Below are 115,343 nucleotides of genomic sequence, written 5' to 3'. Positions count from 1 at the left end.
CAGCCCGAAAGCAGAGAAATGCCGCTTCGAGGTTGAGCGCATTGTCGGCACGCCAGATCTCCGGCGTCGTATCATGCAGGCTGACGGCGCGGGCTGCACCCGCATTGTTGACGAGGGTACGAAGACTGCCGAGCTCCGCCGCACGCCCGGCGAGAGACGCAACGCTTGTCTCGCTGGTCACGTCGCATTCGATGGGGACGAAGCGGTCGGATGGTCCAAGTTTGCTGGCAACGGCTGCTGCACTGACGAGATCGATATCCGCAAGCAGAACGACATCATGATCGACGGCCAGTCGATCGGCAATCGCCGCGCCGATATCACCTGCTGCTCCCGTCACGATGGCCACCGATTGCGTCATTGTCGCTCCCTCTTGTTGATCAGTCCCCAAGTAGCTGCTTGTCGTCGCCATCGCGGTGTGCAACCAGCTGCTGCTTGATGCGTCTCAGCGTCGTCATCGCCCTCGGTTGGATGGCATAGGCGACAAGGCTCGCCAGGATATCGACGGTTGCGATGTAAGCGATACGCGTCGATGTCGGCCGGAAGATGTTGGTCCCTTCCGGAAGATCGATCGGCACGACGATCTCGGCGGCTCTGGCGACCGGACTGTCGGATTGCGTCAGCGCAATGGTCCTGACCTTGGCCTCGCGTGCCAAAGCAAAAGCCCGCACCAGCTCGGCATTGCGGCCGGAAAAGGACGAGCCAATGATCACATCGCCAGCCTTCGCCGCCGCCGCCATCATCAGCTGCATACTGTGGTCGGAACTGGAGGTGATCCTGAGGCCAAGCCGAAAGAGCCGATTCTGCAGCTCGTCGGCAATCATCGACGAGTTGCCGCCCGATCCGAAGGCATAGATCATCTCCGCCTTGGCGATCTGCGCGACCGCAGCTTCGATCGCGGTGAGGTCCAGTGAGCGATGCAACAGGAAAAGGGCATTCTGCGCCTTGGTAATGATATCCTGAGCGACATCGGCCGGATCGCTGCTCTTTGATTCCGGCTTCAGATAACGCACGCCGACATGGGCGGTGCGGGCAAGCTGCACCTTGAAATCGGAAAAGCTGTCGCAGCCGAGGCGGCGGCAGAAACGCGTCACCGTCGGTGGCGAAACTTCCGCGCGTTCGGCAAGCTCGATGATCGAGGCATTCACCGCAAATTCGAAATCATTCACGATGATATCGGCGATACGGGCCTCGGAGGCGGAGAGCCGGCTCTTGTCTTCCTGCAATGTGGAAAAGATATCCAAGCCGGTCCTCCCGCCGATCCGTCAGTCAACTCTTTTTCTTGTAGGCAACGCAATCGATCTCGACCTTGCAATCCACCATCATGGACGATTGGACGCAGGCGCGGGCCGGCGGATGTGCGCCGAAATAATCCTGATAGATCTTGTTGAAGGTCCAGAAGTCGCGCGGATCGTCCAGCCAGACACCGACGCGCACAACATCCTCCACGCCGTATCCGGCTTCATCGAGAATGGCGAGCACGTTGGCGATCGTCTTGTGCGTCTGAGCAACGATATTGCCGTCGATGATCTCGCCGTTTTCCATCGCCACCTGGCCGGAAACATAGAGCCAGCCATCGGCTTCGACCGCGCGCGCAAAAGGCAGCGGCTTGCCGCCAGCGCCGGTCTGAACAGTGCCATATCGCTTGATGGACATGCTGGGATCCCTGCAAATTATTTTCTTGATAAGTTGACAAGGGACCATAGAAAGCAGATTTTGACCAGTGAAAAACGCCATTTATGAAAAGAATTTAAATCGGGGGCGAACATGCGTGATCCTTTCAAGAATCCTTTCCCGTCCTCCGACGCCGCACGGCACGCCATCTGGGAGATGCTCATGCCCCGCGACATCGATGCCTTTCTGGCTTCCGACTGGTCGATGGTCCAAGATGATTTCGTCGAGGAAGGCTTCATCGGCATCGATGGCCGCAAAGAGGTCAGCCCTGACAAATGGCGCCTGGCATTCCCCGCACTCAGCGCCTATCGCGACGAGTGGCTGAGACAGGCAAAGGATTTTGCGACGCAGAGCTTTGCCGAGGACACCCGCACGGCGATCTTCACCACCACGACGCTCGAAGACATCGAGATCGAGGGCGACATGGCGCTTGTCCGCAAGAAGTTCGATGGGGGTCTGACGAAGAGTGATGGCACTCGCGATATCATGCAGTGGCAGACGCTCTATTATTGCAGGCTCCACGAGGGACGGTGGAAGATCTGCGGATTTACCGGCTACCTGCCGAACCCGATGGGTTGAAGCAGGGCCGCAAAACAAGGCCAAATCACTTGCGCATTTTCACGGCAGCACTGGCGACCGAAACCAATACGTTTTCCCCGATCTGCGTGGATCGCCGCGCTTTCGAAGCCTCTCTCTATGCGCCGCCCGGCCAGCATCCGGAGACGCCCACGCTCTGCACTGCGCCGATCACCGTCGGCCGCCGCGTCGCCGCTGAAAAGGGTTGGGAACTGATTGAGGGCACCGCAGCCTGGGCCGATCCGGCCGGCCTCGTCAATCGCCAGGCCTATGAAGGGTTGCGCGATGAAATCCTCGACCAGCTCCGTGCAGCAATGCCCGTCAATGCCGTTGTGATGGGCCTGCATGGGGCGATGGTGGCTGCGGGATATGAGGACACGGAGGGCGACCTCCTGACCCGCATGCGCGACATCGTCGGGCCCGATGTCCTGATCTGCGCCGAACTCGACCCGCATAGCCATCTGACCCGGAAGCGCATCGACGCGCTGAATTTCGCCGTCTATTTCAAGGAATTCCCGCATACGGATTTTGTTGATCGCGCCGAGGATCTCTGGCGTATCGCCGTCGATGCGCTTGAGGGCAGGGTCAAGCCGGTCAATTCCGTTTTCGATTGCCGGATGATCGATGTCTTTCCGACCTCGCGCGATCCGATGCGCTCCTTCGTCGATAAGATCATGCGGATCGAGAAGGAAGATCCTGAAATCCTGTCGATCTCCGTGGTCCACGGCTTCATGGTCGGCGATGTGCCGGAGATGGGGACCAAGCTGCTTGTCGTCACCGACAACAATCCGCAAAAGGGTGCGGCTCTGGCGCGCGAGCTCGGCATGAAGCTGTTTTCCAAGCGCGGCACCTTCATGGTGCCGCAGATCGACGAAAAGGAAGCCGTCTCCCGGGCGATGGCTGCCAAAGCCTGGCCGGTCGTCATCGCCGATGTCTGGGACAATCCGGGCGGTGGGACGGCCGGCGATGCCACCGTCATTCTCGAGGAGCTTCTGGCCCGCGGTGTAGCAAGTGCTGCTGTTGGCACGATCTGGGATCCGGTCGCCGTTCAGATCTGTTTTGCCGCAGGCGAGGGGGCCGAAATCCCACTGCGCTTCGGCGCGAAATCTGCACCCGGAACCGGCAATCCTGTCGATGGCATGGTGAAGGTCGTCAAACTGGTGAAGAACGCCGAGATGCAGTTCGGCGAGAGCCTCGCACCCTTTGGCGATGCGGCGCATATCGTGCTTAATGGTATCGACATCATCCTGAACTCGACGCGGGCGCAGAGCTTCGATCCGAGCCTGTTTTCAGTAATGGGCATCGATCCGACCAAGCAGAAGATTTTGGTGATAAAATCGACCAATCATTTCTTCGCGTCCTTCTCGAAGATCGCCGCCGAAATCCTGTACTGTTCTGCAGGAACCCCTTATCCGAACAATCCGGCGACAACCAACTATCGCCGTGCACCGAAGACCATCTGGCCGATCGTGGCCGATCCTCATGGAACCGAACGCGGAGCTGCCTGAGATGCATGACAATCGGTTTGCCGTCGTCGCGAAGGCTGGAGACAGGATCGCCGATCTTTCCACGCCGCGCCCGATCATCGACGAAGACAGGCTGGCTGCTAACATATCAAGGGTTCAGTCCTACATGGACGAGCACGGGCTGAATTTCCGCCCGCATATCAAAACGCACAAGATACCCGCACTTGCAGCCGCCCAAGTCGCGGCCGGGGCCAAGGGGATCAACTGTCAGAAAGTAACGGAAGCCGAGGTCTTTGCCGACGCCGGTTTCGAAGACATCCTGATCACCTTCAATATTATAGGAGCCCCGAAGCTCGAACGGCTCGCCGCCCTGAACGATCGTATTTCCGGTCTCAAGGTCGTCGCCGACAGCCAAGTCACGGTCGACGGGCTGTCAGCACATTTTTCCGGCCGCAAACCCCTCACCGTCCTCGTTGAATGCGACACCGGCGGCGCGCGCTGCGGTGTGCAGACGCCGGAGCAGGCGGCCTCGCTAGCAAAATATATCGCTGCAGCCGACGGGCTGGTATTTGGTGGCATTCTCACCTATCCGAAGCCGCAGTCGGCCGATGCCGTCGAAGCTTTCATCCAGGCTACGTTGAAGCAATTGGCGGCAGAGGGCATCGCCTGTCCGATCGTCAGCAATGGCGGCACGCCCAGTCTCTTTCAGGCGCATCTGGTCAAATCGGCGACGGAGCACCGCGCTGGGACATATATTTATAATGACCGCCAGATGATCCGGATGGGACATTGCACGCAGGACGATTGTGCAATGCATGTCCTGGCGACTGTCGTGTCGCGGCCGAATGCAGACCGCGCCGTCATTGATGCAGGCTCGAAGGCGCTCACCTCCGATCTTCAGGGTTTTACCGATTTCGGCCTCGTCGTCGGATATCCCGAGGCGAGGATAACCAGCCTGTCGGAAGAACACGGCGTCATCGACCTTTCGGCTTGCACCGGTCAACGGCCCCAGATCGGCGAAAAGCTCTTCATCATCCCGAACCATACATGCGTGGTTTCGAACCTGTTCGATACGATGGTCTTCCATCGCAGCGGGATCGTCACGCGCGTCGAGGACGTCGCCGCGCGGGGACTCGTCTGGTAAGTGGCCAATCGGCCGCTCAGGCCGTTGCCGGAGCCAACAGGTTCATATCGATATCTGTGAGTTCGACACGACGTTCGAACGCTATGCCTTCCGCATCGAAGAAATGGCAATCGGCAGCATTGATGCCAACGGCAACCGGCGTGTCCGCACGGATGCCGACACTGCCGGGCAGCATGGCGCAGAAGTTTTCCGTTTCGCTGCCGAGTGCCGCATAGGCCACGGTGTTGGCCCCAAGCCGTTCAATAACGCTGGGTGTAACGGTCAGCGAAATTTCACCGGATCCGAGCTGGATATGCTCGGGCCGGATACCAAGCGTCATCATCTTGCCGACCATACCGTCTCGCGGCTTTACCGGCAGGGTTGCCGTCTGGCCGCGATAATCGACGGTCGCGCCTGCCTCGCTTGCGGACGTGCAGGTCACGGGCAGGAAATTCATTTTCGGATTGCCGATGAAGCCGGCAACGAACTGGTTGGCGGGCTTGTGGTAGAGCTCAAGCGGCGCGCCGGTCTGTGAAATATTGCCGGCATCCAGCACGACGATGCGGTCGGCCATTGTCATGGCTTCCACCTGGTCGTGCGTCACATAGATCATCGTCGCCTTCAGCTGCCGGTGCAGCTTGGCAAGTTCGATGCGCATGTCGGCGCGGAGGGCGGCATCAAGGTTGGAAAGAGGCTCGTCGAACAGGAAGATCTTAGGTTCGCGAACGATGGCGCGGCCGATTGCGACGCGCTGGCGCTGTCCGCCGGAGAGCATGCCGGGCTTCTGCTGCAACCGCGTTTCGAGATGCAGGATGCGTGCGGCATTCTCGACCTTGGCCTTGAGCTTTTCCTCCTCCATCCGCTCGACACGAAGAGGGAAGGCGATGTTCTCGAAAACAGTCATATGCGGATAGAGCGCGTAAGACTGGAAGACCATGGCGATGCCGCGCTTGACCGGTGGCAGGTCGTTGACCCTGACGCCATTGATGATGATGTCGCCTTTGCTCGTTGCGTCGAGACCTGCGATCATGCGCAGGAGGGTGGACTTGCCGCATCCCGAAGGCCCGACGAAGACGACGAACTCGCCGTCCCGGACATCGAGTTCGACGCCCTTGAGAACTTCGTAGTCGCCATAGAATTTTTGAACCTTGTTGAGCTGAAGCTGTCCCAAAAATCTGTCTCCGGTCCCGGCCTGAATACGCAAGAGTTTGGTCGGTGAGGATCGCAGATCGTCGACCTGCGATCCTCGACATCGGTTTACTTGAAGGCTTCGATCTCGCCGGCAGCCTTCTTCAGGGCGGCTTCAGGCTCGGCCTTACCGGTGACGACGGACTGGACCATCTCGATCATCGAGTTCTGGAAGCCCTTATAGTCGGTGAACAGCGGCTCGGGACCACCATAGCTGATGCCCTCGATGAAGGGCTTCCAGAAGGGATCCTTGGCAACGAATTCGTCGACCTTTGCAGACGGACGCAGCGGGGTGAGGCCTGCGCCGCCCTGCAGCTCGTATTCGCCCTGGATGTCAGGTGAGGTGATGTACTTGGCGAATTCTGTCGCCTTGTCCTCGACACCAGAGCCCTTGAAGATCGCAAGGCTGTCGGTGATGAGAAGAGTGCCTGCGCCCTTGGCATCCGGACCGAGCGGCAGCGTGGTGACGCCCCAGTTGATCTTCGTGTCTTTCAGGCGATAGGCGGCACCCGAGCCGGCCTGGATCATCGCGACCTTGCCATCAAGGAAGATGGCGCGGACTTCGTTCTGCTCATAGGCTGTTGGGCCTTCTTCGGCAGAGGCTGAAATATCCTTGTATGCCTTCAGCGCCGCAAGGATCTGGGGGCTGTCGAGCGTGATCTTGCCTTCGGCATCGGTGACCGCACCGTTATTGGTGTAAACCCAATGCATGAACTGGTGCATCGTGTTGTCGAAGGTCTTGGCGGAAAGACCAAAGCCCGGAATGCCGGTCTTTTCCTTGATGGTCTTTGCCATCTGGATTTCTTCAGCCCAGGTCTTCGGCGGCGTCTCGGGATCGAGGCCGGCCTGCTTGAAGAGGTCCTTGTTCCAGTAAAGTGCCTTGGTGGAGAAGGCGATCGGAACGCCCCACTGGTTGCCGTCGAAGGTGACAGTGTCGACGATATGCGGGTAATAGCCCTTCTTCTCGTCATCGGTCATCGGAACGGGAACGATGAGGTCGTTCTGTGCGAACTCCTTCAGCGTGCGTGAGCCGACATAGGCCATGGCGACCGGCGTGCCGGCGGCAGCCAGCGTCGTTGCCTTGTCCTGGCACTGCGCCCAGCCGACGACTTCCGGCGTAACTTTCCAGCCGGCGTTCTTGGATTCCCATTCCTTGATGTATTTGGTGTGGATCGGGTCGATCGTGTCGCCGCAATAGATCCAGCTGATTTCCTTGTCGGCTGCCTGGGCCGTGACCGCAGTCAACGCCGTCGAACCAAGCAGGGCGAGCGCCATAAGGCCTGTCTTGATGGTAATGCTCACGTCGTTACTCCCATTCTCGTTGTTAGCTGTTCACTCTTTATTGTTGGTCTTATTGTTTCACCGCACCGGCGGTCAGGCCGCCGACGAGATAGCGCTGAAGGAAGAAGATGACGATCATCGCCGGCGCGATGCCGACGAAGGAGGCCGCCATCAGTTCGTTCCAGATGACCTCCTGCTTGCCGAAGTAAGCAAAGAGTCCCACCGGCAGGGGCATGTATTCAGTCTTCGAGTTGAAGGTCAGCGCGAAGATGAACTGCTGCGCATAGGCACCGATGAAGGTGGTGATCGCGACGACGATAATCCCCGGCATCGCAATGGGCAGAATGACGCGGCGCAGCGTATAGAAGTGGCTGGCGCCATCCATATAGGCCGCTTCGTTGAGTTCCTGGGGAATGCGGATCATGTAGGTGCGCAGCAGCCAGATCGCCGACGGGATAAGGAAGGCGACGCCCGGCACGATCATCGCAAGATAAGTGTTCAGAACACCGATGCTGCGCATCAGGCGGAAGAGCGGGATGAGCAGGACGGCGCCGGAGAACATGTTCACCGTCAGGAAGGCGCCGAGCAGAATGCCCATTCCCCTGAACTCGAATTTCGCAAAGGCATAGGATGCCGGAATGACGAGGCAGAGCACGATGACAGTGACGATGATCGAGATGAAGAACGAGTTGAAGATGTAGCGACCGAAGCCCGGCACGCTGATCCACATCGTCCGGTAAGCCTCGAACGAACCGTTTTCCGGCCAGAAGCGGTAGGGCGAGGAAAACAGCTGGCTGAGCGGCTTCAGCGACACCAGGAAGCCTTCGACGAAGGGCGACAGCACGAAGAACAGGAAGATCGCTATGCCGCAATAGATGAGGATGATTTCCCACCAGCTGTAGCGATCGATCATGGGACGGCTGCTCATGCGCGCTTCTCCGGGTTCAGGCGGCGGGTGACACGGAAATAGGCGAAGCAGAAGAGCGACAGGAAAATGCAGATCAGCACCGCACGCGCTGCCCCTTCGCCATATTTCTTCGAGCCAATCGCCGTCTGATAGGTATCGATGATCATCGTCGTCGTTTCGCCGCTCGGACCACCCTGCGTCAGGATCCAGATAATGTCGAAGGAATTGAAGGTCGCAATCAGCGACAGCATCGACATTGTGATAATGGCGGGAACCATCAGCGGCAGCGTGATGCGGCGGAAACGATACCAGCGGCCGGCGCCGTCGGTCCATGCTGCTTCGTAGAGATCCTTTGGGATCGACTGGATTGCGGCGAGGAAGTAGATCGTCACCAGCGGCACGCCAATCCAGACATCGGTGACGATCGTCGCCCAGAAGGCAGTGCTGCCATAGGCGAGGAAGGCGACCGGGCCGTCGACGAGGCCGAAGCGCTGCAGCAACCCGGAAATCATCCCGAACTGCCCATTATACATCCAGCCCCACATGAAGATGCCGATAGCCATCGGCACGATCCATGGCGGCATGGTCAGCAGTCGAAACAGTGACCGGCCGGGCACGGCAGCATTCAACATTGCGGCACCAAACGTGCCGATGATCATCTTCAGAGCGACCGAAAAGAAGGTCCAGATGAAGGTTCGCAGAATGACTTCCGCGAACGTGTTGTTGAAGATCTTCTCGTAATTGGCCCAGCCGACCCAGTTCGTCACCTTACGCAGCGATGCATCCGTAAACGACAGGATGAACGTATCGACCAGCGGATAGGCGACGATCGCGAGCACGTAAAGGACAGCTGGAAGGAGAAGGATCCAGGCGAAGATGACGGCACTTTTCTGAGCACTCATCTTGCCGGTCTCCTCAGGCCGCTCTGGAGTGTAGCGCCTCGTCGAACCGGTCCCAGATGGGACGAAGGTCGATTACGGCCTTCTTCATGCGGGCTTCATCCATGGCGAGCGCCAGGATGCCTGCCTCCAATGCGTTCAGCGTGGAGACCGGGAGTTCCGACCCGGTGCGCACGCTTTGCAGAATATCGGCTGCCATCTGCTCGTCTGCGCCATAATGCTGCGACAGCTCGGTCGCGGCATATTTGTTTTCGACGATCTTGTTGCCGGTCAACTGCTCATGAACGTCAAGATAGCCGCGGACAAAATCGCCTTCTGCCATGCCGCGCGAGCCCATGATGGCGAAGCGGCGGAACTGGTCGGGAACATTCAGGTTGGTGTGGAAATTCATGCCGACGCCATTGGCGTATTCGACGATCGCCACCTGGTAATCGATAATGTCGGCATCGCTGTCGAACACCTTGTCCGAGCCCATCCAGCCGCTCGGCTTGCGATGGAAGAGTTCCAGATCGTTGATTTCCTTCGCGCGCCGGGTCGTTGGCGGGGATAAAGCTCTTGCGGCCGCCGAAGCTTGCAACACGTTCGGGGCGGGCGCCGACCACACCATTATAAAGGTCTAGGTCGTGGCAGCATTTCTCCAGCATGAAGCTGCCGGAATAGCGCTCGTAGCGGCGCCAGTCGCGCATAAAGAAGGCGCCGTGATAGGGCTCGATATGTTCGGAGGCTTCGATGGAGACGATTTTGCCGAGCTTGCCTTCGGCCTGGACGGCGCGCAGATCCTTGTAAAGAGGCGAGTAGCGCAGCACGAGACCGACCATCAGCCTTTCATGGCCGAACTTTGCCATCAGGTGGGCGAGTTCGATGCTCTCGGCGATCGTGGTGACGATCGGCTTTTCGCAGAAGACCTTTAGGCCTGCCTCAAGACCGAGGCGAATATGATCGAGATGCATGTGATTGGGAGAGCCGATCATCAGGAGATCGAGCTTTTCGGAAGCGAGGAGCTCCTGCGGCGAACCATAGGCCGTGCCGGCAGAGACGCCGTTTTCCGTCAGTCCGGGAAGCCCCGCAGGGTCCGGATCGACATAACCGACAATCTCGAAGCTGCTGTCGATAGCCTTGAAGACATAGCCAAGATAGCCGAGCCGGAATCCCAGCCCAATGATTCCCACTTTCATGCTAAAGTCGTTCCCAAGTTCGTAATTTATTTTCTTCAGGTTGGGACAAAAATCAGGGGCCGTCAACCGAAAACGGGGCTGAAGACGAATTGATGAAATTAATTTTCATCAAGCCCGATATGAGCGCGGCTTGCGGTTGAAGCGCAAGCCGGGGTGCGACCGATCGATGCGATGGCGGCCTCTCCGTGCCGAGCGGTCCGGCGGGATGCCTTACAGGAAACAGGATATTGGCCACGTTGACAGTGCTTCTGGGTGGCATGCGCGGACGTCGATGTCTCCATCGCCGGCAAGGCCGCACCATCTGTTTTCCCGTCGGGCTTTTCGCCATCAGGCCCCAAACCAAACTCGCTTGCCTTTCTCATCAGGACGCTAGGTTTGTCTTGATTGTTTCAGCTCTTTTGGGGAGGCCTCATGTCCGGTTCCGATGATCTAACGCTCCAGGTCGCCAACATGCGTCCTCAGGATGCTGGAGCAAGCATAGCGCGGCTGCCAACCGCAGCGATGAACAAGCTCGGGCTTTCGGAGGGCGATCTGGTCGAACTGATTGGTAAGCGCCATACGGCCGCACTCGCAGTCCGGCCCTATCCGGAAGACGAGGGACTGAACATCATCCGGCTAGATGGTCTCCAGCGTGTGAATGCGGGTGCCACGAGCGGCGATCATATCGAAATTCGCAAAGCGGACGCGCGTCCAGCAACCCGGATCGTCCTTGCGCCGGCTCAGAAAAACATGGTGCTTCAAGGCTCGGGCGACGCGCTCCTGCGGACTTTCATGTATCGCCCCATGGTGGCAGGTGATGTGATTTCGACGTCGGTGCAACAGCGCAGCCGCGATCCTCAGTTGCTTCAGGCCTATGGCCTTCAAGAAATCAGGCTGGTCGTCGTATCCACACAGCCGCGCGGCATCGTGCAGGTTACCGAAGACACGGCTATCGAGCTTCGTCCACAGTTCGAGGAACCCAGAGAAGCTCGACGAGCCGACGTGACTTACGACGATATCGGTGGTCTTGGATCCTCTGTCGAGCAGGTTCGCGAGATGGTCGAGCTTCCACTTCGTCATCCCGAACTCTTTCAGCGCCTGGGCATCGATCCGCCGAAGGGGGTTCTTCTCTACGGGCCTCCCGGGACGGGCAAAACACTTCTGGCCCGCGCAGTGGCAAACGAGACGGAAGCGAACTTCTACCATATCGCTGGCCCAGAGATTATGGGCAGTAAATACGGTGAATCTGAAGAGCGTCTGCGGCAGGTTTTCCAGGAAGCCTCGCAAAACGCACCTTCCATTATATTCATTGACGAGATCGATTCGATTGCGCCAAAGAGGGAGCAGGTAACGGGGGAGGTCGAGCGCCGGATCGTCGCTCAGTTGCTCACTCTCATGGACGGCCTCGAGCCGAGACAGAACATCGTCGTTATCGGTGCCACCAACCGGCGCGATGCAATCGACGAGGCCCTTCGACGCCCAGGGCGTTTCGACCGCGAAATCGTGATTGGCGTGCCTGATCAGAATGGCCGGCGGGAGGTTCTAGCGATCCATACGCGCGGCATGCCTCTGGCTGAAGGCGCCGATTTGGACGAAATAGCGCGAACGACCTACGGCTTTGTTGGCGCCGACTTGGGAGCACTCGTGCGTGAGGCCGCCATGGATGCACTTCGTCGCGTCCTGCCGGACATCAATCTCAAGGAGGGTATCCCCGCAGAAGTTCTGGAAAAACTCACAGTCTCCCAGGATGACTTCAATTCAGCGATGAAGCGGATCCAGCCGTCTGCGCTGCGCGAAATCATGATTCAGGCGCCAAATGTGCGCTGGGACGATGTCGGGGGGCTCGACGATGCGCAGCTGAAACTTAAAGAAGGGGTGGAATTACCCCTGCGGTCGCCACAGTCATTCAAGCGGATGGGAATTCGGCCAGCTAAAGGCTTCCTGCTTTTCGGGCCCCCTGGAACCGGCAAAACGCTGCTCGCAAAGGCAGTCGCTCGTGAGGCCGAGGCGAATTTTGTCGCCACAAAGTCCTCTGACCTGCTGTCCAAATGGTATGGTGAATCCGAACAGCAGGTCTCGCGGCTTTTTGAGCGCGCCCGTCAAGTCGCGCCGACGGTCATCTTCATTGACGAGATTGATTCCCTGGCACCGGCCAGAGGCGGCGGACTTGGCGAGCCGGCCGTCACCGAAAGAGTTGTCAACACGCTGTTGGCTGAAATGGACGGTTTGGAGGACATGCAAGGCGTGGTCGTGATGGGGGCGACGAACCGGCCTAACCTGCTCGACCCCGCACTCCTTCGACCGGGGCGTTTCGACGAGCTTGTCTATGTTCCGGTGCCGGACTTGACTGGGCGTCGTAAGATCCTGGGTATCCATACGCGGAAAATGCCACTGGCCGATGATGTCAGTTTGGATGACCTCGCTGAGAAAACGGAGCGGTTTACCGGCGCGGATCTGGAGGACCTGACCCGCCGAGCCGGGCTTATTGCACTCCGGCAATCGATCGACGCGTCGATGGTCTCGAAGGAAGACTTTGCCATGGCTCTCCAAGAGGTGCGCCCGTCCGTAACGCCCGAAGTCGAGAGGGAATACGAGGACATGCTGCGGACCCTGAGGCAGGAGAACCCGCAGAAGATGCAGATCGGTTTCACGCCTTTGCGCCTTGCGAAGTAACGCAAAGCAAAAAGACCATCATAATCGCGCTCAGCTTTGGCAATGGCGGCGCGATTATTTGCGGCCGCACCGGCTATTCCAGCGATACGGGGAGGCGCCCTTCAACCCTGGCATATAGCAGTGCCTGCATTGCTCGCCGTCCGGTTCTCATCAAGCGCAGGAACCCTTGCAACCGCTAACGGGGCCGGAGACTCCCGACAGCCAGAGCATTAAGCGCAGGGGCGGGCGGGGCAAGCAACATCACCAATCAGGATAGCATTGCCGATCGCCCAGAGCTCGGTAGAGTACACGGGAACGGACATCAAAATTATCCGTCAACGCTCCTGGTCGATGCGGCCGCCCCGGTGTCGTTCCAGTCGCCGCCAATCGCCTAACAGCCGGCAAAGAGCAGCGTTTTCGTGCATGGCGCTTTTGCAGACAACCAAAGGATAAGCCAATGACTCTCAAGGATATTCTGCCAAGCCGGCTCGGCTTCGGCGCAGCCCCTCTCGGCAATATGTTCCGCGATATTCCCGAACAGGAAGCAATCGACACCGTGGAAGCCGCCTGGAGCGACGGTATACGCTACTACGATAATGCCCCCTTTTACGGCGCCGGCCTTGCGGAGATCCGCATGGGCGAAGCGCTGGCGAACAAGCCTCGCGACCAGTATGTGATCAGTACCAAGGTCGGTCGCATCATTCTCGACGAGATCGAGGATGTCAGCGCCCGGGATCTCGGCGAAAAAGGCGAGGTCTTCAAATACGGCCGCCCCAACAAGATCATCAACGACTACTCGGAAGACGCCACCCTGCGCTCGATCGAGGACAGCCTGAAGCGGCTGAACACTGACCGAATCGAACTCGCCTTCGTTCATGACGTCGCCCAGGATTTTTACGGCGACGAATGGCTCGGCGTTTTCGAAAGCGCGCGTAAAGGAGCCTTCAAGGCACTCGATCGGCTGCGCGACGAAGGTGTGATAAAGGCCTGGGGCCTCGGCGTTAACCGTGTCGAGCCCATTGAATTGCTACTGGCGCTGGACGGTCCGCGCCCGGATGGCTTCCTCCTTGCCGGCCGCTACACGCTGCTCGACCACGAGCGCGCACTTCAGCGCGTCATGCCCCAAGTCTCCGAACGCGGTCTAGGCATTGTTGTCGGCGGTCCCTATAGCTCGGGCGCACTCGTAGGTGGGCCGAATTTCGAATACGCCCCCGCAACACCTGCGATCCTCGACAAAGTCGCGCGCATCAAGGCTATCGCCGATCGCCACGGCGTAAGCATGAAGGCAGCCGGCCTTCAATTCGCGCTCGCAAACCCCGCAGTCGCCGCCGTCATTCCCGGCGCAAGCAAGCCCGACCGCATCGCCGAGGACCGCGCCGCGCTCGAAGAAGTCATCCCGCACGACTTCTGGCGTGAGATCCGTCACGCCGGTCTCGTTCACCCCGAAGCACCGTTTCCCTTTCTGGAGTAAGGGTAGGCGATAAAGACTGGTGCTGGCCTGTGCATCCGAAGGCACGGCTTAGGCCGCTTGGTTCCATAATGTTGATTATGCGATTTTGACGTGGAGCCGGGTGGGTTCAGCATGAACTCACCCGTTAAAGTGTCGTGCGCGACCCGACAGTGTTGGCCGGCCAAGCAGACGGCCGTGGCTATTCAAAGAGAATGAGGCTTGCGGGAGTCGGCGGTAACGGCCTGACCTTGACACCGGTAAGGCCGGCCTGTCTTGCCATCTCAGTCAGCTCACTTTGCGTATAGGCCTGGCCCGCCGGCGTGCCGGCGAGCATCTCCCAGGAGAAGGCCGCGGGAAAAGGCGGCGACACGCCGTCTTCGTTCGGCACGAAATCGACCGCGACGATTCGGCCTTGTTCTGCAAGGCTCGCAATGATCCTTCGCAGCAGTTGGGCGCAGGTCGGCAAATCGAAGTGGTGCAGAAAGTTTGGAAGCATAACGAGATCATAGTCCGTGCCCCACTCCACATCGAAGGCACTGCCGGCGATCGTCCGGTATCGGTCAGCCACGCCAGCCTGTTGCGCATTCTGCCGCGACAGTTCCAATACGGCAGCCCAGTCGACGGCGACGATCTCCGCCGACGGAATGGCCTTCGCAATTTCGATGCCGAAAACGCCTGGACCTGCAGCGATATCCAACACCTTTCTGGGAGACCTCGGCCAGCCGGAGATTTCGCCAGCCAGCACTTTGGCGCTAAGCCCGGTAAATGAGCCCATGCCGCGGGCAAACTTCACCCAGACAGGGTTATCTGCCGACATGTTCGCAAGCCCGGTCGAACCGCCGTTTCGCACGATGGCGGCTGGATCGCGCAGAAAATTATCCAGTACTTCGGGCGCGGCGACGAACTCGACCGCAGAGCCCATATAGGCAGGCGAATTGCGATCGAGGAACATCCTGGTCGACGGCGTCATTCGGTACTGTCCGCTCTCCTTTGTCAGGAAGCCATGAACCACAAGATAGTCGCAGAGGATGCGCACCCCGCGCTCCGAGGCGCCTATTGCCGATGCCAGCAGCGCCGCCGTCTTGCCCTCGCCGATATGCGTAAAGAGATCGAGCTCGATGGCCGCCCTGATCGCTGCCGTCTTTCGGCAGGCAAACAGTGCCTCGACCACGAGCTCGGGCGATACTGCGCCAGCATGGGCGTCCGCAACATTTGTTTCCATGGAATCCCCCGAGCCTCGAGTGATCTTGTCTCGTGATGCCAGCCGCAGAAATTATGCGTATATTCGCGGCTTCTACAATACATATTGCACTAACCCGATCGGGTGACTGCGCGCTCCATCTTGCACGGACAATTCCCCGAGCGTCGGGTCGGCTGTCTCGCCTCAAAGAACTCGCTAGAGACACGAAATAGGGTCTCTCCGGCCCCGCTATGGAGTTCGGCAACCTCGATCGGTGCCGCCAGCTTTCCTCTCGTTAACGACGACAATTCCCTAGGCAGCGGTGGCGAAAAACATTGCCACGGCGGCAGGCCGTCTCCGAGGCCCGCGTTGCGCGCTCGCGTGTGACACGGAGTTCTTGAACCGGTACGACGCAGCTTGTGGCTGTGGAGAACCCTTCGTTGGATGAAAGGCCATGCGACCCAACCGTGTTTTGTTTCGGCGCCCTCTCCCCGCCCCTCCCGAGATCCAGATGCCGCGCCGCAAGTACGTAGGCAGACCGCTCTGTTACAGCGAACGAGACCGATTTTTGAAAGGCATTGTTACAGACACTTTCGCGCAATAGCTAAAAAGCCTCTCCAATCAAACAGTAACGCGAAGAGGCTACCGGACTGATGACACGTCACCATTCAGAATGCCGCTGCAGCATCATCTGCATGTCTCATCCGAAAAGCGGACAAACGACAAAGAAGCGGATCGGAAACTTCTGCAGCGCCCGGAAGCTGACCGAAGGCGTACAACATTCCTTTGACGCTGCTTTGACGCCAGGGTGCTACGGCCGGTCTGCGAAGTTACGCGGAGGGATTTCAGCCAGTTATGCTTCAGTTCAATCATCGCCAGATCACCCGTATACCTTTCGAAATGCCGATTTCTCTTGTCGGTTGCTTGCCAGACGCTTCAGTTGTGACAGAGTGGACTCCGGATGCTAGATCTTCGGGCTGCCACACGAGCGTACCGGAGCCAACGGGGGCGGGGCCGGTGGATCGCATGAACAAGGAGCAAAATCCGTTTCGGATGTTCCTGCTCGGGCCATTTGCCCTGGTGGACGCCGCAGGACGGTCGGTTACTCCGAAATCCAAGAAAGCCCAGGCCCTTTTGGCAATGCTTGCGTTGTCAGCCCGTGGTTCGCGCTCGAGGATCTGGCTCAGAGACAAACTGTGGAGTGATCGTTCCGACGACCAGGCCGCAGCGAGTCTGCGTCAGGCCCTTCTGGACATCCACAAGACTCTGGGACCGGCTCGTAATCTCCTGGTAGCCGACAAGAATACCGTTTGGCTGGATATGGACCGGCTTGTCCTTGACACCGACGTGTTGGTTCGGACGGAGCGATCGGCTGATCAAATCACCGACGAATTGCTCGAAGGCATCGACATCCGCGATCCGGAATTCGAGGACTGGCTAACGCTTGAACGGCAGAACTGGTATCGCCGCCTCGATGAAGGCCAGGTCCATGATGTATTCGAGCCCCGTCAAGAACCGAACCGTGATATCGCCAGACATTCTACGCTGCTGCCGCTTACAGCATCCCGGGATGCGCCAAGACAAGGCAAAACAGTGGAGACTGGCGGCAGCGAGACATATCGCCGGCGAGGCGACGGTGGCTGGCGATGGGTCATGGCTCTTCAATCCCCCATCGTGATAGGTGCCGGAGATGGCGGACAAATTGCTGCCACGCGGTTCCAGAATCTCATTGCAAAAGCCGTCACCGATGGGCTCGCCATTGGCGTCACCGACCTCTCTTTCACTTTACCGGATATTGAGGAGAGCGAGGGGCAGATCAGCCTTCCGATGTCCCTCCAGCTTCGGTTGACGTTTGACGGCAGCATGGTGCTCGTCGAACTGGTGATGAAGCACCTGATCAACAACCGTATTCATTGGCTCGGCAGTCAGGCAATGAGCCGCACGCAATTCGAGCGGGGCGAGTTCGGCATCGCCGCTGCACTGATCAGCCAGGCCGTAGATCAACTGGCCTATTTCCAGGAGACCCAGTCAAACGACAATCGACTGTCGCAGGATGGCCTCCTGATCGACGCCGTCAATGCGATCTTTCGCCTGTCACGTGACGACCTCGCTAACGCCGAGCAACGCCTCGAAGAACAGATCCAGCATGAACCACGGTCATCGACCTTTGCGTGGTTGTCCTTCATCCGAACTTTCCAGGTCGGCCAACGGTTCAACGCGCTTGATGCGCATCTGATCGAGGAAGCCCAGTCCTACGCGCGCAAGGCGTTGGAAATCGATCCGCACAATTCCGTATCGCTCGCCCTTGTCGGCCATGTCCACTCGTTCCTTTTCGGCGAGTATGATTACGCAGCCAACCTGTTCGAAAAATCGATCCGTCTGAACCCGGCCCTGCCGCTCAGTTGGGATCTCTACGCGATGCTCCACTGCTATGCAGGCCAGCCGGACAAGGCCATGGCTATGGCGCGTTGGGTGCAAGAACTCGGCGTCTACAGCCCACACAAATACTACTTTGACACGACGAAATGCATAGCAGCAGCACTTGCCGGTGATCACGCAGCGGCCATAGCTGCCGGCGAAGAGGCCTTGCGGGCACGGCCGAAGTTCAACAGCCTGCTACGCTACCTCGCCTCAAGTCATGCGCACCTCGATGATCTCGGCGGCGCACGCCACTATCTGCAGCGACTTGCGGCAGTCGAGGACGGCTTCTCCATCAACGCCTTCCGAGCTAGCGGCTATCCGCTCCTTAATACAGGCGGCGGCCAGATCTTGATCGACGGTTTGGTGAAGGCCGGCGCCAAGCTGCGCTGAACCCCGGATAATTTTTCTGAACTTTGCACAAGGAGGCTGCAATGGAAGCGGAAATAACCCCAGGTCCACAATCAAAAATTGTCTTATTCCTCAATCACTACAAATTCAAGATTGAGCCGGATGCGGTTCTTCCATGTGAACCGAGGGAGGACGAAGGGACGGCTCCTGTCGCTGGTGTACCGCCGATTGCCCCGACAGCAACCTCCGAAACTGCACTTACGCTCAACACGGGACAGGAGGAATCGCCCGATGCAGGTCCCATGATGGCGACGATGGCCGCCGCCTCGGTCCTCAACAAGAGCGTGGCGAACAAGTCCGTGCTCAACAAGGCGTCGCTGAACAAAAACAAGAATAAAAATAAAAATAAGAACAAGAACAAGTCGACGATGGATGGCGCCAGCCTCGGCGTGTCGCAGCTTATCCCCGCCTTCGAATTGCGGCGGCTGCACCAGCAACCGTCACGCAACGCCTATACCGCAGCGCGACGTTTTACGTGGGAGGTGCTGGATATATTGCCGCCGCCCGGCCCGGATTATACCCGTCTCGAAACGACGGTGCTGCTCTCGATGCAGCGACGCGACCGCGAACGTGTGCGGCGACTGCCCGACATCCAGCTCGAGTCGACAATCTCGGTCTCGGAATTCACGCGAGCATTGTACATCGAGGATCTTGGCGGTTACGAGCAAACGGAAGGACTTTTCCAGGCGATCCTGACGGCCTGCGAATATGTCGGGCTGATTTACAAGAGCAAATTCAACCGACAGCGGCCAAATCAGTTCGAGCCCATGCTGCGGCCATTGCTGGCCGTGCCGGTGCATGAATCCTATCCCAGCAACCACGCCTTCCAGTGCTTTTCGATCGCTTTCGCGTTCTCGACGATCCTACCGGAACATCCGGCCACCGACGAGCTTGCCCGCATTGCCCAGAACGTCGCAGAGAACCGCGAATGGGCTGGTCTCCATTATCCGAGTGACACGCAGGCCGGTCGCGATCTCGCCCGCCGCTTCGCTCCCTACCTCCACGATGCCTTCGGTCCTTTGTTCCAGGCCGTGCACCACGAATGGGTCTGAATTCGCCAGCTGCTCAACAGGGGTAAAACCATGACGGATCAATCGCAAATGCCCGAGCTCACGCCGATAAACTACTATTATCTCTGGCACTTGACCGCGCTTGGCGTGGTCGACGCCGAATATGGATCGCCTCCGCTTGTTCCACCCATGCCCGATGAGAGCGCGGCACGCGCGCTGCCCGATCCCATCATCACCGGCACGGTCTGGGATGATATCGCCTCTGCCGGCCCGTTGCGACCCGCTCGCGTTGCTTTGATCGATGTGGGTGTATCTGCAGATCATCCCAATCTTGCGACACGGCTCGACCGGGAGGCGTCAATCGACTTGACGACGCATCGCTACGGCGCCCGCGTTCTCGAAATTCTCGATACGACCAGCTCATTTGACCGAGAAGAAAAGCATGCCTTCTTTGCCGGACTCAATATCGCTCCGCTCGGAAATATCGGCCTTTCAAACGACGATGGAGATTATCTCAGTGATCTCGTTGCCGAATATGCCGCATCGGAGGGCGTTTTGCGGCGGCTCTACAATCCGGAATCGCTTTTTGCATCGCATGGTACCTGCTGTGCGGGGCTGATCGTCGGCGAACCCGCCGTTGTTTCGGAAGAAGGTACGCCCGCTCTTCCGCCGGAAGGAGCTTTTTACGGCGATGGCGAGGAGTTGCGCACGAGCGGCAACCGTAATGTCATCCCTTATTTCGGGGTTGACCCTTTCTCGAGGCTCATCTCGATCAGAACGTCCTTCGAAGACGATGTCAGGCAGTTCATTGCTGCTTTTCTCTATGCCTATCATCAGAAGGCGGACGTGATCGTCCTACCGCGTGGCCTGCCGGACCCGATACGCGGTGTGGTCGATCCAAAGAACGAGTTGAAGGCCGACCTGGAACTCTGGAAGAACCAGGATGCCGCCAATCTCTTCACGCGCATTGCCTTCGCCGACCTGGGTGCGCCCGAACTGGAGCCAAAGGCATCGCAGAAAGGCTCCAATCCCGACCGCCCTTGGCACATCCTCAAACAGCTCATCCTCGCTATCAGTCGCCAGATCCCTATCGTCTGTGCCGCAGGAAACAGTGCGGAAAGTCAGCTGATCTACCCGGCAAATCTCGCCGCCGACAATAACGGCATCATCGCCGTGGGGGCCGTTACTGTGGAAGGTTTCCGTTCGGGCTACAGCAATTATGGCGAAGGATTGACGGTGGTCTGCCCCTCTAACGACGGTGAGGTCTTCAACCGGCATCAGTTGCGCCTCGACCGGCTTTCTCCGTTTGCCGCACAGCACGACTACAACACCCATCGAAGCCGGGAATACTACTATTCACACTTCTCGCTGCTGACGACGGACCTGTCGGGAATTTTTGGCTATGATCAAGGCTCGGATCCATGGTCGGCCATCGTGCCCTTCGGAACCAACCCGGGCATCGGGGGTGGATACTACACGAGCTTCGGCGGAACTTCCGGCGCGTCGGCACAAGTGGGCGGGCTCTGCGCGCTGATACAGCGGGCTTACAAGAGCCGCCACAACGCTGCTGACCGCCTCTCGGGGCCCCGTGTGAAGTCCATTCTGAAAGCAGCATCCCGCCTAGATGCCGTTGTCGCGCCCGGAACAAGAAAACTAACGGCAGATTGCATGAACGCCGAAGGTGAAGACGCCATCGATATGGCCTTTTTCTTCGGGTCGGGCCTGCCGAATGCGCGGACCGCGGTACAGTCAGCCCTCGCCATCTGAATCCCGGTAGTTGACCTTCAAAAATCCAAGCCCCCTTTATCACGGGGGCTTTTTCTTTGTTTACGCGCTTTTTACGGATTTTTAACGCCGAACTGGCGGGCGGATGACGCCCTTGGGCAATAGTGCCTCACAGAAAACGACGCTCACCGCTCCGATGGGACAAAGCCAGCCCGACACGGAGCATTTTCGCCCAAGATGAAATCTTGGTCTGGCTGAAGATAAACCCAAGGAGGCTGTCAATGTCCGCGTCCCGCATTCAACAAGTGGCAGATGAGGCGCGCCATGTGCTCAAGGCCAATCCCCTGATGGCAAGCACCGTCTCCTTGCGACGCATCGCAACACGCAATCTTTCGAAGCGACGCTTCCGATATGGTCGCGCGCTCGCGGCAGCGTCGAAGCTCGCCGGCTGCTCGACCGGTACAGAGGCGCTGTCAGCCTATTTCCCCGGCCTGGCGGATGGCGGATACACTCGCTTGCTGGAGCTTCCGGCAGCCATTGCCGGACCGGTCAATGCCGACCCCTATCGCTCATCCGTGCTCGCAGCCTGGATGGGTGGGCTCACACGAAGTGTGGAATGGCAGGCCGACGGCCCCGATGCCCGGGTCGCCAGCGACTATCTGCAGACGGATATGATCGCATCGGATCTTGAACTCGAACGTCAGCCGGCGCGCCGGCTCTCCTGTGGCATCGGCCTTGTCCCCTTGGAAAGTCCGGCACGAAGCCGCGTGATGCAATCCCTCCTCCACCAATGCATGCAGGACGATCCAGGTCTCGATCGCATCGTCACCGGCGAGGAGGAGCTGGACCAAATCGCCGGCCATATGGAGAGGGTCTTCGCGCTGATCGCGAAAATGGACATGTACGGGCATCAGCGTCTGATCGACAGCCTGCATACGCTTTACGTTGGCGTGCGGCGCGAACCGGCCTGTTCGGTATCGAGTTCGACTGAATTGCCCGGTAGCGTCATCATCGCCATTTCCAGAGAACGTTTGCGGGACGGTGATCATGCCGAGACCGCAGCCCAATTGCTTCACGAGGCCGGGCATGTCCTGCTAGGGCTGTATACGGCCTCGGCGGCAGCATGCCTGCCTGACGAATTCGAGTATGTTTCCCCGTACAAGAACGACCTACAGACGCTCGAAAGCATCCTGCATACGGCCTACACCATTCCCTGGGAGTGCGCCTTCCGCATGGCATGTCTTTCCGCCGAAGCGGATCCTGAGCGCCGCGCCCGAAAGGCTGCATCCATAATAGCCTATGCCGCGCGGCAAGTCCCGCTCATCGATATCGCTCGAAATGGAATAGAGCGTCTCGGCGGCGATGTCCTCCTCGACCTCCCAGACATCGCCGCCATACCTTCATGGAGCGGCCGCATCCAGTTTCTCGTCAACAGACTGCTTGCAGAAGAGCCCATAGCGCACCGCCAAGCCCACTTTGCAGAACGCCAGCAAATTCTCGATCGCCAAGCCTGGGACATCGGACAGATGCTCTTGCGCGGCAAGGAGCCAATTGACCCTCGAATGGGCCGGCGACAGATCGACGACAGCGGCGACAATGTCTTCCTCTGGTACGACGGCAAATTCCATGTGGTTCCCAAAGCGGCAGACCATGCGATGGGCAAGAATTGCAGTCCTCGCGCCGAGACGATCCACGCAACTGCGAAAAGCGAGATGGAGGTGATGTGATGGCCCATCATCGGTCCAAACAGCTGCAAGCGGTTGCCACGGCGCGCGTCGATTTCCCCAACCTCTTCGCCCACAGTGTTGGGCGGGGCGGCAGAGGGGCTCTGTTTCCCGGCATTAGTGCTGATGCTGCCGAGCAACAGGGCCCCAATGTCATCAAGCCTGCATTTGCCGTCTCGCCGAACCCTTCCGACATGAGGGCGCAGGATGAACATGTCCTGGCCACAGACGATCGTCTTGGCTCCCTCCCGGCGCCTCGCTGCCTACAGCAGATTTGCGACATCGACTTCGTCATCGTCGGATGCGGCGGCTTGGGCTCGCAGATTGCTATCCTGCTTGCGACCCTAGGCGCGCATCGTTTCCTTCTCATGGATGCCGATCGTATCGATGAGATCAACCTGGGCCATCTCCCGTGGGCGAGCCGGGATGATCTCGGCTGGCTGAAGACGGAAAAGTTGTCGAGCTATCTGGCAGCACGCTTTTCGGCCAACGTATTCGCGCTGCCGGAATTTGCGCAAGGGACCGCGGCACTCCGGTTGATCGCGGACTACGCGCAGAATCCGTTCATCGTTCTCGCGGGCGACGATCCGCGTCAGGCCGAAGAAGTCCTGACGGCCGCCCTCGCATCAACAGCCGGGCTGCCACCCCATTTACATGTCGACTGCCCCGACACCCGTTGCAAACCAGGCCCCTCGATCGCTCTGCCAGCGGATGCAGGCCCGGTCTGCGATTGCGACGCCCGTGTCGCAATCGGGCACCGCTCTTTTGCCATGCGGGCAGCGGCCAATAACACATCCGTCGCTCGCCTTGTCGTCTCGGCGATTGTTCAGGAATGTCTTCCGAAACACGCCCCGCCGCGTGGACGCAGTTGGATATTGGACTTCAAAGGCTCGCAGTGCGAGCTCCGTTCGCTTTCCAGGCGCCTCGCATCCACAAGTCCTTCTTCCACCACGAGAGACACTGATATGGATTATGCCGAACGCTCGAAAGCCGCCCTTCCGGCTGCGACAGGTTCGCAAGCAGCATCGCTCGCGCAGCACTCGGTCATAGGCTACGCCAGCGAGACTGCCGGAAAGGACGAGGAGCTGACAATATCAGAAGTTCTTCGTGATCCGTTGATCGCTGCCGTAATGCGCGCCGATGGCGTGACGTCAGAAGAATTCAAGCGGCTCCTCGAGACGGTGGCTCGCCGGCTGGAAATCAATCTGGCCAACTCTTTCGACACCGATGGGAAGAAACAGGCCGTCAGGACGCCTGCGCCGCCCAATCGAGGGGATCATATGTGACATGTTTGCCGAAACGCCGCCGAAGTTGGTTGACGAGCCTGTGTCGTCAATCCGGTCCCAAACCATGGGCTTGGCAATGGCGTTGGCTTTCCAACGGAGTTCAGGGCAATGAGATGCGATATATCAAGAAGGTTTCCGACGATTGTTCTTGTTTCCGCACAAGGCGAAGATCGTAAAGTGATCCGTACCGCACACGAGGCTGCACAATTGTTGCTGAAGGATTGGCCCATCGACGATGGTGAGGAATTCTTTGCGGCGGTGAGAATTTGTCTGAAGGTGCTGACCGGACACGCCGAACCCGATGCCGTGCATGAGGCGATCATTCGCGCCGCACATGAAGCGGGTATTACAGCGGTCACGACCGATCCACACCTGGGTATCTTCAGGATCTATCCTGGCAGCGAGGCCTGCAGCGCAAGCGCCTATCCCAATCCCGCTGCCATTGATCCGCTTCGCCTATCGCCATCAGCGCGCCGGAGGCGGCAACGAAAATGGTCGGGGCGATCCAGAAAGGCATCAAGCGCGGATGTCGAGAAGGCGTCGGGGTGCTTCAAGTGAGGGTACGCCGTTTGCGCTGAAGGCGAACCAACCTCGACCTGCGTAAGGCCGATCAACCCAATCAGAGGCTGGCGTGTCCAGGTAACCGTCAGCGATAGAATAGCTAAGGGACCGTCATGTCGAACAAGGAAGCAGATCGAAGACTGTTCGATCGGATCTGGGCTCTTGGGGCCGAGGCTGTGAGAGACAAGCGCGTTACCGCGCTGACCTATGTCACACTCAGTACGCCTAGCCTGGAAGAGTACCAGAATAGCCGAGGCGCGCGGATGTCGGACTTGATCAAGGTTGTCCAGCTCGGGATACTTCACCTTCGCGAAAAAGGCGAATTTAATCAATCTTGAGCAATGACGATGCCTGCTTTGACAGAGGTCGCGCCTGCGGCCTCATTCAAGCTGCCTCAATCGCTGACCAGCAGACAGGCAGTGAGTAGCGCGTTTCATAGCGGGCGGCTCTTAGCTTGACACAAATCATAGTGGTGGCTCGGTAGGACGCCGGGAGCATGACACCCCGGCGCTGAATGCCCCACCCTCTCGTGAATTACGTCGACATCTGCCGCACCTGTCTTACAACGGTTGACGTAAGCCTTCACAGAACCCGCCGCTCTTATCAGAGTTGCGCAATCAAGTTCCCCCTCAAAAAGCACAGGCTGGCACGTACGACGGACGTTCGGCACCGATAGTTTCGCTCAATTGTTTCCGAATTGCTCTTGCAAAATTATCGATAAAAATATTTTCTATCCATAATTTGAATCAGAGGGACGGAAAAAGTGGAAAAAAGCGATCAAACTTCTGAATTTTTGATGATTTCTGCATCGCGCCCAACAGGCATCTCGCTGGACGACGCCAAAATAATCTATAATTTGCCGTTTAGCGATCTGCTCTTCCGTGCCCAAACCATTCACCGCGCACATTTCGACCCCAACGCCGTGCAGATGAGCCGTCTTTTGTCGATCAAGACGGGTGGATGCGCTGAGGATTGCGGGTATTGCAGTCAGTCCGCCCACTACCCGACCGGCCTGAAGGCCTCGAAGCTGATGGAAGTCGAGCGCGTTCTCACCGAGGCGCGTAAAGCCAAGGATGCGGGGGCGACCCGCTACTGTATGGGGGCGGCCTGGCGCAGCCCGAAGGACCGCGACATGGACACGCTGGTCGCCATGGTCGAGGGTGTGAAAGCGCTCGGTATGGAAAGCTGCATGACGCTCGGCATGTTGACTGAGCGTCAGGCAGGCGAACTCGCGGAAGCTGGCCTCGACTACTACAACCATAACATCGACACGTCCGAGCGCTTCTATTCGGAGATCATCACCACCCGAAGCTTTGAAGATCGGCTCGATACGCTGGAAACGGTGCGCATGGCCGGCATCAAGGTGTGTGCCGGGGGGATCCTGGGCATGGGCGAGACGGTGGATGACCGGATCTCCATGCTGCTGACGCTGGCAAATCTGCCCGTGCCGCCGGAAAGCGTGCCGATCAACCAGCTCATCCCCATTCCCGGTTCGAAGCTGGCAGACGCGGAACCTGTCGATCCGATCGATTTCGTGCGAACGATCGCCCTCGCGCGCATCCTGATGCCAGCCTCGCATCTACGCCTTTCGGCCGGACGCACCGAGATGAGCGACGAGATGCAGGCGCTCTGTTTCTTCGCGGGCGCCAACTCCATCTTTGTTGGCGACACGCTGCTGACCGCAGACAATCCCGGCGACGATCACGACACGGCGCTCTTCCGCCGTCTCGGCCTTTCTCCGATGCCGCTGGAGCCGGCGGTGTGACGGCGATACTTTCGGACTATACCGCCACGCTGGAGGGCCTGCGGCGCAAGGCGCGGCTGCGCAGCCTGGCGCCGCAGCGTGGCGTGGACTTCACCTCGAACGATTTTCTTGCACTTGCGGGCGCCCCGCGCCTCAAGGCGGCGATCATGGCGGCGATGGAAAGGGGCGTTCCGCCGGGCGCAGGCGGATCGCGTCTGCTGCGTGGCAACCATTCCGAACACGAGGCGCTGGAAGTGGAAGCCGCCGAGTTTTTCGGCGCGGACCGCGTGCTTTATTTCGGCAGCGGCTACGCCGCCAATTCTGCACTTTTCTCGACCTTGCCCCGGCGCGAGGATCTGATTGTGCACGATGCGCTCATTCATGCGAGCGCCCATGAGGGCATTGCGGCGAGCAAGGCAGCGTCCGTCAGCGCCGAACACAACGATGCGAACGCCTTCGATGAGGCAATCCGGAACTGGCGCAGGAGCGGCGGCAGGGGCCGTCCTTGGATTGCGGTCGAGAGCCTCTATTCCATGGACGGCGACAGAGCGCCGCTCGCCGCCCTCGCCGATATTGCCGAACGCCACGAGGGCTTTCTCGTGATCGACGAGGCCCATGCCACCGGCGTTTTCGGCAGAAACGGCAGAGGACTGGCGACCGGGTTGGAAGGCCGAGACAACGTGCTTGCCCTGCATACTTGCGGCAAGGCGCTGGGCGTTTCCGGAGCCCTGCTTGCAGTCCCCCGCGTGCTTGCCGACTATCTCGTCAATCGTGCCCGCGCCTTCATCTATTCCACCGCGCCCTCGCCTCTCATGGCGGCAGGCGTGCGCGAGGCCTTGCGCATGCTGGATGACGAACCCGAGCGCCGCGAGGCCTTGGAACGCTTGGTCGCTTTTGTCGGCTATGGATTGAGGAGCCGATTCGGCAAGGAGCCGAGCGGCTCGCAGATCCAGCCGGTCGTTATCGGCGTCAACGCGCGTGCGCTACGAATTGCCGAAACTCTTCAGGCCCAAGGGTTCGACATCCGCGCGATCCGTCCGCCAACCGTGCCGGAAGGTACGGCGCGCCTGCGCCTCTCGATTACGCTCAATGTCGATCAGGAGCAGATTGCGAGCATGCTGGATTGCCTTGCCGACGCCATGGAGAAACACAGGAAATGACCGCCCGTTTCGTGATAACCGGCACGGATACCGGGATCGGCAAAACCGTGTTCGCCGCGGCGCTAGCGGGTGCACTCAACGCCCGATACTGGAAGCCCGTGCAATCCGGACTGGAGGACGAGACGGACAGCGACACCGTCGTCCGGCTGAGCGGCCTGCCGTCCGACCATATCCTGCCGGAGACCTATCGGCTTTCCACCCCGGTCTCGCCGCATCTTTCGGCGCGCCTCGATGGTGTCGAGATAGACGCTGCCAGGCTTGAGCCACCGGAGTGCGACGGTCCGTTGATCATCGAGGGGGCTGGTGGCCTGCTGGTCCCACTCACGAAAGAAACGGTCTTTGCCGATGTCTTCGCCCGCTGGCGCATTCCCGTCATTCTCTGTGCGCGAACGTCGCTCGGCACCATCAATCATACGCTCCTGTCCATCGAGGCGCTGCGCAGCCGTGACATTCCCATTTTTGGTGTCGCTTTCATCGGACCGGAAAATGCCGACAGCCAGGCGACCATCGCCACTATCGGGCAAGTGAAGGCGCTGGGGCGATTGCCGCTGCTGGAAAACCTGACTGCTGAAACACTGCGCCGCGCCTTTCACGAGCACTTCGACATTGCCGCCCGGATGGAGGCACGCGCGTGACCCCCTCGCCCGTCTGGCATCCCTTCACACAGCATGCCCTGGAACCGCCGATGAAGCGCATCGTCGCGACCGAAGGCGCATATCTGTTCGACGAGGACGGCAACCGCATACTCGACGCGATCTCGTCATGGTGGGTGATCACTCATGGCCATCGCCATCCCGCCATCATGGCAGGAATCCGCGAGGCGACAGAAGCCTACGACCAGATCATCTTCGCCGAATTTACCCATGAACCCGCAGAAGTTCTCGCTGAACGCCTGTTCGCCTTCGCACCCTCCGGATTGAAACACGTCTTCTATTCGGACAGCGGGTCGACGGCCGTCGAGGTGGCGATCAAGATGGCGCTCGGCACGTTCCACAATCGCGGCATTGCGCGTGATCGCATGGTCGTGATGGAACATGGCTACCATGGCGACACGATCGGCGCGATGTCCGCCGGGGAGCGCGGCGTGTTCAACGCCCCCTTCGAGCCGCTGCTCTTCGGTGTCGACCGCCTCCCCTTTCCTGAACCCGGTCGGGAGCAGAAAACGCTCGATGCGTTCGAAACCATCTGCCGTTCGGGAAAAGTCGCCGCTATCCTGATCGAACCGTTGGTGCTCGGCGCCGGCGGCATGAAATTCTACGGGAGCGCGGTCCTCACCGCCTTGAAGGAAATCGCCGGCCGGCACGGCTGCCTGTTCATTGCCGATGAGGTCATGACCGGCTGGGGTCGCACCGGAACGCGTTTTGCCTGCGAACAGGCGGGCGTGGCGCCCGATATCCTGTGCACATCGAAGGGTCTGACCGGAGGCGCCCTGCCGCTGGCAGCCACCCTTTGCACCGCCGAGATCTTCGAGGCTCATCTGTCTCGCGACCGGCGCAAGACCTTTTTCCATTCGAGCTCCTATACCGCTAACGCAATCGCCTGTGCGGCGGCTGTCGCCAATCTGCAGGTCTGGCACGATGAACCGGTGGAAACCCGGATTACCGAACTTGCTGCGCAGCACGCCAAGCATCTGCAGCGCTTCCAGAACGACGCGAGATTTGTAAACGTCAGGCAATGCGGGACGATCGCCGCCCTTGATCTTGCTGTGCCGTCTGGCGGCTACCTCGCCGAAGTGGGGCCGCGCCTGCGCAGGCTGTTTCGCGAACGCGGGCTGCTTCTGCGCCCGCTCGGAAACGTCGTCTATCTGATGCCACCCTATTGCACGAGCGCCGAGGATATCGCTGTCGCCTATGACGCGATCGATGAAGTCGCCTCGCTCGTTCTCGAGGAAACTGTGTCGTGACGCCCCTCTCCTCCCGGCTCGCCGGATTCGGTCACGCAGTTCCATCCCGCATTGTCCACAATGCGGAAATCGAAAACCGGCTCGGCCTTGAGGAGGGCTGGATCGAAAGGCGCACCGGCATCCGATCCCGCCATTGGGCAACCGATGGGGATACACTGAGCGGCCTTGCCGCCGAAGCCGGGAAAATGGCCCTTGAGGATGCTGCGATTGCGCCGGGCGAGATCGCCATGATCCTGCTCGCCACCTCGACGCCGGACCATCTCTTGCCGCCCTCGGCGCCGCTGCTGGCACACAAGCTCGGTTTAAAAAATTCCGGAGCCATCGATCTTGCCGGAGCCTGCTCCGGCTTTCTCTACGCGCTGACACTGGCAGACGGCTTCGTGCGAGCACATGGCCGAGCAGTGCTGGTCGTGGCCGCCAATATTCTCAGCCGCCGCATCAACCCGGCGGAACGCGCCAGCGCCGTTCTGTTTGCCGATGGCGCCGGCGCGGTCGTGCTTGTCCCATGCAGCAACGGTCAGAGCGGCCTCAAGGCAGCCGTCCTGGCTTCGGATGGGAGTGGCTATGATCTCATCACCATAGCGTCCGGCGGCAGTAACAGGCCCTTCTCTTCCGAAACCGCAGCAGACCAGGTGCTGATGACGATGCGCGATGGGCGCGAGGTCTTCTCGCGTGCTGTCGAATTGATGACGCGCACCTCGCGCCAGGCGATCGACGAGGCCACCGCAACGATCTCCACCATCGATCGCTTCATTCCGCACCAGGCCAATGCCCGCCTCTGCGACGCGGTTCGCCACAATCTCGAATTGGAAGAAAGCAAGCTTGTGAGCACGATTGCGGAATTCGGCAACTCTTCGGCTGCGACCATTCCGCTCTCCCTTTCAGTTGAAAATCACCGCAGGCCATTCAAACCCGGAGAGCGCCTTCTCATGGCCGCCGCCGGTGCGGGTATGGCGGGTGGGGCTGTCGTCCTTGCGGTCTGAACCGCGCGGTGAAGATGCACACCTGTATTGAAGCCCATGATCGTTCGAGGAGCGACAGGGCTAGCAGAGGCCCGTCTCACGGGCTGCCCGCTCGAGCCCTTCACGAAAATCGGGGTGGGCCAGGCCAATCAGTGCGCTCGCCCGCTCGGCGACGGACCTACCCTTCAGGTTCGCCCATCCATATTCCGTAACGACGATATGGGTATCGTTGCGCGATGTCGTCACCGGTCCGGTCAGCGTCGGAACGATACGCGAAAGCGTGCCATTCGCCGCAGTCGAATGACAGGCGATGATCGATCGTCCCCCGCGAGAGGCATAAGCACCGCGCACGAAATCAACCTGGCCGCCGGACGCACTGAATTGCCGTCCGTTCACGAATTCGGAATTGCACGCGCCGTTCAAATCGATCTGTAGCGTCGCATTGACCGACACGACCCGATCATTCCGCGCGATGACGAAGGGATTGTTCACGTAATCGACCGGATAGGCCTCGACTGACGGATTGTTGTCCAGGAAGTCGTAAAGCGCCTGATCTCCCAGTGCGAAGGTGAAGATGGACCGCCCGGCATGTGTCTGCTTGCGACTGTTGTCGACCACGCCCGCTTTGACCAGGCTGGCAAGACCCGGCGTCATCATTTCCGTATGGATGCCAAGGTGGCGATGTCGAGAAAGTCCCGAGCATACGGCATCGGGAAGAGCTCCAATGCCCATCTGCAGGCAATCGCCATCGTCGACCAGACCAGCAATGATCGCTCCGATGGCGTCGTCGACCTCGTTGCGAGGGGCGGCGGGCAATATCGGCAGGCTGATGTTGTTTTCAACAAGTGCCGTCGCGCTTGATACGGGGATCATGCAATCGCCGCGCACGTAAGGCATATTGCTATTGACTTCGAGGATCAGGCGAAGTCCGGGTTTTCGCGATATTGTCAGGGCATAATCGGTGCTGGCGCCAAGGCTGAAATTGCCATCTTCATCCATCCGAGAAACGGTTGCAATCAACGTGTCCACGCCGACATGCTCGATCATGGAGCGTGGCACCTGACTGAAATGACACGGCACCAGATCGACGGCGGGCAACGCCTCCGCCAATCTCCTCTTGTCGAGCGCACGCTCGACGCCCGAATGAAAGTAACTCATCGGGACGATCAGGTCGCGCAGTTCGAAATCGAATACGCTTTTGCCGGCAACGCCGGCGCAAAGCAGATAGTAGAGGCGCACATCCTCGATTGCTCGTGCACGAGCGCGCTCGGCAAGTGCTGCCAGGAGTGCGGGTGGCTGACCGGCGGCGAGCGGCATCGCAACCTTCGCCCCGGACGGGATCATGGTGACCGCCGTCTCCGCAGATGTCAGCAGTGTGCGATATTGCTTCTCATGGATCGTGGTCATTGGGCCCTCCTCCCAGTCCACGCAGCGCGCACGGTTTGAACGCGCAGCTCCGCCAAGCCACTATGCGCATTCTACATCGCCAAGGCGAGAGCCTTCATCGCACGGCAATGCCGATTTACAAGGTCCGAGCTGTGCGAAGCACCACAGGAAACTGACACGAGCCAAAACCGAACTGTAGTGGCGACGTGCGGCTCTTCATTGTTTTACAGGCCTATCAGTTTCGGGAGCGGCGAGCTCGCATGACCAGTCTTGACTGGGACATCGCCACCGCTTCGGAGAGCTTTTCGGATCCTTTTGATCTTGCACGGCAATCGGCCTGTGGGGCAATTCTGAAGATGACACCTTCATGAACTGCCCCATCGGGAACGATCGAACGCGTTAGGACGCCATCGCATAATGCCGATTTTCTGAGGCGCGAGCGCTGCTTGTCCGGAACCGGTACAGCAATTCCGCGAGGTTCTCCGTTTCCTGCGTCAGGCTCTGGGCTGCGGCCGTGGTCTGTTCCACCATCGCCGCATTTTGCTGTGTCACCTTATCCATCTGATCGCCGGCGGCCGAGACCTCGCGCAGGCTTGTGGCCTGCTCGCGGGCAGCCGCCGCGATCTCCGCAACCGTTGCATTCATCGCAGTCACCTGTTCGACGATCTGTTCGAGCGAGACACCGGATTCGCCGACCAGTTCGACGCCGGTCTTGACCTGCGTCGAGGAGGTGGAGATCAGTTCCTTGATCTCCCTTGCCGCGTTGGCCGAGCGCTGGGCGAGCTCGCGCACTTCCTGGGCGACGACAGCAAAGCCCTTGCCGGCTTCACCGGCGCGCGCGGCTTCGACGCCGGCATTCAGCGCCAACAGGTTGGTCTGGAAGGCGATCTCGTCGATGACGCCAATAATGTTGCCGATCTTCGACGAGGAGTTCTGGATTTCCGTCATTGCCGCGATGGCGCGAGAGACGATCTGACCACCCTTTTCCGCGTTGGTGCGGGCGGTTGCCACGACAGACTGGGCGCGGCTGGCGCCTTCCGCCGTTCCGTTGAGGCCGCGGGTGACATCGCCGAGCGCCGCAACCGTCTCCTCCAGCGAAGCGGCCTGCTGCTCGGTGCGGCGGGCGAGGTCGTTGGAGGCGGTGGAGATTTCCGCAAGGCCCGACCGGATGGTCGTGACCGCGCGAATAACGGCGTCGATTGCTTCTTCCAGGCTTGCGACCGAGTTGTTGAAGTGATCGCGGATCCCGACATAGCGGTGGTCGACTTCACCGACGCGGACGGAGAGATCGCCCTTCGAGAGCGCATCCAGGCCGACCGAAATCTGACGGAAGGCATGCTCCATCACATGGGCATCGCTGAGGCGCTCCGCTTCCTGGCGTAGCCGCTCTTCTTCGGCTGCCAGGCGCGCGCGCTCGGCATTGGCTTCGGCGATCAGCTTGGCGCGACCGGTCTCCTGGAAGACCTTCAGCGAGCGCGCCATGGCACCGAGCTCGTGACGATGCTCGACGCCCTTGATCACGATGGTCTCGTCGCCGCGGGCAAGCCGCTCCATGGACTGCGCCATGCCGCGAACGGCAGAGGAAACCAGGCGGCCGACGAAATAGGAGAGCAGGAGGCCGATGACGATCAACAACCCGCTGATGACCAGCGTCGTGCTGGTCGCGGCAGCGACCGTTGCTTCGACCGAACCGTCCAGGTTCTTCTGCGCGCCGGTCACGGTTACCTGCAGATCCTTGAACGCGCTCGAAATCTTCGGTGCGAGTACGCTGAGCTGCGTCTGACGGATATTGCCGGATGCCTGCAATACTTCCTTCATATCGCCGAGACGGGCAGTGTAATTCTGCATGAGCTGGCCGGCGCCCATCAGGCGCTTCTTCTGCAGCTCGTTCTTGGCAGCCTTGGCAGCGGCATCATTGAGCGCCACCGCTTCGGCGAGCGCTGCCTGAGCCGCATCATAGGCGGCAAAGTCGTTCGAATGCACGAAGCGTTCGGAGAAGTAGAGGCTGCGGTTCAAGGCTTCCAGCGTCTCCGCCGTCATGTGCAGCAGAGCCACGTCGTTCTGGCGCCAGGCGCTGCGCATCACATCGTTGAGCGCGATGCTGGTCCAGGGACCGAACTCGGTGACCTTGGAGATCAACAAATCGCGGCGGGCCTGAAGGGAGACGATCTGTTCGAACGCCTTGCCGTAGGCCGCAATGTCCTGACGGATTGCCGCAAGGCCGGATTGCAGGTCCTTGTTGCCGGCAAACCGCGGGTCGTCCGCCTCGAAAGCTTTGACGCCGGCGCGGAAGCTGTCGACGACGGCCTGCGTCGGCGTGGAGCGGAAGGCCTCGGCCGACATCTGGATCTCGTGCAGCTGGTCGCTGTAGTCCGAGATCGCCAGGCTCTGACCAGCTGTGGCGCGATAGGAAGCGAAGATGCCGGCAAGACCGCTCATGCCGGAGATAGCGCTGACGGTGAGAAGGCTCATCAGCAGGATCAGCGGCACGAAGCCCGAGGTAATCTGCGCGCGAATGCCGAATTTATTCCAGAAATGCAACATGATAGCCCCTTATGCTCACTGGCTCTTCGGCAGATATTTGGCGATGTTTTCAGGTGTCACGAGCTCGAAGGGAACGTTGTTTTCCCGGGGCACCTTCTCCTTGTTGGCGAGCTTGACCGCAGCGTCGACCGCAGTGGCCCCCTGCCCGATGGCGCTCTGGAGAATGGTGACGTCAAGATCGCCGGCATCCATCGCCGCGAGCGCATCGTCCGTCGCGTCGACGCCGGCGACGACGACGTCCTTCATCGGCATGCCGGCCTTCTTCATCGCATGGATCGCGCCAAGCGCCATCTCGTCGTTATTGGCGATAACGGCGTCGAACTTGACGCCGGCGGCGAGCCATTCCTGCATCTGCTGGTCCGCATAATCGTGCGACCAATAGGCCGCCTGCCGCTCGACGATTTCGAGGCCCTTGCATTCCGGCGTGGCGATGACATCAGATATGTCCTGAGTGCGGGCGCGGGCCGCCGCATGGAAAGGTTCGCCCATCAGCACGACGACGCGGCCCTTGCCCTTGAGGAGGGCGCAAACCTGCTTCGTCTCCAGCGTTCCCGACTCCTTCTCGTTGGAAGCGACCACCACCTGATTTTCCGGGAGGTCGAGCAGGTTGGAGGGAACATTGTTGATGTAAACAAGCGGAATGCCGGCATCCGCCGCCATCTTCGTCATCTGCGGGCCGAGGTCGCCATCGGAGACCGCAAGGATGATCGCGTCTACCTTGTCGGCAATGAGTTTCTGGACCTGCTTCTTCTGCAGCTCATTGTCGCCCTTTGCATTTTCGGTGACGAGCTTCAGTCCTGATATCGTCTGCCCGTGGCTGACGACTCCGTTCAGCAGCAGCGTTCTGAATTTGTCGAGGTCAGACATCGAGATGCCGATTGTCTGAGCGCTGGCGGCGGAGATCGACATCGCCAAGGTTATGGATGCGAGCGTGGCAGTCTTCACGAAATTCCCTCCGCGATTTGAATTGAGCCGGATCGTTACAAATCTTGGTAAATTTTACCTTTCATTCGCAGAGGGTTGGCCAAGGAATTTAACGGTTAAGATGATTGGCTTCAGGTTCGCAAACAGGGCCATATGCGGAAACAGGATAGACCGCGCCGAGTTTGCCGGAAGCTCGACCTCTGAGAATCTGGCCGGCCGTCATGTCACGACACAGATCGCCAAAAACCTGAACGATGCGGCTTCTACGCTTTCGCGTTCGCGGGGAACTTCGCATCCAGTCGGCCTGCACTGGGACAGCGTGGCTCAATACTGCGTGAAATCACCCGATTCCGATTGAAGCAGCGTCAGAGGATAGCGCGCAGGATGATGGACCAGCGCTGTCAGGTTGACCGGGCGGTTGCGATCGTCGAAAGCGATCTGGTCCACGGTGAGAACCGCGGCTGGCGGAGGCAGCTCGAGCATCACAGCCTCCTGATCCGTTGCAAGGCGCGCGCTCAGCGTTGTCTGCCCGCGCTTCGGATGAATGCCATAGCGCTCGCGAAGCTCGGCATAGAGCGACCGGTTGGCAACGGCCCAGTCGAGATCGAGCAAACCCGGAACGCGTGAAGCCGGTATCCAATCGGTCTGGACGACGGCAGGTATGTTGTCGAGAAGACGAAGCCTCGACAAGAGAACCACTTCGGCGCCAGGCGCCAGGAACAGCGGACGGCTCACCTCAAGCGGCGCATGCACGATGCTCGCCTCGATCAACTGATGACCGGGACTTCGCCCGTTCGCTATCGCGATGCTGGTGAAGCTTTTCAGAACCTGCAGTTCGAAGCCGCCGCCACGCTCGGCGACGTAGAGTCCTTTTCCAGGCTGGCTGTGTATCACGCCCTGCTGAATCAATTCGCGGACGGCATGGCGCACCGTGATCCGGCTGACATTGTAGAGATCGACAAGTTCCCGTTCTGACGGCAGCTTGCCGCGCAGCGGCAGTTTGCCATCGCGGATGGACGCCAGAAGTGCTTCGTAGACCTGCCTGTGCAAGGGGCGAGGATCGTTGCGGTCGATGCCGCCCTGTGGCGCGATGAATGATGCCGGCGCTTGCTGCATCTTGAATCCGATCCTGTGCTATGTGGAGCACTCTTGCCGTTTTGTATCTTCGACGCAACCGCCGGCAGAGTCCATGTTGACATGACTGGTCATAACCAGTCCTATTGGAAGCAAGGAGACAAAGAGCTCCGCATAATGCCGAAGCGTTATCAACGAAGGGAACAATCGATGCTGAAGAAAAGCCTTGCCGCATTGGCGATATCTGCTGCCCTCTGGGGTGGCAGCGCACATGCCGAAACCATTTCCGTGTTTTGCTCGCCGACGGAATTCGAGCTCTGCACGAACGTTGCCAATGCCTGGAAGGAAAAGACGGGCAATGAGGCCAAGATCAACAAGATGCCCGCGCTTCTCGACGACGCGATCCCGATCTATCAGCAGCTTCTCGCCGCCAAATCCAAGGACGTCGACGTTCTTTTCCTCGATGTGATCTGGCTCGGCATGTTCAAGAGCAACCTGCTCGACCTCAAGACAATGATCCCGCAGGCAGACCAGGACAAGCATTTCGCCTCGACACTCAACGCGGCCAAACTCGACGGCAATCTCATTGCCATGCCGGCCTATATGGACGTCGGGCTCATGTTCTACCGCAAAGACCTGCTCGAAAAATACGGCAAGGCGGCGCCGAAGACCTGGGACGAGCTGGCTGCCACGGCCAAGGAAATTCAGGACAAGGAGAGGGCTGCGGGCTCGGCCGACATGTGGGGCTATGCCTGGCAGGCCAAGAGCTATGAGGGCCTGACCTGCGACGCAATCGAGCTTGTTGCTTCCAACGGCGGCGGTACCATCATTTCCGACGATGGAAAGGTGACCATCGACAACCCGCAGGCTGCCGCAGCGCTCGAAAAGGCGAAGGGCTGGATCGGCTCGATCAGCCCCGAGGGTGTCCTCAACTATGATGAGGAGCAGTCGCGCGCCGTCTTCGAATCCGGCAACGCGGTCTTCCACCGCAATTGGCCTTATGTCTGGGGCACCTCGCATGAAAAGGGGAGCAATGTTGTCGACAAGGTCGGCGTGATGCCCCTCCCGGTCGGCAAGGAAGGCGAAAAGTCGAGCGGATGCCTTGGCCCGATGTATTACGGCGTTAACAAATATAGCGCCAAGCCCGAGGTCGCGGCCGACTTCGTGAACTTCATCACCGGCCCGGACATGCAGAAGATGCGTGCGCTGAAGGCGGCTCTCAACCCGTCGATCCAGGCGCTTTACAGCGATCCGGAAGTCCTCGAGAAGATACCCTTCCTCAAGGATAACCAGCAGGCTTTTGCCGATAGCGCCGTGCGCCCGTCCGGCTACACCGGTACAAGCTACAATCGCGTGTCGCAGGCCTTCTACCGCTCGGTTCACGACATGCTTTCCGGCGGTGCCGAGGTCAAGTCCAGCCTGACGTCGCTGGCCGGTCGACTTGAGAAACTGAAGGAAAGCCGCTGACGCTCTCCGGATCTCCGGCGGCGGGAACGACCCGCTGCCGGAACGCGTCACTGCCTCGCCATCGAATAAGGTGGCGAGCCCTCTGCCGTCTCATACCCCCAGGTGAACAATGGCATCGGTTTCGCTCGAATCCGTTTCGAAGAATTTTGGTACGCATACTGTTATCCAGAATGTCGACCTGCAGATCATCGACGGCGAGTTTGTCGTTTTCGTCGGTCCCTCCGGTTGCGGCAAGTCAACGCTTCTTCGCATCGTCGCCGGCCTGATCTCCGCGTCGAATGGCGTGGTGAGGATCGGTGGCGACGACGTGACTGATGTGCCCGCCTCCCAGAGAGGCGTAGCCTTCGTCTTCCAGTCTTACGCGCTCTATCCGCATATGAACGTTGCGCGGAATATCGGCTTCGCGCTTGAAACCCTCGGCATGAACAGGGCCGCGATCAGCGAGAAAGTGCGGTCGGTCGCACGGATGCTGAAGGTCGATCATCTGCTCGAACGCCGGCCCCGCGAGTTGTCCGGCGGACAGCGCCAGCGCGTTGCGATCGGCCGAGCCTTGGTGCGCCAGCCCGAAATCTTCCTCTTCGATGAGCCGCTGTCCAATCTCGATTCGGATCTGCGTATGGAGATGCGCATGGAGATCGCCAAGCTCCACGATGATCTGAAGACGACGATGATCTATGTCACCCATGACCAATCGGAAGCAATGACGCTTGCCGACCGGATCGTCGTTCTCAATCACGGACGTATTGAGCAGGTCGGCACGCCGAAGGAACTCTACCACAGCCCCGACAACCGGTTTGTCGCAGGCTTCATCGGCAGCCCCCGGATGAACTTCCTGCCCGTTCAGTCAGCTTCAGCCAAGGTGACCGGCCCGGGCGGCCTCGTTATCGATGCAGGCCCCGAGGGCCAAACTATCGCCGAAATCGGCATACGGTCGGAGGCGATCCAGCTGGTGAACGCTGGAGACGGACGAATGACCTGCGTGCTCGAACGTATCGAGGATCTTGGCCATGAGCATTTTGCCTACTGCCGCATCAACGGCGACGTCATCTGGGTCATCCGCGTCAATGTCGAGCCGCCGAGGGAACTGATCGGCACGGAGGTCGGCCTCAATTTCCGGGATACTGCGATCTTTGCCTTCGCTGCCGATGGAAAACGCCTCATTCTCAACCGCCAGGCCGGCGTGATCGAAGGAGCACGGCAATGAGTGCCCGGCTTGCCCGCCGCGATCATCGTGCGGCCTGGCTGTTTCTGCTGCCGGTTATCATCGTCATGCTGGTCGTCGCACTCTGGCCGCTCGGCCGCACCTTCTTCTTCGCCTTCACCGATGCCTATCTTGACGACCCCTCCGTCTATTCAATGACGGGGATCGACAACTTCCTTGAAGTCATCAACGACCGCAGCTGGTGGATTGCCGTCAAGAATACGCTGATCTTCACGGTCATCTCGGTCGCGATCGAGACGGTCCTCGGCCTGGCGATCGCGCTCCTCGTCAATGAAGCCATTCCCGGCCGCGGGCTGGCGCGCGCCGCCATCCTCGTGCCCTGGGCGATCCCGGTCGTCGTCTCGACGAAGATCTGGGAATGGATGCTCAACGACCAGTTCGGCGTTATCAACAAGCTCCTCATCGGGCTTGGCCTCATCGATCATGGCATTCCGTGGACGGCGAGCGGATCGCTCCTTATGGGCGTCGTGATCTTCGTCGACGTGTGGATGACGACCCCGTTCATGGTTCTGCTTATCCTGGCAGGCCTGCAACTGATATCGTCGGAGATATTCGAGGCAGCGGAGGTCGATGGCATTCCGGCTTGGAAGCGTTTCTGGTCGATCACCCTGCCGATGCTGCGCCCGGCGATCGGCGTAGCGGTCCTCTTCCGCGCCCTCGATGCGCTCAGGATGTTCGACCTTGCCTATGTGATGGCGGCGAGCAACGAGAGCGTCATGACCGTCTCCATCTACGCGCGCGACCGGCTGATCAGCTTCCAGGAGCTCGGCATCGGCTCAGCGGCATCGACCTGGGTCTTCCTGCTCGTCGCGCTTGTCGCCATCATCATCATCGGGGTCCTTCGCCTCGACAGAGCCGCGGGGACCTGAGCGACATGGCCGATGCAATCATCCCGAAGACCGTCCGCAGGCCTGCCTCCTATTTCAGGATGCGGCGCCGCGTCGTGCGAAGCTTGCAGATCCTGGCCCTTCTGCTCGTCCTGTTCTACACGCTGTTTCCCTATTACTGGGCCTTCGTTTCCTCGACGAAGCAGGGTTCGGCGCTCTATCAATCGGCGCTGATGCCGGCGTTCGACTTCACCTACTATCGCCAGTTGCTCGACAATCCCGTTTTCATGGGCTCGCTTCTGAACTCCGCCTATGTCGCAGTTTCAACTACGTTCCTGTCGCTCGTCATCGGGCTCAGCGCCGCTTACGCGCTGGGGCGCATCGACTTTCCGCAACGGCGCACCATTCTCATGATCGTGCTGATGATCTCGATCTTCCCGCAGGTCGTCGTTCTCTCTGGCATGTTCGAGCTGATCAACTGGATGGGCCTGTTCAATCGACCAAGCGTGCTCGTCCTCACCTATCTCCTGTCGACCGTGCCTTTCACGACCTGGATCCTGACCACCTTCATCCGCGAGTTTCCGCGGGAACTCGAAGAGGCCGCGATCATCGACGGCTGCTCACATTTCAGAATTCTGATGAAGATCCTGTTGCCGCTCATGGGACCTTCGCTTGCCAGCACGGGCATTCTTGCCTTCATTCTGGCTTGGAACGAGTTCCTCTTTGCATTGACCTTCACCCTGACGGACGAGAACCGGACCGTGCCGGTTGCGATCGGCCTGATCGCAGGCAATAGCCGGTACGAATATCCGTTCGGTCAGATCATGGCCGCGTCCGTTACCGTAACGCTGCCGCTGATCATCGTCGTATTGATCTTCCAGAGACGTATAGTTGCCGGCCTGACGGCAGGCGCCATCAAGGGCTGACAAAGGACTAAACCATGGACATGCTGGTAAAACTCTACGAGCTGAAGGCCGATCCTGCGCTCGATAAACGCATCGCCGAACAGGGTATCACCATCCGGCGTGTCCTTGCGCCGGAGTTGAGCGCTCTGACGGCTTGGATCGAGCCGCGCTTCGGATCCGGCTGGGTCGCGGAAGCGACGGTTGCCACCATGCGCCAGCCGCCCACTTGCTTCATCGCAATCCAGAACGACGAACTCATCGGCTTTGCCTGCCACGACGCAACCGCCAAGGGATTTTTCGGGCCGACCGGCGTCGATACGACTGCCCGCGGCAAAGGTGTCGGCCACGCTCTGCTGCTGACCACGCTTCTCGATATGTACGCGCACGGCTACGCCTACGGGGTAATCGGGGGCGCTGGTCCGATGGAGTTCTACCGTCGAAGCGTCGGGGCAATCCCGATCGAAGGCTCGGACCCGGGCATCTATCGCGGCATGCTGCCGCTAGCCCAGCCGAGAGGCATTTCGGAATCGGGCCACTAAGTCTGATCGTGATAGATGTAAAAGCTCAAGGAGACGTGTCGCTAGATCTTCGTCTCCAGTGCTGTGGTCACGGCACCAGAGACGATGCTCACTTCAATTGAGAGACGCCTTGGCAACCGAAACAGGCATGCCGGCGGCTTTCAACCCAGCAAGGAAACGCTCCTGGTCTTCGGTCCGGGCGAGCCGCTTGGCGACTTCGCGCCCGACGTTCGGGATCAGTGCGGGTGACCGGAGCTGGATCCAATCGAGTTGCTCCTTTGCCTCGGCCGTTTTCCCAAGGGTCCCGAGGATGGAGAGCAAGACGAGGCGATGCATCGGGTTGTAGTTCAGATCCGACATGCGCGACCAAAGTTCCGCGGCTTGCGTGTCACCCCGCATGAACGCACAGAGCGCCATCCCGACTTCGTAATAGCCACGTGGCCCGGCGTTCCTGTTGATGGCCTCGGAAATCAATTCACAGCCTCTGCTCCATTCTCCCGACATCGACAGACGCAAGCCATATTCCCCCGCCACTTCCGTGTCGTTCGGATTGCTGGCATAGGCCGCTTCGCCGGCGCGCAGGGCCGCAACCATGTCATTGCTGAAAAAGTCGGCGAGCATCAACGCCTGAAGGGCGCGCGCATTCTTCTGGTCGAGTTGTACGGCGCGTTCGGCAAGCTCCTTTGCAAGATTGAGTGTGGCGGCGGTCGGATTGGTGTTCAACTGGTACGGAAAGCGGAACTCGTCGAGATGGACCAGCGAGAGGAAGGCGGCAACATTGGAATCATCGGGCGTCTTCTCGATGGCCCGCTGCAGGCAAGACTTCGCAACATCATGGGTCTTCACGGTCATCTCGCTGCGATAGCTATAGTAGGAGAGAATGCAGGAAAAGGCGTCCGAGCCCCCAGCGATGCTGGCAGTGTCTGCCGTAAATATGACGCCGAACGGCCGTGCCACCGCCGTCGCGATATGTTCCGCAAGACTCGCCTGGGTTTTCAGGATGCCCTGCACTTTCATGTCGGCATCGTAATTGTTGGCCCAGATGACCACTCCATCCACCCGTCGCACGAGCCTGGCAGTTGAGCGCAGGGTGCTGCCTTCCAACCGCACGCTTCCCTGGAGAGCATAGAGCGGCTGCGCCGACGCCTGGCCTTCTCGATTGCGTGGCAGCGGAGCGACCACGACAATATCGTTGAAGGGGACGAGTTTTTCGATGATGTCGTCGGTGATGCCACGAGAGATATCGGATGCATGTCCGTCATCGGAGGCACTTTCAAAATGCTCGACAACGATGGTTGGGCGACTGGTTACACCCCTCGCCGCTTTGGTGTTCGTGTCGAACGGGCTGACATGTTCGAGCATCACAGCCACAGAGGCGAGGACGATCCCGACACCCCCCGCAATCAGCCAATATCGGGAGCGCGACAGATGCCTGCTCGCTGCGGCCCGGCTAGTCGTGTTCCTGATGACGTTGACCCGCCCGGCGTCATCTCCTCCCGATAAAGGCTGAGGTTCTTGTCCGAAGCTTGAGACATCCGCATCCTCGATATCCTGTCTCACATCGAAGACCGGTACGTAGCCACCACGGGGAACCGTGATGACGATCCGGTCAGAGCTGCCGGCGGTCAGATAATAATGTTCCAGTTCCCGCCTCAGCCGCCCGGCTTCGATGCGGACACATGGATCCTGCTGGGCATCGAAGTTCGCATCCCTGCCGAAAACCGCCTGGGCGATGGTAAAGGCCTTCAGATAATCGCGACGGCCCGCAAGTGTCTCGTTTACGACAAATTCAAGGAATCGCCCCGCCCGCTCGGGAAGTCGAAACTCCGGGCTGGATAGGATGCGCTCAAGTTGCTGCAGCACCTCCTCCTGAGAAGGTGCGCTGCCGCAAGCCCTGTCAATGCCTGCATTTGTCATCGGCGCCCTCGAATCCGATTGATCACAACCTGCAGTATGCTGCCACCGACGATAATCCCATGTCGTCACCGCGGCAACGTGATTTAATAGAAAAGGCTAATTTAACGGAAGGATTTCAAGAATCGACCGTATGACGTCAAGGTTACTGCAGGCGGTCATCGGTCGGCGTAAGATACCGTATCCTACCGCAATGGACGTGTATTTTACTGCCCTCGTCCCCGCGCGCGCTCTATCATCATCCTCATTCTGGAGGAGGCGGCGATGACATCACCTGAGACGTCCACATCCCAATCTATGACAAGCGCAGAGGACCTGCGCAAACGTGCTCTGGAACTCCAGCTTCTGGAAATGGAGCGCAACGAAAAGATCAAATCACGTGAAGCAAAGAAACATGCCGATTTCGTAGAGGATTTCTTCCGCAAACAGATCGGAGAAACGGAACGCGCCGTCATTAAACGGCTGGTGATGAAAGCGGCGGCGGACGGCAAGTACGAGGCCCTGATATACAGTTTTCCATCTACATTCTGCAGTGATAGCGGCCGCGCCATTAATAACAACCTGCCCGGCTGGCAGAAGACGCTGCAGGGTAAAGCAAAAGAACTTCTCGAACTGTTCGAGGAGGTCGCCAAGCCGCAGGGTTATGGCCTCAAGGCGATGATCATCAATTTTCCCGACGGCATGCCCGGAGATGTGGGTTTCTTTCTCACTTGGGAACCGCCTCTCGACTGACCCATAACAGCAGGCATGAGCGAAGGAATATCGGATTGAAAGCGACCGAGATCGAGCGAAAGGTCCTGGTCCGCAACGATAGCTGGCGCGCTTTCGCCGGCGCCCCGCATCTGCTGCAGCAGGCCTACCTTTGCCGGCGCGATCAAAACCCTGTCCGTGTCCGCCTGATCGATGGCTGCTCTGCACGTCTAACGATCAAATTTCGCACGCCGGGCCTTGCCCGAGAGGAATATGAGTATGAGATTCCGGTCGATGAGGCCCGGGATCTCCTGCTCCATGCGGGAGGCCGCGTCATCGAAAAGACCCGCTACCGTGTTCTCCATGATGGCAAGAGCTGGGATGTGGATGTCTTTGCCGGCGCATATGAGGGACTGACGCTCGCCGAGATCGAAATGGCGAGCGAGGATGAGCAACCGAACCTGCCGCAATGGCTGGGTCGCGAGGTCACGGGCAGGAAGCGATACTCCAACCGCGCTATGGCAGCTGCCTTGCGCTTTTCGCCGGCAGCGTCGAACGCCGCCGGCTGAACTTCTATTCGCTTACCACGGTCCAGCTGGCGTCCGGGTTGAAATCCTTGATCGCTGCTGCGCGCTCTTCCGTTTTGGGGCCCAGATCACGCTGGTAGATGATGTTGGCGCCATTGATCACGAATGTCTGCACGCCTGTGACCCTGTATTTGACCGGCCAGGCAATCAGTGCAAAGCCGCCGGTCATATAACCGTTGATGATGTAGCTTTGCTTGCCCCCGAGCACGTTGTCACCCTGAGACGTCAGAATGCGGTAGCGATAGCCAAAATAGCCCTCCCCGCGCTTGGCGGCACCGAAAGCGGCGGTCTCGACGAGCGCGCTTGCCGGACTTTCTTCGGGATAGACGTTCGGATCCCAGTACAGGCCGTCAAGCTTGCCGGGACTGCTGATCAATTTCTTCGCGAATTCATAAATGCCATCGCCATCGCGGTCCTCGGATGCATATTGGTATTGGGCCGCGACATATTCGTGCATCGTGTCGATGGTGGCGAGTTCGTTTTCACCGATACGACGATTGGTAATCTCTTCGAGGCCGCGTTCGGTGTCAAAGGACCATTTGCCGTCCTTGTCTTCGGTCACCGGAAACGGCAGCGGCCAGAGCCGATCGCCGATCGCAACAATCTTTTTGCCGTCGAAATCCCGCAGGATCGCCTGCCGTTCCGCGCCCTCGCGGATCAATCCGTAAGCGATCACCGCCTCGTTGCTGGAACGCAGCTTGTCCGCCTTTAGGCCAAGCAGAGCTGCGAGATCTTCGATATTGCCGGAACCGAGCACCGATTTCAGTTTGTCGAGCGCAAGCTCCGGCGTGTCGAATTTCGGTGAGGGGGTTGCCGCCACATATCCGGCGAGATCTGTCTGTACTTGCGAAAGCGCCGGCGCAGCCGGCATTGCGCAAAGCGCCGCCGCGAACATGAGCGGAATTACGGTCGATTGGCGTCTCATGATGTAACTCCCTGAGCTGAAAAAAGGTCTCACCGCCGTCTGCCGCCACCACCACCGCCACGCCCGCCGCCGCCCTGCGGGCGAGGCCGATGCTGTGCGGGGCGAGCGGACTGACGATGGGCGCCCATGCTCTGCGATCCTCGTTTCGAGGCGACAGCTTCGCGCCGGCCGGACTGGACATTCCCAAGTGCGCTCGGTTGACGCCCCCTATTGTCGGGCCTGGCGGCCATCTGCGGTTTATTGGGCCTGTTGGCGGATCTCTGCGCGGGTTTGGACGGGCGATTGGCCGCCTTCTGAGGACGTGCCTCCGGCCGGCCAGCTGCAGGCCGATTTCCTGCCGTTGGTCGATTTCCTGCTGATGGGCGATCCCCTGCCGATGGCCGGTTTCCTGCCGCTGGGCGGTTTCCTGCCGCTGGGCGATCCTTCAGGCCCTGTGCCGTGCTCTTGCGGATATCGTCCGCACGCACTGAATTGGCGCGATTACCGGGCCTCTGGGCAGCCTGAATATCGTTTGCCCTGTTGCGCAGCTGGTTGCGATTGTCAGCCTGCAGGCCGGATTTGATCGCCGAACGGTCCAGCTTCGAAAGCTGGTCCTTGCCGATGCTCAATTTGCTGCGGTCGACGTTGCTCCAGTCGACATCATTCCACTTGAGCTTTCCATTGAAGTTGCGGTCGTTCAGGCAGTTGTTACAGTCGATATCGATATCGCCACCCCAGCGGCCGCCCCAGACACCCCAGTCATCCCAGTTGACGACAGCCGCCCAGGCGAGGCCGGTCACGGCGCCAGCAAAGAACGCGGCCCCAGGGTAATAATAGTTGTCGTAATAATTGGGATAATAGGAGATCGGCGCCGAGGTATAACCCGGTTCGTAGAGCATTTCCGGCGGATATTGCGGGATATAGATCTTTTCCGGATCCGTCGGCCGGATGATGATATTGTCGTTTTCGGTTACGACCGTCACCTTGTCATCCGTCTTGATGATGTTCTTTTCAACCGCCTCGTCGCGAAGCTGCTGGATGGCAATCAGGACGTCCTTCTGCTGATTGGTGAGCGCATCGGCGAGCGATTGGGTCCAGTCGAGATCCTCGCTCATCATCTTGACGACGTCAGGGTAATTGAGCAGGGAAACGACGCTGCCGTCCCAATCACTCTTGGGCTTGAGATCGGAATTCTTCTTTTTTGCTTCCAGGAAGCGCTGCGCCTCGATGATCTGGAGAGGAAAGAGTGAGGCGGCGGAAATTGCTGCGACCAGTTCATCCGGATAGAGAGCGATCCGCGCCACAAGCACTTCGAGCTCGTCCTCCGACAGAAGCGTGGCCGCCGGTTGCTCGGCAGCCGCCTGCGCGGGCGCCGCCGCAGCAGGAGCCGGGGCTTGCGTCTGGGCTCGTGCCGGTAACGTCGGCTGCAGCGCAATGATTGCCAACGCCGATAACCCACCAAGCAGTTTGTGGGACAATGCTTTCATCACGCACGTACCTCCCTTGGACAATTGAATGACAGATACGCTTACGGAAATTTCGGGCCGGTCTGCGGGGACCGCCTGAGCATTACGATTTTCGATTGGGCGATCGCCTCCCCCATCTCTTTCAACAGGGCATCGACGAGACCCGCATATTCCAGTCGCCGCGCCTCCCGAACTGCCTCCGGTAGCCTCTCGACATGCGCTAGAGCCTGCGCCGCAGCGGTGAGATCCTCACACATGCTGTGAAATGGCTCATTGATATAGAAAAGTCGCTGCACCAGCCGCTTCTGGTCGGGAAAATAAGTCTCAGCCGTCTCGAGGGCGGACAAATATGTCGAACCTTGTTCTCCCGACACCATCCCCGCCCCCGCCATCAAACTGCGCTAAGCAGATGAGGAAACTATATAACAGGGCGATCGGCAGCAGACGTAAAATACACGATCCTACGTTAGCCGGCTTTTGAAAAACCGCGGCAGTCCCGAGTGGCAATGCCGGCATGACCGCTGTTGCTCTGATCCCGCCCTATTGCTCTCACGTGGAGATGGTCCCCACAAACGGCAGAGTTTCCAACGCTTCAATAGAGCTTACGCGATGCTACGGGCCTCAGCATGAAAACAGGCCTAATATTCTGCCCTCGACAGCGATCAAACGGCTCGGCAAGGCCAGCCCGAAGGGAGCGACCGTGTTTCTCGACTATTTTGCCTTGGGCGTCCTGGTCTTTGTCTTCGTCACCCTTTTCTACGCGGTGATCGCAATCCACGACATTCCTCACCTCATGGCCAAAGCGCGCAATCATCCGCATCAGGACGCCATCCATGTTGCCGGATGGGTCAGCCTCTTCACCCTCCATGCAATCTGGCCGTTCCTGTTCATCTGGGCCACCCTCTACCGCGAGGATCGCGGTTGGGGCATTCGCACGGATGGAAAGCTGTCGGCGGAAGCAGAAGCGAATGCAGAAATTGCCCGTCTTCATGCCCGGATTGCCGAACTCGAGGCACATAGCCCGGAGAGGGAGCACGCCTGATGGATCTGCTCCTGATACTCACCTACGCTGCGATCTGCTGGACGATATTCAAGATATTCAGGATTCCGGTAAACCAGTGGACGCTCGCAACTGCCGTTCTTGGCGGGATATTCCTCATCTCAGCCCTCCTGCTTCTGATGAGCTACAACCACCCCTATTCGAGCGACGGGCGCATCTATTTCACGTCGGCTCCGGTTATTCCGACGGTAGGAGGCCAGGTTGTCGAAGTGCCTGTCACTGCGAATACGCCGTTGAAAAAAGGCGACGTTCTCTTTCGCATAGATCCGCGACCCTACCAGTTCACGGTCGACCAAAAGAAAGCAGCTCTTGCCGAAGCTGAACAGTCCGTCCTGCAATTGAAGGCGGCGCTGGATGCCGCCAATGCGGCAGTCACGGGGGCCGAAGCTTCTCGGGACAGATCCTTGCAAGCCTTCGAAAAATTCCAGCAATCGAACGAGAATTCAAAGTCGAGCGGCCGGGGTGCCGTCTACTCCGAACTCGAGGTCGAAAACCGGCGCGGCATCTATCTGACTTCAGAAGCTGCGGTGGATACGGCGCGGGCGCAGGCCGTGCAGGCAAAGCTTGCCTATGAGTCCGAGATCAACGGCACGAACCCGACCGTCGCACGGATAAAGGCCGAACTGGACAATGCCGAGTACGAACTCGACCAGACAACCGTGCGGGCGCCGACCGACGGCTATGTCACGCAGGTTTTCCTCCGGCCCGGAATGATGGCCAATCCACTGCCACTCCGACCAGTCATGGTCTTCATCGACAGTCAGGATCGCATGCTGGCCGCAGCATTCATCCAGAATTCGCTGCAGCGCGTTCGCGTCGGTGACGATGCTGAAGTCGCATTCAAGGCCGTCCCCGGCAAGATATTCAAGGCGCGCGTTCAGGAGGTCATCGACGTTATGGCCCAAGGCCAATTGCAGCCCGGCGGTGCGCTGATCGACCCGCAATCACCCGAGCGGCTTTCGCCCGGACAAACTCTGGCGCGTATCGAGCTGCTCGAAAGCACCGATGCGTATCAGCTGCCCGGCGGCGTAGTCGCAGAGGTCGCGGTCTATACGCATTACTGGCACCATGTTGCAGTTCTCCGAAAGGTGCTGCTGCGCATGAGCAGCTGGATGAACTACGTGTTCCTGGAGCACTGAGCCGGTTCATGACGATTTTGGCAGCCAGCATAAGGTGCTGGGAGGGGCGTAAGGAAACATGACAACGCGATAGGAGTCCGCGGTGATAGGCAGTCTTCCGATGTTGCGGGGCCTAGCCGGTTTCAACAAGGCCTGGTTCCGGAGTGATATCCCGGCCGGGCTGTCGATCGCCGCCGTCGGTCTGCCGAGCGCTATCGCCTATCCCGCCATCGCGGGGCTGCCGCCGGAGACAGGCATCTATGCCAGTATTGTCGCGCCGGTCGCCTATGCGATTTTCGGGCCTTCCCGGCTCCTGATCGTCGGGCCCGATGCTGCGACGATGACCGTGCTGGCAGCGGCGATGGGCACCATCATTGCTGCCGCACCGGCGGGAGGCGATGTCGATCGGGTTGCGGTCGCTTCGGCGCTTGCGCTGGGGGTCGGCATTTGCTGCCTAGCAGCAAAATTGCTGCGGCTCGGCGTTCTCGCGAGCTTCCTGTCCCGCCCCATCCTGGTCGGTTTCTTTGCCGGCGTCTCTCTCTCGATCCTGATCGGACAGATCGGTCGGTTTACGGGCGTAAAAATCGAATCCGACGGGTTGGTCTCGCCGCTTGTCGAGATCTTCGCCAAGAGCAGCCTGATTCACTGGCCTTCGCTTATCCTCGGCACTGCCATGTTCGCGTTGCTCTGGACCGTCCGTGGCTTCAATCTGAAAATCCCCGGTCCCGTCCTGGTCGTCGTTATCTCAGTTATCCTTTCGGCGCTCTTCGATTTTCGTGGTCGGGGTATTGCCGTCGTCGGCGACCTCCCAAGCGGGTTGCCGAGTTTTTCCCTGCCGGCTTTCTATCAGATGCCTCTCGACAAACTCATGATCGGCTCGGTCACGATCTTCCTCGTCAGCTTCGGCGCCGGTATCGTGACGGCGCGCAGCTTCGGATCGCGGACCGGCGAAGAGGTCGATGCCAATCAGGAGCTGATCGGGCTTGGTGCTGCCAATATCGCCCCGGGCCTTTTCGGCTCGTTTCCGATCAGCGCATCGGATTCCCGTACCGCCATAAACCTGTCGACGGGCGGCGTTTCGCAGCTCGCCGGGCTCGTTTCGGCGGCGACGCTGATCGCGGCACTGGTTTTCCTGCATGGCGCGTTGCGGATTCTTCCGATCCCTGCACTTGCGGCCATTCTCGTGGCGGCGGCCATCAGCCTGATCGATATTCGCGAGCTCAAGAAAATCTGGCGCATCAGCCGCATGGAGTTCGTCTTTGCACTGATCGCCATGTGGGGAGCTATCAGTTTTGGCGTCCTCAACGGCGTGATCGTCGCCGTCGGCGCGACCTTCGTCTATCTACTGCGCCAGACCATGTTTCCGCGCGACGGCCTGCTTGGCCGCATCGAAGGCCGGCATGGCTTCTTCGACCTTCAGCGCTACCCGGAGGCACGCCCCGTCCCGGGCGCCGCCGTCTTCGCGGTTCAGGGCAGTATCCTGTTTTACAATGCCGACTATGTGCGCATCCGGCTGATGTCGGTCGCAAAGGAACTTCCCGCCGACACCAAATGCCTGGTGCTCGATGCCAGCGCCATCACGCAAATCGACAGCACCGGCGCCACCGCACTCGAGGCCGTGGCGGAATTGCTTGTGAAGCGAAACATCATCTTTGCGTTCGCCGATCTCAGCGATGAAAGCCGCGCCATTCTCGAGCGGGCCGGGATCATCAAGACAGTCGGCGCCGAGAATATTTTCAATGGCAGAGAAGAGGCCCTGCGAACGCTGATCGGCGATATCGACCAGATCGGCAATGCCGCACCGGCAAGCGCTGCCCCGTGATGACAGAAGGAGGGAGAGACATGGACGAGAATTACGAGCCGCAACTCGCCGATGGCGAGGAGCCCCGCACCGGCAAGGGCAAGAAGAAAAAGAAGTCATGGGATTACGAGAAGGAGATCAGCCGCCTGCAGGTGGAATTGGCCCATCTGCAAGCCTGGGTCAAAAAATCCGGCGCACGGATCGTCATCGTCTTCGAAGGACGTGATGCTGCCGGCAAGGGCGGGATGATCAAGCGCATAACGGAAAGGGTCAGCCCGCGCGTCTTCCGGGTGATCGCCCTGCCCGCGCCGACCGACCGCGAGAAATCGCAGATCTACATGCAGCGCTACATCGCCCATCTGCCAGCCGCCGGCGAAATCGTGATCTTCGATCGCAGCTGGTATAACCGTGCCGGAGTCGATCGGGTCATGGGCTTCGCCAGCGACAAGAAGGCACAGCGCTTCCTTGAGCTCGCACCGCGGTTCGAGGCCGCCATCGTCGAAAGCGGCGTCATCCTGCTCAAATATTTCCTGACGGTCAGCGAAGAAGAGCAGGAACGGCGTTTCAGACGCCGGATCGACGATCCTCTGCGGCAATGGAAACTCAGCCCCATGGATGTCGAATCCTACCAACGCTGGTGGGACTACACGCGCGTCTATGACGAGATGCTGCGGATGACCGACAGCAATCACGCGCCGTGGTGGATCGTGCCTTCGGATGACAAGAAGCGGGCGCGGATCAACTGCATCTCGCACATTCTGCAATCGATCCCTTATGAGCGTGTGAAATTCGAGGCGCCGGATCTTGGGAAGCGCCAGAAGCGCCCGTCGGCCTATGTCGAGGATCGCGCAATCCGGCATGTCGTGCCCGACACGACGTCATGACGATGGGTCCGGCTCTACATGCCGGGGATGGATGTAGCCATGGAGCAGGTCAATGATACGGCCCCGCAACCGAGCGGTGCGGGGCAATTTTCGATCGAGGCGCGCGTCAGCGATCTCGTTCGATTGGGCATTATAGGGCTTTTTGCCTATTGGACACTGGAGCTTATCGCTCCTTTCGCGCTGATCGTCATCTGGTCGGCTATCCTTGCCGTGGCGCTGTTTCCGATGTTCGATGCACTCTCGCGGCTGATCGGCAACAGGCCGGTGATCGCGTCGATCGTCATCGTCGTCAGTTGCCTCGTCCTGATCATTGCCCCGCTTGCCCTCGTCGCCGTCAATTTCGCCGACACTGTGCAGGCGTTGATCGGCAAGTTGCGGACGGAAGACTTCACCTTGCCTGCCGCCCCGGCTGCCATCAAGGAATGGCCCGTCATCGGCGAGCGCATCTATAATACATGGAACCAGATTGCCGGCGACCTGGCTTCTACCATCATCAAGTTTCAAGCGCCTATCCGCGAAGTGATGGGCGTCATCGTGGCAAAGCTCGCTTCGGTCGGCGGCGGTGTCTTGAGTTTCGTTGCCTCGATCCTGCTTTCCGGCCTGTTTCTGACGCGGGCCACGCCACTTGCTGCGGCAGTGCAGCTGCTGGCAAACCGGATCGGCGGCGAAAAAGGCGTCGGCTTTGCCCGGCTTGCCGGAAGTACGGTGCGGAATGTCTCGCGCGGCGTCATTGGCGTCGCCTTCCTGCAGACGCTGCTTTGCGGTTTGTGCTTTGCCTTTTTCGACATCCCCGCACGCGGTGCGCTGACCTTTGCCGTCTTCATGCTCTGCGTGATGCAATTGGGTCCTGGGCTGGTGCTTCTGCCCATGATCGTTTGGGCCTGGTTTTCCTGGTCCTATGGCACCGCACTTATCTTTACCTGCCTGGCGATACCGATCACGGTGGTCGACAATGTCCTGAAGCCCATATTGATGTCGCGCGGTCTCTCAACCCCGATGCTCGTGATCCTGATCGGGGTCATCGGCGGTACGCTATCGCACGGGCTTCTCGGGTTGTTCCTGGGGCCCGTAGTCCTCAGCGTCTTTTACGAATTGCTGCGAGCCTGGGCCTGGCCAGCGGCAGCGTCAACCGGATCCGAGCATGAACTCGCTGCCGGCTTCGACGGACAGGTTCAGCGGTCGGTGCAGTAGACGAGAACCTCCTGCTCTATTTCAAGGCAGAGCTGCTCATATTCCGTAATCAGCCTGTCTTCACGCGGGCGCTGATTGCGGAACCGATCCAGTGCATCGACGGCAAGATCGTAGGCTTCAAACATTTCACCAAGTGTCTCGCTGGCGATGCCAGAAAGACGATGACGAATATCAGGCAGTCGGAGCATCAATTTCCTTCGTCCACGCTCTCGGCTCATAAGGCAGCTCCGTATATTTGCGCACCCCCGCAAATCGTACGAACTCAGGGGAACGCCGGCCGTTCCCGATTGGTTACCGAAAATTTATTCGTAAGAATGGTTCCGTTGGATCACATTACAAGAGATCGAATTGCGCTCTGCACAGTGCGGCGTAAACGAAGAGGGCATCAGGGCTCCCAATCGTCAGCGTTCAAGGCCTTTACAGTGACTGCGGCGACAATGCCGGTCAGCACAATTCCTGCGAAGCCGATGACCAACGACAATACCCGCGCCGAAACATGTTTGGGAGTAAAATCGCCGTAGCCGATGGTCAGGCCCGTCACGAACGTGAAATAGAGAGCCTCATCGAGGCGCCAGTCTTCGATGCGCCAGATTGCAAGCCCGCATCCGATCATCACAAGGACCACCCCTGATACGATTGGCCAGATCACGCGAAGCTGCCTTACCAGTGTGGTGAAGAACAGACGCCGCATTTGTCGATGGGTCAATTCACGACCAGGTTTCATTGGCATATTTGCCTCCGCCGGCCCGCATCACGATGTCTGATCGGGCAGAACATAAAGCGTCATGGCAAAGATCATGTAGACCATCAGCACCAGCATGCCGATGAACCATGCCGAACGCCCGCTATTGGTGACGAACATTGCCGTGATCGTGGCCAAGAAAACCATGACCACGACGCCGGGCGCAAATTGCAGATCCATCGGTGTCGGACCGATCAGATAGCTCAAGAGGACCAGCACGGGCGCGACGAAGAGCGCGATCTGCGACGCGCTTCCAAGTGCAATGCCCACACTCAGGTCGAGCCGGTTCTTGCGCGCACCGGAAAAGGCCGAAGCCATTTCGGCAGCACCGCCGACCAGCGCAACGACGATGAAGCCGACAAAGGCTTGCGTCATCCCGAAAACCTTGGCGGCCTCTTGCACTGACTCGACGAAGATCTCGCTGACGAGCGCGACCAGCACTGTGACACCAGCAAGCGTGGCCAGGGCCATGCCGATCGGCCACGGCGGCTCTTCGGCGTCATGGGCTTGCTCGGCTGCGGCGAAAGCGTCGCGATGTGTTTTGAGCGTGAACAGCAGGCCCAGCGCGTATCCGACAATAAGCAGGATCGCCAGGCCGAAGCTGAGCTTGTGGATGACGGCCGTCGCCGATGCAGAATCCATGGAAGCAACTGCCGATGGCATCAGCAGACCGATCGTGGCGAGGAAGAGCAAGCCCGCCTGGAGGCGGGCATTGGCGCGGTTGAACTCCTGCGTGTGATGTTTGAGGCCGCCGAGCAGAAACGACGCTCCCAGCATGAATAGGGTGTTCGTGACGATCGCACCGGCGACGGATGATTTTACGAGCGTGTATTGCCCGGCGCGAAGGGCAGTCAGTGCTATGACGAGCTCCGTCAGGTTTCCAAGCGTCGCGTTGAGCAACCCGCCGGCAGCATCGCCTGTCTTTGCCGCTACGGATTCAGTCGCGTGACTGAGGAGACCCGCGAGCGGTATCACCGCAAACACAGAGAGGATGAACAGCAGCGTGTGCGCCTCGGGGGCAACGCTCGCAGCGACAAAGACGACCGGCACTGCGACGAGCAGCCACAGCATCGGGTTGTGACGAATTTCTTTCCAAAGGAGGCTCACCCCACCACTCCCATCCGTTTCGCTGCATCCATATTTCTTGCTGCGGCATGCAGACGGGTTGCAGGTCGACGGACCTGCTCCGGAGCGTGCCGCCTTCATTTTCGACGGCCGTATTTCCCACCGATCGCGGTGTTATTCCGGCAGCGCCGTCTGCTGGAAGAATGTCACCGTTGCTTCATCCGGTGGCCCGAACCACGTGGTGAAGAAGGTTCGGAAATCCTGCGCCGCATAGGTCTGGCTCAAGGCACGATCGACAGCGAGACGGAAGTCCTCGTCGCCGCGTGCCAATTCGAGACCGAGCGGCTCGTAGGTGAAATGGCGCTGCAGGACGATGAGATTGCCGGAATTGTCGCTGCGGGCGGCAGCATCCATGAGGACCGGCATATCACCGAAGAGTACCGCCGAACTGCCGTCCAGCACACGTTCGATACCCTGCTGATAGTTGTTGACGGGCGTTGCGGTCGCCGCGAGCTGGAAGGTCTTGATCCTGTCGGTCAGCCAGCTTTCACTTGTTGTGCCGGCGATCGAAGAGAATGTCTTGTGTTCCAGGATCGTGCGGGCCGGCGAACCGCGCCAGACGGGTCGGCTTGTCGGTTCGCCATATTGCAACACCTCCCGCAGCGCCAGCGGAGAACTGGTGCTGAGCAATGCGCCGGTGCCGCTCGGGAAGATCGGGATCGAGAACGAGACAAGTTTGCGGCGCGTCAAGGTCACCGGCTCCGCACCGCAGACAAGATCGGCTGCACCGCTCTCGATCGCCGTGGTCTTGGCATCGCCGGACAGGGGAACCCATTCGACATCGAGCTTCGACAGGTTCAGCTGTGCTCTCAGACTGTCGGCAATCTTGTTGCAAAGAGCGACGGCATAACCATCCGGCCTGCCCTGCTCCGAATTGAAGGAAAAGGGCCTGGCATCCGGATCGTAGCCGAGCTTGAGCGCGGTGCTCGTCTTGACGCGATCGAGCGTCTGGGCTTGCGCGGGCGCGATGAGCGCCGATGCCGCCATTGTAGCGAGGACGGAGGCGGCGATCACCGCCCGGCGACCATTTCTCTTTGACATGATTGGTCCTCCCTCTGTTATTCGGCCGGGGCCTGGTTCACGCCGCCGGAAAAGCGCGGGGCGATCAGGCCGTAGATGATGAAACCGATGCCTGTGACGATCATGCCGCCGAGCACTGCATCCTTGCCGGAGGCGTAGATGGCGAAGACGCTATAGGCCATGCCGATAAGCGCGATCGTGGCATTCAGCTTGTATTTCGCCGGCGGCACGCGGGCGGCCTTCATCATGACGAACAGCGCAGACAGCGAGATGATGTAAGGCAGCACATTGGTGACGACAGCGAGATTGACCAGTGCGGAGAACTGTTCGCTCAGCGTCGGCGATATGGTCATCAGGGCAAGGCAGGTCTGCACGATGCCGAGAATGATCATCCCCCGCACCGGTGCACCCATCTCGTTGACCCGCGAGAAAATGGACGGGAACATCCGCTCGTCGGCGGCGGTCTTCGCCGTCTGGGCAATCGTGAACTGCCAGCCGAGCAGCGAACCGAGGCAGGCGAGCACCGCAAGCGCCATGATGATCGAACCAACAGTCGGGTTGAACATGGTGGCATAGGCGAGCGCGAACGGCCCGGTGGAGGTCGCGAGATCCGCATTCGGCACGATGCCCTGAATGACCGTCGTCGACAGGATGTAGATGACGGCTGCACCGAGCGTCCCGAACATGCAGGCGAGCGGCACATCGCGCTTGGGATTTTCGACGGCATCGGAATTCTGTGCGGCCGATTCCATGCCTAGGAAGGCCCAGAGGGTCAACGAGATGCTCGATCCCATCCCTTGCGCAAGCGATAGTCCTTTCGGGTTCCAGGCGGCCGCGAACGTGCTGGAGCTGAACCACAGCCAGCCGATGATCGACAGCAATCCGACGGGAAGGATGACGCCCCAGACCGTGATCGACCCGATGCGGCCGGTGATGCGCGGTCCGCCGAAATTGGCGGCCGTGGTCAGCCACAGAAGGACGATCAGCGCCAGGCAGGTCATGATGGGGGTCGAGGTCAGAGCCGGAAAGAAGCCGGCGAGATAACCAACAGCCGAAATGCCGATCGCCACGTTGCCGACGGCAAGCGACAGGAAATACAGGAAGAACACCATGAAATAGCCGTCCTTCCCATAGGCATCTTCCGCATAGGCGGACATGCCGCCGGGGCGCTGGTTGAACAGCCCGGCCTGGGCAAAGCCATAGGCGATCGCCATCGAGCCGACGGCGGTCACGAGCCAGGACAGCAGCGAGATCGCACCGACCTGGGCCATGTTGGCGGGAAGCATGATGATGCCCGAGCCCATCATGTTGACGGCGACGATGAAGGTGAGCTGCACAAGGTTCATCTTCTTCTTGGCCGTGGTCTCGGCCGCGAGATGCATCGTGTTATCGGTCATGACGAAATCCTCCCTACCCCCTACTCGCGCACGACATATGTGTGGAATTTGATCCGCCCATCGATCCGCTCCTGGAACACGCCCTGGACCTCGTAGTTGAAGCCCGGGAAGCGATTGAAGGATTCCTCGAAGGCCAGGAAATAGTCGCGCATCGGCCGCGCCCGATCGTCCCAGCGCTCGCCGGGCACGATCACGCCGATACCGGGCGGATAGATCAGCGCCAGCGTCGCGGAGATCCGGCCGGCGGCTTCCGTCAGCGGTACGTAATCGACATTGTTGGCGACCAGCGCTTCATAGGCTTGCTTGGGCGCAATTGCGGGCTCCGGGAAGCTCTCGGAACGGAAGCACAGACGCTGAAGTTCCTTGACGCCGGCCTCGCGGTAGAAGGAATGCATCTCCCGGCAAACCTGGCGAACGGTATAGCCGGCATAGCGCTCGCGATTGGCCGCGTACACGGTCGGCAGCACCTCCTGCAGCGGCGCGTCTCGGTCCCACAGGTTCTTAAACTTGACGAGTTTGGCAACGAGCGTATTCAGCTTGCTCTCGTCCTCCGCTGGGGTAAGCAGGAAAAGCAGGCTGTTCAGATCGCATTTTTCCGGCACCACCCTCTGCTCGCGCAGATAATTGGCAACGACAGTCGCCGGAATGCCGAATTCGCGATATTCACCGGTTTTCCGGTCGATACCGGGCGTCAGGATTGCAAGCTTGTTCGGATCGACCATGGTGTAGCCGGGCGCATAGCCCGAATAACCATGCCACTTCGCCTGCGGATCGAACCGCCAGCATTGCTGCTCGCGTTTGAGCACATCGGTCGGGATATCTTCCCATCTGGTATCGGCGAGATCGCCGGTGTGCTTCGAGCCCGAAACCGAAAGCCTGTCCGGCACAAAAGGATCGAAGAACCATTGTTCTTCGGGGCTTGCCGCCTTGCTCTCGTAGTGATTGACGAAGCCGCGCAGCTTCTTGCGCACCTCGATGCCGAGTTCGATGCAGCGGTCCCACAGCATCTCGCCGGCCTTGCCCTCATGGACCTTGGCGTTGACATCGAGCGAGGCGAAAAGCGGATAGAAGGGTGAGGTCGAAACATGCATCAGCAGCGATTCATTGAAGCGCTTGTGTTCGACGAAGCGGCGCTGGCCGCTGATATGTTCGTCCCGCTTGTGGATCTGTGACGCCTGCGAGAAGCCTGCGCCCTGCTTGTGGACCGACTGGGTGGAAAACAGACCTGGCATGTCGGCACCGAGGTCCTTGAGGCGCATCGGGCTATGGCCATCAAAGAGCGGATGAAAGGCGTTATAGCCAATCCAGGCTTCGTCCCAGAGCACGTAATCGCAGAGATGGCCGATCTTCTCCATGACCTGCCGCACATTGTAGATCGTGCCGTCATAGGTCGCGAGCTGGATACAGGCGAGACGGAAAGGCCTCTCACCCTTCGCCCGGCTCTTGTCGGTGACCAGCGGGTGCTCCTCGATCTTCTGCCGCAGCCAGCCCTCGTCCCAGGCCGCCCAATCGACAGCACCGATCATGCCGAAGGAATTGCGGGCGGTCGGCAGATAGATCGGAATAGCGCCGGCTTGCACGAGAGCGCCCTGATGCAGGGACTTGTGATTGTTGCGGTCGAAGAGCACGAGATCGCCGCTGCGCAATACGGCATTGGCCACCACCTTGTTGGAGGTGCTCGTGCCATTGAGGATGAAGTAGGTGCGATCCGCGCCGAAGATGCGCGCTGCCTGTTTCTGGGCTTCGACGGCGGGGCCTTCATGGATCAGCAGGTCGCCGAGATCGACGTCTGCGTTGCAGAGGTCGTTTCGAAAAATGCTCTCGCCGAAATATTTGAAGAAAAGCTGCCCAGCCGGCGATTTCCGATAGAACTGGCCGCCCTGATGCCCCGGGCAATCGAAGGCGATATTGGCCTCGCCATCATAGGCCATCATGCCGCCGAAGAAGGGCGGCAGCAGCGACTTGCCGTAATTGACCGCGCTGGAGACGATCTGCTTAGCATAGAAGGTCGGCGTCTGCTGGCCGAGATAGACGAAACCATCCACCTCGCCGGCCATCTCGACGACATCCATGTCGGCAATGGTCAGCGTATCGGCCATCGCCCAGATCGGCGTGCGGAAGCCTATATCTCTCACAGAACGAAGAAAGCTGCGTGCCGCCGGCAGCTTTCCGCCCTCGACCGAGCCGATATAGGCGCCGACATCAGCATCCTCGGAGACATCGGCGGAATAGTCGTCGCGCAACTCCACCTCGAATCCGTCAGCGGTGATCTGCGACACGAGCGCCTGTGCCTGAGAATTGTCGCGGTCGATGATCGCCACGATCTTCAGCATCTTGTGGAAGGGTATGGCGACCGTCGGAGACTTCACATCACGCGGGATCATTCCTGCCCCTCCCCTGCAATGCAATCGACAAGGTAGCGACGTCCGCCATCACCGGGCGCGAAGCGAAGGCCGTGAATATCGGTTTCGAAACCTGGGAACTTGCTGTCGAAGTCACGAGCGTAAAGCAGGTAATCCTGGATCGACTTCGTCGACTGGGTGATCCGCTCGCCCGGCATGATCAAGGGAATTCCCGGTGGATAGGGAACGATCATCACCGCGAGGATGCGGTTCATGAGATTGTCGATCTCGACGCTCTCGATCTTGCCCTTGACCAGCCGGTCATAGGCATCGGCGGGACGCAGGGCCATTTCCGGCAGCACCGTGTACATCTCGCGCTGCGCCTTCGGCACATCGTCCTTGCGATAGATCGCATGGATCTGCTCGCAAAGATCCTTCAGTCCCATGCCGGCATAGGCTTCCGGATGGGCTGCGGCGAGCGCCGGCAGCGCCCGGGTCAATGGCGTATTGGCATCATAAAGATCCTTGAAATTGAGGAGTTCCGTGACGAGCGTGCTCCACTTGCCGCGGGTGATGCCCATCGAGAAAAGGACGAGGAACGAGTAGAGACCGGTCTTTTCGATCTCGATGCGCCGCGAAGACAGGAACTTGGTGATGACGGCAGCCGGTATTCCGTGCTCGTCCATCACCCCGCTTGCCGAGAGACCGGGCGACAGGATGGTGACCTTGATCGGGTCGACCATGACATGATTTTCGGCAAGGCCAGTAAAACCATGCCAGGCGTCATCGGGCTTCAGCACCCAGTCGGCATGAGTGTCACTCGGCGTCTGCTCGGCAACCGTCGGCTCCCAGACATCGAACCACCAGCTTCCATCAGTTTGTTTCCTGACAGCATTCATCGCCCGTCGGAAGCTGATCGCCTCGTCAATCGTCTCCTGCACCAACGCGCGACCCGCCGGCTGCTCCATCATCGCAGCGGCGACATCGCAGGAGGCGATGATGCCATATTGCGGCGAGGTCGAAGTGTGCATCATGAAGGCTTCGTTGAAGCGCGTGACATCGAGGCGCTTGTTCTCGGCATGCTGGATGTGGATCATTGATGCCTGAGACAGGGCGGCCAGCAGCTTGTGCGTCGAGTGCGTGGCAAAGGTGATGGCGTTTTGCGACCGCGCTGGCTGGTTCGACGAGATGCCGTGGAAGCCGTCGTAGAATTCGTGGAAATTCGCATAGGCGTACCAGGCCTCGTCGAAATGCAGCACCTCGACTGCATCCCCCAGTGACGCCTTGATGGCATCGACATTGTAGCAGAGCCCGTCATAGGTCGAATTGGTGATGACCATCAGCCTGACTTTGCCGCTGGTCTGCCCGGCAAAGGGGCTGGCGGCAATCTTGCCGGCGATCGATTCCGGCGTGAACTGATCCTTCGAGATCGGGCCGATAATGCCGAGCCCATTGCGGGACGGCGTCAGATAGATGGGTGTCGCGCCTGTCATGATGAGCGAGTGCAGGATCGACTTGTGGCAGTTTCGGTCGCAGAGCACGAGATCGCCGCGCCCGACCATGCCGTGCCAGACGATCTTGTTGGCGGTCGACGTGCCGCCGACGACGAAAAGGGTCTCATCCGTGCCGAAGATGCGCGCCGCATTGCGCTCGCCCTCGGCGATCGGCCCGACATGATCGAGAAGCGAACCGACACTGCCGACCGATACCGAAATATCCGATCGCAGCGTGTTTTCGCCGAAGAACGTATAGAAGAGCTGACCGACGGGGCTCTTGCGGAAGGCGACGCCGCCGCCATGGCCAGGTGTGTGCCAGGAATAGGCACCCTCCAGCGTATAATCCATCAGCGCCTTGAACATCGGCGGCGGCAGCCGGTCGAGATAGTTGCGGGCGGCCTGCGCGATGGCACGGGCCATGAATTCCGCCGAATCTTCGAACAGCCGGAAAAAGGCATTGGCGTGCCGCAGCACTGCGGCAGGCACATCTTCCGCGGTCGTGTCGTCGCCGAAGAGGAAGATCGGCAGACGGTCGTTTCTCTGCCGCTTCGCAGCCAGAACCTCGCCCAGCACCTGCCAGCGTGTCGCCTTGTCCTCGGTTCCATCGACGGAGACCAGCCAGCAGGATTCGGTGTTGAAGACATGGACCAGACGACGGGCGTCTTCATAGGACACGCCGGAGACGATCCGGAATCCTTCCTTCTCGATGGCGGCCGCCAGATCGCGCATACCGCGCCCGGCAGCACTCTTGCCATCAAAATCCTCGTCGATAACAGCGATAGGAAATGCCGTCTGGAATTCCATGCGTTCCTCCAGAAACCGAGGGGTCAAACGCTGCGGCCGCCATGCAGCCGTCTGCATCTCAGGTTGAAGGATGGTACATGACGGGTAGTGCAGCGTCGTTGATTGCAATCAACGTGACGGGAAGCATTTCACGGCGAAGGGGGAAGCCTCGTGCCGGGACTATTCCGCCCATTCGTGATCGGCGGTGAAGGCAATGGTCAGCCAGCGATTGGCGCTTTCATCACCGATCGCATTGCCGATCTCGTCGCGCAGCGCGTCCCACTCCTCGATAGTTTTCGCGGGAAGCCCTTCGGGCACGATGAAGTAGAGTTCGATCTGCTTGGCGCGGCCGACCTGGGCGACATAGGCGCGGTGCGAGACGAAGCCGAGGCGGCGCACCGTGTCGGATGCGATGCGATCCACGTGCTCTTGCAGATCGACAGGCGCGATCAGCAGGATTTCGCTTAGCGCTTTCCAGATCGTGCCGATCGGGAGTGGGATCATGACAAGACAGACGAGGATCAGGACCGCAGGGTCCATATAGCTGGCGACCCAGGCAACAGGTGTCGCCTGGACGGCCATGCCGATGAGAAATGCGATAAGCAGTGCAAGCGCGATGCCGCCCGACATGATCCAGGCCTTGATGTCGAGCGAGATGAAATCGGATTTGATGCGGCGGTTGAACCGGATGCCGAGGACAGCCATGATGGCGCAGACAAGCACGGTTGCCGCGGAATAGGCGATCGCCATGCCAAAGCGTAGTTCATGGCCGCCGTTCAGAATGCTGATGATCGCGCTGATCAATGCATAGACACCGACCGTCATCAGCAGGCAGCCATTGAGCATCAATACGATCGGCTCCAGATGCCAGAACCCCATGGTGAAGCGGTTTCGGATCCTGCCGGACTGGGCATCGCTCTGCGTCGACTTGATGATCAGGGTAGAAACCCAAAGTGCCAGCCCGGTCATCGCCGCATCGGCCAGCGAATAGACGCCGTCGAAGGCGATGGAGAATGAGCCGGACAGAATGCCGAAGACAACTCCGAGCACCGCGACCACAACGGTGGCTGCAATCGAGATCCTGAGAAACCCCTGCTCGCCCAACATCAACGTCACCTCCAGCACTGTGAGTAGCTGCTTTACCCTGATGTCGAAGGCTAAACCAGACCGTCAGACTACGCATTGATCCGGATTGCGGGAGCCCGTTTTAGCAACGACAATCGCGGCTCGAAGGCGGTCCGAAGAGCCATCGGCTTCCGGAAGCCGGCTCACGGGAGGGATTTCATGACAACCTCGTCGAATGGCAAGAGCCTTGGACTTGGCGCCTGCACAGCCATCGTTGTTGGAAACATGGTTGGGTCCGGATTTTACCTTTCGCCGGCCGCTGTTGCGCCCTACGGCAACCTTGCGATCATCGTCTGGATCCTCATGGGTGCCGGGGCGATCTGCCTCGGCCTTACTTTCGCGCGCCTGGCGAGGCTCGTGCCCGCCGTTGGCGGTCCCTATGCCTATACGCGGCTCGGTTACGGCGATTTCGCAGGCTTCCTCATCGCCTGGGGTTATTGGATTTCCATCTGGACATCGCTGCCCGTGATCGCGATTGCCTTTACCGGCGTGATGGTCGATCTCTTCCCTGCCCTCAGTAACCGCTTCACCGCGACGGTACTGACGCTCGGCGTCATCTGGGCGATCGTGCTCGTCAATCTTCGCGGCGTCCACGCCGCTGGCCTCTTCGCGCAGGTCACGACCTATGCCAAGCTGCTCCCCTTCGGCGCCGTTGCCATTATCGGCCTTCTTTATATCGACACATCGCATTTCGCCGAATTCAACCCGAGCGGCCAGCCGCTGCTGCAGTCATTTGCAACGCTGGCGCCTCTCACCATGTTCGCCTATCTGGGCCTGGAATCGGCGACAGTTCCTGCCGGCGACGTCGAAAATGCGGAGCGGACCATTCCGCGATCGACCGTACTTGGGATATCGATCGCCGCCGCGCTTTACGTACTTGGCACTGTCGTGGTGATGGGCCTCTTGCCCCGCGAACAGCTCATCCATTCGGTCGCGCCCTTTTCCCAGGCGGCGGGGGTCATGTGGGGCCGGCCGGGCGAGCTGGCAATCTCGATCGCCGTGCTTGTGTCCTCGATCGGTGCGCTCAATGGCTGGACTCTTCTCATGGGGCAGGTTCCGATGGCGGCGGCCCGCGACGGTCTATTTCCGCCGCTTTTTGCCCGGCTCTCCTCGCGTGGCGTGCCTGCATGGGGCATGGTTATTTCAGCTCTTTTCGCAACGATCCTGGTGCTCGTTCAGGCACTTGGCTCAGAAGGCTTTGCCGCCGTCTATCGTTTGATGGTGGGGCTGAGCACAATGGCCGCCGTCGTTCCCTATGCCTTCTGTTCGCTTGCCGGAACTCTTGTTGCCGGCGCGACGCTCGGGCGAATGCCAAGAGTAAGCGCGATCGAACTCATCGCCTTTGTCTTTGCGATCTTCACCCTCTACGGTTCCGGAGCAGAACCGGTGCTCTATGGCCTCGTGTTGCTGATGCTTGGTATTCCTGTCTATGTCTGGCAAAGACGAAACGCGGCCGAAGCGACAGACAAGGAGACGGCAGCAGCTGCAGCATCGCGCCCGGCCGTCTCGGGATAGTGTTTGTGTCGAGAGATTAGTGCCAGCTCAAGCCGTCAAAGCCGGTATTGATAAGTGTCCCGCGCTCGCCCCGGACCATTCCGCCGATGTCGGCAAGGGAACCGATTGCGGCTGTCTTGCCGTTTGCCCGTGCAAAATGGCAGGCGGCGTCCACTTTCGGCCCCATCGAGCCGGCCGGGAAGGAGAACTGGTTGAGATCATCAGGACGGACGCGATGGATTGCCTTCTGAGACGGCTTGCCCCAGTCGATGCAGACGGCCTCGGCATCCGTTGCCATGATCAGCATGTCGGCGTTGAGATCGCGCGCCAGAAGCTCCGAGCAGAGATCCTTGTCGATGACGGCTTCGACACCGATCAGCTTCCTGTCGGCGCCTTTTTCATACATGGTCGGTATGCCGCCGCCACCTGCACAGATGACGATCGTCCGCTCTTCGAGCAGCCAGCGAACCGGACGGATCTCGAAGATGCGCTTTGGTATCGGCGAGGCCACGACGCGCCGCCATTTGTCGCCATCCTGTTTGAATACCCAGCCCTTTTCCGTGCGAATCCGATCCGCCTCGCCCTTGTCATAGACTGGTCCGACGAACTTGGTGGGGTTCTGGAAGCCGGGATCGGCGGCATCGACCTCCACCATGGTCAGAAGCGTCGCCAGGGGTTGCTCGAATGGCAGGAGATTACCGAGTTCCTGCTCCAGCATGTAACCGATCATGCCTTCTGTCTCGGCACCGAGAACATCAAGCGGATAGGCCTCCTCGGGTTTATAGGCCGCTCCCTGGAGTGCGAGCAGCCCAACCTGTGGCCCATTACCATGGGTTATGACAAGTTCATGTTCAGCCGCCAGGGGCGCGATCGCCTGTGCCGCGAGGCGCGCATTTCGCCTCTGGGTATCGGCAGTCATAGGCTCCCCGCGCCGGAGAAGCGCATTGCCGCCGAGCGCAATGACCACACGCATTCTAATCTCCCAAAGTAGCGACAAGCAGGGCCTTGATCGTGTGCAGGCGATTTTCCGCCTGCTCGAAGGCGACATTGGCCTCGGATTCGAAGACGTCATTGGTCACTTCGAGGCCGTTCTCCATGCCGTAATCTTCGGCGATCTGCTTGCCGAGCGTGGTTTCGGTGTCATGGAATGCCGGCAGGCAATGCATGAACTTGGTCTGCGGATTGCCGGTCGCTTTCATCAGGTCCTTATTCACCTGGTAGGGAGTGAGCAGCTTGATGCGTTCGCGCCAGACATCCTTCGGCTCACCCATCGAAACCCAGACATCGGTGTGGATGAAATCGACGTCCTTGACGGCCTCCTTGGGATCTTCGGTAACCAGCAGGCGCGCGCCCGAGGCCTGCTGCAGATCCTTGGCGATCTTCATATATTCTTCCGAGGGCCACAGCGATCTTGGGCCGCAGATGCGCACATCCATGCCGAGCAGGCAGCCGACGATCAAAAGCGAATGCCCCATATTCGAGCGTGTGTCACCGACATAAGCATATTTGATCGCAGCGATCGGCTTGTCGCTGTGTTCACGCATGGTCATGACGTCGGCAATCATCTGTGTCGGATGATATTCATCCGTCAGGCCGTTATAGACTGGCACTCCGGCATATTTTGCCAACGTCTCCACGCCCTTCTGCGCGGAACCGCGATACTCGATCGCATCATACATGCGCCCCAGTACCCGTGCCGTGTCCTTGAAAGATTCCTTGTGCCCGATCTGCGAGCCCGACGGATCGAGATAGGTGACATTGGCGCCCTGGTCCGAGCAGGCGACTTCGAAAGCGCATCTTGTCCGGGTCGAGGTCTTCTCGAAGATAAGGCAGATTTCCTTGCCCTTCAGGTGCTCCTGCTCGGTGCGGGCATATTTGGCCCGCTTCAGATCTCGGGCGAGATCGAGGAGATAGCGGAATTCCCGCGGCGTATAATCCTGCACGGTTAGAAGCGAGCGATTTCGCAGATTGAAGCTCATGGTCTTGCTCCGTCGGTCAGTTTTGTGAGTGAAAACGTCAATAAGCCGGATCGCGCCAGATGGGGCACGTCATGCAATGTCCGCCACCGCGGCCGCGGCCGAGTTCGGAACCTCGGATGGTGATGACCTCGACACCTGCCTTGCGCAGTAGCGTGTTGGTATAGGTATTCCGGTCGTAGGCGACGACGACACCGGGTTCGAGCGCGACGACGTTATTGCCATCGTCCCATTGCTCGCGTTCGGCCTGATAGGAATTGCCGCCTGTTTCGACCGTGCGTAATAGCGGCAGATCGAGCGCTTCGGCGACAACATCGAGCATCGGCTGGCTTTCGGGATGAATCTCGAATGTGCCGTCGTCGTCTACCGGATACATGCTGTAGCAGCGGATCTGGTCGACGACTTCCGCAAATAGCGTGACGATATCGCGATCGCAGAAGCTGAAGACCGTATCGAGATGCATTGCCGCGCGGCTCTTCGGCATCAGGCAGCCGATTACCCGCTTTGCCGCCTTGTTCCTGAAGAGGGCCTGCGCCACCTGGCCGACGGCCTGATAGGTGGTGCGTTCGCCCATGCCGATCAGAACTGTGCCATTGCCGATCGGCATCACGTCACCGCCCTCCATCGAGGCATTGGCGAACTGATTGTCGGAATCGCCCCACCAGATCCGGAAGTCGCCGCCGTGGAATATCGGGTGAAATTTATAGATCGCGCGTTGGATCAGCGTCTCGGCGCGTCTTGCCGGCCAGAACATCGGATTGCACGTTACCCCGCCATAGATCCAGCAGGAAGGGTCGCGCTGGAACAGGGTGTTGGGGATGGGCGGGATGACGAAATCGGTTTCCGGCAGGGCACTCAGCATCAGCGACTTCGCCCTGACATCAGGCAGATCGGAAATTGAAATGCCGCCGATCATGAAGGCGGCAAGCTGTTGGGCCGGCATCTCGTCGAGCCATGGCCGCATCGCCTCGGCGATCTGCGAGCCGAGCACGTTCGGGGTGACGCGTCGATCCAGCACGAAATCGCGTGCCTGCTTGTTGGAGAGCGCCTGGCCGAGCAGGTCATGGAGCTCGAGAACTTCGACCCCTCTTTCCTGCATCTTCAGGACAAAATCATAGTGATCCTTCTGGGCCTCATGCACCCACAAGACATCGTCGAAAAGAAGGTCATGGCAGTTTGCAGGCGTCAGGCGCTGATGGGCCAGAGATGGCTTGCAGACCATGACGGTTCTCAGTTTTCCGACCTCAGAATGAACGCCGAAACCACGCATGCGGTCCTCCTTCCAGCCTTAGGATGGCGGCTACGCCGCCGGCCATTAAACACATTCAGCCTGCTGGCAGCCTATTTGGGCAGGCCGGGGCATGTCATTGATTGCAGACAAGGTGCATTGCAGCATTTGCAACTCCCTGGCCTAGCCTCCAGAGAATGCAGTTCCATTCAATGAAGGTCGGACGTATCGCAACGCTGTATCGGCCACGAACGCCAATGGGTTGGATGAACGTCCAGCAACTCGCCGGTGAGCGCGTTAGCCCATCCGCCGGGCAGACGAAGGCAGGGAAAAACAAGGGCATGGACGCCTTCGTCGTCTATGACGGCGAGTTCTATATCCTCTTCGAACGGAGCTTCGACGACCAACCGCCACATCACCGAACCCTCCCCGACGATGAACGAGCGTCGACCAACAAGAGGCCCTGTTTCGGAATGCCGGTCACTCGGCCGGCGTGATTTTTCCTGCCAGCGCGCGGATGCCGCAACGACCTCCGCTATGTCCTGCCTTTTGATGGATTCGCGATCGCGCGGCTTCCTTCGCGGGAACCCTGCATGCTCGCTCATTCGATGTAGAACGTCAGGTTGCCGTTGCGGGCGCGCGTCACCCATTCGATCTGATTGGGTGTCAGTTTCTTGGCCTTCAGTTGCTGAACGAGCCATGAGTTGGAACGGATCGCCGTCCGGATTTCCTTGACGTGTTCAGCGCTGCCCGGCCTCGGCATTGCGCCGACTTCAACTGCGGTTCGAAAACTGACGATGGAAAACCGCTTGTCGTGATAGGTTCTGATGTGCTCCGGCAGGTTTTCGGCCCAATTCATGCGCCGGAATTCCTTGCGGCTCTGCTGCGCGCCAACAGGTGTCACCAACGACGCAGCGGTTGCAATAGCAATAGCAAGAGCAAACTTTCTCATCTTCCAGCTCCCTCAAATGGCTGTAAACCCATCGCGTCGCAGAGTAGCGGAACAGCGAGCCAGAGGCATTGAGCCGGATCAATGGAGATGAGGCCGCGCCAAAGCGCCGGCTCGCCGGTCCTTCAGCAGGTCCGGTTGCAGAAAAAGACCAATAGAGTCTACGCGATACTACACTGATCCCCCATCCAAAGATGGTAAACTCACGTCATTGTTGAGAAGGGAAGGCCGTCGAGGCCCTGGATTGCTTCTCAAAGGGCGGAGGAGACCATCATGTCCACCAAGATGGAGGCGCCGCAAGTTGCCGGATATCGTTCCTTTGTCCCGGGCGGGATGGGACGAACCTCGTTCGACGGATCGCGAATAGCACGCCCTGACTCAGCGCCAAACCTGTCGCGGGAGAACGGACAACAGGCGATCTGGATCCGGCAACTCTACGAACTCATGCCCGACGCGGTGTTTTTCATGACCGCCAGCAATAGAATTTCGGCCTGTAACAGGGCTGCGGTGACTTTGTTCGGTTATGAGGAAGATGAATTGCTCGACCGCAAGATCGACTTCGTCTGGTCTTCAATGCCGGATATTCAGATCAAGGGACGCTGGGCGGACCAAGGCGTAGTGCGTGCGGGCCTGGCAACCACCAAGAGCGGCGTTCAGTTTCCAACTGCCCTGACCATCATCCGAGAAAAAGGCGAAAAAGAAACCTTCGCGGCTGCGATCTTTGAGGATTTCCGGACTGAGCGCGGAACATTGCAGCAGATTCAGGAGCTTCAATGTGAGCTGGCGCGTCTTGCCAGGATAGTCGCGCTTGGAGAGATGACGGCAACGCTGGCACATGAACTCTCCCAGCCGCTGTCCTCGATCGCCGCCTACTCCGAGGGGTGTAGGCGCCTTGTGACGAGCGATGGCCGCCGGCACGGCGAGGAGCTTCGTGAAGCTCTGTCGGAAATTACACAGCACGCCTCGTGGGCAGGAACGATCGTCAAGAACATCCGGGACGCTGCAAAGCGCGGCGCCGGTGAGAAGCGGCCGGAGGCGATGCACGCACTGATCCGCGAAGCGACAGCGCTTGGGCTCGCCGGATCAGCCCGGAAAGGCCTTCTAACCGATATGCGGCTCGACGCAGCGCGGGATATCGTCGTCGCGGACCGCGTCCAGATCGTCCAGGTGCTGATGAATCTTCTTCACAATGCCGTCGAGGCGACCGATGGCATTGAGCAGCCAACCATCGCAATCCGAACCAGAACCGGCGACTTCTCGCTGGTCGTCGAGGTGTCCGATAATGGCTGCGGAATTGCCGCCGAGATCGAAGCGGCGCTGTTTCGTCCCTTTGTGACCAGTAAACCGCGCGGACTTGGCATGGGGCTGGCATTATCGAAACGTATCATCGAAGCGCATGGAGGCCGCATAAGCGCGCGCAAGGGAATACAGGGAGGCTCGGTCCTTTCGTTTTCGCTGCCGCTGGCGGAGACAACGATCAATGGCGAATGACCTTACGATCCATCTCGTCGACGACGAGGAGTCGCTCCGGCGCTCTCTGACGTTTTTGCTGGTGTCGGCAGGCTTTGCCGTTCGTGCACATAGTTCTGCGAAGGCGTTCCTGGAACTTCTGCCGCTGTCCGGCCGAAGCTGTCTTGTCACTGATCTATGCATGCCTGACAGCAGCGGCATCGAATTGCTCCATCGCCTGCGACGCCTCGGCATAGACGTGCCGGCAATCGTTATTACCGGCCACGGCGATATTGCCGCGGCTGTACAGGCGATGAAGGCCGGGGCATTCGATTTCCTGGAAAAACCGTTGAAGGAAGACGTGCTTGTTGCAGCCATCAACGGAGCGATGGACCAGAGGCGGACCAGCAGGATTCTACCTGATTCTGGCAGCGTCGCCACACGGCTCCGCCAGCTTACCGAGCGCGAATATCAGGTTCTGATCGGCGTCCTCGATGGGGCGCAGAACAAGATGATTGCGTATCAACTCGGCATCAGCTCGCGCACGGTGGAGGTCCACCGTGCCAATGTGATGGCAAAAATGGGCGCACGCAATCTTGCAGAGCTCATGCGTATGGCCATAACCATTGATGCCGCATCGCAACCACCTGAAACCGCGAAAGCTTTGCCCGTCGGTAGCTGGTCAACTTATATTCGGCAAACCTAAAGCAATTCTTGCAACCTCAGGCTTGTGCGGTATGATGCGTTAGAACTGACTTATATAGTTGCGTGTGATCTTTGTCGTAGGGGCGATCATGAGAAGCGCAAAGATCAAAGATTTCAGCGATATTGAGCCGACAGCTGACGAGATTTGCCGACAGGTCGAACGAATCCTCACAAGTGAGGAATTTCACGCGCCGAAGCGTGGGCGAAATTTCCTGGAATTCGTCATCAACGAGACGCTTGCCGGTCGATCGGACTTCCTGAAGGCGTTTACAATAGCAAATGTAGTTTTTGGCCGGGAAGCTTCATTCGACCCGCAGAACGATCCGGTTGTCCGGATCGAGGCCGGCCGAATACGTAAGGCACTCGAGCGTTATTATCTCGTCGCGGGCCAGAGGGACGACGTCGTCATTACCGTGCCCAAAGGCGGATATGTGCCGCATTTCGAATATGCGCGGGCTGCGCAGGCTCCGGCTGAACCGGTCGAGATCTCGAAAGATCCCCGAAATGTAGAGCACGAAGATCAAGGACATTCGCTTGAGGAATCACATCCTGGGGGATGGATAGCCCGCCTTGGTCTCGGAACTGTGGTGGCTGTCGTCCTTGCCCTTCTTCTCCTAGCCCTCACCTTCGCACTGTCTTGGCGTGATGTGCCAATCGCGGCATTGCCGACGGCACATCTGGAGCCAAGGGTGGTTGTCGATTTTTTTGCGGATGGCAACCCGGCTGACGACGGCTCCGATATCGCCCGCGGTCTGCGGGACGACATTATCGGGCAGCTCGCCCAGTTCGATGACATCATTGTCGTCGCAGATCCGCTCCGTGATGAGCATGTCGCAGCTGCCGCCTACCTGTTGCAGGGCAATGTCCAGATCGATGGAAGCAGGCTGCGAGCTGCCGCCAGGCTGGTGCGCCAAGCGGATGGAGCCGTCATCTGGGCCAATAATTTCGATGGGGATCTTCGAGATCAGAACAAGCTTGTGATTCAAGGCGATGTCGCGCGAAAAATCGCCGACGCAATTGCACAACCCTATGGCGTCATCTTTCAGACCGACAAAGATATGATAGCGCCCCCGGCACAGACGGGAGACCGGAGGGCCTACGAATGCACGCTTGCCTATTCCAGCTATCGTCAGACCATGACCGCGCAAAACCACAGCGCGACACGCGAATGCTTGCAGCGAGCAACCCAGCGGTTCCCTGACAATGCGGTTTCCTGGGCGCTGCTGTCCATGATCTATCTCGACGAAATCAGATACCGCCACAGGCTCGGCACGTCATCGTCATCGCAGCCTCTTGCGCTGGCGAGCGCTGCGGTGGAGCGAGCAGTATCACTCGCGCCGGGCAATCCCCATGTGCTGCAAGCGCAGATGCTGGTGAGCTTCTTCAGGGGAGATATCGACGACGCCCTGAAGGCGGGTACGGCGGCCTATGCTGCCGATCCCGATGACGTGGAAGTCGCGGGCGAGTATGGCCTTCGATTGGCGTTGTCGGGAAAATGGCAGTCGGGCTGCGAATTGTTGTCGATCGCCCTCAACAAGGGTGTCGGCACCAGAGGTTATTATGAAAACGGTCTGGCTCTGTGCGCGTTGATGAAGGGAGATATCGAAGAGGCGGAAAAGTGGTCGCGGAGGTCCGATGTCGATCACAATGTGCTGCATCGCCTTCTGCTGCTATCCATTCTCGGAGCGGCCGGAAAGACGGACGAGGCCATTCTCGAACGGGATTGGCTCAATATCCACGCGCCAGCGTTGATGACGAATATCCGCCAGGAGGTCGCACTCCGTCTGCAACGACCGGAGGACCAGGAGCGCTTCCTGAACGGACTGCGCGCCTCGGGATTAGTCATCCCCCCTCTGCCCGCACAGTAGGGACTAAGGATCGGCGCTTACGCCGCTCAGCCTGTGACTATTCGAAATCGCCATGGCGATTTGAGCGGCGATCTCGTCCTCGACGTCGAGAATAGTCTGGCCGCGCAGGTCTCGATCATATTGATTGGCCCAAATGACCGCGCCGTCGGAGGCGTTTATCAGGCGGACATGAAGATGAAGGATCGTGCCCTCGACGAGGGCGCTTCCTTGCAGGTTTAAATGCGAGCCTGTCACTTCTGGCCCGGAGCGGCTGGGGGCAAGCACGATTAGGCTTTCCACCCTCATAAACTTTGCAATCAACTGATCGGCCAATCCCTTTACGAAATCAGAGGCCTGCGTGCTGCCGCCGAGTGCGATAAAAGGTTCGATCGCGATCCTGACCTTGTTCTCCGACGTTGACGCGGCAGGCACCGGCAGCGCCTTTGGTGGGGAGAGATAGGCTTCAAGCGGACGAACAAGGGCGAGTACGGCCATTACCCCGAACAGTGCGGGGACCCCGATCGGCAACAGGAGATCACGATAGCTGACCGGCTGCCCCTGCCTCGGGGGCCGCCGTATGTTCTCGCGGTTTTGCGGAGCGGAAATTTCTCCTCCGTTCGAACGGTTTTCCTCGCTCGAAAAATGGGGCGCATACCCTCCTTTGGGCACGGTAATCCGGATTGGGTCATTGCTTCCGCTGACGAGATAATAGCGTTCGAGCGCGCGACGAATTCGTCCGGCCTCGATGCGGACGACGGGATCATTCTGTGCATCGAAGGAGGCATCGCGCCCAAAAACCGCTTGTGCAATCGTATAGGCCTTGAGCTGTTCGCTACGCCCTTCAAGTGTCTCTTCAACGATATATTGCAGGAATCGGCGTCCGCGCTCAGGGGCAAGGAATTCCGGACTGGCGAGTATAAGGTCAAGTTGCATACGCACGCTTGCAGGCTCATGAACTGCGCGGTTTTCCCCTCCCTCTTCCGACACCATTGAGACCTCCTGCGATACCGTCGTATCACTCTCATCAAGGGGGAATTGCGTTATACACCGGTTGGTAGCCCGGGGCTTCCGTAGCAATACGTAAGGGATATCTCGAATATCGGGGCGGGTAACGATTGCTTATGCTGCGATGTGGATGGGGGCGACGCAGATGCTTCAAAACCAAACGATCGTAAAGCACACGACAGTTTCGGGCCACCGCCATGGTGGACCAGCCGGAGCAATCAGGGATCAATCCATCCGGCTCAAGGCCGACGAGACGATCTATAGCGAGGGTGAACACGCGCTTGCGATCTACCAGGTCGAAGCAGGCGCGGTGCGGATTTACCGCCTCACGGCAAGCGGGCAGCGGTACATTCTATCCTTTTGCGGCAAGGGCGAATGGTTCGGGCTCGAGACGGGCAATGTACGAACCGATTTTGCAGAAGCCGTTTGCGAAACCTCTATCAAGCCCTTTCGCGCCAATCAGGACGCAGTCGTCCCCATAGACCTTCTTCACATTGCTTTGACGAACCTTGCAAAGGCACAGCACAAGCAACTCGTCATCACCGAGCAAAGTGCACTGAAGCGCGTCGCCGCCTTTGTTTACGAAACGGCCGATCGTCATCCGGGAGATTGCGAATTCGATATGATGATGTCGCGTAGCGATATCGCCGACTATCTCGGACTGACGGTCGAGACAGTGGCCCGCTGCTTCACGAAATTACGCGAAAAACGCATTCTTTGCCTCAACGGAAAATTGCAACGCATTGTCCGAGTCCTCGATCGTGATGCGCTCGTCGCGCTGACGATCTAGATGCTGCGGATTTCGAAGATCGATCTTGAAAAAGGGGGTTGAACAATGACGCACGCATCCGATCGAGGATTGAACGCACCGGCCAAAGTGGTCCTCGCAAGCCTGATGGCACTAACTGGCCTTCCTCTCGCGACTGCTGAGGCGCAAACCCCATCTTTTGAACAATTTCCAATACTTATCCAATGCAAATACAAGGAAACCTACCACGCTTTCTACATATCGCGTATTTCAGAGGACGGTACCGCAACCTATGTGGCATCCGAACGCATGGGCGGTACGATCACCCTGGATGGTAAAGCGAAGGCGACCGGCGGCGCAGGCGGCGGTAGCTGCGTCGGCAAGACTTTGGCGGAGCTTCGCGCATCTCACCAAGCATATGATTTGAAACCCTGAATCCGCCTTGAGTTCTCTCCGTCGCCAGAACGCTTCGGAGTGAGCCGGCTATGCCCGCAAGCTCACGTGGGCATCAGACAAAGGGATCATGAAACGGCTCGGGAAACCGGGCCGTTTCCAGTTCGGGCGGTCCCGATCCTAACCGTGAAAAGTAAAATCGATTAGCAAGACCTTGGGATAGTTGACCTCGTGAGATCCGACTGATTTGGGAGAAGTGTACTTCGATCAAACGGATTTTTCGCTAGGGCGTCTTCTTGGCCATTTTGACCCTTAATACGGTGAGATAGTACGATGTCGGATTTCAACGCTGAGCTCCATGCCAGGCCTTCCATCTATTTTACCGGCCCGGCTTTCGTTGAGCATATAGCGCTCATGCCGTCTGCCCTCGTTGCCCTCCACGGAAGCCGCTATCTGCCCGAAGGCGATGATAGCGGCGATCCGCGAACACAGGTGGAGCACCACACCGAATTCGTCACCATCACGCGTGTCACCCAATTGAGCGCAGATACGGATACGTGGCCGCGATCCAGTCTTTTGGAAGACGACATTCCGGCTCTTGTAGACATGGACGCGCCGGCGCTCATATCTCGGGTCGGCATACTGGTGCTCGGGCCTGCGCCGGCGGAGCTTGGGCTAACTCTCTCGAAATTCGGATTTCGCGATACCGCCGCGTCTTCAATTGGCGGAGGGGCGGCGCAGGTATGCTCTGATTTTCGTGTTCAGGATGACAAGACGAGCCGGATCCTTCTCTTCAACAAGGACTTGAATGCCTACCGCCTTGGCAGGATGGTGCGCAGAATCTACGAAATCGAAACATATCGCGCCATGGCGCTGCTTAGTCTCCCCGAGGCCCGACGGCTGGCTCCCTTGCTTGGGGATTATGACAAGAAGCTCGTCCAACTGACGAACCGAAATCAGACCACCCCGGCGACCGAACACAAGAAACTGCTTGACGAAATCTCCAGCCTATCCGCGCAGATTATCTCGGCGGCAGCAGAAACACGCAATCGTTTCGGCGCCACTGCCGCCTATGCAAAAATTGTCGAGGAGCGGATCGGCGAGCTACGCGAATCTCATGTTCCGGGTTTCCAGCGGTTTGGAGTTTTTGTTGCAAGGCGCTTCCGACCGGCCGTCCGAACCTGCGAAGCGACTGCTTTGCGTCTGGAGCAACTCTCCCACGCGACCATGCACCTGATCGACCTCCTGCAAACACGCATTCAGGTTGAAATCGAATACCAGAATGCCATCCAGATCCAGGCGATGGCTGATCGCGCCGCAACCCAGGTCAAGATCCAGCGGGCGGTAGAGGGCTTCTCCATCATCGCTATCAGCTATTATCTGCTAAGCCTGTTTAAGGTCGTTTTGGAAACCGTCGATCACGCAGGCTATCACGTCAGTCCGTTGGTGATGCTTGTGTCGATCCCGCTCGTTATCGGAGCTGTTGCCGTCGCCATCCTGCGCGTCAAACATGCGCTCTCGACAGAATGAGCCCCCGCTAAAAAGAAAGCGTCTTGTTAGAGTGGTTGTTCACCATTCGCCGAGAAGTCAAAGCCGGCTGGCGCACCGTCGGATGATTTATTGAGCAATTTCAGTTAATAGCGGAAGCATCGATAATGGAATTGCCTCGGAGTAACATCGTGAAGTCTCGATTGTCGTCCAAGCTTATACTTTCAGCATTTGCGCTGCTCGCCAGCTCGACGCTGGCCCCTGCCGACGGCTGGCAAACCGACACGCAAGGCACGTCCAATTGGCATGTGTCGCCACCGGTCGGGCAGTGCAATGTCAGTCGGGCCAGGAACAGAGCAATACGCGCGGGTATTTACCGAAGCGAGATCGTCTATCGCGATGAGAACGTGCTGACCTTCAGAGGGCTGACGCTTGGCGGATACCGCAGGGAGATCACCTTCGGAAACGAGCCAAGCTGCCCGGAACTGGAGTCGAGGGACATTCCATAGGTCACCGGTAAGGCCATACAGTTAGATCCGGGCGCAACGAGAACAGGAAGAGCGTGGCGGCGCGTTAAATTTTATGCATCACCGCAGGATACTTTCGCATTTCGATCAATAATTAGGCATGAGTATGCACTTTTGCAGCTTTAAAGTAAGCGGCACATCGACCAGTCCTTACAAATCAAACACATAGATAATCTGGCATAGCGCTTGCTTCGATATGAGCAGAGTTGGTGGCTAGGGTTCCGGCGCTTTCGAAGGGCGTGACTGGTCCGAGAGCCACCACCGGCGGGGGAGAAATTCCGCCGGGTGCACGGCGGGACAAAAGCCCGGGAGACCTCGTAAGCCAAGGGATTGGCGGCACGATGGTCATTGCCGATCCCTTTTGAAGAAAAGCAAAAGGGGAATTTCAATGCAGACTTTTTCGAAGATCCTTTCCATCACCGCGCTTTCCGCTTCGCTGGCAATGGGCTTCAGCTCCTTCGCCAAGGCCGAACAGAAGACCGAATTCAAGGTCGCCTGGTCCATCTATGTCGGTTGGATGCCCTGGGGCTATGCGGCTGACCACGGCATCGTCAAGAAATGGGCCGACAAATACGGCATCAAGATCGATGTCACCCAGTTCAACGACTATGTGGAGTCGATGAACCAGTACACGGCAGGCGCCTTCGATGCCGTTACGCTGACCAACATGGATGGCTTGTCGATCCCGGCTGCCGGCGGCGTCGACACGACGGCTGTGATCGTGGGCGACTTCTCGAACGGCAATGACGCCGTCATCCTGAAGGACAAGGCGGGCCTTGCCGATATCAAGGGCCAGAACGTTAATCTCGTCGAATTCTCCGTCTCGCACTATCTGCTCGCCCGCGCGCTCGAAAGCATCAAACTGACCGAGCGTGACGTGAAAGTGGTCAACACCTCCGACGCCGATATGGTCGCTGCCTATAAGACCGCCGATGTCTCCGCCGTCGTCACCTGGAACCCGCTGGTCTCTACCATCCTGGAAGATCCGACGGCCAAAAAAGTTTTCGACAGTTCGCAAGTGCCGGGCGAAATCATCGACCTGATGGTCGCCAATAGCGGCGTGCTCAAGGATAATCCGAATTTCGGCAAGGCGCTGGCCGGCATCTGGTATGAGACAGCCGCTCTTCTGCGTGCCGATACTGCCGAGGGCAAGGCAGCCCGTGAAGCAATGGGGTCCGCTTCGGGCACCGATCTCGCCGGTTTTGAAGCCCAGCTTGCCGCCACCAAGCTCTTCGACAAGCCGGCCGATGCCGTTGCCTTCACCGCTTCGCCGAACCTGCCGAAGACGATGGATCTGGTCCGTAACTTCCTTTTCGAGAAGGGCCTGCTCGGCAATGGTGCACCGTCTGCCGATGTCATCGGTATCGAAATGCCTGATGGCAAGGTGCTGGGCGATACCGGCAATGTGAAGCTGCGTTTCACCGAAACCTACATGAAGGCAGCCGCCGACGGTTCGCTCTGATCGCAACGGAGGCGCGGCTTAATCGCGTCTCCCCATCTTCACCAGCGGAGCATTTCCCATGCGTTGGATCAACACGAGGCCAAGCCGGGGCGCACAGTTTGCCTTGATGCTGCTGCCCTTCGTGCTGCTCGCCCTTGCCTATGCCTTCGGCTCGGCTGCGCGACTGGCGGAGAACGCCAATGACAAGCTTCTGCCGAGCCTTGCGGGATTTGCCGATGCGATTAACCGTCTAGCCTTCGTCGCTGACCCGCGCACCGGCGAGTATCTGCTTTGGTCGGATACCGGGGCGAGCCTGATCCGCCTGCTATCCGGCCTCGGCATCTCCACGGCGATCGCGCTTGTCGTGGGCATGCTGATCGGCATACTGCCCTATCTGAGGGCGTTGCTTGCCCCTTTCATCGCCGTGATCTCCATGGTGCCGCCGCTGGCGCTGCTGCCGATCCTCTTCATCGTCATGGGGCTCGGAGAAACTTCGAAGATCGCCCTCATCGTCATCGGTGTCGCGCCGACGATGGTCCGCGATCTGGCGCTGAAGGCGCTGGAGCTGCCGCGCGAACAGATCGTCAAGGCCGAAACGCTTGGCGGCACCTCGTGGCAGATCGGCCTACGGGTCGTGTTGCCGCAGATCCTGCCGCGTTTGATCACCTGCCTCAGACTGCAACTCGGCCCGGCCTGGCTGTTCCTCATCGCGGCCGAAGCGATCTCGTCGGATTCCGGTCTCGGCTACCGCATCTTCCTCGTCCGCCGCTATCTCTCGATGGATATCATCTTCCCCTATGTCGTCTGGATCACACTGCTTGCCGTGATCATGAATGCACTGCTCGATCGCCTGCGCATCGCCGTCTTCCCCTGGTCGGAGCTGGAGAAACAGGCATGAGCGAATTGAAGATCGAAAAAGTCTGGAAGGAATATGGCGACCAGATCGTGCTTGAGGACGTGTCGCTGACCGTCGCCTCCCGCGCCTTTGTCGCCCTCGTCGGCCCGTCGGGCTGCGGCAAGACCACCTTTCTGCGCATGCTGCTCGGCCAGGAGCAGCCGACGAAAGGCAAGATCCTGCTCGACGGCGAGCCGCTGCCGCCGGAACCGGGACCGGATCGCGGCGTCGTTTTCCAGCGCTATTCCGTCTTTCCGCATCTGACAGTGCTCGGCAATGTGCTGCTCGGCAAGGAATTGTCAGCCGCGCGCTACAAGGCCAAGCTCTTCGGCGAAGCTCGCCGCAACGCCATCGAGGCAGCGCGCCAGCTGATTTCAGAGGTCGGGCTCGCCGGTTCGGAAAGCAAATATCCAGCACAGCTTTCCGGCGGCATGCAGCAGCGCCTAGCGCTCGCCCAAGCACTCATCATGAAGCCGAAGGTGCTGTTGCTGGACGAACCTTTCGGCGCGCTCGACCCCGGCATCCGCGCAGAGATCCACACGCTGATGAAGCGGCTCTGGCACGAAACGCAGATGACCGTCGTCATGGTGACGCATGACATGCGCGAGGCCTTCACGCTCGCCAGCCGCGTCGTCGCCTTCGAGCGCCGCCGTGACCGGCCCGAAGAGAAAGAGCGCTACGGCGCCACTATCACCAAGGACATTTCCATCTGGCCGCCGCGCCTTGCCGGCCAGTCATCGATTTTCAGCCCCGACCGGGACGGCCCGGTCGCTTCCCTGGGGCATGGCCGGGACGACCTGGCACCATCAGGAGAGATGCTATGATGCATGTGAGACGCTCGCCCGAAGAGATCGCCGCCAATCGCGCGCGCTACGAAGAGCATCAGAAGAAGGGTCTGGAATTCGCGCCCAAGGCCCTGCCCGGCCCAAGCGCGCTGCCGGCGCCGGCGATCGAAGCCGCCGCGGTCATCCATCAGGAAACCATTCCCGGCGGCTGGTGCTGGTCCACCAAACTTCAGCGCGGCGAGGCGATCCGGGTCGATCAGGCCGAGGGCAATTCAACGGTGGCGCTCGTCGCCTGGAATGCCACCGATACGAGCGAACGGATCAACCTCGTCGATACGGCCAAGGTCCAGTGGACGACGGCGCTCGGTAAGGGACGTGTGATCTTTTCCGACATGGGCCGCGTCATGTTCTCGATGATTGAGGATAGTTCCGGTGCCCATGACTGCCTGATGGGAGGCTCGACTGCGGCCTCGAACGCGGCGAAATATCCCGGCGAAAAGACCCGCAACACCCGAGACAACCTTATCCTCGTTGCCGTCAAGCTCGGCCTCGACCGTCGCGATATTCCTGCTATCCTCAACCTCTTCGCGCCCGTGCGCCTTGCCGAGGCCGGCGGTTTCGGCTGGCAGGGCAAACGCTCCAACAGCGGCGATTACGTCGAACTGCGCGCCGAGATGGACATGCTGGTCGGCTTCTCCAATTGCCCGCATCCGCTTGACCCGGACCCCATCTACCAACCGAAGCCCGTTGTCATCACCCGCTACAAGGCACCCGTGCCGGCTGCGGACGATCTTTGCAGCACGGCGACCGCCGAAGCCGTGCGCGGCTTCGAAAACAACACCTTGCTGCAGGCCTGAGGAGGAAACGATGTCCGATTTCATCCAGACCTCCGCTGCCCGCAGCCCGCAGAACGCCGCTCAGGATCATTTCATTGCGGCCGAAGCCCCGTGGTCCGGCATCGTGCGCAAGGGCCAGACGATCCGCATCGAGGACAGTTTTGGCCAGCAGGCGATCGACACGCTCTTCTATCGTGCCGATGATTTCTCCGAGCGCTATTCCAATCAGGATACGATGCGCATGCAGGGTGCAGCCTATATCGGCATCGGCACGAAAATCATGTCGAACGAAGGCAATGTCATGCTGACCATGACGGCCGACAGCTGCGGCCGTCATGACACTTCGGCCGGTGCCTGCTCCTGCGAGAGCAACACGGTACGCTTCGGCCATGGCACCAAATATCTGCATGCCTGCCGCGACAATTTCGTACTCGAAGTCAGCAAGCACGGCATGGGCAAGCGCGATATCGTGCCGAACATCAATTTCTTCATGAACGTGCCGATCAAGCCAAATGGCGAGATGACGATCGTGGACGGCATTTCCGCACCGGGCGATTATGTCGAACTCGTCGCCGAGATGGACGTGCTCTGCGTCATCTCCAACTGCCCGCAGATCAACAATCCCTGCAACGGCTTTGATCCGACGCCGATCCGGGTGCTGATCTGGGACGGCGAGGCCTGATCATGTTCAAGAAAGTCCTGATCGCCAACCGGGGCGAAATCGCCATCCGGGTCATCAAGACACTGCGACGAATGGGTATTGCGTCCGTCGCCGTCTATTCCGATGCCGACCGTTTCGCCAGGCCCGCCCTGATGGCCGATGAGGCTGTCCGCCTCGGCCCGGCGCCGGCCAGCGAAAGCTATCTCAATATCGATGCCGTGATTGCCGCCTGCAAGGCCACAGGAGCAGAGGCTGTTCATCCCGGCTACGGCTTCCTGTCGGAAAACATCGGTTTTGCCGAGCGCCTTGCCGCCGAAGGCATCGCCTTCATTGGCCCCGGTCCCGAACACCTTTCGGCCTTCGGTCTGAAACATACGGCGCGCGAACTTGCCAAGGCGAGCGGCGTGCCGCTGCTGCCCGGCACCGGCTTGCTTTCAAACGCGGATGAAGCGCTCGCTGCAGCCGAAGCGATCGGCTATCCCGTCATGCTGAAAAGCACGGCTGGCGGCGGGTGGCATCGGCATGCAGCTCTGTGCCGATGCCGAAACCCTGAAGGCGTCCTTCGAAAGCGTGCAGCGCACTGCGCGGGCGAGCTTTGGCGATGCGCGCGTCTATATCGAGCGTTTCGTGGCCGAAGCCCGCCATGTCGAAGTTCAGATCTTCGGCGACGGAAAAGGCAAGGTCATCGCGCTCGGCGAGCGCGACTGCTCGCTGCAGCGGCGGAACCAGAAGGTGGTCGAGGAGACCCCTGCCCCCGGCCTCTCAGCCGCCACGCGTGCGCGTTTGCACAAGGCAGCGGTCGATCTCGGTTCGGCGGTCTCCTACGAGTCCGCCGGTACCGTCGAACTCATCTACGATCCCATTCGCGAGGAGTTCTACTTCCTCGAGGTCAACACTCGTCTGCAAGTGGAACATCCTGTCACCGAAGCCGTGTTCGGCCTCGATCTCGTCGAATGGATGATCCGCCAGGCTGCGGGCGAAGCTGTGCTCTCGGGCGCGGAGGCTCTGCAGCAGAAGGGAGTGGCGATCGAAGCGCGCGTCTATGCCGAGATGCCGCATGCCGATTTCCGCCCGAGCGCTGGCCTGCTGACCGAAGTCGCCTTTCCCGAAGATGTGCGTATCGACGGCTGGATCGAGACCGGCACGGAAGTAACACCCTTCTACGACCCGATGCTCGCCAAGGTGATCGTCTCGGCCGAAGATCGACCGGCGGCGATCGAAAAGCTCAAGTCGGCCCTTGCCGAAACATCGATATCAGGCATCGAGACCAATCTCGATTATTTGCGCGCCATTGCCGGCTCCGAGTTGCTTGCCGGCGGCAAGGTGGCAACGACGGCGCTGCGCGACTTTTCCTTCGTGCCTGATGTGATTGAGGTCATCGCACCCGGTGCCCAATCGAGCATCCAGGAATTGCCCGGCCGACTTGGGCTCTGGCACGTCGGCGTGCCGCCGAGCGGGCCGATGGACGAGCGCTCGTTCCGGCATGCCAACCGTCTCGTCGGCAACAGCGATGCGGTCGCAGCATTGGAACTGACGGTCTCAGGTCCGGTCCTGAAATTCCATACCGACACCGTGATCGCCCTTGCCGGCGCCAGGATGCCAATGAGCGTCGATGGTGAGAAACTGCCGCATGACGAGGCCGTTACCGTCCGCGCCGGCCGGACCCTCGTAATCGGCAGCATCGATGGACCTGGGCAGCGCGCTTACCTCGCCGTAGCAGGCGGTTTCGCCGCCCCGGTCGTGCTTGGCTCGCGGGCCACGTTCGGGCTCGGCCAGTTCGGCGGCAACGCCACCGGCACGCTGAAGACCGGCCATGTTTTGCATCTTGCCCGTCAGGCGCCCTCCAAAGCGCCGACACCGGCAACCGAAGCGGCAGAACTGACGCGCGAATGGGATGTCGGCGTCATCTACGGTCCGCATGGTGCGCCAGATTTCTTCGAGGACGGCGATATCGAGACGCTCTTTTCGACGAGCTACGAGGTGCATTTCAACAGCGCCCGCACCGGGGTGCGCCTGATCGGTCCTGCACCGAAATGGGCGCGCAGCGATGGTGGCGAAGCCGGCCTTCATCCGTCCAACCTGCATGACAACGCCTATGCCATCGGCGCGATCGATTTCACCGGCGACATGCCGATCATCCTCGGGCCGGACGGGCCGAGCCTCGGCGGCTTCGTCTGCCCTGCGGTGATCGCTCGCGACGAACAATGGAAGATGGGCCAGTTCAAGCCAGGTGATCGCATCCGCTTCCATCCCGTTGCACGGCAGGACGATCCGATCGCCGGACCGGTCGTGCATCGAGCGAAGGAAGAGATGGGCTCGCCCGTTATTGGCAAGCGTGAAGACGGACCAGTCTCTGTCGTCTATCGCCGTCAGGGTGATGACAACCTGTTGGTCGAATATGGGCCGATGTCGCTCGATATCGCACTGCGGCTCAGGGTGCATCTTTTGATGCAAGCGGTGTCGCAAGCGCGTCTGCCCGGCATCATCGATCTCACGCCCGGCATTCGCTCACTGCAGATCCACTATGACGGTACATCGCTGACCCGCAAACGCCTGCTCGGGCTGCTGGCCGAGATCGAAGCGAGCCTGCCGGCGGCGCAGGACGTCAAGGTACCGAGCCGCATCGTGCATCTACCGCTCTCCTGGAATGATCCGGACGCGGAACTTGCCATGCGCAAATATCAGGAACTCGTGCGGCCGAATGCGCCCTGGTGCCCGTCCAATATCGAGTTCATCCGCCGCATCAATGGGCTGGCGGACGAACAGGCGGTGCGCGATGTCGTTTTCGATGCAAGCTATCTCGTGCTCGGCCTCGGTGACGTCTATCTCGGCGCGCCGGTCGCCACTCCGGTCGATCCCCGCCATCGGCTGGTGACGACGAAATACAATCCCGCCCGCACCTGGACGCCCGAAAATGCCGTTGGTATCGGCGGGGCCTATATGTGCATCTACGGCATGGAAGGCCCCGGCGGTTACCAACTGTTCGGCCGCACCATCCAGGTCTGGAATACCTGGCGGCAGACGCCGGTCTTTGCCAAGGACAAGCCGTGGCTGCTCGATTTCTTCGATCAGATCCGCTTCTTCCCGGTCAGCCATCAGGAGTTGGCCGAAGCCCGCGGCGCCTTCCCGCATGGTGGTTATCCCGTCCGCATCGAGGAGACGGAATTTTCCTACGCCGCCTATGAGCGGGAATTGCAGGCGAATGCATCTTCGATCGGAGCCTTCAAGACACGCCAGCAGGCCGCCTTCGATGCCGAGCGCCAGCGCTGGAAGGAAGCCGGACTCGACAGCTTTGTCACCGACGAAGGCACCGGCGAGAGCCCGGATGGGGACATTCCCGAGGGATGCTTCGGGGTTGCCAGCGCCGTGCCCGGCAATATCTGGAAACTGCTGGTCGAGCCGGGCGCACCGGTCGCAGCCGGAGATACGCTTGCCATCATCGAATCCATGAAAATGGAAATCAACGTCACCGCACATGCGCCAGGCCGCGTCCGCGACCTGCGCGCCGGCCCCGGACGAAACGTCAAAGCGGGCGATATCATTGTTGTTCTAGAGGAGTGCTGACCCATGCTGCCGACCATTCTTGATCTGACAAGTCTTCGCGCAGCCTATGAGGCCGGCCAAAGCCCGCTCGAGATCATCGAGACGGTCATTGCTCGTCGGGCCGCCTCTAAGGATCCGGCAATCTTCATCACACCGACGCCTGATGAGGTGTTGCGGTCCGAAGCTCGAGCCCTGATGGAGCGTGCGCCGCAGCCGAACAGCCTGCCGCTTTGGGGCATTCCCTTCGCCGTCAAGGACAATATCGACGTGGCGGGGTTGCCGACTACCGCAGCCTGCCCGGCCTTCACCTATCATCCCGAGAAGGATGCAACTGTCGTTGCTAGATTGCGGGCAGCCGGCGCGATCGTGATCGGAAAGACCAATCTCGACCAGTTTGCGACCGGTCTCAACGGCACGCGCTCACCCTATGGCGCGCCGCGTTCGGTCTTTGACGCCGACTATATTTCGGGCGGCTCGAGCTCCGGTTCGGCGGTGACGGTGGCCTCCGGCCTCGCCACCTTCGCGCTCGGCACGGATACGGCCGGTTCCGGCCGCGTGCCGGCCGCCTTCAACAATCTCGTCGGCATCAAGCCGACGCCGGGCCTGCTGCCAAATACGGGCGCGGTGCCTGCCTGCAAGAGCGTCGATTGCATCACGATCTTCGCGCCGACCGTTGGTGACGGGGTCGCGATCCGCAAGATCGCTGAGGGCTTTGATGCTGCCGATGCCTTTTCGCGGCGTGCCAAGCCCGCCACCCTGCCGGGCACGGGCCTGCGCGTCGGCGTTCTCGCAGGTGCGGAACGCGAGTTCTTCGGCGATACCGATGTTGAGGCGCTTTACGATCAGGCGATCGAGCGTCTGAAGGCACTCGGCGCTACTATCGTTCCGTTCGACTATGTTCCGTTCCGCGAGGCGGCTGCGCTTCTGTATGACGGCCCCTGGGTTGCCGAGCGTCTGGCAGCTGTCGAGGACTTTCTGACCAGCAATGCCGCCGACTTCGATCCGACGGTTCGCAAGATCATCGAAGGTGCGAAAGGCAAGACAGCCGTTGAGGCTTTCAACGGCCGTTACAAGCTCGAAGAACTCAGGCGCAAGACGGAAGCCGAATGGGCAAAAGCGGATATCCTGTTGCTGCCGACGGCCCCGACGACCTACAAGGTTGCCGACATGCAGGCCGATCCGATCGTTCTCAACGGCCGACTGGGTCGCTATACGAATTTCGTCAACCTGCTCGATTGCGCGGCCATCGCCGTCCCTGCTGGCTTCGGCAGCAATGGTCTGCCTGGTGGCGTGACGCTGATTGCGCCGGCTTTCACCGATGATGCGCTGGCCCCGCTTGCCGACGCACTACATCGTGCTGCTGCTGCCGGCATGGGGATTGATCGCGGTGCGGCCGTCCCCGAGCCGAGCCGTGTCGCCTTGCCGTCAGACAATACCATCGCCATCGCGGTGGTCGGTGCGCATTTGACGGGCATGCCGCTCAATCACGAGCTGACAACATTGGGCGGCACGTTGGTAAAGGCCTGCCGCACCACAGGCGACTATCGCCTTTTCGTGCTGCCGAATACCGTGCCCCAAAAGCCTGGCCTCATTCGCGAACCGGGCTATGACGGGCGTGGACTGGAGGTCGAGGTCTGGGCGCTGCCGCCTGATGGATTCGGCCGTTTTGTCGCCAAGATCCCAGCACCCCTCGGCATCGGCAAGGTCACGCTGGAGGACGGATCGAGCGTATCCTGCTTCCTCTGCGAATCCCATGCGGTGAAGAATGCGGAAGAGATCACTGCACTCGGCGGCTGGCGCGGCTATATGCGCCGCACGTCTGCCGCCTGACCCGGTGGGCGCGGCAATGAGATTCATACTTCGATTGCTGATGAATGGACTGGTTGCGCGGACGAACGCAATACAGGGACGACCGATACAAACCGCCAGCCGCAACGATGATGGACCCCGCGCCGGCGGCCAACATCGTTAGTCCGGGTCCCAAGACACGCAGTCGGCGCGAGAGATGGCGCCTACCCTCCATTCCCTGCAATGCGACGGCCGGCGGCGCACGCGAGCCGATCGGCCTGACGATGCGTTCATGGAAACGCCCCTCTGTTTGCGTCAATCTAGCTCAACCGGGCTGATCAGTCCGGCCAGGCGTAAATCGCTGCTGGGCGAGCGACGCCCTTGAGCGGAAACGTGCCCGCTTTCTCGAAGCGACCCGGCGCCTGAACGACGAAATCGGCGGATGCCAGCAGGCTATAGCCGATCTCGTCGGCCAGCTTCTCCATGCGTGCCGCCTCGTTGACCGCTCTGCCAATGGCAGTGAAGTCAAGCCGACGGACCGCGCCGACATTCCCGTAGAACACTTCGCCGACGTGAAGGACGATATCGACGAGAAGCTCCGGCTCTCCCGCGTCTGCTCGCCTGCGATTGACATCAGCATTGGCGCCCATGGCTGCTCGCGCCGCCGACAGAGCGCGGCCGCATGCCTCGGCCGGGTTGTCGATATCGGCAGGGAATATGGCAAGCAGACTGTCGCCCATGAACTTCAGTATCTCACCGCCCTCCTGCTCGACCGGAGCGCCGATCGCCTGGAAGTGCTCATTGAGCCAGGCAACGATGCGTTCGGGTTGATGCTTTTCATTGAGCGAAGTGAAGTTCTTGAGATCGGCAAGAAGGATTGCGGCATAGATCGCGGTTCCGTCGCCGCGCCTGATATGACCGTTGAGGATACGCCCGCTGGTCCGTGCGCCCGTATAGACAGCAAGAACATCGCTCGCAATCCGTGTGGTCGCGATGCGGCAGCACGCGAGTGACAACGCCGGCACCAATCTATCCAGATCTGCAATCAACCTGTCCGAAAAGCCGTCGGGGTCATCAACGGCGATCGAGAAACTGACGCCCGCCAATGCCGTATCGCCAGGGAATGAAACGAGCTTCATCAGATAATCGGTGGCTCCGAGTTCAGCCAACTCTGTCAGCAACGGAATCGGCGGAGCATCCGATCCCGGCGGCAATCGCCATCGGGCATATTGCAGATTGTTTTCCAAGAGGTAGAAGATGGGAGAGCGCCGGAACAATTCCTGCCCCGCTTCATCATGCCCTTGAACTTCCGTCGAGAAGCCGGAAGACCGATACCAGGCGACCGAAAATCCCCGCTGCATAGGATCGATCGACGGCATCGCTATAGACGCACGCAGGATCGGATATCCGAGATCCGTCAGTCGTTCTGCGACGCCCTGCAAAATGGTCTCGATGGAGTCCGCCGATAGTCCTTCGGCAATGATCCAGTCGATCAGGTCTTGCAAACGCGGCATAGTCACGGTCCCTCTGGCCTCCAGATTTGATGGAGGTCTGTCGTTCTACCGCAATTTCGTCCGCGGTCCATCGCGGCAGCAGATAAGCTCCGTTGCAAAAATCTTCAACGCTCGCATTGGTCGATGGAACAAAATCGGCGCTGCTGCGTATCCTCTCACTGGGACGCACAAAAACCTGTTATCGCTCTAACAAGAAGCACAACCCCACTTCGAGGAAGGAAAGGAATGTGTCTATGACCGCACGGATTGCTGAAGTTGTGCCGCATGACGATCACGTGGTTACGGCCAAAGAGGCCCTTGAGGGATTATATCTTAGGCTTGAAATGGAGGCGGAAGTTCGGCTCGTTGCCGCGGCATTGCGCGCGGGTTGGACGGCGGACGAAGCGCTTGACGCGATCGACCAGCTTCGAGCCGACGATACGAAGCACTGAGCGCTCCCGGCGCCGCCAATTTGCAGACCGTGGCAGCGATGAAAGCTGGCAGCCGCGGCCTAGAGGCGTTATCAGACGGCGACCAGATGTCCCGGCGATACCTCGCGATAGTCGAGCGGTTTGATACTGTAATCGATTGGGCGGATCGGGCTCTTGATCTCGTCATTGGCGACGGCCCGCTTCTCGCGGCGGCGATCAGGGTCGGGAACGGGTACCGCCGCCATCAGCTTTTTTGTGTAGGCATGCTGCGGGTTGCCGAAAACGGCCGCCCGCGGGCCGATTTCGACGATTTCGCCGAGATACATGACGGCGACGCGATGACTGACACGTTCGACGACGGCCATGTCATGAGAAATAAACAGGAATGCAAGGTTGAGGCTCTGCTGTAGGTCCAGCATCAGATTGATGACCTGCGCTTTGATCGAGACATCCAGTGCCGAAACACTTTCATCCGCCACGATGACCTTCGGCTCTAGTGCGAGTGCACGCGCAATACAGATGCGCTGGCGCTGTCCGCCAGAAAATTCATGCGGGAAGCGTGAGCCCATGTCGGGCGTCAGGCCGACTTTGACGAGGAGGTCTGCGACGCGCTCCCTTGCCTGTTTTGCGGTCCCCATCCTGTGTTCCAGATAAGGCTCGGCAATGGCGTCGCCGACGCGAATGCGCGGATTGAGGCTGGCGAAGGGGTCCTGGAAGATCATCTGCACGGTTTTGCGCATCTCGCGCATGCCCGCCTTATCGAGCGCCAAGACGTCCTTGCCGTCGGCGATGACGGAACCGCTCTGAGCATCGATCAAACGCATGATCGCACGCCCGGTCGTGGATTTGCCGCAGCCGGACTCGCCGACAAGGGACAGTGTCTCGCCGGCATGAAGGTCGAAGGAGACGTTTTCGACCGCGTGGACGCGACCAGTCAACTTGCCGAACATGCCAGAATGAATGTCGAAGCGTTTGGTGAGGTTCTTCACCTCGAGCACCGGGCGGGCAGCCGCGGCGATCGTATCGGCGGTCACGACCGGAATGTCTGATTCTCCCGTTGCCGTGTTGACGACAGGAAAGCGAAGCGGTCGCTCGTAACCCTGCATGGAACCGAGTACCGGCACAGCCGACAGAAGCGCTCTGGTATAGGGATGTTTGCCGCGATGGAAGATATCGGCGGTCGCTCCCGTCTCCACCTGTTCGCCGCGATACATGACGACGGTCCGGTCGGCGATCTCGGCCACGACACCCATGTCATGCGTGACAAAGAGAACCGAGGTCCCCTCCTCCTCCTGCAGCATCTTGATCAGATCGAGAATCTGGCCCTGGATCGTCACGTCGAGCGCCGTCGTCGGCTCGTCCGCGATCAAAAGCTTCGGCCGCGAGGCAAGCGCCATGGCGATCATCACGCGCTGGCGCATGCCGCCGGAGAAGCGATGGGGATATTCGTCGAAGCGCGAGGCTGCCGAAGGAATACGCACCTTTTCGAGCAGGCGAACGGTCTCCGCACGCGCTTCGGCCTTCGACATCGACCGGTGGCAGAGCAAGGCCTCGGAAATCTGGTCGCCGATCGTGAAGAGCGGATTGAGGCTCGTCATCGGCTCCTGGAAGATCATCGCAACGTCATTGCCGCGGACCTTGCGCATCTGGTCCTCAGGCAGGGCGAGAAGATCACGCCCGCCAAGCATGATCTTGCCTTCAATGCGGCTCGAATCCGCCTGCAGAAGGCGCATGATCGACAGCGAGGTCACGCTCTTGCCGGAGCCGCTCTCGCCGACAATGGCAACCGTTTCGCCCGGAGCGATATCGAAGGATGCGTTGCGAACGACGGGCTTCCAGGCGCCATCGACCAGAAACGATGTCGTCAGATTCTGGACGGAGAGAACGGGCTCTACCGTTACGATGGATTGTGCCTGGATGCCTGTCATGATCGCTTCCTTAGAATTCGCGCCTTCAGTCTCGTATCAATCCGGCCACTTCAGCACACCTTCGAAACGTCGCTTGCTGCGGTTTTCGATCGGCGTCGCGATGATCTCGTTGGAGGCACGTGCCTTGTCGAGTTCCTCGGCCAGACGGCTGGCAACCATCTTCTCCTGACCCGGATGGAGATTGCACGGATCAAGATAGAAGTAGCGGTGCTCGACTTCGTGGTCGCGCACGATGATCGGCGGAGAACCACGGCCGAGCGCATCGGCGAGGTCCCAGGCGGTGATATGGGCCTCATCGGTATCGATGATCACGCGCATGCGATCTAGCGGATTGCTGGTCGGATCCGGCTCGATCAATGCAGTTACGCCGGGGCGGCCATCGAGTGTCTGTTTCCAGAGGTTGAGATAGCTCGTTTCACGCTCACGGATGCCGGCATGGTCACGCTTTTCCCAGGCCTCAAGTGCTGCCATGACGCCGAAGATGCTTTCCTTGCCGACCTTCATGCCACGGCCGATGCCCATATTCTGCAGGAAGGCGTTGCGCACCAGTTCCTTTTTGCCGGCAACGATGCCCGAGGTCGGACCGCCCAGGAACTTGTGACCGGAATAGAGCGCCACATCGGCCCCCTGTTCCAGGAAAATGCGCAGGTCATATTCCGAGGCAGCATCGACGATGACGGGAACGCCCTTTGCGTGGGCGATCTCGACGAATTCCTTGAGGTTCAGCAGACCATAATCCACGACATGGTGCGAAACGACATAGACGGCTGCCGCGGTCTTTTCGGTGATCGCATGTTCCATGTGGAAGCGGTGTGTAGAGGTTGCCTGACCAACCAGCACGACCTTGCCGCCGGCAAGGCGGATCGCCTGATCGACCGGCGCGCCATAGCTGACGACGTGGCCCATCTGGACGAGAACTTCGTTCTTCTCCGGAACAGGATCCGGCAGCTTCTCGATGGCGAGAAGATTATTGCCGGTGATCGCGCCCGCGACAGCAAGCGATATGCCGGCCGAGCAGGAGGCGGTGACGAAACCCGCTTCGCCGCCGGTCAGCCGCGCAATGATCGCACTTGCCTTGCGCTGAAGATCGTTGATCTCGACAAACTGCGGCAGGATCGACGACATGGCGGCAATCGCCTCGGGAACGACGATCGAAGCACCGAGGCTGGTCATCGTGCCGGAAACGTTGATGACCGGCCGAAGGCCGATCGATGTGCGGATGTCCTCAGACATGGATGTCTCCAATTTCAAACTGTTGGGCCGGAGCAATCATGCTCAGCCTCGTTAATCCCTGAGCGCGACGATAGCCTCGATTTCGACGGTGATATTTCCCGGCAGCGATCCGAACCCGACCGCCGAGCGCGCATGCTGCCCGATCTCCTCACCGAAGACATCGATCAAAAGATCCGAGCAGCCGTTGATGACGGCGGGATGGTCGACGAAGTGCGGCACCGCATTGACCATGCCGAGCAGCTTGACGACACGCTTGACGCGGCCGAGATCGCCCAGCGCCTCATGCATGACGGAAAGCAGATTGATGCCAGTGAGCCTTGCATGCGTGTAGGCGGCTTCGATGCCGACCTCGGCGCCCACCTTGCCGGCATGCATGAAGCCGTCGGCCTCACGCGGCCCCTGCCCTGACAGGTAAAGCATGTTGCCCTCCTGCACGTGGGTGACGAAATTGGCGATCGGCGGCGGTGAAGCCGGAAGTTTTATGCCGAGCGCGGCAAGCCGCTCATAAGGCGACGTGCCGATGGTGCCGGCGGTGGCGGAAGACTGGTTCACGCGAACTCCTGTCATGCGATTTTCTTTTATGCTTCGGTCTTACCGGTAGGAATAACCGTGGCTATGGCGCACCAGCTTGCGGGCGCGCGGCACATAACGGCTGGAGGTATAGGCCTCGTTGCCGATGACTGCATGCCGCGGCTCGAAGAGCTTCTTCAGGACCGACACGTCGCCATTGGAATCGGTGGCTTCGAGATCGGAATCGACGAGATCGAAAACGGTGAACTCGGCCTGAGCGCCAACCGAAAGGCGGTTGTCCATCGACAGCTTGATGACCGATGCCGGTGCATGGGTCACCGCATTGATCACCTTGTCAAAGGGCATGCCGACCGAGAGCAGCTTCGACATCGTCGTTGCCAGATCCCACACCGGGAAGTTCATCGAATGACCGTGCAGGTCGGTCGAGATCGAATACGGCAGGAGACCGCGGGCAATCGCTGCCTCCGCCACCTTGAAGGAGAAGGAAGCGCCGCCATGGCCAATGTCGAGGCGGATGCCTTCGGATGCGCAGCGTTCGGCAAGATTGAAGAGATCCTCGTCCTCCATGATGCTGGAGCCTGCCTTGCCGTTGAAGCAGTGGGTCACGACATCGCCGGGGCCGAGAATTTCCAGCACTTCGTCATAGAGCGCCGGCGGCTCGCCGACATGCACCATCATAGGCACCTTCAGGATCTTCGCGATCTTCTTGCCAAGCTTGACGGGCGTGACACCCCAGGAGCCGGTGATCACATGGCTGGCACGCACCTTGATGCCGACAATGTGCTCACTGTTTTCGGCATAACATTCGAGGATGCGATCAAGGTCGATATCCCTGATGTCGCGCAGTTCCGCGACACGGTTGCAGGCGACCAGTCCGATGGAGCCGAGATTGAGGAAGGCCTTGATGCGTTCCTTCGACGGCTCGATAATATATTCACGGAAACCGTGGAAGTTGGCCTCACCGGCGGAACCGGCATCGACCAATGTCGTCACGCCCCGTTCGACGCCGCATTCGGACGGACGGATCGAGATATCGGTACCACCGTGCCAGATATGGACATGCAGGTCGACCCAGCCGGGCGAGACGAAGGCACCATTGCCGTCAACGCGTGTTACATCATCGGCCACGGCCAGGGACGGGCCGAGCCTGGCGATCTTGCCACCCGCATCGACCAGAATGTCTATCGCCCCTTCAGGCGTACCAGCACCAAAGCCAACGGGCTTCACGTTGGTGAGAAGGAGCGGCTTGCCCGCTGTTCCACCGGTCATTTAGAGGTCCTTTCGAAGTTTGGGATCGAGCATGTCGCGCAGACCGTCACCGACCATCTGGAGCGAAAGCACGGAGAGAATGATGGCGACGCCGGGAAACAGCGTCATCCAGTCGGCCTGCCCGATATATTGCCGGCCGGCGGCAATCATCGTGCCCCAGGTCGGAATTTCCGGGCTGACCCCGAGGCCAAGGAAAGACAGGCCGGCTTCGGCGAGCATGGCGCTCGCAAAGAGGAAAGTCGACTGCACCATGATCGGCGAGAGCAGGTTCCTCAGCACATGGCGCGTCATGATATGGAAGGTCGAAATACCGAGCGCCTGCGCCGCCTCGACATAGGGCAATTCGCGGATGACGAGGGTCGAGGCGCGGACGATGCGGGCAAGGCGCGGCGCATAGACAATCGACAGCGCGATGATGACGGTCGTCAGCGACGGACCGAGAGCCGCAACAAGCGCAATCGCCAGCAGGATATCCGGGAAGGCCATCATCGCATCGATCAGGCGGGCGATCGGCGTGTCGAGGTTTTTGAAAAATCCGGCAAGTAGCCCGAGCGTCACTCCGATCGCCGCCGAAAGTGCAACGACCGCGACGCCCACGAGCAGCGACAGGCGGCCGGCGAAAATGGTGCGCGACAGGACATCCCGGCCGAATTCGTCAGTCCCGAAGAAGTACGTGCCGCTCGGGGGTTTCAACCGGTTGACGATCGAAAGCTTGGATGGCGAAAAGGGCGTAACCCATGGCGCCAGGATCGCCAGCAACACGAAAACCGTGAGGATGAGCAGGCCGAAGGCAACCGTCTTGCGCTTCAGAAGGCGGCGGATGAATTTACGGCCTTCGCTTTCGGCCGGTTTGATCGCGATATCCGTCATCAGTAGCGCACCCTCGGATCGACAAGCAGATAGAGCATGTCGATCGCAAAATTGATCAGGACGTACAGGGCCGCAATCACCAGAAGCGCACCTTGAATGACCGGATAGTCACGGCGCAGGACGGCCGACACGACGAGATTGCCGACACCCGGGAGACCGAAGACGGTCTCGGTCACCACCGCGCCTGAGATCAACACCGCAGCGGTGAGACCGAGAACTGTGAGGATCGGGATCAACGCATTCTTCAGGGCATGCTTGAGGATGACCCGGTGTTCGATCAGGCCCTTGGCACGGGCGGTTCGGATGTAATCGTCGCCCAGCACATCGAGCATCGAGGCGCGCGTGAAGCGCAGGATGAGCGCGGAGGAGACGATGCCGAGCGCAAAGGCGGGTAGTGTCAGGTGATACATGCGATCGAGGAATGTCGATCCAGGTCCTCCATATCCGGAGACGGGAAACAGACCGAAACGCACGGCAAAAATCTGCATGAGGATGAGACCGAGCCAGAAGCTCGGAATGCTGGCGGCAAACATCGCAAGCGTCGTTGCCGCCTGATCGATGAAGGAGCCACGGCGATAGGCGGCATAGATGCCGATCGGAAGCGCGATGATGCCGGCGATGACAAGCGAGAAGATCGTCAAGAAGAAGGTCGGTTCAGCGCGATCGAGCAGCGCTGACGTCACCGGCATATTGAGGAAGATCGACTGCCCAAGATCGCCCTTCAGCAACTGGCCGATATAATAGAGATATTGCACGCCGATCGACCGATCCAGACCAAGGTTGGCCCTGAGATCTGCGATATCCTGCGAGGTCGCATCGGGGCCGAGCATGACGGCGGCTGGATCACCGGGCGTGACGCGCACGATGACGAAGACGATCGTGACGACGAGGAACATCACGACGATCATGCCAAGCAGGCGCTGAAAAATGTAACGTATCATGAGGTCTGCCTCGGTGCCGGGCGGGCCGATGGAAAAAGGATACCGGCGCGAGTGCACCGATATCCCGCGATGGAGAGCGTTACTTCTTGACCGATGCGTTCCAGAAGTATGGCCACGGAGCCGGGTCGACGCCTTCGAGCTTGGTCGATTTTGCTGATACGGCGTTGAAATCGCCGATCTTCATGTAGGGCACTTCGTCGTACATGGCCTTCTGAACATTGGCCCAAAGTGCCACACGCTTCTGCGGGTCGACTTCGGAGGTAAAGGCATCGACGACGGTCTTGCGGGCCGGCGTGTCCCACCAGCCAGGCGAGCTCGGAGACAACGAACCGATCAGCGCCGGCTCCGGCAGGAAGGGGCTATGAGTGATGTAGATATCCCAGAGCTTCGGATCGGTACGGCGCTGCGTCAGCGTCGCCCAGTCGACAACCTGCAGGTCGACGGCGAAACCGGCAGCCTTCAGATATTCGGCAGCGACCTGCGCCATCTTGTAATGGAATTCATACTGGCGGCTGGTCAGAATGCGGATCGGCTCGCCAATGTAGCCGGCCGTTTTTGCTGCCGCGGCAGCGCCTTCGGAATCGGCGACATTATAATTGCCCTCGACACCGGCATCCGTATTCCAGGCGTAAGGCTTCGGATAGATATCGCCGTCGAGCGTGTAAAAATCCGTGCTGCCGAAAGCGGCGGCAAGCATGTCTTCCATGCTGAGCGCCTGGCGGATCGCCTTGCGGACCTCAACGTTCTTGGCAAGCCCTTCCTTCGTGTTGAAGACGAAGACCGGATAGCCGAAAGGCTTCAGGATGACCGGCTGCGAAGCGCTCGACGCCTTCAATTTATCGAAGGATTCGACCGGGATCGAGTCGACGTAATCGTACTGGCCGGAAACGGCGGCCTCGACGCGGGTGTTGGCATCAGGAACCGGCACGAAGCGGATTTCGTCGAGATACTGGTGGCGGGCGCCGCCATAACCGTCGCTCTCGCCATCCCGTGACTTATAGCCATCGAAACGGACGAGCTGGATATATTGGTCTGCCTTGCGCTCCTTCAACATATAGGGACCGGTGCCGATGAATTCCTTCATCGGTTCATCCTGCTTTTCGGCGGGAATGATGATGGCTGCGGAGTTGTTGAAGGCGAGCAGCGAAGTCAGCGGCGCATAGGGCTGTTTCAGCGCGATCTTGACGGTCGCCGGATCCACCGCAGTAATGGAGTCGATGAAGCTCGCAACCTGCTTCCCGCGCGAGGCGATTTTCATCCAGCGGCCTAGCGAGGCAACGACGTCTTCCGAGGTCATGTCGGAGTTATCGTGAAACTTGATGCCGGTGCGCAGCTTGATCGTATAGGTCTTACCGTCCGCACTGATTTCCGGCAGGCTTTCAGCCAGAAGCGGCGTAACATTCCACTTCTTGTCGAAAGTGTAGAGCGTTTCGAAAATGTGCTGCGTGACGATACCGACGAGGTCGGCGGTCGAGGACATCGGGTCAAGCGTCGGCGGCTCGCCGATCGTCGCGACGTTGATCACGCCACCCTTTTCCTGAGCCATCAAAGTTGTCGGCAAAGCGACCAACGCCGTGCCGAGAAGGAATGCGACCAGTGTCTTCATTTCATGCTCCCGTTTTAATGTTCCACAATTATGTTATGTCGATTTTTATAATAGAATAGCGGCGCAAGTGGTCCTGTCAATCAGGAAAGTGGCTCCATCGTTGGAAATGAACAGATGCAAGCGACCGCGATCGTTTTCGATTTTCCAATGCTTGCGCGAATGCATCATCGAATTGTAATTAGTGATTGAAAAAGGAGAGCGATTTCTCGGATTTGAGAAGTAGGTTGCTCTGCCTGCGGCGGCATGGTCACCGGTTAGTGACGCACAACAAGAGCCCGTCACCAGTTGTTATTCGCCCGATAGGGCTACCTGCCTCCAGTTCTAGCGACGTGAAACATGGATAAGGCCGCGCCGGCTCTTTAGATGGAGGAAAAGGGCCTTAAAGTTTCAATCTAGAATTAAGTCCGATTTGGAAAGCATATCCTCGGTTTCTTTAACTACTTCGCATGAGGTAGACCACATCAGACTAAAGTCCGTGTTCTGCACCGCACAAAAAAGCTAAAACGCGACCGTGTTGCTTTTAGTCGAGGACATTGTAGGTGCGTTGAAAGCGGTACTCCAAGACGGTCCATTAGATGGAGTTCACTCCGCTGGCGCTCCGACTGCATATGGAAGCGCAGCAACAAATCGAAGGAGACCTCCCTTATCTGGGGCAGATGTATCGTTGCGGCCTGCGCGACGACGCTTGGCTATGCTTTCCCGCCGGGGGATCTCCGTGCAGATTTACTACCATTATCGACATTATTCACAGTTCTTAACGCTAAATTCCCAAAAATGGACCGGAGTTATTGACGATCTTAGATCGCAGCATTCGAATATAAGCAAAACTAAACGTTCGATCCGCAGGAGAAGTCATGAAGAAAGTGCTTGTAGCAGGCGGAGCCGGTTTTCTCGGATCCCATTTGTGCGATAGGCTTTTAAATCGCACCGACATCGAAAAGCTGGTCGTCGTTGACAATCTTTGGACCGGTCTTGAGGCCAATATTTCCCATATTAGGGATCCGCGCTTCCATTTCGTGCGATCGGACGTGGAAGAGCTTCAGACGTCGGACAAATTTGACGAAGTTTACCATCTTGCTTCTCCGGCCTCGCCGCCCTGGTACATGAAGGAACCCAAGAGAACCATTTCGGCAAATCTCATCGGAGCGTACCGTCTTCTGGACCTTCTGAAAAAGGGAGGCCGCTTCTGTTTCACCTCTTCCTCGGAAGTTTATGGTGATCCTCTCGTCTCGCCGCAGCCGGAATCTTACAAGGGCCAGGTCGATTGCACCGGGCCACGCTCATCCTATGACGAAAGCAAACGCTGCACGGAGTCCCTGCTGTTCGAAATGCAGCGTACGCAAGGGCTGGACGTCAAAATTGTTCGGCCCTTCAACGTCTATGGACCAAGGACGCGGGCGGACGACGGCCGGGCCGTCTCCAACTTTGTAGCCCAGGCTCTCACAGGCCGCCCCATTACGGTGTTCGGAGATGGCTTGCAGTCCCGCAGCTGGGGTTATGTCGATGACATCATCGATGGTTTTGCGCGCTACTTCTGGATGAACGAGACGGATTACAGAGGCCCGCTCAATGTCGGCAACGATCGGGAAATCTCCGTCCTCGAAGTAGCTCAATATGTCTCGCGCCTGATAGGCGGGGTTCCGATCGTCTTCGAACCTTCGCCGCCGCATGATCCGACAAACAGACGGCCGGATTTGACGAATGCAAACTATGTGATGCCCGAATGGTCGTGCGCGATTAGCTACGAGGAAGGCGTCGCAAGAACTTTGGACTGGTTCAGGCAGGAGATGAAAATTACTGCCGCAGAGGCTGACGCTGCTCAGTCTGACACGCGCCGGCTGGCCAAGGCAGGACGTTAACCAGTTCCCCGGCATCTGGCGCAGAGTGTGGTAATGAGTGACGCCGTCCCGCGTGACATGAAAGACAATGTCTTTCCCGTGCCCATCCAGTACCTGGATCTTTTGGATGACGTCCGTGCGGATGCGCGGGCGGTCGCTGCCGGCCTGGTCGTCTTCACCTCCGACGGCCTTCCCGTCGGTCAGGCCTTTATCAAAGGGCCAGAAGAGCTGACCGAACTGGCAGCAAACACCGTACTGACGGAAACCACTGAACACGCCCGGATTGTAATGCAGACGCCGATCAGGAACCGCGACGTCAGCCTCCTGATCTGCACCAAGGACCGGCCGGATGAACTGGCCAGATGTCTCGCATCGATCCCGAGCCAGTCTCTGTCGCCGGTTGAGGTCATCGTCGTCGACAACGCCTCAGCCGGCGACGGCACGCGCCGCGTCGTGGAGGCGGCCGGCGCGACTTATGTGCGGGAAGACAGAATAGGCCTGGACTTCGCCCGCAATGCCGCCGTGCGCGCGGCAAGTACCGAGTTCGTGGCCTTCACGGACGACGACGTGGTCCTGCATGAACGCTGGCTGGAAAACCTGATGAAGGCCTTTGACCGGCCCGAGATCGGATGCGTTACCGGCCTTGTCCTTCCCGGAGAGCTTTCCACGCCCGCGCAACTGATCTTCGAAACCCATTGGGGATTTGGCAGAGGCTATAAGCGCCTGGATTTCGGTCCCGACTTCTATCGCCAGAGCGCACCATACGGGGCGCCTGCCTGGCTGATCGGCGCTGGCGCAAGCCAGGCGTTCCGCCGTCAGGTGTTCAACGATATCGGATTGTTCGACGTGCGGCTGGATATGGGCGCGGCGGGATGCTCGGGTGATTCCGAATTCTGGAATCGACTTCTGCATCACGGTCGCACCTGCCGCTACGAGCCGACAGCGGTTTCCTGGCATTTCCATCGCAAGGAGATGAAAGGGCTCGCCAAGCAGATCCGCCAATATATGAGTGGCCATGTGGCTGCCTTGCTGGTCCAGTACCAGAACACCGGAAACCGGGGAAATCTGCGGCGCATCCTCGTGGCCCTGCCACGATACTATTTTCGAAAGTTGAAGAAACGGCTGCCCAAGGGAGCGACCTCGGACGACTTCTTTCTCAAGGAGGAAATGCTGGGATGCGTCAACGGCGCCTGGTATGTCCTGCGCCGCTGGAAGATGCCGGCATGGTAACAGTATCGCAGCCTGTCATATCGTTCCTGATCCCCGCATATAACGCGGCGGAAACTCTGGCCGACTGCTTGGGCAGCTTGCAGAGACAGTCGGTGTCTAACTGGCAGGCGGTGGTCGTCGACGACGGTTCGAAAGACGACACCTGGAATGTGCTCGAAGGCCTGGCGAAATCGGACAGCCGGATCCTGGTCCATCGTCAGGCGAATGCCGGCGCATCTGCAGCCCGCAACGCAGCCGCCCGTTTTGCGACCGCTCCTCTGCTGTGCATGCTCGACGCCGACGACTGGCTGGATCCTGCATTCATTCAGAACATGCTGCCGGTCGCCGTCGATGGTCTGAAACCGGTCATTGCCTATTGCAGCTATCGCCGCGTCAGGCCAGACGGCCGAAAGCTAGGCGTCGAGACACCCCCCGATCTCACAGGAGACAGGGCAAAGCGGGAATTCTCATCGTTCTGCGCTCTAGCGATTCATGCAGTGGTCTTTCCCAAGGACCTTTTCGTCCGCATGGGCGGTTTGGATGTCGAACTGCAGACTTGCGAGGAATGGGATCTCTGGCTCCGCATGGCATTTGCGGGAGCTGCGTTCCGAGAGGTCGAGGGATGCTTTGCCTTCTATCGCATGAAGACCGGTTCTCTCTCCAGAAATCCGTTTAAAACGGTGAGGGATGCAATCCGCGTTACCACCAGCGCGCAAGAGCTGCGCTTGAAAGAGGGGCTTTCGCAGTCCAATGAGGACGCCCAATGGACCGCGCCTGCTCTCGGTCAATTGCGGATGCTCGCCTGGGCCGCTTCCGTCAACCTGTGCACGGGAACCGATCTTGCCGAGCTGGCGAAACTTCTGCCCGAATTCCCGAACGCTTCCGGCTACGAGAGCTTCCTGGCCGAGGTGATATTGCACGGGTTGAAGGTCGGCCTGGCAGTTGAACGTGATTCCGATCTTGTCGAATTGCTTGAGCGCTGGAAGCGCGCGTTCCTCGAGCTGGTACAATTGCTTGAGCGGCACTCTCTTCCCGGAACCGGACGCCGGATAGAAGAGCTCACTGTCTGGCCAATCTCTGCAGCTGACATGTCTCGCTCCTTCGCGCTCGGCCATCTCCAGGTGGTGGCAACCGACATCGGCAAGCTAGCCTTGATCAGAAAGGCGGACGAGGCCGATACGCTGCTGCTGCATCTCTATGCCGGTCGGCACCATGTCGGATCGCATGTCGCCGCCCTGTGGGGAGACTTATCCATCCGCGCCCAAGCCGATCTGATCATCAATGAACTAAAGACTGCAGATCGTTTACCGACACCTTTGACATTTTCCTATGCGCGCACCTGGGCAACTGGAGCCCTTCGCAATGCGAGGGTTTTCAGCAAAATTATGAGGCAGCATCGCGGACGGCGAAGGCAACTCAACCATCTCTTCAAAACGATCCAGGTAACCGCACTCGTCGGGCCGGCAGCGAACGCGCGAGAGGATGACGCGGGCTTGCCCGAGGCCGGCTCGCATTCCAGGCATCCACTCGCCGTAGCCGTGACCAGTGACGAGTCTCCTGAAGTGGAAGACAAACAAGCGTATCTATCCGAAGCTGCGACGAAGAAGGAATATTGGGAACGTTTTTTCGAGCGCCCGGACCCCTGGAATTATGTCTCAGTATACGAACAGCTCAAATACGAGCAAACGCTGAGCCTCATTCCTGATGATGTCGGGAAGGCTCTGGAGCTCGCCTGCGCTGAAGGACTATTCACGATAAAACTCGCACAAAAGGTGGGTTTCGTGATGGCTGCCGACATTTCCAGCCGCGCCGTTGAAAGAGCAACCGAGAGATGCCGCGACCTTCCGAATGTGGAGCTTCGCGTCCTTGATTTCGTCGAAGGCGAACTTCCGCCCGAACAGGATCTGATCGTCTGCTCGGAGGTCCTCTACTTCATCGACGATGAAGCAAGCCTCGAACAAGTATGCCGGAAGATCGCCGCCGCCTTGAAACCGGGGGGCTGCCTTGTCACGGCACACGCCCATCTCCGGCGCGACGAGCCCGACAGAACCGGTTTCGACTGGGACAATCCGTTTGGCATGGGGACGATCAAGAAGGTCCTGTCAAACCTGCCTGATCTTGTGCTTGAGGAAACAATCGAGACCGAGCTTTACGCAATCCATCGGTTCGCAAAGCGCGATACGGCAACACCAGTCGTGCATATCGCGGCCCATGGCGTGCCTCTCGATGCGAACGTCGCCAAATACATTATCCGGGGACCGGCAGGCGTCGATCGCGAGGTCGCGTGGGCGAATGAGGTCGTGACCTCGATCCCGGTGCTCATGTATCACAGGGTCGCACTTGACGGTCCGGACTCGCTCCGTCGCTTCCGGGTGCCCCCGGAAACCTTCCGTCAACAGATGCAGTTCCTCCGGCGGCAGGGCTACTATGCGCTGACGGCCGAGAGCCTGACCAATCTGTTGCGTCAGGGCAAACCTATCCAGGGCCGACCCGTCGTTCTGACCTTTGACGACGCCTATCTCGATTTTTTCACCGATGCCTTTCCGATCCTGGCGGAAAACGGGTTCAGTGCAGACGTCTTCGTGGTGACGGATAAGGTGGGCGGCAGGTCGGATTGGGATGCCCGCTACGGGGATACGGCACCGCTGATGTCCTGGGGCGATATCCAGAGCCTGCACCGACAAGGCATCCGCTTCGGGTCTCATCTGGCGTCTCACAGGCCGGCAAGTTCGCTTGATAACGCTACGTTGCTCGACGAGGCGGCTCTTTCGCGCGACGCACTGGAAAGCCGGCTCGGCGAGCCCGTGAGGTCCATCGCCCTTCCCTTCGGTTCCACCGATTTTCGTGTTCCCGGCATCCTTGTTCGAGCGGGCTACGAGATCGGCTTTTCAACCAAGCATGCAAGGACGAGCTTTGCCGACCATCCCTTGTCCCTGCCACGCCTCGAAGTTCGCGGCGACCTTCCTCTCAAGGCCTTTGCCGAAATGATGGGCCAACCCGACGCTTTCATCGGATAGCGCGCCATGAATGTCGATCACCTCCCCTTGGTCACTGTTGTTATTCCAGCCTACAACGCTGCAAGGACGCTCGTAGACACACTTCGAAGCGTCTCAAGCCAGACCCACGAACGCCTGGAAATCCTCGTGGTCGACGACGGTTCGGAGGATGGGACCTACGAACTGGCAATCGATTATCGGCTCCAGGATTCACGCGTCAGGGTCCTGAGGCAGGAAAACGGCGGTGTTGCTCGCGCCCGCAACGCAGCAATCGGCGAAGCGATCGGCAGCTACATTGCCCCCATCGACGCCGACGATCTCTGGCATCCGCGCAAAATCGAATTGCAGCTCCGGGCGCTCGCAAGCCTTCCCGACGGGCGCGGCGTCGCCTACAACTGGTATGCGGCCATCGACGCGAATGGCGTGATTTTCGCCCATTCGAGCCCGGTCTCGTACAAGGGCGACGTCTTCGAAATCATGATACGGGAAAATTTTATCGGTAACGGCAGCACGCCGCTGATGCCGCGTGCTGATGTCCTGGCATGTGGTGGCTACGACCCGTCGCTGCGCGATCAGGATGCGGAAGGATGCGAAGACCAGAGGCTTTATTTGGCGCTGGCCGAAAGGCTGCCTTTCACCCCAGTCCCTGATTTTCTGACGGGATACCGTTTCACCCAGGGGAACATGTCGAGCAATGCCTGTCGCATGCTGAGATCACATGCCCTGGTGATGGCAGAGGTAAAAAAACGCCATCCGCATCTTGCCGCCGCCGCCGCCACCGCGGAATTCGATACGGCGCGATGGTATTTCCATAAGGCGCTTTCCAGCAAAGACCATGATCAGCTCAGAAAGCTCGCGCCGATGATTGCCGGGCGGTTCCCCGTGAGGCTTGCTAGACATGGGGCCAGCCTTGTCTGGCACTCAGCCAAACGCCGGGCACGACGATTGGCAAGACGCCTGATCGGGAAGCGCCCTTTCCCGCAGGCCGCAGATACAATGGCCGTCATCGCCCTCCCCGAGAATGGCACCTCATTCCATGCCCGTTTTGAAACGGCAGCTGTTGGTCAGAGCGGCGTCTTAGCCAAACCCCGCGGGAATGGCTTATGACAACGCAGCAAGACTCCGTTTCCGCCAAGTCGGCCGGACCCTTCAATTTGGTCATCGCAGCTCGATTCCGTGAGCTTCTGAAACTCGTGCCGTCACTTCGGCTGAAGACGTCGGTGATGGTCGTGATCGGTATCCTGAGCGGCCTGATGGAAATGGTCGGGATCACCTTTCTGGTGAGCCTCGTTTTTGTTCTCGGCCAGCAAAGCCCCTCAACCGGCGCTGCGATCCCTGGGCTTCCGGCATTCTTCGGTGGGTTTGAAGCTGCGATATCGAAATCGATGCTGGTCGCCATCCTCGTCTGCGCGATCATCCTCAGGATCGTTCTTGGCTTCGCCAATTCGATCATCGCGAGCGCCGTCAGCCATCAAATCAGCGGCAGCATCCGCAATCGTCTCTATTCAAAAATCCTGACGATCCCATTTCAGCGCTTTCAGCACTACGAACGCAGCGATCTCATGAATGTCATCGCAACGGAGTCCTATGCGGTGGCCTCCGCTCACGCGAGCCTGGTTCGCCTGGGAATCAATCTTGGGACCATCATCATCTTCGGTGCCGGGATGCTCGTGATGGCATGGCCGATCGCCGTGCTCGGTCTTATTTTCGGTGTGGTCCATAATCTGACCCTCGGCCTGTTTGCCGAGACCTATCGGCGCACAGGCGCGGCCGCCATCTCGGCGATGGAGGACCTGACCCAATTAACCTGGACCACATTGCAGACCGTAAAAGCGGTGAAAAGCTTCGGCCTGGAAAAGCGCCACGAAAGCAGTTTCGATGCCCTTTCAACAGATGTCGGGAAAACCTGGTCCCATTCCGACAAGATGGGTGCGATAACCTCGCTTTTGAGCGAGGCGCTGACATTCGGCGTAGTCCTGACGATCATTCTGTCGTCGCAATTTCTGCCGGTGGATTTCCGTGCAGCCTTATCGGCAACCATCCTCCTCTACAGGCTTCAACCGTATATCAAGGAATTCGATTCCCAGATCCTTGGCCTGCATGCCCTGGAAGCCCCCTTGCAGAACGTTATGGCAGTAATTTCCGAGGCGGACGATGCCAGGCAGGTTGCCTGCGGAGAAAAGCTCAGACATCTGCAGCAGGAGATCGTTTTCCATGATGTTTCCTTCTCTTATGAAGGCAGCAGCGCTCCCGCCGTCAGCCATGTGAGCTTCTCCATCAAAACAGGAGAAACAACCGCACTGACGGGGCCAAGCGGCTCCGGCAAGACAACGATTCTCAACATGCTGCTCGATCTCATCCAGCCGAGCGAGGGGCGCATAACCCTCGATGGCCGGGATCTTTCAACCATCGAGCGACCGAGCTGGTTGCGACTGCTCTCCGTCTCGGGCCAAGACGTCGAGTTGATGGAAGGCACGGTTCTGGACAACATCCGGTTCCGCCGGGAAATTTCCGAGGAGGATGTCCGTTGGGCGGCGGATATGGCTTGCGCCACAGAATTCATCGAGAAACTGCCCGCCGGCTTCGACGAATGGCTGGGCGATGAGGCAATCAGGCTTTCTGGCGGCCAGCGGCAACGCATTGGCCTGGCGCGCGCACTTGCCGGTCGGCCTGAAATATTACTCCTCGACGAAGCCACCAATGCGCTCGACGAGGCGACCGAAGCGCGGGTGCTTTCCCTCCTGCTTGGGGAATATCGGACCAAGACACTGATCATCGTCACTCACCGATCATCTGTCGCCAGCCTGATGAAGCATCAAATCTGCCTCGTCCCGGCGGGGATATAAGGAAGAACCGATGGACCGAGGTGATGCTTTTCATTCCACCCAACCGTTGGTTTCGGTGGTCATTCCAGCCTTCAACGCTTCCCGCTATATTGAGCGCACGCTTCGGTCCGCTATGGCCCAGACCTATGCTGCGCTGGAGATCATTGTTGTCGACGACGGCTCCACGGATAACACGGCAAAACTGGTTGAGCAGATAGCGATGACGGATTCACGGATCCGCCTCCTGTCCACACCAAACCATGGTGTCGCCGCCGCAAGAAATACTGGAATCGATGCATCATCAGGTCGATATGTGGCATTCCTCGATGCCGACGATCTCTGGCACTCGACGAAGATCGAGAAGCAGGTAGACGCTCTCATCCGCTTGTCGCCGCGATGGGCCGCGGTCTATGTGCTGCATTATATCATCGATCAGGATGATGAGATCATCGGGCTCGGCGGCTCCAAGATCGCAAGGGGCTATATCTACGCCCGGCATCTGAATTTCAAATATGTAGGTAACGGAAGCGCGCTTCTCGTCCGACGGGACGCTGCGCTTGAGATTGGCGGGTTTGATAGCTCATACGCTGCAGAAGATATCGGAGGCTGTGAAGACCTCGATTTCGAACTCAGGCTTGCCGCGCGTTATTGCATGGAAGTCGTTCCCGAACGCCTGGTGGGATACAGGAAATATCCCGGCAATATGTCGTCCAACCACGCGCGGATGGGTCGAGGTGTTTTGGAAGTAATCAAGCGCTCGATCATCGCAAATCCGCAGCTTCCGAGATACGCGGCCAGAAGTGCTATCGCGCTTACTCAAAAATATGCGTTCCGGCAGTACAGAAGGGCAAGGCACCTGCGTCTGTCCATCGTGACCGCCTGGGCGATTTTTCAAAACCCGCGGTTCATGCTCAGCTTCGCATGGCAGGCTTACCTGCTTGTCATGAAGCAACGCCATGTTCCCAAGCCAGATATCGCGAACGGTGAGCGGCAATTGAAAAAGTCGAAATTCGACGAGCAAATCCTGCTTTCGGTTGAAAGCCCGGAGGAGACCCCGCGATCACGCCACCATATGATGCGACTGACTGCGGCGGATGCCAAGCTCGGTGCAATCCATGTGGGTGATGAGCACGTAGACCTGCCCATCGGTGAAATCACCACAGGACCGCGTGACTTCTAATGCCCATCGGGCGGAACGTCGGCTTTGGGCGTAACATCCACGATGTTCTTGCGATGGAAGATGAAGAGGCCTGCCAGAACAATGATAACGGAGCCGATCAGAATCTGGCTGTCCGGCAATTCGCCGAAGAAAACATAGCCCAGCACGATTGCCCAGAGCAGCAGGCTGTATTGAAGCGGGGCAAGGAGGGAGGCCGGAGCGAGCTTCAGCGCGCGCGTGATCATCAAATGCGCGCTGCCCGCGACGACACCCAGCGCCAGCATCGCGATGAAGTCGAGGGAGGACATTGAGCGCCAGTCGCCAATGCTCAGGATTAGGCCGGTGACCAGGGCGCCGACTGTCTGCCATGTTACCAGCGTCGCATCGCTGGTTTGTCGCAGACGACGGCCGAGGATCAATGTCAGCGCGAAGGACAGGCTGCCGATCAGACCGAAGATCGAGGGCCAGGATAACATTGCCGTTGAAGGTCTCAGGGCTACCACGACCCCGACAAAGCCAATGATGACGGCTAGCCAACGACGCCAGCCGATGGTTTCGCCAAGGAAAAAATGCGACAGAGCGGCCACGTAGATAGGCCCGGCCATGTAGAAAGTCATGACGTCGGCGAGCGGAAGGTAGGCGACCGCGGCATAGAATAACGCAACATCCCCTGTCGTCAGAATGACCCGCAGGACCTGCAGGGGCACGCGCTCGACCTGAAACAGCGTGCGAGGCCCTTGCCTGGCAATCATGGGTGCAAGGATCAGAAAGGAACCGAACGAGCGGATCACCAGGACCTGACCGACCGCAAAGCTCGCCACCAGCCATTTGCCCATGGCGTCATTCAAGGAAAATAGGAGATCTCCGAGAAGCATCAGAAGCACGCCGAAGAGTACTGCGTTTCCAGCGGTGCGGCTGATGCTCAAATTCATGATTCGCCTCAATTGGTTAGGCATTCCGCCTGCCATAGAACTTCATCCTGACGCCGTCGATCCTGGCAGACGATTTTCACGACAAATCTCTTATCATTCAGGGGAATTCGATGCCCTGTCCGGCACCGTCAACAGCATCGACGCCTGCGACACCGTCGTTAAAGTGATACTTTAAGAGCCGACGAAACAATCGATATCAACTGTCGTCGCGATCGCATTGAAAAGACTGCACACTTCTGCCCTTTCCCACATGATCGTCTTGTGGCAATGGTGATATTCAACTCCTATAAAAGACACCATGAAGGCTATTTCAGGCACCAATCTCGAGCAGGCCAAGTCACACAACAGGCGTGTCGTGATCGAGGCTATCCGCACCAATGGTCCGCTGTCGCGCGCCGCAATCGCCCGCATGACAGCGCTGACGGCACAGACGGTATCGAACATCGTCGAGGAATTGCAGCGTTCCCATCTGCTCGTGCCCGCCAAAGCGCAGAAGCTTGCGCGCGGCCAACCGATCATCCCCTATTCGATCAATCCGCACGGCGCCTATTCCATCGGTCTCGAACTTGGCCGCCAGCGCGCCAGCGGTGTGCTGACTGATCTCTCCGGCGCCGTGTGTGCACGCATCGAGCGCCATGTCGAACATCCCGATCCCGAACAGGCCATGCCAGTCCTCGGGTCTATTGTCGAGGATCTGCAGCAGGCCTTCTCCTTCGACCGTAACAGGTTGCTGGGTGTCGGCATGGCCCTGCCCGGCCGTTATGCGGATGGCGGCGTCACCTCGCTGAGCCCACTGAACCTGCCCGGCTGGCAGGACTTCCCGGTTGGCTACGAACTGGAACGGCGCGTCAAGGTCCCGGTGCTCGTCGAGAATGACGCGACGGCGGCGGCCATCGGCGAACGCCTGCATGGTGTCGCCCGTGGCTTCAGCAGCTTCGTCTATCTCTTCCTTGCGGGTGGCGGCGGCATCGGCGCCGGCATGTTTCTCGATGGACACCTCTACAAGGGCAGCCGTCACAATGCCGGCGAGATCGGGCACATCATCGTCGAGCCGCATGGCCGGCTCTGCAGCTGCGGCAAGCGCGGGTGTCTTGACCGTTACGTTTCGCCGACCGTCGCTTATGAGGTTATGGGCATAACCAACGCGGATGAGCTTTCGCCCGACGATCTCGACGCGCTAATCGCCAGCAGTGGCGATGGTCTCGATACATGGTTGGATCAGGCCGTGCAGCCGTTGCGACAGACTATCGATTTCCTCGAGCTTGCCTTCGATCCGCAGACAATTGTGCTCGGCGGCAGCATCTCGACCATCATGATGCGCCGGCTGGCCGAGCGGCTGGAGCCGTTGCACGTACCGATCGACCCCGCTGAAGAGAGAACCATTCCGCGTGTCATGATCGGCATGACAGGCAAGGATACCGCGATCCTCGGAGCGGCCGCCCTGCCGATCTTCTCGGAGACCAATCCTCGCTTCGACGTGTTGCAGAAGCCGGTCGGCTGATCTCCTCCTCGACCGAGAGGTGAGATCAGCCGTCTCCGTTTCATCAATCGATCAAGACTGCTGCAGCCCGTAGAGCAGTGGCATCAGCCCTGCGAGTGCCTTGAAACGTTCCCAGGATTTCGCAGACGGCTTCGTCCAGCCCGTTTCGGCAAGTGCCGAAAGACGCGGGAAGACGAGCCGGTCAAAGACGGCACGATCCGTCATCGGCTCGGACCAGATGCAGGCCTGGATACCGCGAAGCTTCTGCTTCTGAGTTTCAGTCCAGCCGCCCACCGGATCGAACGTATAGATCTTTTCGGCATCCGAGGTGCCGGCCCAGCTCGCACCCGGCTCGTCCCAATCCGGCCGCAGCGCCATGTCCAGATAATAGACCTGCCCAGGGCAGACGACGATCTCATAACCGCGATTGGCAAGCTCGGCGGCGACTTCGACATTGCGCCAGCTGCAAAGATAGCTCTTCGATTTGTCGATGACATCGCCATGCGCCGCTTCTTCCCAACCGCCGGTGATGCAGCCCTTGGAGGCAAGGAAGCGCTGAACCCGCCCAAGAAACTCGGCCTGCAGGTAGGCAGCACCAGAACCGTGGATATCGTCGGCACCATGAGTATTGGTAATGACATTCAGGCGCTTCGCATGCGCATCGGCAACGTCGTCACCGGCGAGCGAACGCAGATTTGTGAGCGCCTCCGGTGAGCCTGACCAAGCGCCGAGCGGCACTTCGTCGGCACCGATGTGGATGGTCTTGAAGGGGAACAGCTCGATGAGTTCCGAGAAGATCGTTTCGATTACCTCATAGGTCTTTTCACGAGCGGGGTTGATGCAATTATCGGGGAAGCCCTGGACGGAATAGTAGCTACCGGCTTCCTGCGGATCTCGCAGCTCCGGTATGGCCTGCAACATTGCGTAGCAGTGGCCGGGTATATCGATCTCCGGAACGATTTCGATAGCGAGCCCCTGGGCGTAAGCGACGATTTCACGGATGGCGTCCTTGGTATAATAGCCGCCTGTACGGGCAGGGCTGGAGCCGAGCAGCGGCGGCAGGGCAAGACCGTGGCCGCGCCACGCACCGATCTCGGTCAATGCCGGATATGCATCGATCTCCACGCGCCAGGCCTCGTCATCGGAGAGGTGCCAGTGGAAGCGGTTGAGTTTGTTCCAGGCGAGTACCGCCATCAGTTTCTTGATTTCCGCCTCGCCGTAGAACTGACGAGCAACATCCAGATGCAGACCGCGCCAGGCCATCGATGGTTCATCGACAATTTCGCCTGAAGCCGGGAACTGGAAAGTCTGCGGATGCAGGCGCGCACCCCGCCAGATCTGGCCAAGGGTCACGAGGCCGTAGAGAAAGCCGGTCTGGCCATTTGCCTCGACGGTGATCGCCTCCTCTTCGAATGTCAGCCGGTATGCCTCGGGACTGAGACCGGCGGACTTCTTCAAGCTGACAGTTGCAGCCCCTTCCGCAGGCGAGCGGACGATACCTTCGACGGCAAAGAGATGGGAGACCAGTGTCTTAAAGCTATCAGCTGCAGCTATCGCATCCGCATCTTCAGCCTGCAGTGCGAAGCCTGCCGGCAAGGGTCGCCGTGAAGCGACAGCCACATGGTTCGGCCAGGGAATGATCGAAACCTGCACCGGCGCCATGGCCGGCACGGGGAAAATCTCCGCGCCACGCTTCAGGGGCGCATTGCTGGCAGATGACCGCGTGGGCTCGATCCCGAGCGAAACGGTGCTACCGTCGGCAAAAGCGAGATAGGCGCTGGTCGCACCATCCGTCCAATGGCGAAACTGCCAGCTCAGCGCGTGGACTGATATCGTCCAGGTCTCGCCCTTGCCGAGAACGAAACCTTCCGGCGGCTGGAATTCGGTGAAGTTCGACAGCCTTTTTAAAACGGTTGCCCCCTCCACACGTCCAGCGGGATCGACCCGTCCTGGGCCACTGACGCAGAGCGAGAAGCCCGAGAGTGGCTCGGCGGCCAGATTCTTGAGCTGCAGGACATAGGAGAAATCCTTGCCGTCGGCTGGTGGATTCCAGAGAGTTTCGAGCCGCAAGGCCGGATGTCGCGGTTTGGACATGATTGCTTCTTTCTGTTCGGACTGTCGTTATCAGCTCTTGAGCATGCCGGCATAGATGCCGGGAGCGGAATCGGGGATGGGAGTGGCGCCGACGGCTTTCTCGTAAAAGGCGGATGGGCCGACATCGCCGATGATCGCATAACCATAGCCCATGGTCTTCAGGTCGTTGAGGCTGGCAAAGAGCAGCGCCCTGCCGACGCCGAGCCCCCGCATGCTTTCATCGACACCGGTCGGCCCGAAGAAATCGGGAGCGGTCGCCTCGTGGCAGGCAAAGCCGACGAGCCTGCCTTCGCGCGTAGCGATGAAGCAGGTCGGCGGCTGGCGCGTCATCGCAACCGTTGCCTCGCTTGCCCACGCGTCGCCGAAATGCTCGCCGATCCAGCGGACAATCAGCTTCAGTTCAGGAGGCAGTGCCCGGCGGATAGTGACGCCCGCTTTTGCCATCGCGTCGGGTGATTTTGTGTCCTGCGGAAGAGTGGACAGGTTCACGAGATAATCCATTGGCGTATGTCCTGTTAGCTTTGGGCGCCGAGTGCGCGCATGAAATGATTGGGGCCGATCTGTTCGATCACCGTGGATTCCGGACGGCTGAGCGAACGGACGCGCTCTGCCTGCTCGAGGAAGCGTGCACTGCCGCCGGTCACGAAAGGGCGTCCGCCATCGGGCACCGCCGATAGCAGGAGCTGGGTATAGGGATGGCGGGGTTTGGAGAGCACTGTTTCTGTATCACCCCATTCGACCATTTGACCGGCAAACATCACGACGATCTCTTCGGCCACATGCGCCGCCGTTGCGATGTCATGGGTAATATAGAGCATCGCCAGTTCGTTCTCCCTCTTCACCCGGGCAAGCAGATCGAGAATGTCCTTGCGGATGGAAACATCGAGCATCGACGTCGGCTCGTCTGCAACCAGCACGCTCGGCGCGACCGCAAGAGCCCGGGCAATGTTGACGCGTTGCCGCTGGCCGCCGGAAAGCTCATGCGGGAATTTCTGCTTCGACACGGCCGGGTCCAAACCGACGCTTGTCAGCAATTCCGTAATGCCATCCTCAAGAGCTATCCGCGACGTGTCCTGGCTATGAAGCTGCAGTGGCCGGGAAAGATGATGGCTGACCGTGAAGGCGGGATTGAGTGACGAGAACGGATCCTGGAAGACCATCTGAACGTCCTTGCGATAGAGACGTTCATCCCTCGCCGTCCCCTGCGCGGTCAGATCCTGCTCGCGAAAGAATAGCTTGCCGCCGGTCGGCCGGTCGAGACGCGCGATGATACGGGCACAGGTCGTCTTGCCACAGCCGGACTCGCCGACAAGCGCCAGCGCGCGGCCGGGATGGAGCGAGAAGGAAACGCCTTTCAGTGCATGCACCGGTCCGAATTGTCGCCTGATCTCTTCGATCCGTATGACGGGTGTGGCCGTGGACGGACTTGCCTCGGGCTTCATGCCAGTGCTCCTGAAAGATGGGGCGTGCTCGGAAGCTGGGGAATGGCGTTCCAGAGCTTGCGCGTATAATCATGCAACGGCGCCTGACTGACCTGGCTGACATCTCCGACCTCAACGAGTTCGCCCTTCAGCATGACGCCAATGCGCTGGCAGAGTTGCGCCATCAGATGCAGGTCATGGGTGATGAACAGCACCGAAAACCCGTAAGCTCGCTGCAGGTCGACGACCTGTTCGAGGATTTCGCGCTGCACGACGACATCGAGCGCCGTTGTCGGCTCGTCCATGATGATGAGCTCGGGCCTCAGCGCCAGGCAAATGGCGATGACAATGCGCTGTCGCATACCGCCCGAAAACTGATGCGGATAGTCGCTGATGCGCTGCGACGGTATGCCCACGAGCCGGAACATCTCCTCTCCGCGCGCCCGCGACTCCTGACGCGAGCAGCCGGTGTGCCTGTGAAGCACATCATGAAACTGCGCTTCGACCCGCATTAGCGGATTGAGTGAGTTCATCGCGCTCTGAAAGACCATACCGATGCGCTTCCAGCGGATCTTCTGCAGATCGCGCTCGGGCATCTTCAGAAGATCCTGCCCATCCATGCGGATGCTACCGCCGCTGATCCAGGCAGGGGCCTTGGACAGTCGCGTGATGGCATAGGCGATTGTGCTCTTGCCGCAGCCGGATTCGCCGGCAAGCCCGAAGATCTCGCCCTTGCCGATATTGAAGGAGACATCCTTGACGGCGCGGAACTCTCCCCTGTCGAGCAGGTAGTCGACATTGAGCTTTTCGATTTCCAGGAGATTGCTGGTCATCGGCGTGCCTCCAGTTCACGGTTGCGGGCACGGGTGAGCCGGAACCAGCGCGTCAGTGCCGGACCGGAGCGAAGCTGCGGATTGGCGATCTCGTCGAAGGCAAAGTTAAGCAGCGCAAGGCCGAGGCCGGTCAGCGCGATGCCGATGGCCGGCACGCCGACGTCCCACCACGCGCCGACCATGATCGCCGATGCATTCTGGGCATTATAGAGCATCGTGCCCCAGGAAACTTTCAGTGGATCGCCGAAGCCGAGATATTCGAGCGTCGTCTGTGCGACGATCGCGTAGATGATGCTGCCGACGAGGTTAATGCCGATCAGCGGCGTCAGGTTCGGCAGGATCTCGACGAAGATGATGCGCCATGCCGGTTCGCCGATCATTTTCGATGCGGTGACAAAATCGCGGTTGCGCAGCGCCATGGTCTGCGAGCGCGTCATGCGCGCGCCCCATGGCCAGGAGGTCAGCGCGATGATGGTCATGATCGTCATCGGCCCGACCGTGCCGGCAAAGGAGGCAAGCAGGATCAGAAGCGGCATGTTTGGTACGACCAGAACTGCGTTTGTCGCAAGGTCGAGCGCGGCGTCCGTCCTGCCTCCGGCGTAACCGGCGACGAGGCCGATCGCGGTGCCGATGACGGTGATGGCAATGCCCGTTGCAAAACCGACCGACAGCGAACTGCGGGCACCCCAGACGAACTGGCGATAGACGTCTCGGCCCATTTTCGTCGTGCCAAGCACATGCTCGATGGAAGGTGGCTGGTGCGAACGGCCGACACGTGCGCCCGGCTCGCCAGGGGCGATGACAGGGGCAAGCAATGCCATCAGCCAGAGTCCGACGACGATGATCAGACCGGCGACGGCCTTCTTCTGACGAACAATGGATCTGAGCGTGGCTCCCATTACACGGCATCCCGCAGCCTGGGGTCGATGAACCCGTAGATGATATCGACGAGGAAATTCGCGCCGAGCGTTGCGAGCGTCATCAGCAGGAGCTGGCCCTGGATGACCGGATAGTCGCGAGCGATGCTTGCGGTATAGAGCGTCAAGCCGAGTCCCGGATAGTTGAAGACGATTTCGGTGACGATCGAACCGCCGAAGACGGCGCCGAGCATAAGAGCGAGGTTCGTCAGGACCGGAAGCATGGCATTGCGCGCACCATAGCCGAACATCACGCTCAGATGGCTGAGGCCCTTTGCACGGCCCATTGTGACGTAATCCTCCCCGAGCACCGAGATCATCGACGAGCGCATGGTCGTCTGAAACTCCCCGATCAGGAACGGCGACAGCGTCAGCACCGGCATGATGGCGTGGATGAAGACGCTGCCGGCGAAAGTGAAGTTTAACCCCGGATCGAGGTTCGGATCATAGGCGTAGCCAACGGGCAGCCACCGCAGCGACACACCGAACATGAAGAGCGTCGTCAGACCCACGATGACAGGCGGCACCGAAATCATCACGACCGCGAGCGGGGAGATGATCGTGTCGAAACGTCCGCCGCGCCGCCAGGCGGAAATTGCACCCAGAACCACACCGA

General features: G+C 59.4%; 96 protein-coding genes and 2 pseudogenes (2 of these 98 only partly in view). 52 read left to right on the top strand and 46 right to left on the bottom strand.

Annotated features, from left to right (window positions below; all coding sequences use genetic code 11):
* The 3 genes in view from LVY75_03925 to LVY75_03915 are tightly spaced (at most 25 nt apart) and all read right to left on the bottom strand, a layout consistent with a single transcriptional unit that may run on beyond the window.
* Positions 1-358, bottom strand: the beginning of a protein-coding gene (locus LVY75_03925; GenBank protein ID XAZ21111.1) for an SDR family oxidoreductase. It extends 419 nt beyond the left edge of the window; only the first 358 of its 777 coding nucleotides appear in the window; the start codon lies at positions 356-358; the stop codon falls past the left edge of the window.
* Between the two features lie 19 nt (positions 359-377).
* Positions 378-1,241, bottom strand: coding sequence for a MurR/RpiR family transcriptional regulator (locus LVY75_03920; protein ID XAZ21110.1), 864 nt, complete (start codon positions 1,239-1,241; stop codon positions 378-380).
* A gap of 25 nt (positions 1,242-1,266) precedes the next feature.
* Positions 1,267-1,653: a RidA family protein gene (locus tag LVY75_03915; protein ID XAZ21109.1), complete on the bottom strand. Its 387-nt coding sequence runs from the start codon at positions 1,651-1,653 to the stop codon at positions 1,267-1,269.
* A gap of 111 nt (positions 1,654-1,764) precedes the next feature.
* On the opposite strand from LVY75_03915, the gene LVY75_03910 reads away from it, so the two are divergent.
* Genes LVY75_03910 through LVY75_03900 form a run of 3 tightly spaced genes read left to right on the top strand, consistent with a single transcriptional unit; the run spans position 1,765 to position 4,857 of the window.
* Positions 1,765-2,250, top strand: a complete 486-nt coding sequence (locus tag LVY75_03910; GenBank protein XAZ21108.1) for a hypothetical protein — start codon at positions 1,765-1,767, stop codon at positions 2,248-2,250.
* Between the two features lie 29 nt (positions 2,251-2,279).
* Positions 2,280-3,755, top strand: a complete 1,476-nt coding sequence (locus LVY75_03905; GenBank protein ID XAZ21107.1) for a M81 family metallopeptidase — start codon at positions 2,280-2,282, stop codon at positions 3,753-3,755.
* A gap of 1 nt (position 3,756) precedes the next feature.
* Positions 3,757-4,857 carry a D-TA family PLP-dependent enzyme gene (locus LVY75_03900; GenBank protein ID XAZ21106.1) on the top strand — a complete coding sequence of 367 codons (1,101 nt, stop codon included), beginning with the start codon at positions 3,757-3,759 and terminating at the stop codon, positions 4,855-4,857.
* Between the two features lie 16 nt (positions 4,858-4,873).
* Here LVY75_03900 and ugpC read toward each other — a convergent pair whose 3' ends face one another.
* The 5 genes and pseudogenes from ugpC to LVY75_03875 form a co-directional block, all read right to left on the bottom strand.
* Entirely contained in the window at positions 4,874-6,007 is a 1,134-nt protein-coding gene (gene ugpC / locus LVY75_03895; protein XAZ21105.1) for a sn-glycerol-3-phosphate ABC transporter ATP-binding protein UgpC, read from the bottom strand.
* Between the two features lie 86 nt (positions 6,008-6,093).
* Positions 6,094-7,299: an ABC transporter substrate-binding protein gene (locus LVY75_03890; GenBank protein ID XAZ21318.1), complete on the bottom strand. Its 1,206-nt coding sequence runs from the start codon at positions 7,297-7,299 to the stop codon at positions 6,094-6,096.
* A 76-nt stretch (positions 7,300-7,375) separates the two neighbouring features.
* Positions 7,376-8,233 carry a carbohydrate ABC transporter permease gene (locus LVY75_03885; GenBank protein XAZ21104.1) on the bottom strand — a complete coding sequence of 286 codons (858 nt, stop codon included), beginning with the start codon at positions 8,231-8,233 and terminating at the stop codon, positions 7,376-7,378.
* The gene (locus LVY75_03880; GenBank protein ID XAZ21103.1) at positions 8,230-9,114 is read right to left on the bottom strand and encodes a sugar ABC transporter permease; all 885 of its coding nucleotides are present in this window, start codon (positions 9,112-9,114) and stop codon (positions 8,230-8,232) included. Before LVY75_03880 ends, LVY75_03885 begins: the two co-directional genes overlap by 4 nt.
* 13 nt (positions 9,115-9,127) lie before the next feature.
* Positions 9,128-10,286, bottom strand: a pseudogene (locus LVY75_03875) (Gfo/Idh/MocA family oxidoreductase).
* A 411-nt stretch (positions 10,287-10,697) separates the two neighbouring features.
* Between LVY75_03875 and LVY75_03870 the strand changes: the two are divergent.
* Positions 10,698-12,938, top strand: a complete 2,241-nt coding sequence (locus LVY75_03870) for a CDC48 family AAA ATPase (protein ID XAZ21102.1) — start codon at positions 10,698-10,700, stop codon at positions 12,936-12,938.
* A 436-nt stretch (positions 12,939-13,374) separates the two neighbouring features.
* Positions 13,375-14,388, top strand: coding sequence for an aldo/keto reductase (locus LVY75_03865; GenBank protein ID XAZ21101.1), 1,014 nt, complete (start codon positions 13,375-13,377; stop codon positions 14,386-14,388).
* A gap of 178 nt (positions 14,389-14,566) precedes the next feature.
* On the opposite strand, the gene LVY75_03860 is transcribed toward LVY75_03865, so the two are convergent.
* Positions 14,567-15,589: a methyltransferase domain-containing protein gene (locus tag LVY75_03860; GenBank protein XAZ21100.1), complete on the bottom strand. Its 1,023-nt coding sequence runs from the start codon at positions 15,587-15,589 to the stop codon at positions 14,567-14,569.
* An 813-nt stretch (positions 15,590-16,402) separates the two neighbouring features.
* Here LVY75_03860 and LVY75_03855 point away from each other — a divergent pair.
* The 12 genes from LVY75_03855 (at position 16,403) to LVY75_03800 (ending at position 30,472) form a co-directional block, all read left to right on the top strand.
* The gene (locus LVY75_03855) at positions 16,403-18,358 is read left to right on the top strand and encodes an SARP family transcriptional regulator (protein XAZ21099.1); all 1,956 of its coding nucleotides are present in this window, start codon (positions 16,403-16,405) and stop codon (positions 18,356-18,358) included.
* Between the two features lie 41 nt (positions 18,359-18,399).
* On the top strand, positions 18,400-19,428 hold the full coding sequence (locus LVY75_03850) for a phosphatase PAP2 family protein (protein XAZ21098.1): 1,029 nt from the start codon (positions 18,400-18,402) through the stop codon (positions 19,426-19,428).
* A 30-nt stretch (positions 19,429-19,458) separates the two neighbouring features.
* Entirely contained in the window at positions 19,459-21,153 is a 1,695-nt protein-coding gene (locus LVY75_03845) for a S8 family serine peptidase (protein ID XAZ21097.1), read from the top strand.
* A 239-nt stretch (positions 21,154-21,392) separates the two neighbouring features.
* A complete protein-coding gene (locus LVY75_03840) occupies positions 21,393-22,838 on the top strand; it encodes an HEXXH motif-containing putative peptide modification protein (GenBank protein XAZ21096.1) in 1,446 nt (481 codons plus the stop codon).
* On the top strand, positions 22,838-24,121 hold the full coding sequence (locus tag LVY75_03835; protein XAZ21095.1) for a ThiF family adenylyltransferase: 1,284 nt from the start codon (positions 22,838-22,840) through the stop codon (positions 24,119-24,121). Before LVY75_03840 ends, LVY75_03835 begins: the two co-directional genes overlap by 1 nt.
* Positions 24,122-24,229: 108 nt before the next feature.
* Positions 24,230-24,679 (top strand): DUF982 domain-containing protein, encoded by a 450-nt coding sequence (locus tag LVY75_03830; GenBank protein ID XAZ21094.1) that lies wholly within the window; start codon positions 24,230-24,232, stop codon positions 24,677-24,679.
* A gap of 116 nt (positions 24,680-24,795) precedes the next feature.
* Positions 24,796-25,020 (top strand): hypothetical protein, encoded by a 225-nt coding sequence (locus tag LVY75_03825; protein XAZ21093.1) that lies wholly within the window; start codon positions 24,796-24,798, stop codon positions 25,018-25,020.
* Positions 25,021-25,478: 458 nt separating this feature from the next.
* Positions 25,479-26,447, top strand: a complete 969-nt coding sequence (gene bioB / locus LVY75_03820; protein XAZ21317.1) for a biotin synthase BioB — start codon at positions 25,479-25,481, stop codon at positions 26,445-26,447.
* Complete coding sequence (locus LVY75_03815; protein XAZ21092.1) at positions 26,444-27,586, top strand: 8-amino-7-oxononanoate synthase; 1,143 nt, start codon at positions 26,444-26,446, stop codon at positions 27,584-27,586. Before bioB ends, LVY75_03815 begins: the two co-directional genes overlap by 4 nt.
* Positions 27,583-28,221, top strand: a complete 639-nt coding sequence (bioD, locus tag LVY75_03810) for a dethiobiotin synthase (protein ID XAZ21091.1) — start codon at positions 27,583-27,585, stop codon at positions 28,219-28,221. The genes LVY75_03815 and bioD overlap by 4 nt, the downstream gene beginning before the upstream one ends.
* A complete protein-coding gene (locus tag LVY75_03805; protein XAZ21090.1) occupies positions 28,218-29,489 on the top strand; it encodes an adenosylmethionine--8-amino-7-oxononanoate transaminase in 1,272 nt (423 codons plus the stop codon). Before bioD ends, LVY75_03805 begins: the two co-directional genes overlap by 4 nt.
* The gene (locus LVY75_03800) at positions 29,486-30,472 is read left to right on the top strand and encodes a beta-ketoacyl-ACP synthase III (GenBank protein XAZ21089.1); all 987 of its coding nucleotides are present in this window, start codon (positions 29,486-29,488) and stop codon (positions 30,470-30,472) included. The genes LVY75_03805 and LVY75_03800 overlap by 4 nt, the downstream gene beginning before the upstream one ends.
* A 60-nt stretch (positions 30,473-30,532) precedes the next feature.
* On the opposite strand, the gene LVY75_03795 is transcribed toward LVY75_03800, so the two are convergent.
* From LVY75_03795 to LVY75_03780, 4 genes are all read right to left on the bottom strand, one after another.
* Positions 30,533-31,858, bottom strand: a complete 1,326-nt coding sequence (locus tag LVY75_03795) for a 4-hydroxybutyrate--acetyl-CoA CoA transferase (GenBank protein ID XAZ21088.1) — start codon at positions 31,856-31,858, stop codon at positions 30,533-30,535.
* Positions 31,859-32,236: 378 nt separating this feature from the next.
* On the bottom strand, positions 32,237-34,381 hold the full coding sequence (locus LVY75_03790; protein ID XAZ21087.1) for a methyl-accepting chemotaxis protein: 2,145 nt from the start codon (positions 34,379-34,381) through the stop codon (positions 32,237-32,239).
* Positions 34,382-34,396: 15 nt separating this feature from the next.
* Positions 34,397-35,326 (bottom strand): substrate-binding domain-containing protein, encoded by a 930-nt coding sequence (locus LVY75_03785; GenBank protein ID XAZ21086.1) that lies wholly within the window; start codon positions 35,324-35,326, stop codon positions 34,397-34,399.
* 303 nt (positions 35,327-35,629) lie between these two features.
* The gene (locus tag LVY75_03780) at positions 35,630-36,421 is read right to left on the bottom strand and encodes a GntR family transcriptional regulator (protein XAZ21085.1); all 792 of its coding nucleotides are present in this window, start codon (positions 36,419-36,421) and stop codon (positions 35,630-35,632) included.
* A 168-nt stretch (positions 36,422-36,589) separates the two neighbouring features.
* Between LVY75_03780 and LVY75_03775 the strand changes: the two genes are divergently transcribed.
* From LVY75_03775 to LVY75_03755, 5 genes are all read left to right on the top strand, one after another.
* Positions 36,590-37,846 (top strand): ABC transporter substrate-binding protein, encoded by a 1,257-nt coding sequence (locus LVY75_03775; GenBank protein ID XAZ21084.1) that lies wholly within the window; start codon positions 36,590-36,592, stop codon positions 37,844-37,846.
* 109 nt (positions 37,847-37,955) lie between these two features.
* The gene (locus tag LVY75_03770) at positions 37,956-39,050 is read left to right on the top strand and encodes an ABC transporter ATP-binding protein (protein XAZ21083.1); all 1,095 of its coding nucleotides are present in this window, start codon (positions 37,956-37,958) and stop codon (positions 39,048-39,050) included.
* Positions 39,047-39,937: a sugar ABC transporter permease gene (locus LVY75_03765; protein XAZ21082.1), complete on the top strand. Its 891-nt coding sequence runs from the start codon at positions 39,047-39,049 to the stop codon at positions 39,935-39,937. Before LVY75_03770 ends, LVY75_03765 begins: the two co-directional genes overlap by 4 nt.
* A 5-nt stretch (positions 39,938-39,942) precedes the next feature.
* The gene (locus LVY75_03760; protein XAZ21081.1) at positions 39,943-40,821 is read left to right on the top strand and encodes a carbohydrate ABC transporter permease; all 879 of its coding nucleotides are present in this window, start codon (positions 39,943-39,945) and stop codon (positions 40,819-40,821) included.
* Positions 40,822-40,835: 14 nt separating this feature from the next.
* Entirely contained in the window at positions 40,836-41,339 is a 504-nt protein-coding gene (locus LVY75_03755; protein ID XAZ21080.1) for a GNAT family N-acetyltransferase, read from the top strand.
* Positions 41,340-41,432: 93 nt separating this feature from the next.
* Here LVY75_03755 and LVY75_03750 read toward each other — a convergent pair whose 3' ends face one another.
* Complete coding sequence (locus LVY75_03750) at positions 41,433-43,235, bottom strand: hypothetical protein (protein ID XAZ21079.1); 1,803 nt, start codon at positions 43,233-43,235, stop codon at positions 41,433-41,435.
* A 261-nt stretch (positions 43,236-43,496) separates the two neighbouring features.
* Here LVY75_03750 and LVY75_03745 point away from each other — a divergent pair, with 261 nt between their 5' ends.
* Positions 43,497-43,964 carry a hypothetical protein gene (locus tag LVY75_03745; GenBank protein XAZ21078.1) on the top strand — a complete coding sequence of 156 codons (468 nt, stop codon included), beginning with the start codon at positions 43,497-43,499 and terminating at the stop codon, positions 43,962-43,964.
* Between the two features lie 35 nt (positions 43,965-43,999).
* On the top strand, positions 44,000-44,491 hold the full coding sequence (locus LVY75_03740) for a CYTH domain-containing protein (GenBank protein XAZ21077.1): 492 nt from the start codon (positions 44,000-44,002) through the stop codon (positions 44,489-44,491).
* Positions 44,492-44,495: 4 nt separating this feature from the next.
* Here the strand turns inward: LVY75_03740 and LVY75_03735 are convergent, their stop codons facing one another.
* Genes LVY75_03735 through LVY75_03725 form a run of 3 tightly spaced genes read right to left on the bottom strand, consistent with a single transcriptional unit; the run spans position 44,496 to position 47,256 of the window.
* Positions 44,496-45,434, bottom strand: coding sequence for a DUF2950 domain-containing protein (locus LVY75_03735; protein ID XAZ21076.1), 939 nt, complete (start codon positions 45,432-45,434; stop codon positions 44,496-44,498).
* A 29-nt stretch (positions 45,435-45,463) separates the two neighbouring features.
* Positions 45,464-46,900 carry a DUF3300 domain-containing protein gene (locus tag LVY75_03730; protein ID XAZ21316.1) on the bottom strand — a complete coding sequence of 479 codons (1,437 nt, stop codon included), beginning with the start codon at positions 46,898-46,900 and terminating at the stop codon, positions 45,464-45,466.
* 41 nt (positions 46,901-46,941) lie between these two features.
* Positions 46,942-47,256, bottom strand: a complete 315-nt coding sequence (locus tag LVY75_03725; GenBank protein ID XAZ21075.1) for a hypothetical protein — start codon at positions 47,254-47,256, stop codon at positions 46,942-46,944.
* A 323-nt stretch (positions 47,257-47,579) separates the two neighbouring features.
* Between LVY75_03725 and LVY75_03720 the strand changes: the two genes are divergently transcribed.
* The 5 genes from LVY75_03720 (at position 47,580) to LVY75_03700 (ending at position 52,933) form a co-directional block, all read left to right on the top strand.
* On the top strand, positions 47,580-47,921 hold the full coding sequence (locus LVY75_03720) for a DUF3302 domain-containing protein (protein XAZ21074.1): 342 nt from the start codon (positions 47,580-47,582) through the stop codon (positions 47,919-47,921).
* Positions 47,921-49,078: an HlyD family secretion protein gene (locus LVY75_03715; GenBank protein XAZ21073.1), complete on the top strand. Its 1,158-nt coding sequence runs from the start codon at positions 47,921-47,923 to the stop codon at positions 49,076-49,078. The genes LVY75_03720 and LVY75_03715 overlap by 1 nt, the downstream gene beginning before the upstream one ends.
* 100 nt (positions 49,079-49,178) lie before the next feature.
* A complete protein-coding gene (locus LVY75_03710) occupies positions 49,179-50,879 on the top strand; it encodes a SulP family inorganic anion transporter (GenBank protein XAZ21315.1) in 1,701 nt (566 codons plus the stop codon).
* Between the two features lie 20 nt (positions 50,880-50,899).
* Entirely contained in the window at positions 50,900-51,742 is an 843-nt protein-coding gene (gene ppk2, locus LVY75_03705; GenBank protein XAZ21072.1) for a polyphosphate kinase 2, read from the top strand.
* A 39-nt stretch (positions 51,743-51,781) separates the two neighbouring features.
* Positions 51,782-52,933 carry an AI-2E family transporter gene (locus LVY75_03700; protein ID XAZ21071.1) on the top strand — a complete coding sequence of 384 codons (1,152 nt, stop codon included), beginning with the start codon at positions 51,782-51,784 and terminating at the stop codon, positions 52,931-52,933.
* Here LVY75_03700 and LVY75_03695 read toward each other — a convergent pair.
* From LVY75_03695 to LVY75_03660, 8 genes are all read right to left on the bottom strand, one after another.
* A complete protein-coding gene (locus LVY75_03695) occupies positions 52,915-53,151 on the bottom strand; it encodes a hypothetical protein (GenBank protein XAZ21070.1) in 237 nt (78 codons plus the stop codon). The two genes, LVY75_03700 and LVY75_03695, sit on opposite strands and share 19 nt — an antisense overlap.
* A 167-nt stretch (positions 53,152-53,318) precedes the next feature.
* Positions 53,319-53,663: a potassium channel family protein gene (locus LVY75_03690; GenBank protein XAZ21069.1), complete on the bottom strand. Its 345-nt coding sequence runs from the start codon at positions 53,661-53,663 to the stop codon at positions 53,319-53,321.
* A 21-nt stretch (positions 53,664-53,684) separates the two neighbouring features.
* On the bottom strand, positions 53,685-54,782 hold the full coding sequence (cax, locus tag LVY75_03685) for a calcium/proton exchanger (protein XAZ21068.1): 1,098 nt from the start codon (positions 54,780-54,782) through the stop codon (positions 53,685-53,687).
* A 132-nt stretch (positions 54,783-54,914) separates the two neighbouring features.
* Entirely contained in the window at positions 54,915-55,787 is an 873-nt protein-coding gene (locus tag LVY75_03680; GenBank protein XAZ21314.1) for an amino acid ABC transporter substrate-binding protein, read from the bottom strand.
* A 71-nt stretch (positions 55,788-55,858) separates the two neighbouring features.
* On the bottom strand, positions 55,859-57,217 hold the full coding sequence (gene potE / locus LVY75_03675) for a putrescine-ornithine antiporter (protein XAZ21067.1): 1,359 nt from the start codon (positions 57,215-57,217) through the stop codon (positions 55,859-55,861).
* Positions 57,218-57,237: 20 nt separating this feature from the next.
* Positions 57,238-59,601, bottom strand: coding sequence for an ornithine decarboxylase (gene speC, locus LVY75_03670; GenBank protein XAZ21066.1), 2,364 nt, complete (start codon positions 59,599-59,601; stop codon positions 57,238-57,240).
* Positions 59,598-61,859 (bottom strand): lysine decarboxylase, encoded by a 2,262-nt coding sequence (locus LVY75_03665; protein XAZ21065.1) that lies wholly within the window; start codon positions 61,857-61,859, stop codon positions 59,598-59,600. Before LVY75_03665 ends, speC begins: the two co-directional genes overlap by 4 nt.
* Before the next feature lie 159 nt (positions 61,860-62,018).
* Positions 62,019-62,945 carry a cation transporter gene (locus tag LVY75_03660; protein ID XAZ21064.1) on the bottom strand — a complete coding sequence of 309 codons (927 nt, stop codon included), beginning with the start codon at positions 62,943-62,945 and terminating at the stop codon, positions 62,019-62,021.
* Between the two features lie 177 nt (positions 62,946-63,122).
* Here LVY75_03660 and LVY75_03655 point away from each other — a divergent pair, with 177 nt between their 5' ends.
* Positions 63,123-64,478 carry an amino acid permease gene (locus LVY75_03655; GenBank protein XAZ21063.1) on the top strand — a complete coding sequence of 452 codons (1,356 nt, stop codon included), beginning with the start codon at positions 63,123-63,125 and terminating at the stop codon, positions 64,476-64,478.
* Positions 64,479-64,494: 16 nt separating this feature from the next.
* Here the strand turns inward: LVY75_03655 and arcC are convergent, their stop codons facing one another.
* The 5 genes from arcC to LVY75_03630 form a co-directional block, all read right to left on the bottom strand.
* Positions 64,495-65,430: a carbamate kinase gene (arcC, locus tag LVY75_03650; GenBank protein ID XAZ21062.1), complete on the bottom strand. Its 936-nt coding sequence runs from the start codon at positions 65,428-65,430 to the stop codon at positions 64,495-64,497.
* A 1-nt stretch (position 65,431) separates the two neighbouring features.
* On the bottom strand, positions 65,432-66,436 hold the full coding sequence (locus LVY75_03645; GenBank protein ID XAZ21061.1) for an ornithine carbamoyltransferase: 1,005 nt from the start codon (positions 66,434-66,436) through the stop codon (positions 65,432-65,434).
* Positions 66,437-66,473: 37 nt separating this feature from the next.
* A complete protein-coding gene (gene arcA, locus LVY75_03640; GenBank protein XAZ21060.1) occupies positions 66,474-67,703 on the bottom strand; it encodes an arginine deiminase in 1,230 nt (409 codons plus the stop codon).
* A gap of 167 nt (positions 67,704-67,870) precedes the next feature.
* A complete protein-coding gene (locus LVY75_03635) occupies positions 67,871-68,077 on the bottom strand; it encodes a hypothetical protein (GenBank protein XAZ21313.1) in 207 nt (68 codons plus the stop codon).
* Between the two features lie 185 nt (positions 68,078-68,262).
* The gene (locus tag LVY75_03630) at positions 68,263-68,613 is read right to left on the bottom strand and encodes a hypothetical protein (GenBank protein XAZ21059.1); all 351 of its coding nucleotides are present in this window, start codon (positions 68,611-68,613) and stop codon (positions 68,263-68,265) included.
* A gap of 270 nt (positions 68,614-68,883) precedes the next feature.
* On the opposite strand from LVY75_03630, the gene LVY75_03625 reads away from it, so the two are divergent.
* From LVY75_03625 to LVY75_03615, 3 genes are all read left to right on the top strand, one after another.
* Positions 68,884-70,101 (top strand): ATP-binding protein, encoded by a 1,218-nt coding sequence (locus LVY75_03625; protein XAZ21058.1) that lies wholly within the window; start codon positions 68,884-68,886, stop codon positions 70,099-70,101.
* Entirely contained in the window at positions 70,091-70,765 is a 675-nt protein-coding gene (locus LVY75_03620; GenBank protein ID XAZ21057.1) for a response regulator, read from the top strand. Before LVY75_03625 ends, LVY75_03620 begins: the two co-directional genes overlap by 11 nt.
* A gap of 88 nt (positions 70,766-70,853) precedes the next feature.
* Entirely contained in the window at positions 70,854-72,632 is a 1,779-nt protein-coding gene (locus LVY75_03615) for a hypothetical protein (GenBank protein ID XAZ21056.1), read from the top strand.
* Between the two features lie 3 nt (positions 72,633-72,635).
* Here LVY75_03615 and LVY75_03610 read toward each other — a convergent pair whose 3' ends face one another.
* Positions 72,636-73,601: a hypothetical protein gene (locus LVY75_03610; protein XAZ21055.1), complete on the bottom strand. Its 966-nt coding sequence runs from the start codon at positions 73,599-73,601 to the stop codon at positions 72,636-72,638.
* Positions 73,602-73,761: 160 nt separating this feature from the next.
* Here LVY75_03610 and LVY75_03605 point away from each other — a divergent pair, with 160 nt between their 5' ends.
* The 11 genes and pseudogenes from LVY75_03605 to atzF all read left to right on the top strand — a co-directional run bounded on the left by LVY75_03605 (position 73,762) and on the right by atzF (position 86,763).
* Positions 73,762-74,406: a helix-turn-helix domain-containing protein gene (locus LVY75_03605; GenBank protein XAZ21054.1), complete on the top strand. Its 645-nt coding sequence runs from the start codon at positions 73,762-73,764 to the stop codon at positions 74,404-74,406.
* Positions 74,407-74,511: 105 nt separating this feature from the next.
* Positions 74,512-74,799 carry a hypothetical protein gene (locus tag LVY75_03600; GenBank protein XAZ21312.1) on the top strand — a complete coding sequence of 96 codons (288 nt, stop codon included), beginning with the start codon at positions 74,512-74,514 and terminating at the stop codon, positions 74,797-74,799.
* Between the two features lie 291 nt (positions 74,800-75,090).
* Positions 75,091-76,287: a DUF3422 domain-containing protein gene (locus LVY75_03595; GenBank protein ID XAZ21053.1), complete on the top strand. Its 1,197-nt coding sequence runs from the start codon at positions 75,091-75,093 to the stop codon at positions 76,285-76,287.
* 149 nt (positions 76,288-76,436) lie between these two features.
* Positions 76,437-76,754, top strand: a complete 318-nt coding sequence (locus LVY75_03590; protein ID XAZ21052.1) for a hypothetical protein — start codon at positions 76,437-76,439, stop codon at positions 76,752-76,754.
* Between the two features lie 406 nt (positions 76,755-77,160).
* Positions 77,161-78,234 (top strand): putative urea ABC transporter substrate-binding protein, encoded by a 1,074-nt coding sequence (locus LVY75_03585; protein XAZ21051.1) that lies wholly within the window; start codon positions 77,161-77,163, stop codon positions 78,232-78,234.
* Between the two features lie 58 nt (positions 78,235-78,292).
* Positions 78,293-79,111: an ABC transporter permease subunit gene (locus LVY75_03580; GenBank protein ID XAZ21050.1), complete on the top strand. Its 819-nt coding sequence runs from the start codon at positions 78,293-78,295 to the stop codon at positions 79,109-79,111.
* The gene (locus tag LVY75_03575; protein XAZ21049.1) at positions 79,108-79,932 is read left to right on the top strand and encodes an ABC transporter ATP-binding protein; all 825 of its coding nucleotides are present in this window, start codon (positions 79,108-79,110) and stop codon (positions 79,930-79,932) included. Before LVY75_03580 ends, LVY75_03575 begins: the two co-directional genes overlap by 4 nt.
* The gene (locus LVY75_03570) at positions 79,929-80,750 is read left to right on the top strand and encodes an urea carboxylase-associated family protein (GenBank protein ID XAZ21048.1); all 822 of its coding nucleotides are present in this window, start codon (positions 79,929-79,931) and stop codon (positions 80,748-80,750) included. Before LVY75_03575 ends, LVY75_03570 begins: the two co-directional genes overlap by 4 nt.
* 10 nt (positions 80,751-80,760) lie before the next feature.
* A complete protein-coding gene (locus tag LVY75_03565; protein ID XAZ21047.1) occupies positions 80,761-81,411 on the top strand; it encodes an urea carboxylase-associated family protein in 651 nt (216 codons plus the stop codon).
* A 2-nt stretch (positions 81,412-81,413) separates the two neighbouring features.
* Positions 81,414-84,954 (top strand): annotated as a pseudogene (gene uca / locus LVY75_03560) (urea carboxylase).
* 3 nt (positions 84,955-84,957) lie between these two features.
* Entirely contained in the window at positions 84,958-86,763 is a 1,806-nt protein-coding gene (atzF, locus tag LVY75_03555) for an allophanate hydrolase (GenBank protein ID XAZ21046.1), read from the top strand.
* Positions 86,764-87,059: 296 nt separating this feature from the next.
* Here atzF and LVY75_03550 read toward each other — a convergent pair whose 3' ends face one another.
* Positions 87,060-88,235, bottom strand: a complete 1,176-nt coding sequence (locus LVY75_03550) for an adenylate/guanylate cyclase domain-containing protein (GenBank protein XAZ21045.1) — start codon at positions 88,233-88,235, stop codon at positions 87,060-87,062.
* A gap of 233 nt (positions 88,236-88,468) precedes the next feature.
* On the opposite strand from LVY75_03550, the gene LVY75_03545 reads away from it, so the two are divergent.
* Positions 88,469-88,666: a hypothetical protein gene (locus LVY75_03545; GenBank protein XAZ21311.1), complete on the top strand. Its 198-nt coding sequence runs from the start codon at positions 88,469-88,471 to the stop codon at positions 88,664-88,666.
* A 71-nt stretch (positions 88,667-88,737) separates the two neighbouring features.
* Here the strand turns inward: LVY75_03545 and LVY75_03540 are convergent, their stop codons facing one another.
* From LVY75_03540 to LVY75_03510, 7 genes are all read right to left on the bottom strand, one after another.
* Complete coding sequence (locus tag LVY75_03540; GenBank protein ID XAZ21044.1) at positions 88,738-90,573, bottom strand: ABC transporter ATP-binding protein; 1,836 nt, start codon at positions 90,571-90,573, stop codon at positions 88,738-88,740.
* A 36-nt stretch (positions 90,574-90,609) separates the two neighbouring features.
* Complete coding sequence (locus LVY75_03535) at positions 90,610-91,806, bottom strand: aminotransferase class V-fold PLP-dependent enzyme (protein ID XAZ21043.1); 1,197 nt, start codon at positions 91,804-91,806, stop codon at positions 90,610-90,612.
* A 51-nt stretch (positions 91,807-91,857) separates the two neighbouring features.
* Positions 91,858-92,373, bottom strand: a complete 516-nt coding sequence (locus tag LVY75_03530; protein XAZ21042.1) for a RidA family protein — start codon at positions 92,371-92,373, stop codon at positions 91,858-91,860.
* Positions 92,374-92,397: 24 nt separating this feature from the next.
* Complete coding sequence (locus LVY75_03525; GenBank protein ID XAZ21041.1) at positions 92,398-93,606, bottom strand: amidohydrolase/deacetylase family metallohydrolase; 1,209 nt, start codon at positions 93,604-93,606, stop codon at positions 92,398-92,400.
* Positions 93,607-94,476 (bottom strand): ABC transporter permease, encoded by an 870-nt coding sequence (locus LVY75_03520; protein ID XAZ21040.1) that lies wholly within the window; start codon positions 94,474-94,476, stop codon positions 93,607-93,609.
* Positions 94,476-95,417: an ABC transporter permease gene (locus tag LVY75_03515; protein XAZ21039.1), complete on the bottom strand. Its 942-nt coding sequence runs from the start codon at positions 95,415-95,417 to the stop codon at positions 94,476-94,478. The genes LVY75_03520 and LVY75_03515 overlap by 1 nt, the downstream gene beginning before the upstream one ends.
* 79 nt (positions 95,418-95,496) lie before the next feature.
* Positions 95,497-97,023 carry an ABC transporter substrate-binding protein gene (locus tag LVY75_03510; protein ID XAZ21038.1) on the bottom strand — a complete coding sequence of 509 codons (1,527 nt, stop codon included), beginning with the start codon at positions 97,021-97,023 and terminating at the stop codon, positions 95,497-95,499.
* 854 nt (positions 97,024-97,877) lie between these two features.
* On the opposite strand from LVY75_03510, the gene LVY75_03505 reads away from it, so the two are divergent.
* The 6 genes from LVY75_03505 to LVY75_03480 are packed head-to-tail and all read left to right on the top strand — an operon-like array spanning position 97,878 to position 107,071.
* Entirely contained in the window at positions 97,878-98,882 is a 1,005-nt protein-coding gene (locus LVY75_03505; GenBank protein ID XAZ21037.1) for an NAD-dependent epimerase/dehydratase family protein, read from the top strand.
* A 33-nt stretch (positions 98,883-98,915) separates the two neighbouring features.
* Complete coding sequence (locus LVY75_03500) at positions 98,916-100,091, top strand: glycosyltransferase (GenBank protein ID XAZ21036.1); 1,176 nt, start codon at positions 98,916-98,918, stop codon at positions 100,089-100,091.
* Complete coding sequence (locus LVY75_03495) at positions 100,085-103,087, top strand: glycosyltransferase (protein XAZ21035.1); 3,003 nt, start codon at positions 100,085-100,087, stop codon at positions 103,085-103,087. Before LVY75_03500 ends, LVY75_03495 begins: the two co-directional genes overlap by 7 nt.
* 6 nt (positions 103,088-103,093) lie before the next feature.
* Positions 103,094-104,173, top strand: a complete 1,080-nt coding sequence (locus LVY75_03490) for a glycosyltransferase (protein XAZ21034.1) — start codon at positions 103,094-103,096, stop codon at positions 104,171-104,173.
* Positions 104,170-105,912, top strand: a complete 1,743-nt coding sequence (locus LVY75_03485; GenBank protein ID XAZ21033.1) for an ABC transporter ATP-binding protein/permease — start codon at positions 104,170-104,172, stop codon at positions 105,910-105,912. Before LVY75_03490 ends, LVY75_03485 begins: the two co-directional genes overlap by 4 nt.
* 10 nt (positions 105,913-105,922) lie before the next feature.
* The gene (locus tag LVY75_03480) at positions 105,923-107,071 is read left to right on the top strand and encodes a glycosyltransferase family 2 protein (protein ID XAZ21032.1); all 1,149 of its coding nucleotides are present in this window, start codon (positions 105,923-105,925) and stop codon (positions 107,069-107,071) included.
* On the opposite strand, the gene LVY75_03475 is transcribed toward LVY75_03480, so the two are convergent.
* The gene (locus LVY75_03475) at positions 107,068-107,982 is read right to left on the bottom strand and encodes a DMT family transporter (protein XAZ21031.1); all 915 of its coding nucleotides are present in this window, start codon (positions 107,980-107,982) and stop codon (positions 107,068-107,070) included. The genes LVY75_03480 and LVY75_03475 overlap by 4 nt on opposite strands.
* A gap of 298 nt (positions 107,983-108,280) precedes the next feature.
* Here LVY75_03475 and LVY75_03470 point away from each other — a divergent pair, with 298 nt between their 5' ends.
* Positions 108,281-109,483, top strand: a complete 1,203-nt coding sequence (locus tag LVY75_03470; protein XAZ21030.1) for an ROK family transcriptional regulator — start codon at positions 108,281-108,283, stop codon at positions 109,481-109,483.
* A gap of 51 nt (positions 109,484-109,534) precedes the next feature.
* On the opposite strand, the gene LVY75_03465 is transcribed toward LVY75_03470, so the two are convergent.
* The 6 genes in view from LVY75_03465 to LVY75_03440 are tightly spaced (at most 30 nt apart) and all read right to left on the bottom strand, a layout consistent with a single transcriptional unit that may run on beyond the window.
* Positions 109,535-111,556, bottom strand: a complete 2,022-nt coding sequence (locus tag LVY75_03465; protein XAZ21029.1) for a beta-N-acetylhexosaminidase — start codon at positions 111,554-111,556, stop codon at positions 109,535-109,537.
* Between the two features lie 30 nt (positions 111,557-111,586).
* The gene (locus tag LVY75_03460; GenBank protein ID XAZ21028.1) at positions 111,587-112,057 is read right to left on the bottom strand and encodes a GNAT family N-acetyltransferase; all 471 of its coding nucleotides are present in this window, start codon (positions 112,055-112,057) and stop codon (positions 111,587-111,589) included.
* A gap of 14 nt (positions 112,058-112,071) precedes the next feature.
* Positions 112,072-112,998 (bottom strand): ATP-binding cassette domain-containing protein, encoded by a 927-nt coding sequence (locus LVY75_03455; protein ID XAZ21027.1) that lies wholly within the window; start codon positions 112,996-112,998, stop codon positions 112,072-112,074.
* Positions 112,995-113,810: an ABC transporter ATP-binding protein gene (locus LVY75_03450; GenBank protein XAZ21026.1), complete on the bottom strand. Its 816-nt coding sequence runs from the start codon at positions 113,808-113,810 to the stop codon at positions 112,995-112,997. The genes LVY75_03455 and LVY75_03450 overlap by 4 nt, the downstream gene beginning before the upstream one ends.
* Positions 113,807-114,709 (bottom strand): ABC transporter permease, encoded by a 903-nt coding sequence (locus LVY75_03445; protein ID XAZ21025.1) that lies wholly within the window; start codon positions 114,707-114,709, stop codon positions 113,807-113,809. The genes LVY75_03450 and LVY75_03445 overlap by 4 nt, the downstream gene beginning before the upstream one ends.
* Positions 114,709-115,343, bottom strand: the 3' portion of a protein-coding gene (locus LVY75_03440) for an ABC transporter permease (protein XAZ21024.1). 346 nt of this gene lie beyond the right edge of the window; 635 of the gene's 981 nt are visible here — the last part of the coding sequence; the start codon falls outside the window, past its right edge; the stop codon is at positions 114,709-114,711. The genes LVY75_03445 and LVY75_03440 overlap by 1 nt, the downstream gene beginning before the upstream one ends.

Source organism: Sinorhizobium sp. B11 (assembly GCA_039725955.1).
Taxonomy (GTDB): Bacteria; Pseudomonadota; Alphaproteobacteria; order Rhizobiales; family Rhizobiaceae; genus Rhizobium.
Note: the sequence above shows the minus strand (reverse complement) of the source record. Positions and strands in the feature narration are given on the sequence as shown.

Excerpts from the sequence above, each read along its gene's own strand:
- LVY75_03475 (XAZ21031.1), bottom strand. The coding sequence starts at position 107,982 with ATGAATTTGAGCATCAGCCGCACCGCTGGAAACGCAGTACTCTTCGGC.
- LVY75_03490 (XAZ21034.1), top strand. The coding sequence starts at position 103,094 with ATGAATGTCGATCACCTCCCCTTGGTCACTGTTGTTATTCCAGCCTAC.
- bioB (XAZ21317.1), top strand. The coding sequence starts at position 25,479 with ATGATTTCTGCATCGCGCCCAACAGGCATCTCGCTGGACGACGCCAAA.
- LVY75_03890 (XAZ21318.1), bottom strand. The coding sequence starts at position 7,299 with ATGGCGCTCGCCCTGCTTGGTTCGACGGCGTTGACTGCGGTCACGGCC.
- LVY75_03535 (XAZ21043.1), bottom strand. The coding sequence starts at position 91,806 with ATGTCTGAGGACATCCGCACATCGATCGGCCTTCGGCCGGTCATCAAC.
- LVY75_03830 (XAZ21094.1), top strand. The coding sequence starts at position 24,230 with ATGAGATGCGATATATCAAGAAGGTTTCCGACGATTGTTCTTGTTTCC.
- LVY75_03760 (XAZ21081.1), top strand. The coding sequence starts at position 39,943 with ATGGCCGATGCAATCATCCCGAAGACCGTCCGCAGGCCTGCCTCCTAT.
- LVY75_03715 (XAZ21073.1), top strand. The coding sequence starts at position 47,921 with ATGGATCTGCTCCTGATACTCACCTACGCTGCGATCTGCTGGACGATA.
- LVY75_03455 (XAZ21027.1), bottom strand. The coding sequence starts at position 112,998 with ATGAAGCCCGAGGCAAGTCCGTCCACGGCCACACCCGTCATACGGATC.
- LVY75_03510 (XAZ21038.1), bottom strand. The coding sequence starts at position 97,023 with ATGAAGACACTGGTCGCATTCCTTCTCGGCACGGCGTTGGTCGCTTTG.
- arcA (XAZ21060.1), bottom strand. The coding sequence starts at position 67,703 with ATGCGTGGTTTCGGCGTTCATTCTGAGGTCGGAAAACTGAGAACCGTC.
- speC (XAZ21066.1), bottom strand. The coding sequence starts at position 59,601 with ATGATCCCGCGTGATGTGAAGTCTCCGACGGTCGCCATACCCTTCCAC.
- LVY75_03570 (XAZ21048.1), top strand. The coding sequence starts at position 79,929 with ATGATGCATGTGAGACGCTCGCCCGAAGAGATCGCCGCCAATCGCGCG.
- LVY75_03725 (XAZ21075.1), bottom strand. The coding sequence starts at position 47,256 with ATGGTGTCGGGAGAACAAGGTTCGACATATTTGTCCGCCCTCGAGACG.
- LVY75_03480 (XAZ21032.1), top strand. The coding sequence starts at position 105,923 with ATGGACCGAGGTGATGCTTTTCATTCCACCCAACCGTTGGTTTCGGTG.
- LVY75_03545 (XAZ21311.1), top strand. The coding sequence starts at position 88,469 with ATGACCGCACGGATTGCTGAAGTTGTGCCGCATGACGATCACGTGGTT.
- LVY75_03840 (XAZ21096.1), top strand. The coding sequence starts at position 21,393 with ATGTCCGCGTCCCGCATTCAACAAGTGGCAGATGAGGCGCGCCATGTG.
- LVY75_03690 (XAZ21069.1), bottom strand. The coding sequence starts at position 53,663 with ATGCCAATGAAACCTGGTCGTGAATTGACCCATCGACAAATGCGGCGT.
- LVY75_03850 (XAZ21098.1), top strand. The coding sequence starts at position 18,400 with ATGGAAGCGGAAATAACCCCAGGTCCACAATCAAAAATTGTCTTATTC.
- LVY75_03635 (XAZ21313.1), bottom strand. The coding sequence starts at position 68,077 with ATGTGGCGGTTGGTCGTCGAAGCTCCGTTCGAAGAGGATATAGAACTC.
- LVY75_03630 (XAZ21059.1), bottom strand. The coding sequence starts at position 68,613 with ATGAGAAAGTTTGCTCTTGCTATTGCTATTGCAACCGCTGCGTCGTTG.
- LVY75_03500 (XAZ21036.1), top strand. The coding sequence starts at position 98,916 with ATGAGTGACGCCGTCCCGCGTGACATGAAAGACAATGTCTTTCCCGTG.
- LVY75_03795 (XAZ21088.1), bottom strand. The coding sequence starts at position 31,858 with ATGACCACGATCCATGAGAAGCAATATCGCACACTGCTGACATCTGCG.
- LVY75_03600 (XAZ21312.1), top strand. The coding sequence starts at position 74,512 with ATGGCACTAACTGGCCTTCCTCTCGCGACTGCTGAGGCGCAAACCCCA.
- LVY75_03575 (XAZ21049.1), top strand. The coding sequence starts at position 79,108 with ATGAGCGAATTGAAGATCGAAAAAGTCTGGAAGGAATATGGCGACCAG.
- LVY75_03525 (XAZ21041.1), bottom strand. The coding sequence starts at position 93,606 with ATGACCGGTGGAACAGCGGGCAAGCCGCTCCTTCTCACCAACGTGAAG.
- LVY75_03825 (XAZ21093.1), top strand. The coding sequence starts at position 24,796 with ATGTCGAACAAGGAAGCAGATCGAAGACTGTTCGATCGGATCTGGGCT.
- LVY75_03505 (XAZ21037.1), top strand. The coding sequence starts at position 97,878 with ATGAAGAAAGTGCTTGTAGCAGGCGGAGCCGGTTTTCTCGGATCCCAT.
- LVY75_03460 (XAZ21028.1), bottom strand. The coding sequence starts at position 112,057 with ATGGATTATCTCGTGAACCTGTCCACTCTTCCGCAGGACACAAAATCA.
- LVY75_03680 (XAZ21314.1), bottom strand. The coding sequence starts at position 55,787 with ATGGCGGCATCGGCGCTCATCGCGCCCGCGCAAGCCCAGACGCTCGAT.
- LVY75_03585 (XAZ21051.1), top strand. The coding sequence starts at position 77,161 with ATGCAGACTTTTTCGAAGATCCTTTCCATCACCGCGCTTTCCGCTTCG.
- LVY75_03775 (XAZ21084.1), top strand. The coding sequence starts at position 36,590 with ATGCTGAAGAAAAGCCTTGCCGCATTGGCGATATCTGCTGCCCTCTGG.
- LVY75_03910 (XAZ21108.1), top strand. The coding sequence starts at position 1,765 with ATGCGTGATCCTTTCAAGAATCCTTTCCCGTCCTCCGACGCCGCACGG.
- LVY75_03845 (XAZ21097.1), top strand. The coding sequence starts at position 19,459 with ATGACGGATCAATCGCAAATGCCCGAGCTCACGCCGATAAACTACTAT.
- LVY75_03865 (XAZ21101.1), top strand. The coding sequence starts at position 13,375 with ATGACTCTCAAGGATATTCTGCCAAGCCGGCTCGGCTTCGGCGCAGCC.
- LVY75_03520 (XAZ21040.1), bottom strand. The coding sequence starts at position 94,476 with ATGACGGATATCGCGATCAAACCGGCCGAAAGCGAAGGCCGTAAATTC.
- LVY75_03730 (XAZ21316.1), bottom strand. The coding sequence starts at position 46,900 with ATGAAAGCATTGTCCCACAAACTGCTTGGTGGGTTATCGGCGTTGGCA.
- bioD (XAZ21091.1), top strand. The coding sequence starts at position 27,583 with ATGACCGCCCGTTTCGTGATAACCGGCACGGATACCGGGATCGGCAAA.
- atzF (XAZ21046.1), top strand. The coding sequence starts at position 84,958 with ATGCTGCCGACCATTCTTGATCTGACAAGTCTTCGCGCAGCCTATGAG.
- LVY75_03610 (XAZ21055.1), bottom strand. The coding sequence starts at position 73,601 with ATGGTGTCGGAAGAGGGAGGGGAAAACCGCGCAGTTCATGAGCCTGCA.
- LVY75_03550 (XAZ21045.1), bottom strand. The coding sequence starts at position 88,235 with ATGCCGCGTTTGCAAGACCTGATCGACTGGATCATTGCCGAAGGACTA.
- LVY75_03900 (XAZ21106.1), top strand. The coding sequence starts at position 3,757 with ATGCATGACAATCGGTTTGCCGTCGTCGCGAAGGCTGGAGACAGGATC.
- LVY75_03465 (XAZ21029.1), bottom strand. The coding sequence starts at position 111,556 with ATGTCCAAACCGCGACATCCGGCCTTGCGGCTCGAAACTCTCTGGAAT.
- LVY75_03880 (XAZ21103.1), bottom strand. The coding sequence starts at position 9,114 with ATGAGTGCTCAGAAAAGTGCCGTCATCTTCGCCTGGATCCTTCTCCTT.
- LVY75_03750 (XAZ21079.1), bottom strand. The coding sequence starts at position 43,235 with ATGACAAATGCAGGCATTGACAGGGCTTGCGGCAGCGCACCTTCTCAG.
- LVY75_03470 (XAZ21030.1), top strand. The coding sequence starts at position 108,281 with ATGAAGGCTATTTCAGGCACCAATCTCGAGCAGGCCAAGTCACACAAC.
- LVY75_03645 (XAZ21061.1), bottom strand. The coding sequence starts at position 66,436 with ATGAGCTTCAATCTGCGAAATCGCTCGCTTCTAACCGTGCAGGATTAT.
- LVY75_03495 (XAZ21035.1), top strand. The coding sequence starts at position 100,085 with ATGGTAACAGTATCGCAGCCTGTCATATCGTTCCTGATCCCCGCATAT.
- LVY75_03665 (XAZ21065.1), bottom strand. The coding sequence starts at position 61,859 with ATGGAATTCCAGACGGCATTTCCTATCGCTGTTATCGACGAGGATTTT.
- LVY75_03660 (XAZ21064.1), bottom strand. The coding sequence starts at position 62,945 with ATGTTGGGCGAGCAGGGGTTTCTCAGGATCTCGATTGCAGCCACCGTT.
- LVY75_03780 (XAZ21085.1), bottom strand. The coding sequence starts at position 36,421 with ATGCAGCAAGCGCCGGCATCATTCATCGCGCCACAGGGCGGCATCGAC.
- LVY75_03860 (XAZ21100.1), bottom strand. The coding sequence starts at position 15,589 with ATGGAAACAAATGTTGCGGACGCCCATGCTGGCGCAGTATCGCCCGAG.
- LVY75_03695 (XAZ21070.1), bottom strand. The coding sequence starts at position 53,151 with ATGAGCCGAGAGCGTGGACGAAGGAAATTGATGCTCCGACTGCCTGAT.
- LVY75_03540 (XAZ21044.1), bottom strand. The coding sequence starts at position 90,573 with ATGACAGGCATCCAGGCACAATCCATCGTAACGGTAGAGCCCGTTCTC.
- LVY75_03595 (XAZ21053.1), top strand. The coding sequence starts at position 75,091 with ATGTCGGATTTCAACGCTGAGCTCCATGCCAGGCCTTCCATCTATTTT.
- LVY75_03710 (XAZ21315.1), top strand. The coding sequence starts at position 49,179 with ATGTTGCGGGGCCTAGCCGGTTTCAACAAGGCCTGGTTCCGGAGTGAT.
- LVY75_03445 (XAZ21025.1), bottom strand. The coding sequence starts at position 114,709 with ATGGGAGCCACGCTCAGATCCATTGTTCGTCAGAAGAAGGCCGTCGCC.
- LVY75_03530 (XAZ21042.1), bottom strand. The coding sequence starts at position 92,373 with ATGACAGGAGTTCGCGTGAACCAGTCTTCCGCCACCGCCGGCACCATC.
- LVY75_03485 (XAZ21033.1), top strand. The coding sequence starts at position 104,170 with ATGACAACGCAGCAAGACTCCGTTTCCGCCAAGTCGGCCGGACCCTTC.
- LVY75_03620 (XAZ21057.1), top strand. The coding sequence starts at position 70,091 with ATGGCGAATGACCTTACGATCCATCTCGTCGACGACGAGGAGTCGCTC.
- LVY75_03885 (XAZ21104.1), bottom strand. The coding sequence starts at position 8,233 with ATGAGCAGCCGTCCCATGATCGATCGCTACAGCTGGTGGGAAATCATC.
- LVY75_03765 (XAZ21082.1), top strand. The coding sequence starts at position 39,047 with ATGAGTGCCCGGCTTGCCCGCCGCGATCATCGTGCGGCCTGGCTGTTT.
- arcC (XAZ21062.1), bottom strand. The coding sequence starts at position 65,430 with ATGCGTGTGGTCATTGCGCTCGGCGGCAATGCGCTTCTCCGGCGCGGG.
- LVY75_03855 (XAZ21099.1), top strand. The coding sequence starts at position 16,403 with ATGCTTCAGTTCAATCATCGCCAGATCACCCGTATACCTTTCGAAATG.
- LVY75_03790 (XAZ21087.1), bottom strand. The coding sequence starts at position 34,381 with ATGTTGCATTTCTGGAATAAATTCGGCATTCGCGCGCAGATTACCTCG.
- LVY75_03515 (XAZ21039.1), bottom strand. The coding sequence starts at position 95,417 with ATGATACGTTACATTTTTCAGCGCCTGCTTGGCATGATCGTCGTGATG.
- LVY75_03835 (XAZ21095.1), top strand. The coding sequence starts at position 22,838 with ATGGCCCATCATCGGTCCAAACAGCTGCAAGCGGTTGCCACGGCGCGC.
- LVY75_03770 (XAZ21083.1), top strand. The coding sequence starts at position 37,956 with ATGGCATCGGTTTCGCTCGAATCCGTTTCGAAGAATTTTGGTACGCAT.
- LVY75_03870 (XAZ21102.1), top strand. The coding sequence starts at position 10,698 with ATGTCCGGTTCCGATGATCTAACGCTCCAGGTCGCCAACATGCGTCCT.
- LVY75_03735 (XAZ21076.1), bottom strand. The coding sequence starts at position 45,434 with ATGAGACGCCAATCGACCGTAATTCCGCTCATGTTCGCGGCGGCGCTT.
- LVY75_03625 (XAZ21058.1), top strand. The coding sequence starts at position 68,884 with ATGTCCACCAAGATGGAGGCGCCGCAAGTTGCCGGATATCGTTCCTTT.
- LVY75_03615 (XAZ21056.1), top strand. The coding sequence starts at position 70,854 with ATGAGAAGCGCAAAGATCAAAGATTTCAGCGATATTGAGCCGACAGCT.
- LVY75_03745 (XAZ21078.1), top strand. The coding sequence starts at position 43,497 with ATGACATCACCTGAGACGTCCACATCCCAATCTATGACAAGCGCAGAG.
- LVY75_03655 (XAZ21063.1), top strand. The coding sequence starts at position 63,123 with ATGACAACCTCGTCGAATGGCAAGAGCCTTGGACTTGGCGCCTGCACA.
- LVY75_03565 (XAZ21047.1), top strand. The coding sequence starts at position 80,761 with ATGTCCGATTTCATCCAGACCTCCGCTGCCCGCAGCCCGCAGAACGCC.
- ppk2 (XAZ21072.1), top strand. The coding sequence starts at position 50,900 with ATGGACGAGAATTACGAGCCGCAACTCGCCGATGGCGAGGAGCCCCGC.
- LVY75_03605 (XAZ21054.1), top strand. The coding sequence starts at position 73,762 with ATGCTTCAAAACCAAACGATCGTAAAGCACACGACAGTTTCGGGCCAC.
- LVY75_03580 (XAZ21050.1), top strand. The coding sequence starts at position 78,293 with ATGCGTTGGATCAACACGAGGCCAAGCCGGGGCGCACAGTTTGCCTTG.
- LVY75_03700 (XAZ21071.1), top strand. The coding sequence starts at position 51,782 with ATGGAGCAGGTCAATGATACGGCCCCGCAACCGAGCGGTGCGGGGCAA.
- LVY75_03915 (XAZ21109.1), bottom strand. The coding sequence starts at position 1,653 with ATGTCCATCAAGCGATATGGCACTGTTCAGACCGGCGCTGGCGGCAAG.
- LVY75_03450 (XAZ21026.1), bottom strand. The coding sequence starts at position 113,810 with ATGACCAGCAATCTCCTGGAAATCGAAAAGCTCAATGTCGACTACCTG.
- potE (XAZ21067.1), bottom strand. The coding sequence starts at position 57,217 with ATGACCGATAACACGATGCATCTCGCGGCCGAGACCACGGCCAAGAAG.
- LVY75_03755 (XAZ21080.1), top strand. The coding sequence starts at position 40,836 with ATGGACATGCTGGTAAAACTCTACGAGCTGAAGGCCGATCCTGCGCTC.